Below are 96,087 nucleotides of genomic sequence, written 5' to 3'. Positions count from 1 at the left end.
TGCTTTGCCCATGATCCACCTCCAAAGAGAAGGAATCACAAATCTCACGCCAGGGGAATCCCCAGCGATTCACATTTCCAATCCGACGCTCTAGGTAATCAGGCGCGCCCTTCGTGACAACCTCGCTTCCACAAACTGTTCTCAGGGCGAACATATGTCATACATCTATCGATGCTCGTTCAGGCCGAACATCGTGGGTTATCCGCTCATCAGCAATATGCAGGGAAAACGCCGAGCACGCTTTGGAAGTACAGGGGCGGACGATGGCTATATCCGTTTCGCCCCCATATTTCGGTTCAAAATCAGAACTTGTACGCGACAGTGCCTCCAAATGTGGCGGGCTGGCCTGGGTAGCGCACGATCACATCCGCGACGCGGACGACGTTAGAGACATAGAATTTATTGAAAATATTCTTGCCCCAGATGTAGGCGCGCCACTTGCCGTCGTGCGCCTGAACGCCAAGCTGACTATCCACCAACGTGTAGGAGGGAATCTCGAACACCTTCAGCCCCGCCTGTTCGACCGCCGTCTGATTTGGTGGGACGAAGGCCGACGAGGTCTTGCCGCGATAGGCAACGTTGGCGCCGACGAATGCGTCAAGTGTTGAGGAGATGGGCGTCGTGTAGTTCACGTCGCCGTTCAGGCTCCACTTAGGCGCAAAATTGAAAGGGGAGCCTGAGAAGTCGCGCAGCAAGCTATTGGTCTGGAGAACGGTCTGCCCGATATATTCCAGGACCTTGCTCTTGATGTACGTGGCGCTGCCCGAAAGTGTCAGGCCAGAAACCGGCCGCAAAATGAGCGACCCCTCCGCGCCTTGCAATCTCGATTTCGGGATTGTGTCTTGGCCGCCGATGTTCCCGAATGGCGGTCCGACGAAAATTCGCGCGCGGACCTGCTTATCAACGTAATCGTACCGGAACACAGCGCCCTCGACACGCAGCCAGCGACCAATGCCCGCGCGACCACCAAGTTCATAAGAAGTCAGCTTTTCCTGAACCACCGGATCGTAGGCTACCAAGTCAACTGTATTCAAGGATGAGAAGTTGCCCGCCTTGAAGCCGCGGCTGACGCGCGTCAGGATCGCGCGATTTCTACAGTTTGATGCAAGCGCCGACGCGGCCATTGCATGACTTGCCCTACCCCCAATGGACATCCCTTGGCATCGGCCGTGTCGGAAACAGGAACAGATGAAGTCAAGCCGGCGCATACACCATACGCTGCTCCATTTCGGCGGCGCGGACGATTGTTTCCAGCAACTCGTGCCGACGGACGCCGTGGTCGAAGTCGGTTTCGCATCGGCTGCCGGTCGCAAGCGCCTCAGCAAAGTGCCGAAACATGTGCGCGGCATCAATGGATGGGCCAGGCGGCGTTTCGTCGGGCACTAGTCGGTAGCGATCTGGAACAGTCATGGGCTGCATTGGCTTGCCAAGCGCCGATGTACCGAGCATCTCGAAATCGAACGGCACTCCCGGGTGCCGTTCACGATAGTCGATGTCGTTGCCCGTCGTAATGACGATGGCCCCCGAAGAACCGCTGATCTCGAGGAAAAAAGCTTGGTAGGTCGGGCTGTTTTGCTTAAGCAGCACCGAAACGACGGCATTGTCGGCAAGTCGCCCCTGCACCAGGATATGATCCTTGTCCGTCAGCGGGACAACCTCGCCCGTGATCAGGCGGACGCGATCCATCTCAGTTTCCATATAGCATTGGATGTCGCTGAATTCGCCGACATAGGCGGCAAGCGTATCGAACCCGTGTCCGCCCATGATGCGCAAGCCCGCCTTCGCTGCCTCAATAAAGTCGCAATACTCGGGCGTGAGGTCCATCTGCGCCATCTGGTCGTTCGATCGGCTGAAAGTGACCGCGTGAAGCTTGCCGATAAAACCCTCGGCGATCAGGTCGCGCACGTAGCGGACGATCGGCGCGTAGCGCGTCTGCAGCCCCACGAGTGTGCGCGCGCCCTTGGCGCGAGCGAAATCGCGCATCTCGAGCGCTTGGCCGATGTTCGTCCCGAATGGCCACTCGCAGAAGACGTGCTTGCCCGCCTCGATTGCCGGCATGACCAGCGCGTGGTGGTCGGCCGAGCTGGTGCTGACACAGATCATGTCCAGATCGGGCTGGCGCACCATTTCCAGATAATCGCCGTACGCACGCGGAATCCCGTGGGCGACGGCCGCCGCATCTGCGTTGGCCTGATTACGCGAGGCGACCGCGACCAGCTCATACTCGGGCAGCGATTTAAGAGCGGGCACATGCGCGGTCGAAGCCCAGGCGAATTTGTTCGCGCTGGCTCCTATAATTCCAATCCTAATCCGACGAGCAGATACCATAACTCACTCCCCCGTAATCATTCTAATAAGACCGTCGAAGAATTCGAGCATCGATCTTGTCTGGATATGCGCAGACGCCGATGAGATTGCGCCAACAACCTCCAAACGAGTTTGCGTATTTAGATGCTGACTATCGGATTTAAACGAAAGTTGGCTTGTAGTAGCTTCATCTCGATCTAGAAACCGCCTCAGGGATTCACCCCGGCAAGCCATGACTGATGCAAAATATGCCTATCTGTGTCAAGTAGCCAAAAAATGGCAAGGTGTTGCTGATTGGTTTGTGGTTCCGATCGAACGCGTCAGCCAAACATGCGATCAAGACAAAGGCAAAGTCGTCGGTATAGACCGCCCACCAAGAAAGGGAATCCAGAGCCTCCAGACAATGCGCTTCTCGTCGGTATCAGGCCCGCGGGGTTTCCACTGGCCTATCCAATTCAAAATGCACCCGCAGCGGTAAGCTTGCTCATTGCGGCGTGACAACCCTATGCACCAGACCCATTCCACAATCTGGCGTTCCTTCAAGGGCAAAGATGCAATACTCGCCCACGGGATCGAGGCTACCGAAACACTTGCACGGCGTCGATGACCGGCCAAGCGGCGTCTCATCGGACATTAACCGGTAGCGCCCCGGGGAGAGTCATGGGTTGCCTCATTCCAATCGGCGGCTTGTTCAGAATTCGAAGCCCAAGGTGACGCCGTAGGTACGCGGCGGGCCTGCAACAAACGGATAACCCGATGGCCCCTCTTGAGTGGCAGCGAAGACGGCGATTTTCTCGTCGACAAGATTTTTCACCCATGCTGCGGTGCTGATCTTGTCGCTGGGACGCAAACGGATCTGTGCATTGACGAGATGGTAGGGCTTCTGGTTCAGAAAGTTGTCCGGTTCCCAAAAGAAGCCGTCGTTATAGGCATAATCGGTCGACAGATCCAACGCCCCAACCGCGGTTTCCATTATATATTGCAGACCTGCGACAGCGGTCAGCTTGGCCGCCATCGGCGTGCGATTGCCGGATGCATCGATCGCGATCTGCGGCGAGACAGAACCAAACGGAGCGACGGGATTAGGTGGCCCGCTCGGCGCGCCCAGATAGCGTCGGTATTTCGAATTTAGATAAGTCGCTCCGAACGTCATCGTCAAGCTTCGCGTCACTTTGAGGCCACCCTCCAGATCGACCCCCGTCACGCGCGAACTGTCTGCATTCGAAAGCACCACAGCGCCATTGTTAAGTAGTTGCACCTGTGGGTTACCAATATCGTAGCGAAATATAGCCGCATTAATCCGGAGCCTGCGATTGAAAAGCTCGCTCTTCAACCCGACCTCATAAGCGTCGAGTGTCTCGGGCTTGTTGGGGACACCGCTGAAAGGCAGCAGGTTGAAATTTGACGATTTGTAACCTCGGCTGAATGATGCATAGCCGAGGATGTTCTCACCAAACTCGTAATCTGCCGCAACCTTGAAGGTCAACTTGTTGGTCCTGTCGCGCCCTGTCACCACCGGTCCCGGAATGAACGCTATTCCGTTTGCAACACTGATATCATTATGACCGCTGCCACTAAGCCGGTCCATCGTGTAGCGAACCCCGCCGGTGATCTTGAGCCGTGGGAGAATTGGGTAAGTCGCCTGCGCATACCCAGCATAGGATTTCGCGCGTTGCCGACCGTAAATGCTGAAACTGTTTACGATGGAATCGCCTACTACGTCGTTTGGAAAGAATGCTGAACCTTGGAATGCGAGCGGATCATACTTTCCAGATGCGTTGTAGTAGAAAAGTCCAACGATCCACGACAGCCTTTCGCCGGGCGCATTCGAGAGCTGCAACTCTTGAGTAATCTGCTCGACCTTGCTGAACAAATCAGCGCGGTAGTTCGGGCGAGGGCCATAGTCGCCATCAATGAGTTGATGCTCTTTATCGTGAAGATAGGCAGTAATGCTCTTGAGACGCAGATTGCCCAATTCCTGCTCGACGCGGAGTGATCCGCCCCACGCCCGCGCGAGGTTGTGATTGTCCAGATCACTCCGTTGATCGTAGAAATCGAGCGGCGGCGCGGCGCTGAATGACGCCGGCGTACCGGCGATTGGAGGCGACTGCAGGCCTTGCGTCGTACCTGGATAGGTGTTTCCGAGCGCCCCATTCCGGGCATACGCATAAAAGCCGCTCAAGAGGATATGCGTACGGTCGCCCAGTTCAATCAAGAGTTTTGTGCGGGCAGTGAAGTCGTCAGAGAAAGTCGCACGATGACCCGAAGTGATGTTGCGACCGTAACCGTGGCCCTGCTTGGTTCCGGCTACCGCAATGTCCAGGGCAGCTTTTTCCCCTAGCCCGGTCGTAGCGTAAACGTCGCCATGAACCGTGCTGAACGAACCGTAGCCAATATGCCCGCGCAACGAGGTCGAATGCGATGGGTCAGGTGTTATAATCTGGATAACGCCGCCGCTGGAGTTGCGACCGAATAACGTGCCCTGTGGCCCCTTCAGAACCTCCATCCGCTCAATGTTTGCTAAAGAGAAAAATCCGGATGGAAGTCGGCTGAAATAAACGCCATCGACATAAACCGCGACACTGGCTTCGTTTCCAACTGGGTTGGCCGTGTTACCGACGCCCCGCAGGAACGGGATCACTTCTCCACTGGCGTTGCTCAACTGAAGTCCCGGCGTGAGCGTAGCGACTTCGAGAACATTGTTGATACCCCGCGCCTCAAGGGAGCGACCGCTGAAAGCTGTAACCGCAATGGGAATTTTCTGAAGGCTTTCTGACCTTTTCTGCGCGGTTACGACTATCTCGTCGAGCTGGAATTCAGGTGAAACAGCATCGGATGACGACTGGGAAGCCGGGGCACTGTCTTGGCTATCGGTCGTTTGCGACAAGGCAGGTGTCGCCCATAGCGAAATGAAAGCCAGCGCCGAAGCGCGTAGGATCACCGGGTGTGCTGCTCTCTTCATTCTAATCCCCCCTGTCTGAACCTTTTCGGCACCTTGTTTTAGTATGCTATTACAGAAACCTTGATCAAAGATGTGATAGATTGACTACCGATCTTCGAAGTCTATATTATCTGACAGTTCTTCATGACGTGCTTAACCAGCATGAGTCTCAATTCATCTATCAGGTACTTGGGCGATCCAGCATGTTCGGATCCTGGAACATTATGCCCCTGGCACCCACGTCGTCTTCATCTCGGACGCATCGAGAGGCTCATTGCCGAACAGGGTCCAGCTATAGTCGTCGGACGTGCCGCCGTAGTTGCGTTTGCCCATGCTACCCAATGGAAAGACCGCATCATCCCAGGGCATGCTCTTGCCCATATCGCGGCACCAGTCATAGGTCGCTACGCGATGGATGAACTTCCAGGCCGAGCCGCGCTTCTCAAGCCGGTCGTTGTAGCGACCGCCAAGGAAAGCGTCCTTGGTTTCGCTGCCCTCGGTGATGCGATGATAAGCGAAAAAATAGGTTTCGACATTGGCGTAGTTGTCGTGGATCTCAATGCACGACTGGCCGAGCATATGGCCCATTCGCATCGTTGGCCACATCAGCGCCATCGCGTCGGCGAACTTCGCGCCGGTGGACTGCATCATGCCGTGATCGTCCCAGCCGTCTGGCCAGTAGGTCGAGGCGAGCAGCTCGGAATCCTGCCGGTCCATACCGCGGCTGTAGCGCGCGAGATTGTGGCGGATCTTCTCTCGGTCGAGTAGCTCCTCCATGGTGATGTCGATCTCTTCCTGTCGCATCTCTCTCTCCGAGCGTTTCTTTTGGTGTCTAAAGGCGCAGCCCTTGCTGCTTGAGCAGCGGCAGGACGCGCTGCTCGAAATATTTGAGTTCCTCGACATAATCGATGAAACCCAGAAAGACGCCGTCGATCCCCGCATCCTTCACTACCTGCAACCCCTCGGCCACCTGTTCAGGTGTGCCGACGAGCGCATGACCACCTGATCCAGCGACAAACTTGGCGAGGAATTCGGGCTTGAGATGCTCGCCAAAGGTCTGGACGTTCATGCCGGCGGCGAAATTGTTGGCTGCCTCCCAGTCGCCATGCTCCAGTATCGACTGGTAGGCGGCCTTCGCCTCGGCCTCGGTATCGCGGCATACCACGATCACGAGCGTAAGCATGCCGATCCTGCGGTGGTACTTGGACCACGCGGTCTCGCGGATCGCCGCGCAATAGCTTTTCGCCTGCTCGGGTGTGGTGAAGCTGGTGTAGTTGAAGTCGGCGTAGCGCGCCGAATAGTCGATCCCAGCCGGTGATCCGCCAGCGTTGATGAGTACCGGACGCGGCTGGACCGGCTTGGGCGCCGCCTCGCAACCAACGAGTTGGAAGTAGTCGCCGTCAAAATCGAATGGCTCAGGGTTTGCCCACAATCCGTCGACTATCCTCAGCCACTCCGCGCCATAGGCATAGCGGTCGGCGTGTGGGCGCGACGTCACGCCCAGCATCGCCATTTCGGCCTCGTTCCAGCCCATCACGATGTTAAGCCCTGCGCGTCCACCCGAGATATGGTCGATCGTCGCGATCGCCTTGGCGGCGGCCACCGGATTCACGACGTTCACATGCACAGTGGCGAACGTCATCGCGTAATTAGTCTGCGCGGCGAGGCCGGCGGCATAGGTCAGCGTCTCGAAATTCTCGCCTGCATAGTTCGTTCGTCCCCCGAAACCGCGCCAGCGCGCGACGGGGACAATCATCTCGAAGCCCATTCGATCAACCTGTTGGGCGATCGCGCGGCTATGCTCCCAAGTTACGGCGAACGAACTTGGCGGATCAGCCATGAATACTGTACCGCTCGAATTTACCGAGAACACGCCGAATTTGAGCGGCTGCGTATTGTAGAGCGGCACATGCTCGGCTCGGTATTCGGCAAGTGCGGCTTCCGGAGCCACGTTGCCTGACGCTACAGCCATGTATCCTCACCTTTTTATTTTTCTAGCGCTGTGATAATCCTTGCACCACTGGAATAAAAGGCAGCCTTTCGCGAAAACACTTTTCCGCAGATGGGATAATTATGTCGGCGCAAAACTGGATCGGCTACATGCATATGTTCGTAGCCGTCGCGCGGACAAAGAACTTCACCCGCGCTGCTGCGGCGCTGGATATGCCCATTTCCACTTTATCCCGACGCATTGCCGAACTAGAGACGGCGATCGGGCTCCGGTTGCTTAACCGCACCACCCGCCGCGTCGAGTTGACCGAGGATGGTGCAAACTATTTCGCGCGGGCCGAGCGCATTGTCGAGGACGTGCGGCTTGCGCATGAGGCGATTCGCAACCGCGTCGAAACTCCGGGCGGTGTGCTGCGCGTTGCCATGCCCGAGGAGGTCGCCACCCACGTTGCCGCGCCTTGGCTCGCAGAGTTCACTGCCCGCTACCCTCACATGTCCATCGAAATCGACACTGCGCCAACCCACATCGATCCCGTGGCCGACAATTTTGACGTGTGTATCCTCCTGAACGCGGTGCGCGACAGCTCATTTACGATACGCCGGCTCGCCACCTTTAGCTTATCCTTATTCGCCTCGCCCGCTTACGTAGCCGCCAACGGGCTGCCCGAGCACCCGCACGATTTAGTGGACCACCAATGCATTTGCGTGGGGCCGCGCGAGCCGGGACGCGCGATCTGGACGCTGTCGCGGGGTCAAGAGCATTTCGCAGTGGAGGTGGCCGGCCGCGTCGCCTCAGTCAGCCACGATCTCGGGCTCGAGTTGGCGCGCCATGGACTTGGCATCGCCGCCGGCATAACTCGCAACTATGCCACCGACGTGGCGGAAAAGCGGCTGGTGCCGGTGCTTGATAAATGGCAGTGCGATCCGTTGATGGTCTCTGCAATTACCCCCACCAAACTGATCCCGGCGAAGACGCGTGTCTTTTTGGATTTCTTCGCCGTGCGGATGAACGACATGCGGAAGCAGATTGGCTGAGATTGCCACTGCACTGCGCTTACCCTGAATCGAAAGTCCGCCTATTGTGCAGCCGACAGGACATAAACTGATCGTTGCGGTGCACAGCGCGGGCCGGGCGTAACCAGCGACTGTGCAGTTTGGGGCAGGTCCTAGGGCGCCAAGCACCGCTCTCGTGTCACTATGGCGCTCGGCGCGTCGGCGTCGGTGATGACGACGTCGATGCCGCCTTTGGTGGCTTAAATCTGGCCACCACACTCGTTCCCCTAAGCGTATCTCGTGCTACAACGGCGGCAAAGGGGTGCATCGTGAAGCGAATCGAATACGGACATGTCGTGGGCGGCATTCGGGATCGTCGGCGGGCCGATCTGATCGCCGAAATACACCGCATCGCGCTACGAAAGTTCAGCGATCAGGGATATGACGAAATGTCCCTAAAGGACATCTGCGAAGAGGCCGGGATTTCGCTTCGCACCCTCTTCCGTCACTTCAAGGGGAAGGACGCAATCCTCGGCCACGGGATCGAAGCCATCGAACGCCGGATCGGCGAACGAATAGCCGAACGCCCTCGTGACGAGCCGCTACTGGATACTTATCGTTACGCAATAGACGAAATGTTAACGGACTTCTCGACGAGTCCGGAGCACGCCCGCCTCACCCAGAGACTGCTGGAGGAAGTTCCCGCGATACGGGGCCAATACCTCGTCCCTTCGGCCGAGCATCGGACCGATACTGTGGATGAGGAACTCGCCCACCGCCTCGGCCGCGCGACCGGCGACGGCCAGGTCCGACTGCTGCGCACGATCCTCGTGATCGCCGTCGTTCAGGCGATTACCGAATGGACCAGCGAGGGAGCGACCAAGGACTTGCGCCACCTGGTACGAGACAATCTCGATCTGCTCCAACCCGTCATCGATCGGATCCGCGCTCGGCCCGCTTCTTAAACTAAACCTCGTTCATCCGCCGTGCTCCTGCGCGTTGGATGTACAGCGTTCACGGCGACCCGGGTTACCGGTGCTTCCCGTTTGTCCCTCCACGCCCTTGCCATCCGACAGAAGACCACACGTCCCATAACTCTGCGCGACCGCATCGAATATCGAAATATCGCCTCTGCTCCGTGCGATCAGTTGCGCGCCGGAAAGTGCGGCATAAATGGCCAACGCGTGCGCTCGAGCATTTTCGTGGGACACCGCTCGTGACGCAGAGATCATGCCCGCAATCCAGGTGACATTGTCTTCCACGAACCCTTCTATCTCGTCTTTGACGGGGTCCGGCAATTCATCATACTCTGCACCCAGGAGACCGCAGAGGCACATGCGATTGCCGTTTTCAAGCGTCTGCCTGAACCCATTCACATACGCATTCAAACAAGCCCCGAGGTCGGGCAAATGATCGCTTATCGTTCTGAACCCGTCGCGCACATATTCGCGGTATCGGCGGACCAATGCCGCTCCGAGGTCCGCCTTGGAAGGAAAATGATAATGGATGCTGGCGCTCTTGATCCCGACGACCTTGGCCAGTTCCCGGAAACTCAAGCCATTATAGCCACGCGCCTGGACGATCGGCATCGCCGCCGCCAAAATCGTGTCTCTTGTATCAGCCATGCTTAAATCGGTCCCTTCAAGATTGCGTTATAGCCGTTGACATCGAATACGGGAAGTCATACCCCATCGCTACCTGCCGACAGGTAGGGAGTCGGGAAACGCTCAAGTGGACCGGAATGGTCCCGGTAAATGACGACGTGAGCGTGTTTCGCCTAGGGAATCGGCAAAAATGCTGATCTGCAAAGGGAGAGGAAATCATGAGCGGAGGGACTTGTCGTCTTTTGCTGGCGGGTGCTTCGGTGCTGGCCGTGATCGGTTCACAACCGGCGCTTGCACAGGTAGCTGCACAGACTGCGGTACTCGCACCCGACGCGCCGGCCCAGGGGGATGGCGCCCAATTGGAAGAAATCGTCGTGACGGCACAGAAGCGATCGGAGAATCTTCAGTCCGTGCCCGTTTCGGTGACCGCATTCACGGCCAACTCGCTAGAGGCGCGCGGCGTGACATCGCTTCTCGATGTCGCGGGTCTGGCTCCCAGCCTGTCGCTTCCCGTACAGAATGGTGTGGTTCTGCCCTTCCTGCGCGGTATCGGCAATTCGGCCAACAATCCCGGCAACGAAGGCAGCGTCGCGGTTTACGTCGACGGCGTCTATTTCACGCGGCTTTCGTCCGGCTTCTTCTCTCTCAGCAACATCGAGCGGGTCGAAGTCCTGAAAGGCCCGCAAGGCACGCTCTTCGGTCGCAATGCCAGCGGAGGTGTCGTCCAGATCATCACGCAGGATCCTTCACATGATTTCGGCGGGAAAGCACATATCGGGTACGGCAATTACAACACGTTGACGGGTGATCTTTACATGACCACCGGACTTGGCGACCAAGCGGCGATCGACCTTTCGGTCGCCGGGCGCCGGCAGGGCGATGGCTACGGCATCAATCGCGCCACGGGCAACCGTGCCAATTATCACGACGACTTTATCGTTCGCAGCAAGTTGCTGATCGAACCATCCGATCGAACGAAGATAGTTCTGAGCGGTTTCTATGCTTATTCGAACTCCTCCGCTCAAGACAGTTTCGTGCCAGGCACTTCGCAAGGTTATCAGTCGGCTCCCTTTGATCGTGCAACGCCAAACGCGTTTTATGATGTCAACTCGGACATCGATCCCCATTCTCGCCAGCAGACTTGGGGCGGCTCCATCAAGTTGAAGCAGGATCTCGGGTTCGCAGAATTCAGCAGCATCTCCGCCTACCTGCACGACAAAGAGGATCTTTTGTTTGACTTAGACAATGGACCGAGGGCTGATGGATACGGGCAATTCCCGGTCAGTATCAATCAGTATACGCAAGAGTTTCAGCTGGCGAATTCCGCTCGGAGCGGAATCCAGTGGATCTTGGGCTTATTCTATTACAATACCACGACCAAGATCGACGCGTTGAATTTCCAGGGGCGACAATTCTTTCCGGGCGACGTGCTTGGCGACAGCGATCTTAACGAACTGAGGCTGGGAGCTCGCCAAGTTGCCAAGTCCTATGCGGGCTTTGCCCAGGCTAGTGCGGAAGTCTTGCCCAAGGTCAAGCTTACCGCCGGTCTGCGCTACACCAAAGATGATCTCAGGGGGACTGGGTCCACAGCGATCACGTTAAGCAACGCTCAGGTAGCGTCGTTTCCAAGCGCGCCGGGCAAGTACAACGATAATAAGCTCACGTTCCGAACCGCAGTCGATTATCAGGTCGCGGATGACGCAATGATCTTCGGGTCGTTCAGCCGCGGGTACAAATCGGGCGTCTTCAATCTGCTCGGATTCGATCCCAACGCCACGAAACCCGAGGTCGTCGACGCCTATGAGATCGGCCTGAAGAGCGAACTTTTCGATCGCCGCCTACGCTTCAACATCTCCGCGTTCTGGTACGACATCAAGAACCCCCAGGTGCAGTTGCTGATCGGCAACGTGACCGTTTTGGCAAATGCGCAGAAGGCGCGCACGCGGGGGGTCGAATTCGATGGGCTGGTACGCGTTACGAATGGACTGACGATCGACTTCGGCGCGACAGTACTCGACTCGACCTATCGCCGCTATCTGGGCGCGCCCGATGGGCCGATCAATCTCCTCCCTCCCTACGGCTCGGTCAACCCGCTGCGCAGCATCGACGCATCCGGCAATCGAACACCATATGGTGCCAAATTCACAGCGCATCTCGGGGCACAGTATAACGTCCAAACGTCTATCGGACAGATAACGGCATCAGCCGATTACAACTATAACAGCGGCAATTATTTCGAACCGAACAATTTCCTGCGGCAGCCGCCCTATCATATGGTGAACTCCCAGCTGACACTGAAGCCGAATGACAGTTTCAGCGTATCTGTCTGGAGCCGCAACATCGCCAACGAAAAGATCCTCTCGTACGCCGGCACACAAGTCGGTGCGACGGGCTATCCCTATATTCCGGCCGCACCCAGGACCTGGGGCACCACCGCCGGTGTCAATTTTTAGGAGCGTATGATGAAGATACATGATCGTGAAGGCGCCCCCCACCCCGCCCGGGTTCGCATCGTGCTGGCCGAAAAGGGGCTTACGGACAAAGTCGAGTTCGTCAGCGTCGACCTCATATCCGCCGAGCAGAAGCAACCGAGCTTTCTGGCCAAGAACCCAATCGGGAAGATCCCGCTGCTGGAACTGGACGACGGCACCATCATCTCGGAATGTACCGCCATCACCGAGTATCTCGATACCCTGGATGGCAATCCGACCCTCACGGGTCGAACGCCGCGGGAAAAGGGTCTCATTCATATGATGCAGCGTCGTGCCGAGGCAATGGTGATCGATGCGGTGGATGACTATTTCCACTATGGCACCCCCGGCCTCGGCCCGGCGCTGCGACCATGGCGGTCGCCCGACTGGGCCGGCGCCAAGGAATGGGGGGAGCGGCGCGGCGCCTTCGCCGTCGCCAACCTGCCCTATTTCGATGCGCTGCTGGCGCGCCAGCCGTTTCTTGCCGGGACGACCTTCACCATGCCGGATATCACCTTGTTCGCAGGGCTGATGTTCGCGGAGCTGGTCGGTCTGCCCATCGACACAAAGCTTGAGGCACTGCACGCCTGGCGCGACAAGGTGGGCGATCTGCCCGCCGTGAAGGAGCGAAGCGGACAAACGCCCCGCGCCGAAGACATTGCGCGCCAAACTTGATTTGGTGCGGTTGGCTGACGTGATCGGCGACTTCACGGCGCCTGTGGAGTCGCTTATCGAGTTGTTCTTCGAACCGGCAATTGTGATCGGCCCAGTTTGGGTATCAGCGTTTTTCGATATCGGTCGTAAGAGTGCAGGGATGCACGGGCCTCTCCGCGCTCGAGAATTGAACCTCACGTCGGGAGCCCGTCGGCTCGTTCGGGGACATTGGATGCAGCGATATGAAAAAGTGAGTTGGCCATGGCGGAGCACATCGCCGTCGTGACATGAGCGGCTAAGGACCAACCAGATCGTCGCGGATCAGTTGGGGAGGGTTATTTCCAACCAGCGCCTCCTCAGAACCTCGCTAGGCGTATAGGGGGCATAATTGCTCGCGGCCATTGCGCCACCTGTCCAGGCAACCGATGACGATGACCGCGAGCGACCGGTCCAAGGTCCTCGACCACCGGATCGCGTTGAGCGAACGGATATATCCCCAGCGCGCAACCTATCTCGCGCATTTGCTGGGCTTGCGACTGGACGCGGCACGGCTCGACGAGCCTTTTTCGCCGAAAACGTTGGCCAGGGCGCGGCCGTCCCCTGCCGACCCGACCCACAAGGCAACGAGCAGCTTGCGCCCTCGCGCGACGATCGCGACCTTTCGACCTCGCCCGCCGCTGTGGCTTGGCCGTTCATGAAACCAGCGTGTGAGAGCCGCGTCCGGCTGATAGCGCAGCCATAACCATGCCAGCTGGATCATCGTCGAGCGCAGCCGTGGATTGCCCGTCCTCGGCTGCAGGCACACGGACTATCGAGCAGACGCGAGGCTCACCGCGCATCCATGCCATCAGCGTGCGGACCAGCGTCTCTCCGTCGATGCGGTCGGTCTTCGCCCGGCGCCAGCGTGACACCGCGATCGAGGCGGCATCCACGACATGGCTTGCGACCCACCCTTCCGCCTCAAGCGCGCGATGGATCCAGAAGCCATCAAGCCCCGCTTCCTGGATGACCACCACATGATAGAGCCTGCCCTCCCGGACCCGTGTCTCCCGCTCCGCCATTTCAGAGCAAGTATCCAATATTAAATGAAATATTTTTGCCGCTGAGGCGGGTTTCCGGCCTTTTCTGGTGTTATTCACACCCCGGAGAAAAAACCGAATAACGAGGAATCCTGACATTCCGGCCGGTTTCCGTCCAAGCCTTTTGCGTGCTACCGAATTTTCCAAACGGCGAAAGGCTCGGAAATCAGCGTGACTTGCCCCGAGTGCCGGCTTTCAGAATATCCTCCATCTCGATGATGCAATCCCGGCCCTTGATACCATCCTCGGTCTCGTCTTCGGGATCGGCTTCGAAATGCGCCCGCATCTTGTCGGACAGCGCGACGAGCATCTGATAATTCTCCTCACCTACTTTCTTGCGGATGGTTTTCAATCCTTCGTTGAGCGCCAAGAAGGCCGTGTCGATGCTGCGCTCAGGAAAATAGCCTGTATTGTCTTCAAATTTTGGTGAATTGAGCATCATCCATCCCAGTTGATCCATGACATCGCCGATATTCTGGGGGATGTAAGGCGTATAGGGCTTCCGCATAATCAACGTCCTGGTTTGGAGATGGCGTAGGTGCTGTCGGACCCAAGCTGGCTGGGTCTGAGAATATCCTCCATTTCGATGATGCATTCGCGCCCCTTGATGGTATCGTCGGTTTCATTGTTCGGGTCGGCTTCGAAATGCGCCCGCATCCTGTCGGACAGCGCAATGAGTGCCCGGTAGTTCTCTTCGCCCACATTTTTGCGAACGACTTTTAAGCCCTCGTTGAGAGCGTGGAATTCCGTATCGATACTCTGCCCTTCAAAATAGCCCGTATCATCTTCGAACTTGGGGGAGTTGAGCATCAGCCATCCCAACAGATCCATGATGTCACTGATGCTACGAGGAATATAGGGCGTGTAGGGCTTTTGCATGATCAACGTCCTGATCGAGGAATGGCATAGGTATTGCCAGGACCGAGTTGTCTGGGCCTGACGATTATGATGGTGTCCGGTTTCCAGTCACTACCGGCGAGCGCTGGCTTTCAGAATATCCTCCATTTCGATGATGCATTCGCGCCCCTTGATGCCGTCCTCGGTCCTGTCCTCGGGATCGGCTTCAAAATGCGCCCGCATCCTGTCGGACAGCGCGACGAGCGCCTGATAATTCTCCTCACCCACTTTCTTGCGAATGGTTTTCAGACCCTCGTTGAGCGCGAAGAATTCGGTATCGATATTGCAATCCGGGAAGTATCCGGTCTTGTCCTTGAACGTCGGAGCTGAGAGCATCATCGCGCCCAGAAAGTCCCATATCTCACTGATACCCTGGGGAATGTAGGGTTTATCGGAACGGTAGCTCGAACTAAACATATTACTTCCTCGGTCTGGAAATGGCGTACGTGCTGTTCTGACCAAGTTGGCTCGGCCGAACAATGATCACTGCGTTCGGCTTGAAATGTGTGGCGGATCTCCGCCCTTTCTGGTGCTATTCACACCTCGGCGAACCGCCGAACAATGTAAATCCTGGCGTCTTCGGTCTGTTTCCTCTCGACGCCTCGTGATTTTAAACGGTTAGCTCAGAGAGGCAATTGCGCGCCGTCTCAGAGGGGATTCCGCATGTTCCGGGTTACGTCACGCGTTCCAGCAAGTGCTTTTGCGAATGATCAACTCCACATTCTGTTCGACACGTCTCGGCGTGCCGGGCTGGCGACCCTGATCGATAAGAAGCCGGGTTGCGGCGGCTGCCTGCTCGAGAATGGATTGTTTGACGGTGGTCAGCGGTGGCCAGATTAGCCGGGCGATTTCACTGTCGTCGAATCCGGAAACCGCAATATCCGCCGGCACCTTGATGCCATTAGCGCCAAGGACGCTGATCACGCCGGCCGCCATTTCATCATTCGCCGCGCAAATGACCGTTGGCCGGGTAGCCGGCTCTCCGGAAAGAATTCGCCGCGCCGCCTCCGCACCCGAGTCATAGGTATAGTCGCCCTGCTCGACCAGTACCTCGGCCGGGTCGATGCCATGAGCTGACAGGCTGGTTCTAAATGTCTCCATGCGGACTCGCGAGGAAGAGTGATTGGAAGGGCCACTGACGACGGCGAATCTTCGGTGTCCCAGCCCGCAAAGATGGCTAACCAGCTGACGCACCCCGTCTGCGTCCCGCGCAACAACCGCATCGGTCCTATCTTCATCGTTGGCAGGCGATATGCGCACCATAGGTATCTCGCGCGCCTCAAGCAGGTCCAGAAGCGCATTGTCATCAGTCAGCGGGGGGATGAGAATCGCCCCTGCCAGTCGAATGTTGTCGACCAGATCGGCTACGCTCTCGGCGACATGGGGGTCGTCAGGCGCAAATTCTTCGAGAGTCAGAAAGGTGCCCTCTTCTCGGCAAACTCTTGACACGCCACGCACCACGTCAGCGACATAATGCGGCGAAGGGTTGTTGTTCAGGATGGCGATAAGAAACGACCGGTCGCTCCGCAGGGCTCGGGCCGCCATGTTCGGGCGAAACTTCAGCTGCTCGATAGCCTTGCGCACTTTCTCCTGTGTCTTGGCTGACACGCTTGGTTCGCCATTGATGACGCGCGAAACCGTTCGCGCCGCGACACCCGCAAGCGCTCCAACATCATGCAAGGTTGGCTTCGTGTCCTTGGTCATTGGCCTTGATGCTCCCAATCAGGACGTTTCGCCATCTCGACCCAAAATGTCAACGATGACATTGAGCCTTGTCAACGTTGACATTGAATGTTAGAGCCCCGTTTCTATCTGGGGCGAGCAACGCCCCCGGAGGCTGATGGGAGGGGGTATTGCCAATGACCAGCATTCATTTTCATGCATCCATGGCGGCGCTTGTCGCCGGTCTTTCGATTTCGTCGGCAGCCTTTGCCCAAGAGGCTCAGGCGGATGACCGTCTCAATGGAGAGATCATCGTCACCGCTACGCGCAATGAAACATTGGCGTCGAAGACACCGGTAGCGCTGACCGCAGTCAGCGGCGAAGCGCTGAGGTCGGCGGGTGTCACCAACCCCACCGCGCTGGCCGAGCAGGTTCCCAACCTGTCGATCGATCGCAACAACAACGGCTTGCAGATCACGATCCGCGGCGTAACCAGTGGCGACAATACCGAAAAAGGTGATCCGTCTGCCGCATTCATGATCGATGGCGTCTATATTGCCCGCCCCCAGGCGCAGGAGGTAAGTTTCTTCGATCTCCAGCGCGTCGAGGTGCTGCGCGGGCCGCAAGGCACGCTCTTTGGCCGCAACACGACCGCCGGTCTTGTCAACGTCATTACCAACAAGCCGAAGCTGGGCAGCTTCAGCGGCTCGCTCGACGCGACCTACGGCAATTTCGACACGCAGCAGATAACGGGCGTGCTCAACATCCCTGTAAGCGATGCCGTCGCGATCCGAGCCGCAGCCAATTACGACCGGCGCGACAGCTATCTGATCCGGGGGCCGGCCTTCACGACGGCGCTCGATCCGTTCAAGAAGAATCTGTCGGGCCGCCTCTCCGCCCTGTTCGACCTGGGCGACGGCGAGTTGCTGATCCGCGGCGATTATTCATCGATCAAGGGCGTGCCTACTAATGTGGTCCTAACGAGCAATTTCTTTGCGAATTTCAACACGCCTGGGGTGGAACCGATCTATGTCGGCAACAGCCGGAGCTCTGAAGAATTGCGCACCCTCAACGTGCCGTACAGCAATCCGGTTCAGCGCGACAATTCGACCTGGGGCATCCTCACCGACTTCAGCTATGATATCGGGCCGGTGACCGTGAATTATTTAGGTTCCTATCGCGAGCTCAAACGGCGCGAGGATGATACGTTCGTGATAGGGGGCTTTGGTGTCGTTTTCCCCGTCGCAGTCCATAATGACTATTGGCAGAACAGTCAGGAGATTCGCCTGTCAACCAACGGCGATGGGCCGCTGAAGGCGCAGGCGGGCCTCTACTATTTTAAGGAAAAATCGGCCATCGAGGTAAATGTCATCGGCTTCGCGCCGCTGGGAACCCCCGGTTATTTTTTAGGCTTTGAGCAAGATCCGACGATCGCAGAGTCCTGGGCAGGGTTCGGACAGGCCACCTATAGCGTTACGGAAAATTTCCGCCTGACCGGAGGTGTTCGCTATTCCCATGACAAGAAGTCGCGAGCAGGCTTTACCGTGAATTGCGGCGCGGTCGCGTGCGATCAGCCCGATGACACGCGGACTCCAAACTTTGCCGACCGGAGTTTCTCTAAGGTCACATGGCGCATCGGCGCGGATTTCGACCTCAACGATCGTACGCTTCTCTATGGCGTTGTCGCGACCGGCTACAAGGCGGGCGGGTTCAACGACGGCTGCCAAATCGGAACAGCTCCGGGCTGCGGATTGCCCGCAGAGGCGCTCTATTACGATCCGGAGACGCTCACTTCTTACGAGGTTGGTCTCAAGACTCGGTTTTTGGACAACGCCGTTCGGCTGAACGCTTCGGCATTCCACTATGACTATAAGAATATCCAGCTTAGCCAGGTATCGACGATCTGCGGCTCTGTGTGTAACGTAACAACCAACGCGGCGGTGGCGAAGGTTGATGGCGTCGAACTGGAAGGCGTGATTGCTCCGGCGGCGTCGAGTAGGTTTGACTTCTCGCTCGCTTGGCTCAATGCCCGCTATTCGGAATTCTTCCCTGCTCCGGGCGTGGACTGGTCGGACAAGAAGCTGGATCGCTCACCCAGCCTGACCCTCACTGCCGGCTATACGCATACCATCGAACTCGGCAACGGGGGCAATATTCAGGCAGGCGTGCGTACGCGCGTTTCGGACGACTACAGACTGGCGGCACTCGGCACGTTGAATCAGTTCCGCGTACCTGGCTATACCAAAACTGATATGCTCCTCGCCTATAATGCGCCCAATGATGGGTGGTATGTCCAAGCGTTCGTCAAGAATCTCGAAGACAGCATTGTGGTTTCGAGCGCCGCGTCGGCTCCCCTGACCAGCCCCGTGGGAACGACTCAGATTTCCGATCCGCGCACTTATGGCGCGCGCGTCGGCGTGAAGTTCTGAGACGTGCCTGCGTTGTGACGGAATGAATGTGGGCGGCCGCAATCCGTGAGCGCGCCGCCCTAATGCTTCATGGCGAAGGCGCATCGTCATGATCCGATAAGGAGAGAAGAGGACGATGGCAGCTCCAATTCCAGTGCATGCCAAGATGCATACAGAACAAGCGCTCGCGTCGCGCGCACTTGTAGTAGCTCTGGTTGCCCTCTTCTTCATCTGGGGCGGGCTTACCAGCCTCAATGATATCCTGATCCCAAAGCTCAAGGGTCTGTTCTCGCTCTCCTATACAGAGGCGATGCTGACCCAGTTCGCCTTCTTCATGGCCTATTTCATCGTCTCGCTGCCCGCAGGCGCGTTGATCGCCCGGATCGGTTATCTAAAGGGCATCGTCGTTGGCCTCGGGACCATGTCGGCCGGCTGCCTGATGTTCGTCCCCGCTTCGTTATCGGGGATTTATTCCACCTTTCTCGCGGCGTTGTTCGTCCTGGCCTCCGGGATCACGATCCTGCAGGTCGCGGCCAATCCGCTGATCGCGAATCTTGGGGATGCGGCCACCTCTCACAGCCGGCTGACGCTGGCGCAGGCATTCAATTCCCTGGGCACCACCCTGTTTCCCCCGGTCGGGGCGCTGATCATTCTTGGATCGATGAACAAAGTGGACCCGGCGACCCTCGCGCCCGCACAACGTACGCTTTTCCTGGCCAGGGAAGCGGCGGTTATCGGCCACGCCTACATCGCCATCGCCGCGATACTCTTGGCTGTCGCACTGTTCTTCCTCCTGCGCAGGGGCGCGATCACGGGCGGGCACGGCGAAGCGGGAACGCTTGCCGGATCCTTCGCCCTGCTGAAGCAGAAGCGCCTCGGCGGCGGCGTGATATCGATCTTTCTCTATGTCGGGGCGGAAGTGGCCATCGGGTCGATGCTCGTCAACTATCTCGCGCAGGAGCGCGTCCTGGGATTGACCGAACAGATGGCCGGGACACTGATCGCTTTCTATTGGGGCGGCGCGATGGTTGGGCGTTTCATCGGCGCCGCCATACTCCGGCGGTTCCGGCCCGGTCTGGTCCTCTCGACCGCATGTCTTGGCGCTATCGCATTGATTGTCCTTTCCGCGACGAGCGCGGGCGTGATCGCCGGCTATACCATTCTGGCGGTCGGGCTGATGAATGCGATCATGTTCCCGACGATCTTCAGCCTCGGCGTCGAAGGGCTGGGCGACCGGACGCCGCAAGGATCGGGTCTGCTCTGCATGGCCATTGTCGGCGGCGCGTTGATCCCCCTGCTGACCGGCGCGGTAGCCGATGCGACCTCGCTGGCGGCGGCGCTCGCCATCCCCGGCGGCTGCTATCTGCTGATCGCCATTTACGGCTGGTCGGCGCGCAATCCAGCCTAAAAAGGAAATTTCGATGCGCCTTACCTTGCTTACCCTCTTCAGCCTCCTCGCCTCACAGCCGCTGGCGGCGCAAAGCGGGCAGGAGGACGCCGACGCAAAGGCCGCTAGGCTGGAAGCACAGATGACCGATGCCGAACGGATCGGCCTGTTGTCTGGGATCATGCCAATTTCGTTTCCTGGGCTTGAAACGAAAGTTCCCGAAGGTGTGCCCGCCACCGCAGGCTATGTCCCCGGCATCCCGCGCCTGAACATACCGCCCCAACTCTCGACCGATGCGAGCCTGGGCGTCACCAATCCCGCCCAAATGCGCAAGGGCGATGTCGCCACGGCGATGCCGTCCGGCCTTTCGCTGGCGTCGTCGTTCGATCCCGCGATGGCCGAGCGTGTCGGCGCGACCGTGGGCGCGGAGGCTCGGGCCAAGGGGTTCAACATCCTGCTCGGCGGCGGTATGAATCTCGCCCGCGATCCGCGCAATGGCCGCAATTTCGAATATCTTGGCGAAGATCCCCTGCTCGCGGGCACGCTCGTCGGCCATGCCATCCGCGGCGCCCAGTCGCAGGGGGTGGTTTCGACCATCAAGCATTTCGCGCTCAATGCGCAGGAAACGCTGCGTCATACGGCGGATTCGCTCATCACCGAAAGCGCCTTGAGGGAAAGCGAGCTGCTGGCTTTCCAGATCGGCATTGAGATCGGCCGGCCGGGCGCCATCATGTGTGCCTATAATCTGGTCAATGGGCAGAAGGCGTGCGGCAACGACCATCTGCTGAACCGCGTGCTGAAGGGCGACTGGAACTACAAGGGCTGGGTCCTGTCGGACTGGGGCGCGGTCGACGACGTCTCGTACATCAAGGCCGGGCTCGACCAGCAGATGGGCCATCAACTGGACAAGCAGCACTGGTTCGGCCAGCCGCTTGCCGATCTCGTCGCCAGCGGCGAGGTGCCGAAGAGCCGCATTTCCGATGCCGTGCGCCGTATCCTGCGCAGCATGTTCGCGGTCGGCATCACCGGCCCCTATGAGCCACAGCCTATCGATTACAAGGCGCATGCCGAGGTTGCGCTTGAAGCAGCGCGCGGCGGCATCGTCCTGCTCAAGAATGACGGCATATTGCCGCTCGCCGCGACGGCGAAGAACATCCTGGTCGTCGGCGGGAACGCCGATTTCGGCGTCCTGTCGGGCGGCGGTTCCAGCCAGGTCACCCCATCCAATGGCGCGCCGCGCCTCATCGAAGGGGGCGGCGACGGGCTGATGGCCACGTTCAGCCGCCAGCTCTACATGCCCGGTTCTCCGCTTGAGGCGCTGCGCAAGACGCTGCCAAATGCCAAAATCAGTTTCCAGAACGGCTATTCGGCGGAGGCTGCGGCCGCTTATGCGGCAAAGGCAGATCTGGTGATCGCTTTCGCAACGAAATGGGAAGGCGAAGGCGTTGATTCGGGCGCGCTCACCCTGCCGCAGGGGCAGGATCATCTGATCTCGGTTCTGGCGCAGGCCAATCCCAATCTCGTGGTCGTGCTCGAAACCGGAAATTCGGTGACGATGCCCTGGCTCGACAAGGCAAAGGCCGTCGTCCAGGCTTGGTATCCGGGCCAGGAAGGCGGGCAGGCGATCGCGGAAGTGCTTGCCGGCAAGGTCAATCCCTCGGGCCGCCTGCCGATCACCTACCCCGCATCGATCAATCAGTATCCGCGCGTCGCTCTGCCGGGCCTTGGGCTGCCGGACCACACGCTGGTCAAGGTTCCTTATGAGGAAGGCGCCGATGCCGGTTATCGCGCCTTCGCCAAGTCGGGCGAAAAGCCGCTGTTCGCCTTCGGGCATGGCCTTACCTACACCAGCTTTTCCCATTCAGCGCTGTCGGCCAGGGGCGGCGCGTCGGTCCGGCTGAGCTTCACGGTCAGCAATGTCGGCGACCGCGCCGGCGCTGATGTTCCACAGCTCTATCTGGTAGCCCGAAACGGCGAGAAGCTGCAGCGGCTGGTCGGTTTCCAGAAGGTCGCGCTCAAGCCGAAGGAAAAACGCAAGCTGACCTTTACGATCGACAACCGCCTGCTCGCCGATTGGAAGGACGGCGGCTGGTCGATCGCGGGCGGCGACTACAGCTTCGCGCTCGGCGAAAATGCCGGAAAGCTGGGTGCGCCCGTCACCGTACGCATACCGGCCAAAAGCTGGAAGGACTGAGGAGAGCCGCCTTTCCTATTGCCGTGCTGCCACCGGCAGCAGCCACTGGGCGGGGGGGGGCACAGTAATTGTCTTTGGAAAGCAGGAAACGCAAATTGGAAAGACTAAGGGTTTTGCTGCCAATAACGGCTCTGTCGGCGGCGCTGCTATTTGCGACGCCTGCTTCCGCTCAGAGCGTGACCATGACGTCCGGATCGGTTCGCGGCGTCACGCATGGCAACATTTCCGCCTTCAAGGGCATTCCCTACGCCGCGCCTCCTGTCGGTCCCGACCGCTGGCGAGATCCGCAGCCGGTGGCGGCGTGGACGGGTGAGCGCGATGCGTCCCGCTTTGCGTCGGATTGCGCCCAAGCGTCCTTTCCCGCCGATGCGGCGCCGATCGAAACCACGCCCTCAGAGGATTGCCTCTACCTCAATGTCTGGAAACCCGTGAAGGCGAAGGCGGGTGATAAGCGCGCCGTGATGGTCTGGATTCACGGCGGCGGCTTCGTGAATGGCGGCAGTTCGCCCGCCATCTATTCCGGTGACAGCTTCGCGCGCGATGGCATTGTCTTCGTCAGCCTGAACTACAGACTCGGCCGCTTCGGCTTCTTCGCGCATCCGGCGCTGGAGGCGGAAGGCTTCGGCGGAAATTTCGGTTTTCTAGACCAGATCGCCGCGCTCAAATGGGTGAGGACCAATATCGCCTCCTTCGGCGGTGATCCGGAGAATGTGACGATATTCGGAGAGAGCGCGGGAGGGGTGTCGATCCACATGCTCCTTCAGTCGCCGCTGGCCCGGGGACTTTTCGACAAGGCGATCATCCAGTCCGGCGGCGGCCGCGACCGGGTGCCGCCGATGCCGACAATCGCTCGCGGCGCGGCAGCGGGTGCCACCTTTCTTTCGGGGCTGAGCGCGGACCAGATGAGGGCGCTGCCGGCCGACAAGGTGACGGGCGACCTCAATCTGATGACCGTGGCCCAGCCGGGCTTTTCGGGGCCGATGATCGACGGACGCACAATTCTGGGTCAGCCGATCGACGCGATCCGCGCCGGCCTCTATGCGCGGGTGCCGGTGATGGTCGGCGCGAATTCGGCCGATGGCTTTCCCTTCGTCACCGACAAGGACCGGATTTTCAAGGGCTATGGCGAGAAGGCTGCGCAGGTGCGAGCGCTCTATGACGCGGATGGGAAGGCAACCGGATCGGTGGTCGGGACCGCGACCAGCGCCGACCAGTTGATGATCGAGCCGGCGCGGGCGGTGGCGCGCGCCCTGGCCGCACGACAGCCGGTTTGGCTCTACCGCTTCGCCTATGCGGTGCCCGAGGTCCAAACGGCCTTCGGCGGCGCGTCGCACGCCAGCGAAATCCCCTATGTTTTCGATTCGGTAACGCGGCGTCGAAAACCGCCAATGGTAAAGGCCGAGCAGCTGGTTGCCGCCACGGCGCATAGATATTGGATCAATTTCGCTCAACGAGGCCGTCCCGATGCAATGGGCGTGCCTGCATGGCCGGGGGCGGCAGGAGACGACACAAAGGTCATGCTGATCGACGGCAAGGGGGCAGCCCATGTCGAAGACCCCTTCCGCGCGCGCCTCGATTTCGCCGAGGCGCTCGCGGAGAACGCGAGATGAAAAAGTAACGTGAGGCGAAGAGCGGCATGACGACCATCACCGCCGCCGTCCATGCGTATCCGGAAGCGCCTTAACGATCATACCAGTCTAATGAGAGGCCTTGCATCACCAGGCATCTGCAGCCCGCGACGTTCCCTCTCAACCGATCATCATGAGACTTGCATTCCCGCCCGCCGCCGTCGTGTTGATCGAGGTCGCGCGCTCCTCCAGCAGGCCGTCAAGCTGGTAGTAGCCATCGGGCGCGGGATTATGGATGGACATGATGAGATCACCGCGTCGGCCGATGTCGGCAAATGCATCAATCAGCGTCGCCCCGGTTGCTTCGACCAGCGCCGCTCCGATTCCGGCTGGGGCGTCGCTCGACACATATTGTGTGACCGACAGTGGCAGGCCCGCTGGCAACGGCATGCCCTCGATGATACCGCGATTGCCCGTCGCCAGCATCGCAGCAAGCTGGTGGATCAGGCCACGCGGCGTTGCGGGGCGCAATAACAGCGTTCCGCGCGGGTGCAGCGCATACATGTTGTCTTCGCCCACGGGTCCTGGCAGCATCTCAGTAAAGCCCAACCCGGACCGTTTCGCATAGTTGCGAACTATTTCCGCGCCATCGCCATCGCCCTGATCGTCCAACCAGCCCGCCAGATCGTCCAGAGCGGCAGGAATTGCCGTTCCACGCGGCAGCGCCGGCGCAGCTTGAACCAGCCTGCCCAGATACAACGGGCCACCCGCCTTGGGCCCGGTCCCGGACAGCCCGGTGCCGCCAAATGGCTGGACTCCGACAACGGCGCCGATGATGTTGCGGTTGACATAGACATTGCCGCACCGGATCCGGTCGGACACATCCGCGATCGTCTGGTCCAGCCGGGTGTGAAGCCCGAAAGTCAAGCCATAGCCGGTGTCGTTGATCGAATCGATCAGCGCATCGAGTCGATCGCGACGAAAGCGCAGTACATGCAGCACTGGCCCGAAAACTTCCCGCTCGACGTCGCCGATTCTGTCGATTTCGATGATCGTGGGAGCCACAAAGGTGCCGTGCGCGGCGTCCGCAGGCAGCACAAGCCGTTCGACCCTGCACCCGCGCGCGCGCATGGCCGCGACATGCGCCTCTATGTTTGCCCGCGCCTCTTCGCTGATGACCGGTCCGACGTCGACGGCAAGCCGATCTGTCCGGCCGATGCGAAGCTCGGCCAGAGCGCCCTTCAACATGGCGAGCGTCTGGTCCGCGATATCGTCCTGCAGGCAGAGAATGCGCAGCGCCGAGCAACGCTGACCGGCGCTGTCGAACGCCGATGCGATCACATCGGCGACGACCTGTTCGGCAAGCGCCGAACTGTCTACGACCATCGCATTTTGGCCACCTGTTTCCGCGATCAGGGGGATAGCCCGACCAGATGATGACACACGCTCGCGCAACTGGCGATGGATCAGCCGCGCGACCTCTATCGATCCGGTGAACATCACGCCTGCAACATGCCTCGCAGCGACCAGTGCGGCCCCAATTTCTCCATCACCGGGCAGCAGTTGCAATGCGTCGGCTGGAACGCCCGCCTTGTGCAGCAACCGAACGGCCTCAGCCGCGATAAGCGGTGTCTCTTCAGCCGGCTTGGCCAGAACCGGGTTGCCGGCAACCAGCGCCGCGGCAACCTGCCCGGTGAAGATGGCGAGCGGGAAGTTCCAGGGGCTGATGCATGTTATCGGACCAAGCGGAAGCTGCTCCGGCCCAAATGTCGCCCTGGCCCGAGCCGCGTAATAACGCAGGAAGTCGATCGCTTCGCGAACCTCGGCGATGGCGTTGGCCGCTGACTTACCGGCCTCACGCATGGCAAGCCCCATCAGCGCGGGCATGCTGTCCTGAAATTCGTCGGCGGCACGCTCCAATATCGTCGCCCGCTCGCCCACCGGCATCTGCGGCCACGACGAAGCGGCCGCACGCGCCGTTGCCGAAGCCACCGTACCTGCGCTGGCCCAGGTAACAGTGCCGACAACATCCCTGTGGTCTCCCGGATTGAGCACTGGCTGCCCGCCCGCTCCAAGCTCCATCGGCGCTGCGGACCATGGCTTCTGCGTACTTTCAACCAGCGCGTCGCGCAGCATCGCAAGCGCCGCCTCGTCGCTCAGGTCGATGCCCTGCGAATTGCGACGGTCCGGGTACAGCTCCGCGGGGGCCGCTATCGCATCATGCTTCGCGCCGACGTGCCTCATCGCCCGCACCGCATTCGCGGGGTCTGCAATCAGGTCCTCGATGGACATGTCGGGATCGGTGATCTGGTTGACGAACGAAGTGTTCGCCCCGTTTTCCAAAAGCCGCCGGACGAGATAGGCGAGCAGAGTTTCATGGCCGCCGACCGGGGCATAGACGCGACAGGGGCGCGCCAGTCCCGTCGCTGCAACGACTTGCTCGTATAGCGGCTCGCCCATGCCGTGCAGGCACTGGTATTCATAATCGCCTAAGGTGAAATCCGGCCCGGCAAGTGTGTGGATGGTGGCCACCGTCTGGGCATTGTGGGTGGCGAATTGGGGGAAAAGCACCTCGCGGGCGGCCAACAGTTTCCGGGCGCAGGCAATATAGGCGACGTCGGTATGTATCTTGCGGGTGTAGACCGGGAAATCGGCCAGCCCGTCAACTTGCGCACGCTTGATCTCCGCGTCCCAATAGGCGCCCTTGACCAGCCGCACCATGATTCGCCGACCGCTCCGCGTGGCGAGGTCGATGATCCAGTCGATTACCGGGGCGCAACGCTTGCCATAGGCCTGAACGACGAAGCCGAGCCCATTCCATCCGGCAAGCTTGGGGTCCATTGCCAGACTTTCGAGCAGGTCGAGCGATAGTTCGAGGCGGTCAGCCTCCTCCGCATCTATGTTCAGGCCGATGCCATAGTTTTTAGCGAGCAGAGCCAGCCCCTCCAGGCGAGGCAGCAACTCGCCGGTAACGCGAGCCGCCTGTGAACGGACATAACGGGGATGAAGCGCCGACAATTTTATTGAAATACCAGGCGCTTCATAAACGCCGCGCCCGGCGGCAGCCTCGCCGATCGCGTGGATAGCGTTCTGATAGTCGGCCAGATAACGGGCAGCATCCTGCTCGGTCGTGGCGGCCTCGCCCAACATGTCGTAGCTGTAGCGAAAGCCCTTCGCCTCCATCAGCCTGGCGCGAGACAGCGCCTTGTCGATGGTTTCGCCGGTCACGAACTGTTCGCCCATCATGCGCATGGCCAAATCGATGGCCCGCCGGATCACCGGCTCACCCACACGCGCAATCAACCGGTTGAGCGATGCGCCCAGACCGCGATCGTCGACCCGGCCGACCAGCTTGCCGGTGACCACCAGCCCCCAAGTCGCGCCGTTGACGAACAACGACTTGTCCCTGCCCAGATGCGCGTTCCAATCGCCGTCCGCCAGCTTGTCCCGGATCAGCGCGTCGCGGGTCGCATTGTCGGGAATGCGCAACAATGCCTCGGCCAGGCACATCAATGCGACGCCCTCCTGACTGGACAAGGAATATTCGCGGATCAGGCTGTCGACGCCCGAGCCGCGCGGACTGACACGTAACGCGGTTACCAGCGCGCGGGCCGTTGCGGCGATTTCCGCCTGGGTCACATCATCGAAAGTGGCAGCGGCCAGCAATGGGGCCAGCGCTTCGGCTTCGTTGCGCCGATAGGCGGCGGTGATCGACCGGCGCAGCGGCGATGCTTCACGGATCGGCGGCGCGAAACTGACGAAGGAAAGTTCCGATTTCATGGATTGATTTGTAACCGCTCGTACGTTGGCGATCTTCCCTATCTTTACCTTTAATGATAGTAGATTGACCTATTTCTCCGACCTAAAAGGACGATTTTTGTGGAAAATGGTGACCAAGAGGTCGAATTGGATATCTGGGACCGGAAAATCCTCGCTTTACTGGTCGAAAATGGAAGGATTACGGTCACGGATCTTGCGCGATGCGTGGGCATGTCCAAAACCCCGTGTCAGGTCAGGATGCGCAGGCTGATCGACACGGGTGTCATCCGCGGCTTCCGGGCGGTTGTGGATCCGGCAAAGGTCGGCCTGGACAATGTCGCCTTTGCCGAAGTGAAGCTGTCTGACACCCGTGAACAGGCGCTGGAGGCGTTCAACAATGCCGTGCAGCATATTGCGGAAGTGGAGGAATGCCACATGATCGCGGGCAGCTTCGATTATTTGTTGAAAGTGCGCACTGCGGATGTTCGGCGCTATCGGATCGTATTGGGGGAAAAAATATCCGGCCTGCCGCATGTCGCCAGCACCTCCACTTTCATGACTATGCAGACGATCAAGGAAGCGCCTGGCTGATGCCCGGTTGATCCTCAGCATCGTTCAATTGACGATCCCGCGCGGGGTCCGCCGCAAAGACCTTCCGGGAGGCTGCGAAACCCCCCGGATATTTGCCTGAACGGTCATGCCTTGGTTGCAATGGCGACCATGAAATCGTCATCTGGACGCATGCCATAGCCTGAGGTCATGCGATTGGTCAGGTTGAACACGCCAGCCGTCTCGATCACATAATATATCTTCTCGTCGCTCAACCCAGCGTCTCGCAACGCTTGTACGTCGGCCGCTTCCATCCGGCCAGGTTGTTCAGTCAGCTTGACGCAATAATCCGCTATTGCCCGCTCCTCCACTGTCAGTTCGACCGTCCGATAATTGATCGCGATACGCTGCGCGCGGCCATGATCGCCGATCAGCTCGCCCAGTTTATGCCCGTGAATGATGAGGCAAGTGGGGCAGGAGTTGATTGAGGAAACGATAACCCCGATGAACTCCCGCTCGGCCATGGTCAGTGCACCATATTCGGGATCGAAGAATATCGGCCCCATATAGGCGCCGCTGCGTTCAAACCCCGCCTCGTTATAGGAGGCGAGGATGCGCGTGGAGTGTAGTTCGGGCACTTGCATATTATCGACCCATTCCTGCGGCAACTGATAGCCCTCGACGCCGTTCAGATAGCCATAAGGATCGTTCGATTTGAAATCGGGGTTCAGTGTGGATTTTTGTTCAGGCACGAGTCTCTCCTTCGATCATAGTAGAGGTAGTGAAAATAGATGGGGAGTGGGGCTATCCGGACTGCCCATCGCGGCCTTGCGCACAAGTGGTGTTGCACGATCTGGCGCTGCTGCCAAACTCCATCATTGCGGTGGCGGGCGATGTGACTGGCCGCGACCCGGGGGACGCAGCCACGAATTTGCTGCTGGAGGCAGTCGCGTTGCAGGATTTTACGCACAAGTCGGGCTATGAAACGCGCATGTCGGACGGACGCAGGCTGCGTGTCTTCCACTACTTTCCTGCCCGATATGGACGGCACGCCGATAGCCGCGCTGTGCATCAATATCGACATATCACCGTGGGAGCTGATGCGGGATGCGGCTGCGGCCGCTCTCGGCGAAAAAGGGCACGCGCCCGCCAAGGCGTCGCTCGGGCCTGAAATGTTCATGCGGGATATCAACGAGTTGGCCACGTTCCTGATTCAACAGGCGATCGCCAATGTTGGCGTGCCCGTGCACCTGATGCACAAGCGGCACAAGATTGCGGTGGTCAGCGAATTGTCTGCACGCGGCCTGTTCACGCTGCGATCGGCTGTCGATACGGTGGCCGAGGCGCTGAATACGACACGTTTCACCATCTATAATTATCTTAATGAATTGGCATCCGCCGACGGATTGCAAGAGGAGAGCGATACGCCTGACGGATACGTCATATGAAAGGGAATGACCGCATGTCTGGGCAAAGCCATCCGCTTATAGGACCCAGCGCCCTGATCAGAATTTGATGGCGCCGCTCAGCGTCACCCCGATGGGATGGCTGGAGTAAACTGTCATCATGGTTTCATTGGCGACGGGATCACCCGCCAGATGCTGTCGCCAACATCGTCGGCCACGAGCAGCGCGCCTTTCCGGTCGAACGCGACGCCGACAGGCCGCCCGCGGGCGCGACCCTTGTCATCGACGAAGCCGGTCAGCACCTGTTCGGGTGGGCCCGCCGGGCGCCCGTTGGCGAAGGGCACGAAGATGACCGCATAGCCGCTTCTTGGATTACGGTTCCAGGAGCCGTGCTGCCCGATAAAGGCGCCCCCGCGATAATGCGGGGGAAAAAGGTCGCCCCGGTTGAAAGTCAGCCCGATAGAGGCTGTGTGGGGTCCGAGCGCATAATCGGGAACCGTAGTGTTCGTGCACATCGCGGCTATCTGTACGGACACGTAACAGTCTGGCGGAGATCCCAAAATGCTGTATCACGGCTGATGATAATAGATTCGCGATAATATAAGATAAGGGTTGCCGCACGAGGGGAGAAATATTGCGGTATGTCTAAGGGTATTAGGCTCGAAAATTACGATTCCTCTATAAAAAAGCTTTATGCCGCTGCCATTGATCCTACGCTCTGGGGCGATGCTTTTCGGACGATTGAAGACCTGACAGGCAGCGCGGGAGCGACCCTCAACTTTGTATCGACGACGCCTTCCAGGCAAGGCCTGGTGCTGTCGGGGCGATTGTCTGAGGAGAGCTGTGCCGAATACTCCCGGGACTATATGACAATCTGCCCGCGTATAGCCTGTGCCATCCGCCAGGATGGCCGTAACATAATTTACGATTCAATGGTCCTGAGCGAAAGAGAGATGGACCGCGACCCAGTCTATGATTGGTACGGCAAGCAGGGGCTTCGATATTTCATCGGCTCGAACATGCCCCCGGTAGATGGCTATCTGATCAATTTCAGCCTGCAACGGACGCGGCAGCAGGGGCATGTGCAGGCAGAAGATATTACCCTATACCGGCAACTGAAAGACCATGTTGCACAAGCAATCACCATTGCGGCGAATCTTGGCTCATTGAATGGCCGCCAAAGCTTGATTGGCACGGTGCTAGACAGGCTGCTCCAGGGAGTGGTCATGGTGGGGAGAGGTGGCGACATCCTGTTTGCGAACAGCGCGGCGGATCGCATCCTCGCACGCGGCCAAGGCATGAGAGCCCACCGGAACGTCCTGGAGATCACTCCACCGAACGACCCTAAGCGATTTGCCAGGCTGATCCGAGGCGCGACAAGTATCACCCATGATGAATTTGATGGACGCGGTGGTTGGCTCAGCCTTGAACGGGGAGAGAGTCTATCGCCACTTTCTCTTTTCATTTCACCGGTAGTGGTCGATTTCGGATTTCCCTTTTCCGCACGTCCGGTCGCGCTCATCTTCATCCACGATCGCGACAAACAGGCGGCAAAGGCCGTCACTATGTTAAGGGACCTTTTTGACCTCACTTCAGCAGAGGCGCGGCTGGCTGCACTGCTTGGTCACGGAGTTGTGCTGGAGGAGGCAGCCGCCCAGCTACGCACTGCAACTGGGACAGCGCGAAATCACCTGAAATCCGTCTTCGCGAAAATGGGAGTCCATCGCCAGCAGGATCTGGTTCATTTAGTGACCGGGCTGACAGCGCAAGGCTTGGCCGGACCTGAGGACCACGCCGCCGAACGGAATTAAGCCGCAGGAAACCGTCAAATTATCCGACCGCCAAAGCTTTGCGTTTTTCCGACATGATCTGTCCCAAATGGGACATGCGCGCTTTCGGCGCGAATATTACCGCCTGAGCCACGCCTGATTGGCGGCACAGTCATCTCCTGGGGCAAAAAGATGGTGGCTGTGACGTTCCGGTCAGGTTCAGTCAGGGGGAAATTATGAATAGGTCCGTTCGTTTCGGCCACCACAGCCGAGTCATGTTTGGAGCCAGCCTGTTGGCAATGGCGGTCTCTGCTCAATCGGCGCAGGCGCAAAGCTGCCCGGGGGTGGACGGTGATTTCTGCGTGATCAACGTGACCGCAGCGGATCAGGATGTGTCCACCAGTGGCGGGACCCACATTGTCAACAATGCCACGGGCACATCAATCACGCAGACCAGCAACGACTATCTGTTGATCGAAAACCAGGTGAGTGCGGGCATTGATGGGTTGAGCCTCTTGCCGCAAACAACAGGGAACGGTAGCCCACTAGACACTATCATCATCAACCGGGGGACGATCGAGGGCGATCTCGTCTTCGCCAATGGCGGCATTTACGTGAATGATGGTGGCGCCATCACCGGAAATCTCACATCGCTTAATGCTAATCTAGCCTTCGGGCATGCGGACTTTTTCTCAGGCTTCAAGACTGAATATTTTATCAATCGCACAACCGGTGGCACTGGAGTCCAGGGAACCATCGATCCCGGCAATGGACTGGACGTCTATGCCCAGTCTTTTTCCACGAATGGCGTCTATGCCTTGCCCACAACGCTTCCTCTCCATTTCGAGATTGCAGGCGTCGAAGTGCTCGGCGCCGACACGGTAGTAACCATCACCAATCTTGATCCGGATGAGGCGGCCACAGGGCTGTCTCTCCTTGGCAATGGCAGCATCATCAATCGGGCTACCATTAATCCCATCTCCCTGCTGGGTACGGGACTCCCCGACATGGTAGCCAGTACTATTCATGTCGCTGCCGTTGGTTATGGGGGCGGACTAGGCCAGGCCCGTCACCTCATCGTTCCGGCGTGGAGCCAGGCGATGGGGCAAATGGTTGAGGTGGAGCTGATCTACGGCACTGCCCTGAATTCGTTTGCCAATGAAGGTGTCGTCAACGGCGATTTGCGGCTGAATACGGCGAGCTTTACAAATAGTGGCGAGATCAATCTTTCGTCCGATGGTCAGGGCACGCTCCTTTTCGGAGCTGCCGACCGGGATTTCATCTTCGCCAACAGCGGCACCATCTCGATGATCGACAATGGCGCGCGGGATATTGAACTGACTGACGCGGCCATTGCTCTGGCTACGGCGATCGATGCAACCGAGAAAAAGGCTGTCTCGATCACCAATATTGGCGAGATTGGCGGTGGTCTTTCGTTCCAGGGCGTCGCTTCGGATTTCGTGTTCGACAATAGCGGCACGATCAGCATTGCCGGCAATGGCAACGACATCGACCGCGCAGTGGATCTTGAAATCGGCTTGCTCGAAGTGGCTCTCAATCCTGCGTTTCAGGAAGATGCGGCGGCCGACAGCATCAGCGTCACCAACAACGCCACCGGGACGCTTGACGGCGGCATCAGCATGTTTGCGCACTCGAAAACCTTCACCTTTGCCAATCATGGTTCAATCAATTCGGATGTCGACGATCCTTTTGCCGAGGCCGTGGAGATCGAACTGGACGATTACTCGCTTGCCCAGGATGGGGAAGATGAAATTGACGCCGAAAGCGCTAGCTTCACCAATACAGGTACCATTTCCGGCGCGGTGGCGCTGGAATTGAACGCCAGCGTTACCACTTTCAATAATAGCGGAGAGATCATCACGGGCCTGACGCCGAGTACGACGCTTTTCGCGGAAGGCGCGTCGGCGGTGGATATCGAGCAAGAAACTGCCCTTGGCGCAACGCTCAACTTTACGAATGGCGGAACGATTTCGACGTCGGATTATGCCGGCGTGGCGGTCGGGATTGAAGTCGAGGCCGGTGATCTTGGCAGCGGTGTTCCCGGAGCAGAGAATGCGAATGCCGCCGTTACCTTTGTGAACAGCGGGACGATTGCGGCTTCCGGCGGGACCTACCTCACCCCCGGCAACTTTCTGGGCCTACCGTCAAACCAGCTCCTGATGGATCTGTCGACTGCCTTGGGCGTGGACGTTGACGCAGAGGCGGCATCAAGCGTTTCCATCATTAATGAAGCGGGCGGTATCATCAATGGTCGGGGCTTCGCTCACCTCGGCCTTCCCGGTGGACCCCAGCTTATTGAGGGGCAACCCGTTAATGCTAGCGGACTTACCGTCGCCGCCAGAGCCGATGCGGTTTCTATCGTCAACCGCGGCCAAATCCTGGGAGGTCCGGGGGGATCATTGGTTCTCCCCTCTGGCGTCACCCTTATCCCGGATTTCGATGACATCGATTTTGAAGGGGTCCTTGGCACTGCGATCGACACCTTCAGTTCAAACGACGATATTACGAACAGGGCCACTGGCCGCATTGAGGGCGGGATCGCCCTGCGATCGGGCGACGACACCTTGCGGAACTATGGCACGATCATCTCTGACATCAATTTCGGCGCCGGAGATGACACCTTCATCCAGGGCATCGATGCGATATTTACCGGAACCGCCGACGGCGGCGACGGCGCGGATCGCTTCCTTCTCGACATCACTGGCGGAGGCGCGATCAATAACGCTATTTATGACCAGCTCGTCAATTTCGAGACCTTGGGCCTCACCGGAACAGGCACCATCTCGTCGGACGCGCCGCTTCCAGTTGAAACCTTCGAACTAACCGGCGACGATCCAATCACTTTTGACGGAATTATCGAGACGCTGGGTCCTGTCGCCATCACTGGTACGACCACGAATGACACCCTCACGGTCCACGGCACCGTCAACGGCGATGTCGATCTTGGTGACGGCGACAACAGCTTTGATCTGGATGGAGCCGTAAATGGTGACGTCTCGTTCGGCAGTGGCGGCGACACGCTCATACTTCAGCCGGGTTGGTCGATCAGCGGCACGGCAACAGGCGGGGAAGGCCATGACAGCCTGAGCGCACCGGTAACCGGTAGCTACGAGGAGCCGACCGAGATCGACCTGGCGGCGTTCCAGTCCTTCGAAGAACTGAATATCACGAGCGGCGGTGTCGGCACCGTGAGCGGCGATCTGGAATTTGAGGAAATCAACGTTGATGATGGGCGGGTGATTGGCCTTGCGGGTTCCACGATCAGCGGCGATGTGAATGTGTCGTCTGGCGGAACATTCGGTAGCGCCGGCACCGTAAACGGCGATATCGGCGTCAACGGCACCCTGTCGCCGGGCTCTTCGCCCGGTACGATGACGATCAACGGCAATGTGACGCTATCGAGCGGATCGACCACGCTGTTCGAAATGACCTCCACGGTCAGCGATGCCATCATCATTAATGGCGGTCTGACGATCCAGACCGGGGCGACCATCGAAATCACCGGCGAACGGCCGTTGACGCCGGGCTCCATCTACAATCTTATCACCACCACCGATGGCATTACCGGTAGCTCCAACGCAACGCTCACCAAGCTGCCCACCGTGCTTGGCTTTCTCAATTGGACGTCCCATGCCCTGCAACTGCTGGGAACATTCCAGACCCGCAGCGGCGCCAGCGCCCAGGTAGTGGCAACCGCCGACTATCTCAACCAACTGTTGATTGGCGGAGAAGCGACGGCCGGGATTCTGGCAGCCGCGCCCGATCTTGTCGGCTCCGATGGTTATGCCAGCGATGCCGCCATGGCCACACTCAACGCGGAAGCCTACGCTTCCATTTCTCAGATCGGCGTGGAAAATGGTCTGGCCGTTTCTTCCGCTCTGCGGTCGGCAAATTTTGGTGCGCACGATAGCGAAGCAGGGCCCTTCGCATTCGGTGAGGGCTTTGGCGCCTGGCGGAACTTCAAAGCTGAGAGCCGCAGCGGAGTATCAAGGGCGGATGTGCACAGTGCTGGCTTCTTCGGTGGTATCGGCTATGGGAACGAGAATGTTTCCGTCGCCGCTTTCATCGGCCATGTGGATGGAAGCCAGTCGATCAATTCCATTGGCGCCAGCAATGATGCCGATGGCACATTTTTCGGCGCTGGCGCCCATCTGGCGTTCGCAGGCTTCCGGTTTGGAGCGTCGGTCGTTCGGGACCACAGTTCGGCCGACACCAGCCGCACCTTGTTCAACGGCGCCGAAGCAACAAGTCACTATCGCTTGCGGGGGACAACGGCCGACATTCACGCCGGCTACGGCTTCGCCTTTGGCCGAGGCTGGGACATCGGCCCGGAATTCGGCGTGACCCATGTTTCAGTCAAGCGTGGGGCAGCCACCGAGACTGGCGGCGGCGCCTTCAGCCTGAACGTTGCCAAGGACCGAATCAGCTATACCTTTCTGACGGCCGATCTTGCCCTACAAATGAGGGAAGGCGCGCTGCGGCCCTGGTTGACCGCTGGCCTTCGCCAAAGGTTGGACAATGATAGCGCCCGGGCCACAGCGAGCCTGGCGGGGGTATCCACCAGCTTCACGGTCCCTGGTGTTCAGCGCGATCGCAGCTTCGCCAATATTGGAGCTGGTGTTGCCTGGAAGGTCTTGCCGGCACTTACTCTCTTTACCCGCGGCAACAGCGAATTCGGCAGCGACAATAATGCGCATAGCGTCGATGCCGGGCTGAAACTTCGATTCTGAGGCGACCCGAGGGCAGAGGAGGGGCGGACTTGATCCGCCCCCTCGCAAGCAGTCTCACCTTGCCGCGTGCGGGAACTTACGATCATGAAGCGGACCGGCTCAGCGGCCGCCGATAGAGAAGACACCGCATGACGGTGCCGCCTCCCGCCCAGAGCGCGGTGCAGGCAGTCCCAAGCCGCCAGAATGAAGGCGACCATCGCAACATCTGCCAAGAAATGGTCGGGCCTTGAAAAGCTAATCGCCGCGCTCGACGACGTCCGCCAGCGACTGCCACAAAACTGCAATGAATTTGTAACGGAGGAGTCTCGACCTCGCTTTATCGGCTACCTCGACCTCCGCTGGGGGAGGCGGATCACAATTAGGTGGCAAAATGAATTTAAGGACAAAGTTGGTGCTGGCCGTCACAGTTGCTGCGGTCTCTTTTGTACCAGCAAATGCGCAGATGCGCCGCAATATCCGCATTGTCGGCTCCTCGACGGTTTATCCATTCAGCAAGGCGGTTGCGGAGAAATTTGCGGCGGCAAACCGCAATGTGCCTGCCCCTGTCGTTGAATCGACCGGCACGGGCGCTGGTGCTAAGCTCTTCTGCGCCGGCGTGGGTGCGCAGCATCCTGATATTCTCGATGCTTCGCGTCGTTTGAAGCTATCCGAGTTCAAGACCTGCAATGCCAATGGCGTATCGCAGATCACGGAAGTTCAGGTCGGCCTTGACGGTCTTTCACTTGCCCAGGCGACTGGCGGCCAGCTCCGCAACCTGTCCGTCAAGGACGTCTACATGGCGATCGCGGCGCAGCCGTTCGGCAAGCCCAACAAGGCCAAGACATGGAAGGACGTCAACGCCAGCCTCCCCGCCATTCCGATCCGCGTCTACGGTCCGCCGACGACCTCCGGCACGCGCTCTTCGATCGAAGATCTGCTGATGAATCCTGTCTGTGACACCAATCCGGCGGTCGCCGCGATGAAGAAGACCAATGAAGCGCGGTACAATAAAATTTGTAAGGATATCCGCGAGGACGGCGCCTATATCAACACAGGCGAAAACGATAATCTGATCGTTCAGAAGCTCAGCAGCGATCCGGTTGCGGTCGGGTTCTTCGGCTATAGCTATCTGGAGGAAAATCTGAATAGACTGCGCGGCATTTCGCTGAATGGCGTCGCGCCTTCCTACCAGACGATCTCTTCCTTCAAATATCCCGGCGCACGCGCACTCTACATCTATATCAAGAACGCGCATCTGCAAGCCATCCCGGGCATTCGCCAATATGCAGCGCAATATGTCCGCGACACGGCCTTCGGTCCCAAGGGCTATCTGCCGCCACTCGGGCTGGTTGCCTCGCCTGAAGCTGAACGCGTCCGGGCGCAACGCATGGCGACTTCGATGACGCCGATAAACGCTGCCGGTCTGAAATAAGCAGCCCAAATTCACCCGTTAGATATCAAAAAGGGGGTTCCCATGAAAATTTCGATTATGAAAAGCCTTTTGCTCGCGTCCGTCATGCTGGTCGTTCCTGTGGGCGCGCACGCCCAGCAGATGGCCGAACCGCCAGCCGACGCCGTGTCGCCCGACGATCCGTCGTTGCAGGCGGTTTCCGATGCGGACGCCAAAGCCACCGACGCCGATGCCAAAATGGCGCTCCTACAGGCCCAACTCGAAGCGCTGCAGACACAGCTCGACGAAGTGAAGAAGGCGCAGGCGACGGCCGCACCCGTTTGGAAAGGTGCGCCGCAATATGCCGATCCCGATTCCGGTTTTAGCTGGAAAGTGCGTGGCCGCTTCATGATGGACACGGCATGGATGAGCACGCCGGATAATCTCAACCCGCGCAATTTTGGCTTCAACACCCGCGTGCGTCGCGTCCGCCTGGGCGTCGAAGGCACGCTGCCGGGCGATTTCGGCTATAAGGCGGAAATGGATTTCGCCAACTCGAATGTCGGCTTTGGCGACGTTGTGCTGAGCTGGAATCCGCACAAAGGTCCTGTAACCCTGACGCTTGGCAACCAGGAGTCGCTGGACGGCATGGAGCAGATCACCAGCTCACGCTGGTCGTCCTTCATCGAACGGGCCCAGGTCAACGACGCATTTGGCAACACCCGCCGCCTTGGTCTGGTTGTTGGTTTCAAGAGCAAGGACAATCTGTTCCGCCTCGATGGCGGCCTGTTCGCTGCCCACTCGATCGATGCGTCGCTTGACAACAAGGGATGGATCGCGGCTGCTCGCGCCACCTACACCCCCTATGTGGGGCCCGGCTTTGTGCACTTGGGCCTGAACTACCAGCATCGCGAGTTCCAGGAAAATAACGGCGAGAAGGAACTAACCGTCGGTACTGGCTCGCCATCGGCCGGCCAGCTCGTCAGTTATCGCGCCCGCCCCTTCCTGCAGACGACCAGTCAGCGCTTTGTCGACACCGGCAGCTTCGCGGCCAAGGGTGACGATATATTCGGCGCCGAACTCTATGGCGTCTTCAAGTCGCTGCATATTGGCGGTGAAGCCCAGTACGCCAAGGTTCGCGCCTATAGCCCCGGCGACACTTTGAGCGGCGCTGACCAGTTCAGTGCCGTTTCTCAAGTCGTGCCGACCGGCAACCCCTCTTTCTGGGGCGGCCATTTCGAAGTCGGCTACTTCCTGACGGGCGAAACCCGCGGCTACAAAAATGGTCTTTGGGATCGGACCAAGGTGCTCAACCCTGTCGACAAGGGCGGCATGGGTGCGTTCCAGATCATTGGACGTGTCGATTATCTCGACCTGCAGGACAGCAAGCTGCAGAACGGCTGCACCAATGACTTCACCACCGGGGCATGCGCCCCGCTGTCCGCTGGCCTGAGCAAGGGTGGCAGCCAGACCGGCTATCTGGCTGGCCTGACCTGGATGCCAACGGATTATGTTCGCTTCCTTGTGAACTATATCCATACCGAGGTTGAAGGTGGTCCCTTCGCCGCAACGGTGAAGCCGACTTCGACGGCACCGGTCGACGGGCGCAAATATTCCAGCGACGCTGTCGCGGTGCGCGCTCAATTCGACTTCTGATACGGAACGTGGGTGCCTGTCCTGACGACAGGCGCCCACGCCCTCCTCTACTGTTACTTTCGGTGAAAGGCTTTGGCCGTGACTCCCCTGCACATGTTTATGGTCACGGCGCTCATGGGCGTCGCCGCCTGGGATTTTGGTCGACGCCGCGCACGCGCGCTGGCCCTGAGGTCGGGCGAGCGCCTGCATTCGCTACCGAGCCAGCATGGCAGCTATCTCGCGCTGTGGACCATGGGTCCGGCGCTTTTTTTCCTAGCTATTTGGCCGTTTCTCGCCGATCGACTGGTTCTCGGTGCGCTCCTTGTCAATCCTGCCGCACGCAACCTGCCGGCGGCAGGGATCGACCGTGACGCGGTGATTTCTGAAGCACGAGGGCTTGCTGACGGCACTATTGAGGCCGCATTCAACCCACTGGCCTACGAACTCGCAAAACCTATTGCGCAAGCCACGCACAGTTACGCGCTGATCGGCGCAGGCCTGACGCTCGCGCTGCTGGCGGCGGGCTTTGCTGCGGGATTTCTGCGGATCAAACCGCAGTTCCGGGCGCGACAGAAAGTGGAGCGAACCGTGTTGGTGGCGCTTATGCTGGCGTCCCTGGTGGCGCTCGTCACCACCTTCGGCATCGTCTTGTCACTTCTGTTCGAGACCAGCCGCTTCTTCTCTCTTGTCCCTGTGACCGAGTTTCTTTTCGGAACGCATTGGGCGCCGTCGACCGATGTCGTGCAGGGTGCCGACAATGGCTTTGGGGCGGTGCCGCTGTTCTGGGGAACGATCTTCATTGGTGCGATCATAGCGATGGTCGTCGCAATCCCGATCGGCGTCATGTGCGCCATATATCTCACCCAATATGCGCCAGCCAGACTGCGCGCATGGCTCAAGCCGGCTCTTGAGATTCTCGCCGGTGTTCCCACCGTGGTATATGGATATTTCGCGGCGCTGACCCTCGGGCCGATGGTACGTCACCTGGCGCTCGCGACAGGTATGGAAAATCCCACCTCGGAAAGCGCCTTGTCGGCCGGCCTCGTGATGGGCGTAATGATCATTCCGCTGATCTCGTCGATGTCCGACGACAGCATCGCCGCCGTCCCGTCCTCCATACGCGATGGCGCGCTTTCCCTCGGCTCCACCAAATCGGAGACGATCCGCAAGGTGCTGGTCCCCGCCGCGTTGCCCGGAATCGTCGGCGGCATATTGCTCGCGGTCAGCCGCGCCATTGGCGAAACCATGATCGTGGTGATGGCGGCCGGCATGGCGGCGAACCTCACACTCAATCCCTTCTCTAGCGTGACGACAGTGACGACGCAGATTGTACAATTGCTGACGGGCGATCAGGAATTCGACAGCGCCAAGACACTCTCTGCCTTCGCCTTGGGTCTTGTGTTGTTCGTCATCACTCTGCTGCTCAACGTCGCCGCGCTCACAATCGTAAAACGCTATCGGGAAGCTTATGAGTAATATATTGGATCGAGGGCTTCCCACCGTCCTTCGGGGACCCACCGACTGGACCACCAAGGCAATGAAACGTCGTGTGGCCAGGCGGAATCTTATTGAACGGACCTTCGCCGGGGCGGGTTTTGCTGCGATGATGCTGGCGATCGGTTTTCTCGTCTTCCTGCTGTGGTCGATGCTGGCGGGCGGCATCGGGGGCATTGACTGGACCTTCCTGACCGCTTCGGACGCGACAGCTGCGGCAGCGGTAGGCATTTGGGGTGCGTTCAAGGGATCGCTTCTCACCATGGCCGTGACAGCGGCGCTCAGCTTTCCCATCGGTGTGCTCACCGCCCTCTATTTGGAGGAATATGCGCCTCGTAATCGCTGGACCGATGTGATCGAGGTGTCGATCAACAATCTGGCAGCGGTTCCATCGATCATTTTCGGTCTGCTTGGCCTATCGATATTTCTCAATTTCATGCACCTTCCCCGCTCCGCTCCGCTCGTCGGCGGGCTGACGCTCGCGCTTATGACCATGCCTGTGATCGTCATCACGGGGCGCAACGCGATCAAGGCGGTTCCACCCTCTATACGCGATGCGGCGCTCGGTATCGGCGCTTCGAAGGTCCAGGTCATATTCCATCATGTCCTGCCCCTTGCACTGCCAGGCATTCTCACCGGCACCATCATTGGAATGGCGCGCGCGCTGGGCGAAACCGCGCCACTGCTGATGATCGGCATGCGCGCTTTCGTGCCGTCTCCGCCAAATGGCTTTACGGAGCCCGCTACCGTGCTGCCGGTGCAGATCTTCCTGTGGTCCGATGAGATTGACAGCGCTTTCGTGGCAAAGACCTCGGCCGCGATTATCGTGCTGCTCCTCTTTCTGCTCGCGATGAACGGCCTTGCCATTTATCTGCGCAACCGGTTCGAAACCCGGTGGTGAACCAAACCATGGGTCGCTCCCGGATGTTTTATTGAAGATGACTGCCCGCAACGTCGGCACTTATGGGACAACCATCCGAAACCTTAATATTGCGCGACAGTTTTGTGACAGATTTATGTCAGTTTTCTCCCAGTTTTTTCCTGCATCGCCCGCGCGGCGTTAACCATTCTTTATCAGCCGGCATGGAAATTGCGCCCCGAAAAGGGGGTAGTAAGAAAATGTATCACGATGCCAAAGGCGCGGTCGTAAAACGCATTCGCGCATTGCTTGCGGAAGACCGGTCCCTGAAGTCCCGAGTCCGGTTTGCCGTCGGGCTGGTATGCGGACTACTGCTCGTTCTTTCGATATCGGTAATGGCCGGGCTGCTGGTCAACCAGGCGGGGCTTGCGCGCCTTGTCGACAACCGCCTGGGACCGGCCGGCGATCTTCAGACCGTCATCAGCGGCTATGAGGAAGCGCTTGGCATTGCCAACAAGGTGCGCAGCGGCAATCTCACGATGCCGGGCGGTCAAAGCGCGCTGAAAAATGCCCAACACACTATCAACAGCGGTTGGGCGGCGCTTCGCGACAACGCTCCGGCAAAGGCCGGTGGGATCGAACTCAGCTATCTGCTTGACCAGCGGAAGGAAGCGGATGCGGCCCTCGCCGACCTCAACCAGGAATTGAGCGCCCACAGCGAGGAAGGATTGGAATTTCTGATGTCCGGTCGCCTTTACAGCAGCGTTGATCCGCTCCTTGTGGCAAGTCACAGCTATAGCGAAGGTTTGCGACAGCTCGCCCATAAGGAAAGGATCAGCCTGTACATCCTTACTTCTGCCAGCCTGCTAGTCATTGCCGTCGTTTTTGTCGCGGGCATTACCATAGCCTGGGCGGTGCTGCGGATTGCATCCAGAGAATTAGTGGAACCGCTGATCCGGATTGCCAGCTTCACGGCTGAATCCGCCAATAGCGCCGTGCCTGTTCCCTATCAGCAACGGCGGGACGAAATTGGGGAGATTGCGCGCGCGATCCAGCTTTCGCTCTCCCGTTCGGCCGAAGCCACAGCGCTGCTGGAGGAAAGGCATCGTGCTCAGCAGGAGGTGCAACTGCTTGAAGCCGCCGCCGCCGATGCGGCGAAGGAACGAGCCGCGACACTGGATCGGCTTTTCACTAATTTTGAACATGGACTTTCCGATCTGGTCGCCGGTCTTGCGGCTGCTTCGGCAACGATGCGCGATATGGCAGGCGGGATGTCCGATGCCGCCTCCCGCTCCGAACTGCAGGTGGAAACGGCTACCGGAAACGTCGAGGATATCGCGATATCCATGACACAGATCGAGGAAGCGAGCACCATACTCCTCAAAATGGTCAGCAATGTGGAAGAAAGCACCCGCTCCGCACGTGAGCAGAGCAATAATGTCCACGCTCAGAGTCGAGAGAATCGAGAGCGCGCCCGCGCTTTGGAGGATCTTGCAAAGGACATTCACGCCTCGCTGGGCCTCATCACCGGTATTGCGGGGCAGACGAACATGCTTGCGCTTAACGCAGCCATAGAGGCCGCTCGCGCGGGAGAAACGGGCAAGGGCTTTGCTGTAGTTGCCCTGGAAGTGAAAGAATTGGCACGGCAGACACAGATTGTTGCAGGCACGATCGAAGCCCGCCTTGGCCGTATTGCGGAGACCTCTGGCCAGGTTCTGACCAGCGTCACATTGGTGGAGGACATGGCGCGCGGGCTTGACCGCAATGCAGATCTTATCGGCGAAGCCGTCGAAACGCAGAGCCGCTCAAGTCATGAAATTGTGAGCGCTTTAGGCTTCGTTCGGCAAGGCAGCCGCGACGCTGCTTCGGGCATGGTGGACCTGACCGACCAGGCCCGACAAGTCCGCAACGCGGCCGAAGGACTGCTGATCACGGCAGCCGATATTGCGCGTCGAGCCGAAACCCTGCGTTCGGAATTTACCCGTTTTGCCCGGGAAGTGCGGAACGCGGCATAACTATTCGCCGGAGAAAACTTGAAAAGGCGGCTGAGGTTCCAGCCATGCGCAACTCCCAACGGCAGTCCTGTACCGACTTCTCCTGAATGCCATCTCAGCTCGGCGATCCGCTCTCGATGGGGTGGCCATAGTCTCGCCACGTCGCCATGCCCCCGTCCAGCGCGGTGGCGCGGGGAAAGCCCAGTTCATGCAAGGTCGCCGCCGCCAGTGTCGAGATCTTGCCGAATTCGCAGACGGTCAGCACCTCCACGCTGGGGTCGGGCAGCACTTCATTGACCCTTAGCTCCAACTGACCGCGCGGCAGGTGAATTGCGCCGGGCACATGACCGACATTGAAGGCATCCTTTTCGCGCACGTCGAGGATCACGAAATCATTGGCGCAAGTGTCGAGGCGGCGGAGCAGTTCGTTTATCGCCATGAAGGGAACTTTCGCTCCTGCTTCCTGCAATAGTTGCCGCACTGTCTTGCCGCCTGACATGTTGGTGCGCAGTGCTTCTGTGAGATGCGTTGGAGCGGAGAGATTCAGGCTATTCATCAGCTTTACGAAATCATCCTGCCGCGCATTGGCAAGACGGGGGTTGGCCAGGCGTTCTTGTCCGATGGTGGACTTTTCACGCCCCTTATAGTCATGCGCCGGGAACACCAAGGTTTCGTCTGGCAGCATCAGCAGCTTATGGAAAAGGCTGGCGTAAAGCTGATCCGGCCTGCCGCTCGGCAGGTCGGTGCGTCCGGTGCCGCCAATGAGGAGCGTGTCGCCGGTGAACACTCGGTCATCGATATGGATCGCCATGGAATCGCGAGTGTGTCCCGGCGTATGAAGAATATGCATCCGCATGCTGCCGAGGGGCAAAGAGTGGCCGTCCTCGACATGCAGGTCGACATAGGGCGCAGGCGAAAAACGGTGCATGACAATTGGAGCGCCCAGCGCCTCCCGCAGCGCCCGCGCGCCGGAGAAATGATCGGCATGGGTGTGGGTATCGATGATGTAGCGGACGCGCAGGCCCTGTTTGTTGACCTCTCCCAGATAACGGTCGACGAGATCCAAAGCCGGATCGATAATGGCCGCAGCGCAACATTCTGCGTTGGCGATGATGTAGGATTTGCACCCTTCGCCATCCTTGAAGGCCGCGAAGTACATCGGCCTAGTCCCGCGGTTGGGGAACGATACGGAGATAGGGCGTGACGCTGTTCCAGCCTTCCGGGAAGCGAGTCTTTGCTTCCTCGTCCGAAACGGAAGGAACGATGATGACATCCTCTCCCGATTTCCAGTTCGCCGGAGTGGCGACCTTGTGTTTGGCGGTGAGTTGGCAGCTGTCGAGAAGGCGCAGCACTTCGTCGAAATTGCGGCCACTGCTCATGGGATAGCTGAGCATCGCCTTGATGAGCTTGTCGGGCCCGATGAGGTAAACCGTCCGTACTGTCTGGTTGTCAGCGGCGGTGCGGCCCTCGGAGCTGTCGCCGGCGTCAGCGGGAAGCATCTCATAGGCTTGGGCGACTTTCAGGTCGCTGTCCCCGATAATGGGATAGGTGACTTCGCCGCCGGTTGCCGCCTTTATGTCTGAAAGCCATCGATCGTGATCACCGACGGGGTCCACTGACAGGCCGATCACCTTGCAGTTGCGGCTGGTAAATTCAGGGGTAATACGCGCAAGATAACCCAGTTCGGTAGTGCAGACAGGAGTGAAATCCTTGGGGTGCGAAAAAAGCATGCCCCAGCTGTCGCCTAGCCATTCATGAAAACGGATTTCACCTTGTGTAGTCTGCGCGGTGAAGTCAGGGGCCTTACTGCCGATAGCGAGCGTCATGTTCCCACTCCCAAGGACTCGATTCCCGCAAATTATCACGGAGTGCGGGGAAGGGATAGCGTGTCCTTCTCATGCGAGGAGCGCACCAGCCGCGTCGACAGCAGGGGCGGAGTCGCCGCAACGATGATCGCGATCGGATAGAGCAGGCGGTGGGACCAGGGCATGCCCGGACCCTATAGGCATGCCGCTATCGTCGGGCTGACCGGGACATGACATTAAGTTCATGTAAGCGCTGGTCGACCTGCAGGCTTTGATAAGCAGAACGCGCCTTAGGCGGGGTATGGTACGTCCGTTAACGGCGATCCCCTCGGGCCGGCAAGGCCAGCGGGCTTGAACCCTAAAAGATGCGAATAGGTAGCTTAGCAGCTTTGGCGAAGGCCACTGCTGGTGACTTGGCGATCCATTTTGGTGTCAACGCTCTATCAGAGCCTTCAGAAACTTGAGATCGCGATTGACCCATTTGATATCGGCCGCGAAGCGCGTGTCATCCATGTCGGGTTGACGAAACAGGGTCAAAATTACCTCCGCGCCATCATTGTTCTGGACGACGCGAAGGGGGACGTGGATTTCATTTCCGTCGCCCGTATCGACAAAATGATCCATCACGCCGAACCTGTTATGAGGCGTGAATCGAATACTGATCGGTCCCGCAGGGCCATTGGCAAGCCATTGCCCGCCTTCGAGACGAAGGTCGGATTCCGATAGACCTGCTGCCCATTTCGGAAAAAATTCGGGTCGCCAGATGCGTTCGTAAAGTGCCTGCCATTCATGGCGAATGGAAACGCTGAAAGATCGAGCGGGCAACATGGGTAGCTCCGACGCAAAAGAGGTCCCCGACAACTAAAGACCCTGATCGCCGTTGTCATCACATTCTCCGCCCCCCCCGAGGGGCCATCGCAATATTCCGGCGCTGGATTTTCCCAACTGCGAAACCATCTTGAGTCCTGATGGTCAGAACTAGTCTTTGGGTACGCGCAGAAGCGCATGGCCTTTTTATCGCGCCGGCGGACTGCTGGATAGATCCTTCGGGGCCGGTCGACACCGCTCTTGTGACCCATGGCCATGCGGATCATGCGCGCGGCGGGCATGGCCGTACCGTGGCCACCCCCGAAACACTCGCCATCATGGGGTTGCGCTACGGGGTGCAAGAGGACACGGCGCCCATCGCCTATGGCGAGACGCTTCGCCTGCCGGGCGGAGTGGATGCGACGTTCCTGCCGGCCGGACATGTACTGGGTTCGGCGCAGATATTGCTGGAGCATGCCGGCGAACGTGTCATCGTGACCGGCGACTACAAACGCCGGCCTGACCCCACTTGCCTGCCATTCGTCGCCACCTCCTGCGACGTCCTGGTGACGGAAGCGACCTTTGCCCTCCCCGTCTTCCGCCATCCGCCGGTCGAGCAGGAGGTCGGCAAGTTGCTGGCGGCGCTTCGGGCCAGTCCGGATCGCTGTGTGCTGGTCGGAGCCTATGCCTTGGGTAAGGCGCAGCGGCTAATCGCGGAATTGCGCCGCGCCGGATATCGGGACCCGATCTGGCTGCATGGCGCGCTGGAGCGGATGTGCCGGCTCTATGAGGAGCTTGGCGTCGATCTGGGTCCGCTGCGGCTCGTTTCCGATGCCGCAAAAGCGGATTTGGCGGGACAGCTCGTGCTTTGCCCGCCCAGCGCGCTCAACGACCGCTGGAGCCGGCGGCTACCCGACCCGATCACCGCTATGGCAAGCGGCTGGATGCGGGTGCGTCAGCGGGCTCGGCAGCGCAATGTCGAGCTTCCGCTGGTTATTTCCGACCATGCCGACTGGGACGAACTCACCGCCACCATTGAGGAAGTGAACCCAGGCGAGACGTGGATCACCCACGGCCGCGAGGATGCGCTGTTGCGCTGGTGCGAACTCCATCAGCGGCAGGCGCGTGCGCTTGCCCTGGTGCATTATGAGGACGAGGACGATTAGCTATGCCGCGTTTTCCGTGGAAAGATTGCCGCCCACTTCTGGACAGGCTGTGATGATGGAGCGCTTTGCCGCCCTCGTCGATGCATTGGTCTATACGCGCAGCCGCAACGGCAAGTTGAAATTGATCGCTGATTATCTGCGCACAACGCCCGACCCTGACCGAGGGTGGGCACTCGCAGCGCTCACCGACAGTCTCGACTTCCCGGCGGTCAAGAGCTCCACCATCCGAAATCTGCTTATGCAACGGGTCGATCCCATATTGTTCACCCTTTCGCGCGACTATGTTGGCGATACTGCCGAGACAGCGAGTCTTCTCTGGCCCGGTCCGGAGGTAGCGGTGAACCCGCCTACAGTGTCCGAAGCGGTCGACGCGCTGGCCCATATGACGCGCCTCAGCGCGATGGGTGATCTCGCTGCGCTGCTTGACCGGCTCGACGCCACCGGGCGGTTTGCGCTGCTCAAGCTGGCGACAGGTGCAATGCGCATTGGTATTTCGTCGCGTCTCGCCAAGGCGGCTTTCGCACAGGCTTTCAACGTGAGCATCGATGACGTCGAGGAATATTGGCACGGGCAGACGCCGCCCTATCGCCCCCTGTTTGGATGGGCAGAAGGCGGGCCGCCCCCTCATGCTGGCGACAAGCCGCTCTTCCGGCCTTTCATGCTTGCCTATCCGCTCGACGAGACAATCATCGACATGGCGGCCTATGCCGCTGAGTGGAAATGGGACGGCATCCGCGTTCAGATCGTCCATGCCGGCGGTGAGACGCGGCTCTATTCGCGCTCGGGCGACGATATTTCGTCAAGCTTTCCGGAGATCGTCGCAGCGCTCGACACGCCCGCCGTCCTGGACGGTGAGTTGCTGGTGCGCGGTAGCCATCAGGGCGGGGAGAAGGGCGGCGCGGCGAGCTTCAACGCGCTGCAACAGCGATTGGGACGCAAGACGGTTTCAAAGGTAATGCTGGCTGATTATCCCGCGTTCGTGCGCCTCTATGATCTGCTGATTGTAGAGGATCAGGATTTGCGCCCATTAAGCTGGGAACAGCGGCGAGAGATGCTGGAGGCGTTCGTGCCTCGGCTCGATGCAGGGCGCTTTGATATCTCACCGGTGATCGCGGCTGCCAGCCTTGACGACCTTGCGTCGATCCGAGAGCGGGCGCGCGACGATGCGATCGAGGGCGTAATGCTCAAGCGACGCGACAGCCCCTATGTGCCGGGGCGACGGACAGGCCTCTGGTACAAATGGAAGCGCGACCCGCTGCTGGTCGACTGCGTCCTCATGTACGCGCAGCGCGGGAGCGGCAAGCGCTCCTCCTTTTATTCCGACTTTACCTTCGGCTGCTGGGATGGCGATCCCGACCAGGGCGCCGATTTGCTGCCCGTGGGCAAAGCCTATTTCGGTTTCACAGATGAGGAACTGAAATGGCTCGACGGTTATGTCCGCCGTCATACCATCAATCGTTTCGGGCCTGTGCGAGAGACAGACAAAAGCCTGGTGTTCGAAGTTGCCTTTGATTCCGTACATGAAAGCAAACGACACAAGTCCGGGCTTGCCATGCGCTTCCCGCGCATCAATCGCATCCGAGCCGACAAGCCCGCGCATGAAGCCGACCGTATCGAAACATTGCGGGCAATGATGAAGGATTGATACATTTGCCGCGCACAAGCGCCGCGCCAATTTTATCCAAGAGCTTCAGACTGGGCCTCTATCTCTCGCTGGTCGATGCGGGAGAAGGTGCGAGGGCCTAAGTCGACCCGGATAGGCTTGAGCCGCCTCCCCGCCTGTCCCGGCCTTTCGCCGACAACGAAAATCCTGGTGCCGACCAGTGGCGGCCCGTCCGAGTCGGGCGCGGTGATGCGAAAACGCACAAGCGGTACGAAGAGGCTGGCGTTGCCACTGCGAACGGGAAGGATTGCAGCGATGGGGAGTTGCAATTCGCTCATGAGCGAGACGGTTTCTCCAGGGACAAGCGAGGGGATTTCATGCTTTGGCTCAAGCATCTCGCCTCGCCCGGGCGAAAGCTGTTCTTCAACGGAAAGCGAGGAATGGGCCGAGATAATGTCACAAGCGATGCTGACCGGTCCGACCGCGGCATCGGTCAAATTCTTCAAAGACAATCGATAGGCAAGCCTCGCGTTGACCAAGGCCAGGGTCAGGCTTTGGGGCTCGAACGCCAATTCTAGCTGGGTCCACACCAGCCGTGGCTCCGAAACCGCGGTTTGCACCGGGGGGCTGGAGATTTCCTCAAGGTCCGGCGGCAGCTCTTCGCGTCGGAAGGCATCGTCAGCCTCCTCAAGGTGCCGCCTTCGGCGCAGGCCGAAACCAATAGCCGCCAGCAGCAAGGCCAGCAGCCCTCCGCCTCCAAGCCACCAAGTCCAGGAGGAAGAAGAGCTGGCGAGCAGAGGCGGGGTAGTCGTTGGCGCGGTCTGCTTGGTAGCGGCTGACGGCGCTGGCCGCCCCTGCGGTTTGGTTCCGGCGACCCGACTGCGCATTGCGGGCGCAGGCAAAGCGTTTTTGGCGGATTTGGGCGCCGAAGCGGGAGCGCTTTCAACGTTCCGAGTGGGCGAAGTGCTGGCTGCGGGCTTGTCGGACGATTTCGGCAACACCGTCGGGGGCGGCAGAATAGGTGGGGCTTGTTTTCCGATCAGAGGCGGCACCGGGACTGGACGCGGTGTCGGTTGAGGAAGCCCCTGAACAGGCGCCGGCTTTTCTGGATCGACGGGCCCCGCTGCAGGGGGCGGCGGCGCGGCTTCGCCGGCTGGCAATTGGAAGTCGTCCACCGATCCAGCCTGTTGGGCCTGCGCCGGCACGGTAAGCGCCACCGCCAGCACAAATGCCGCCTTCGCAACCCGATCCAAAGGAATTCCCCACCGTTCCATCACTTGCCTTCAACCGCTCACGCCTGTCGCCTGAACAGGAAGTGAACTCCGCTGGAAGAACGACAGGATGGTATTCCGATGCGATTTTACGACTTCCTTACGCTGTCATCAACAATTCCCATGGCATCTTAACGGCTCTTTGCGGTCCCATGCCGGCATGTGCAGCAATCAGAATGCCGGGATATGACCACAGCATCTGCCACCAATCCAAAGCGGACCTTCGCCCTGACCATCGGCGCCATCGGCGTTGTCTATGGGGATATCGGCACCAGCCCCTTATATGCCTTTCGCGAAGCCTTGGCCCAGGCCGCGGGCAACGGCATCGCCCGCAGCGAGATTTTAGGGGTGTTATCCCTCGCCGTCTGGGCGCTGATCCTGATCGTCACGGTTAAATATGTGCTTTTCCTTACTCGCGCTGACAATAATGGGGAGGGCGGCGTGCTGTCCCTGATGGCGCTGGCGATGCGAGGCACCCGGCGGCCTTCGCTTGCCGTCATCATATTAGGCGCGGCGGGCGCCGCCCTCTTCTATGGCGACGCGATCATTACACCGGCCCTTTCGGTATTGTCGGCAGTCGAAGGATTAACGACGGTGCCGGGGGTCGATCATATGATGACCCCGCACATCATCCTGGGCCTCACCATGGGCATTCTCACCGGCCTGTTCTTCATCCAATCGCACGGCACTGCCAGGGTAGCGAGCCTGTTCGGGCCCATTTGTGTCATCTGGTTCCTGGCGCTTGGCGGCCTTGGCATCTGGCATATCGCTCAGGTGCCCCAGATCTTATTGTCGCTAAATCCCATCTACGCGGTTTCCTTTGTTTCGCAGCATGGCGTCACAGGCCTGTTCGTCCTGGGCGCGGTGTTCCTGACGGTCACGGGGGCGGAAGCGTTGATCGCGGACATGGGACATTTTGGACGCAAGCCCATTCAGATGGGCTGGCTCTATTTCGTCTTTCCCGCCCTCACCCTGAATTATTTGGGCCAGGGTGCGCTGGCCCTTTCGGCGCTTGCGGCAGCAAAGCAGTCAGGAACGGTCTTTCACAATGCCGACTGGTTCTTCCTGATGGCGCCCGATGCGTTGCGGGCCCCGCTTGTCATTCTGGCGACCCTGGCGACCATCATCGCCAGTCAGGCAGTGATCACCGGGGCCTTTTCCCTGACGCAGCAGGCCATAGCGCTCGGCCTGTTGCCACGCATGTCAATCCTGCAAACCTCCGAACATCATGCTGGACAGATCTACATGCCCGTGATCAACTGGCTGCTGTTCGTCGGGGTGGTGGTGCTGGTCAACGGATTTGGCAGTTCCTCGGCCATGGCTGCGGCCTATGGCATTGCTGTGACCGGCACCATGGTAGTGACCACTTGCCTTGCCTTCATCGTGATCCATCAGCTTTGGAGGTGGAGGCTGTCGATGGCCATTGCCTTCATTGCGCCGTTGCTCACTATCGATCTGATCTTCTTTGGCGCCAATATCCTTCGCGTCATCGAGGGTGGATGGGTCCCCCTTTTGGTGGCGGCGCTCGTGGGGACGGTTATCGCAACTTGGGTCCGAGGACGCCAACTCGTGGCGCAGCGTACGAGAGGGGACACGGTACCGCTTGACGAACTGGCTTCAGCGCTGATCGCGAGACCGCCGCTGCTGGTGGATGGCACCGCTGTATTCCTGACATCGGATCAGGATATCGCGCCGACCGCACTGCTCCACAACCTGAAGCATAATCGCGTGTTGCATTCTCACAATCTCATCCTGTCGGTCCGCACAATCAACGAACCGCGCGCCAATCGTACCAAAAGGCTGACCATCACCCGGATAAACAGCCATTTTTCACGCGGAACCCTGACCTATGGCTATATGGAGGCACCCGACATCCCGGCGGATCTCGCTCGTGAGGCGGGGTTGGTGGAAGGGCGTGGCGGCACTTCTTTCTTCATAGGCCGCAATGCCCTGCGCCGCGCCTCACGGTCGGGCATGCCGTTCCTGCAGGACCTGCTTTTCATCTTTCTGCAGCGTAATGCGGCCGATCCCACGGCTTTTTTCCGAATTCCGCCCAATCGCGTCGTGGAGTTGGGCGCACAGATCGAGGTGTAAAACGGGCCAATCGCGCGTAGGATGCCGGGCGGAAGGATCGCGATGCTCCCCTTAAGAAAAGTGCAGCCCTATCTCCTCGCGGTTGTCATTGTAGCCGCCGTGACGGTCGCCGCCGTTCTGTTGCGGGGCAGGCTTGAGCTGGCCAGCGTTGGCTTCCTGTATCTGCTGCCGGTAATAATCGTTTCCTCCCGATCTGGCCTGTGGCCGGGTCTGTTTGCCAGCGCGCTCGCGGCGCTGAACTACAATTTCTTTCTCCTGCCTCCCCATTTTACGCTGTGGGTCAATAGCCCTGACAATGTCGTCACACTCCTTGCGTTATTCACCGTCGCTGCCGTCACCAGTCACCTTGCTGCACAATTACGGAACGAAAAGGTGCAGGCGGAAGGGAGGGCGCGGGCAAGTGCCGCCGTTGCCGGCTTTGCACAAACCATGGCGGGGTTGAACGATGAAGCCGCCATCCTCCGTCGCGCCAGTACGGACATTGCCGCCTTGTTCGGCGCTCGCATTGTCATTTTCCTGGAACTGAGGGGCGGCGATCTTTTCCCTGCCGCAGCCGTGCCTGACACGCCGGTCATCGGCGCCATCGACACCGCAGCGGCCCACTGGACGCATGACAATGCCGATCGCACCGGCAGAGGCACTCGCACAATGGCTTCGGCTGATTGGATGTTTGCCCCGTTGATTGCAGGCGGCGAGAAGCTCGGCGTTCTGGGGATCGCGCGCGACGATGCACAACAACCGATAGCTGCGGAAAACGCGCTTCTGTTCGACGGCGTTCTGGAACAATTGGCTCAGTCAATCGGGCGCATTCGTCTGGCGGCGGAGCAGGCCGAAATAGAGCGGCTGCATCAGCGTGACGAACTGCGAGCCGCGCTTCTATCCTCCCTCGGCCATGATCTGCGCACGCCGCTCACCGTCATACTTGGCAGGCTGAAGGCGCTGCACCAGGAGGCTCCTCCTCAGGCAGCCATAGATGAGATCTATTTCGAGGCTCGTCGGCTGGAGCGGCTCGTCGGCAATCTGCTGGGCATGGCGCGCGTAGAGGCCGGGGCCATCATGCTCGCAACTGAACCAGTAGACCTGACCGACGCCATCGAGGCGGCCCTGAGCGACTTTGGCCCTGAAACCCGTCGCCTCGTAGAAACCGACGTTCCCGTCAACCTGCCCCTGGTCGCGGCCGATCCGCGTCTGTTGCACCATATTCTCATCAACCTTATCGGCAACGCACAGAAATATGGGCCGCCCCACTGTTCCATAGCGATTCAAGCAGCGATGGATGGAGATGCGCTTTCATTGTCCATCTTGGACGAAGGACCCGGCATTCCTTCCGGTCAGGAAAAGGCAATATTTGACCGCTTCACGCGATTGGCGGGCAATGACCGCATTGGAGGGACTGGCCTTGGGCTTGCCATTGTGCGGGGGTTTACACAGGCGATGGGAATAGATGTGACGGCCGCGAACCGGATCGATAAGCCGGGTGCGGTTTTCACATTGCGCTTCCCTTCCAACCTCGTCATCGCCCCGACATTGAGCTTCCTCGAATGACAGCCCACAAAAAAATTCTAATCGTCGATGACGAACGTCACATCCGGAGGCTACTTGCCGCCATGCTCATGCGCGCCGGTTACGAACCGATCGAAGCGTCGAGCGCCAAGGAGGCGCTCAGCCTTGCAAACATTGTTTCGCCAGCAGCAATATTGCTGGACCTGGGCCTGCCTGACCGCGACGGATTGGAACTGCTGCCCCTTCTGGGCGCTGCGGCAAAGGCGGCCATCATCGTTATTTCCGCGCGTGAGGAAACCGCCGAAAAAATTGCAGCCCTTGATCTTGGCGCGGACGATTATGTCACGAAACCCTTCGACAGCGAGGAAGTGCTGGCCCGTCTGCGGTCAGCTTTGCGCCGCCATGTGCAGGGAGACATGCAACAAGAAATAGTGCGTGCCGGCGCTGTCGAGATCGACCTTGGCGCACGCATGGTTCGCCGTCATGGCGAAGAAGTGCGGCTAACGCCCAAGGAATATCATTTTTTGGCCGTACTCGCCCGCCATTTCGGGCGGGTCTGCACCCATATGCAAATCCTGAAGGAAGTCTGGGGGCCGGCGCATGAACAGGACGTCGAATATCTCCGCGTTGTGGCGAGAAGCCTGCGCCTCAAGCTGGAGGAAAACCCGTCCAGCCCAAGGCTCATCAGGAACGAGCCAGGGGTGGGATATCGATTGCTGACGGGGTCTTAGGTCTGAAGCGCCTCCGCCCGCCCACCATGCGCTACGCCGACTGCGCGAAGGGCGCGGTTTGTCCTGAGGCCGGTGTCGCGGTCCGAAGGCGAGGCCGGGGCGGTTGCGTCTCCAGGTTCAGCCGCCGGTAGGTAGCCAGTGCCTGGCCAACCACCTGATCCATATTATAATAGCGATATGTGGCCAGCCGCCCGACGAACACGACATCCTCGCGCTTGGCCGCCAGTGCTTCGTAGCGTTTGAAGAGTGCCTGATTTTCAGGACGGGGGATTGGATAATAGGGATCACCTTGCGCGCTTGGATATTCGTAAGTGATGCTGGTTCGGGGTGACGACTGCCCGGTCAGATGCTTATATTCAGTCACCCGGGTATAAGGGACCTGCTCGTCGGGATAGTTGACCACCGCAACAGGCTGCAACCACTCTTGGTCCAGCGTCTCATGCCGGAATTCCAGGGAACGATAAGGCAGCTTGCCAAAGCGAAAGTCAAAATATTCGTCGATGGGGCCGGTGAAGACCAGTTTGGAATGGGCACGTTCCGCCTGGATGTCGCTATAATCGACGCCCAGTTCGATATCGATATTGGTATGATCCAGCATTCGATCGAACATGCGGGTGAAGCCATGTTTCGGCATCACCTGGAAGCGGTCCGTAAAATAGCGGTCGTCAGTATTGAAGCGGGTCGGAACGCGGGCGGTCACGGTCTTATCGAGTTCAGAAGGGTCCATGCCCCATTGCTTGCGGGTGTAGCCCCTGAAGAATTTCTGGTAGAGATCGCGACCAACGGCGGAGAGTACGACATCGGCAGATGTGCGGATGATCTCCACCGGTTCGGCCCTGCTGGTCAGAAAAGCTTCCGCTTGGGCTTCGGTAGAAAGCGAAAGGCCGTATAGCGCATTCAACGTGGACCGGTTGATGGGAATAGGAACCAATTGTCCACCCACCTGCGCCAGCACCCGATGTTCATAGGGGCGCCATTCGGTAAAGCGGGAGAGATAGGCGAATATCTCTGCGGAATTGGTGTGAAAGATATGAGGGCCATATTGGTGAATGAGGATGCCCGCCGCGTCCGCCCGATCATAAGCGTTCCCGCCGATATGAGGCCTCCGATCGATGATCAGCACCTTCTTGCCGGCGCCTACCGCCAAACGTTCCGCCATGGTTGATCCTGCGAAACCCGCTCCAACGATAAGATAATCATATTTTTTCGGGCGCTCGCTTCCCCAAATGGCGGGTCCGCCGCGTCGATCCTTGATTTGACCGACGATCAGCCGGGTCATGCTACGGAAAGTGTGGTCCCAGGACATGCGCTCCAGCATTTGATCTACGGACTTGAGCCAGTCAGCCTTGCCTTTCGGAAGCGCGAGCGCTGCTTCACAGGCAGCAATGAAATTTTCCGGGTCATCCGCAATCTGGACCGCGTCCAAATCACCATAATGGCGAATGACATCGGCGATGGGAGTGGACACTACCGGTCGTCCGCCTGCCAGATATTCGGGCGTCTTCGTCGGACTGATGAACCGCGTGGATTCGTTGATTGCGAAGGGCATCAGCGCGACGTCCCAACCGCCAAGATAGCGTGGCAGCTCGGCATAGCTCTTGCCGCCAAGATAAGCGATGTTCGAGCGCTGCGGCAGCAATGCTGGATCAATCTTCACCACCGGTCCCACCATCACAATGGTCCAGCCGGGCCGAGCGTCCGCCAGGGCCGAAAGCAGGTCCAGGTCCATCCGCTCATCTATCACGCCATAAAAACCGAGCCGGGGATGAGGGAGGTCAGCCTGATCCAAAGGGTCGGCAATGACCGTCCGCCCATGTGCAAAATGCTGCACATCCACACTAGAGGGGAAGGGATGAATATTCGGGTGCCGACCGCGTTTCGCCTCATACAGACTATAGCCCCCCGTAAAGACAAGGTCCGCGACCTTCAGCAACTGGGCCTCAAGATCGAGCAACGCTGGCGGGGCACCCTTGAAATTGGCAAGCTCGTCCATGCAATCATAGACAGTGCACGCAGCCGATAAATGCCTGGAAAAAGGCAGCATCATAGGTGTGTAATACCAGCGGATGAGCGGCCTCTCCTCACCGGCCACGAAGCTGTCCAGCAAAAGCTTCAGCGCCGGTGTCTGATCGTCCATCGCGGGTAATTCCGGAGTCACTATCAGAACGCCCGTTTCCGAATCGACCCGAATATCGAGTCGCGGCGCGGCGAGACCTTCCGGCCATCGGGGTTCTTCCCAGAAAACCACCTTGGCGGTTCGAGCAAATCGGCTTATCAAATGTTGGGGACGCTGAAATACAAAATCCCAACGTAGATGACTAAAGCAAATAATCGTTTCGCTGATGGGGACTATATCTTCGGTAATTAAATGCAAAGGCAGAGAGCAGTCCGAAGCGTAGCCCATTGGAGAATCCTAGAATAAGGAACGAACAATCCTATAACGGATTATCGTCTCTTCCGGTTCCAACATTCATACCTAAGAACTATCATTAAAAGCCCTATAATAAATTTCTTAATGCATGTTACTTTTGAAGTGAAAAAGTTTCGAATACGGAATGATTATATCACCTTTTTGGACAGGTTTTCTCATTTCGTCGCTTTTTTAGGTGAAATGAGGGCGGTTCATTAAATGTTCTGGATTGCAGCCTTATCCTAAATCGCGTTTAGGCGTGACATAGGTCGCAAACTAGGTAACCCGGGGGGGTTATATGACGAGAATGATAAGAGACTTTGTTGAAGTTAATGATCATGTTTCGCTGGATCATCTTATCCAGCAACTTACGGAACTTCGGTCCACGCTACCGATCAGTGAATCGGCGGACGTACGGATGAGAGGCGACGATGTATTCGGTCGCAAGCTCTGCATCTCCTATCTTCGTCCGCAAACCGCGGAAGAAGCAGCGTTGGATGCACGTTATGCCAATGCGTTGAGCCAAGCCCCGGCAACGGCTCCATGGCGTGAGCAGGAATTGGGTCGGGCTGCCTGAAGGCCAGAGGCGGCATGTCGACGCCGCCTACTGCCCTTCCTGAACCCTTGTGACTGGCGGTTCTCTGCGTCGACGTGCTTCGGCTTCCGCCTGCTGTTCACGGGCGTATATCCGATCCCAATGGGATGGGGGCACAATGGGCACGGCCAGGCAGAGGCTCTGGGCCGGAAGCACATCGCGCCACGCCGCGATCAGTTCCTTGTACGCCTGTCCCACTCTCCTGATATTGCGGTCCAGGTCATAGAGGCCCAGCGGGTTCACATTGCCATTTTGTTCGCGTAGCGCCGTGTCCCAGTCGACCTGGTCGGTAAGCGAATACCAGGTGAAGCCCACTGTAGGAATGCCGACATTGCGCAGGCGCAGCACGTTCGCCCACTCCTTCCACAGCCAATTGACCGCTTCGTCGCCATTGGGCCCTTCGCGGAAATTGGTTTCGGTGTGCATGACCGGCAGGCCATATCGGCCATAATATTGACGCGTGATCTCGCTATATCCGAATACCTCGCCTGCCGCCCAGGTACGGCCATCGGCATGGACGCGATGCTCATTGGTCCAGTAATAATCATTCCCCAAGATGCAGTGCTGCTTCACCCGGTTGCCAAGGAAGAAGTGATATTCCTCCTTGGTCATGCCGTTATCGAGCAGATATTCATACATCTCGCTGTCGACGCGCCTGCCATAATTGAGGTCGAGCGAAAGGAACCTCATGGAATTCAATCTTTCAGCGGGATGAATGGCATCAGGGCTGTCCGCGTGGAAATATTCAGAGGATTCGCTTTGCACGAAGATGGCGTCGGGGCGGCGCTTGAGGATCTCAAGCATCGCCAGAACATTCGCCTTGACGATATTTTTGAGTGCGGTGACGAAGGACTGATCGGTCGTCATCTGCTCGTTCCACCAGCCATATTTGGCGGAGAACATCGCGCAAATAAACATCTCGTTGACCGGCGTGTATAGTTGGATCCAGGGATATCGGCACGCGAAATCGCCTGCATAGGCTGCAAAGAGAGCGGGAAAATCCTCGTTCTGGAAATTGCCGATCCAGTCTGGTACGCCGAAATGGCAAAGGTCCACGATAGGAATGATGTCGCGGCGGCGCAGCTCCGCACAGGTCAGGTCCGCGAACTCCCAATCATAATGCCCCGGGCCCAGGAAGGTGCGGTGGATGGGGGGCCCATAGCGCAGATATTTGATGCCCATGTCGTCGAGAAGGGCGAAATCCTCGCGCCAGTAACGATAATGTCCGCAAACCTCCATCTGGTCGACTCGGGTGCGGCCGTTGTTGACAGTTGGGATGCTGTTTTCGATCCCGGTGCAGAACATGAAGTTTGCGATGACCAGCCTCCTGCCATCAATCCGTGCAGTGCGCCAAAGTCTTCGACCGCCCAGCACTCAGGACATTACGCTTTGGGAGGGCAAGAGGTTGCAGATGAAAGGGCCATTTGTCCCGATCCCGGCATATGGCTCGCTCTAGCCCGACCGACAGCGGACGTCTTGTGCTCCAAATAATAGCCGCTGCCGTTCCAATTCCTCGTAGAGCGGCGCGTACAGCCTCCGGTTGCCCTCCGAATGAATTGTCGAGAACAATCCCACTTCGGCGTGCCGCGAATTGTCCCATCCTGGATAGGCTGTCACCGGGTAAAGGCAGATGCCGTGAAACGATATGCCCCGCGCCATTGCTGCCCGAGCTTCATCGCAAACATAGTGGAGCCAGGCGGGGCGGCCGGATCCTTCCGCGCCCGTTTCGGCAATGAAGATCGGCTTTTCATACCGCTGATACACTTCCACCAGCATGTCCTCGAGAGGCCGATATTCATGATGGCCCATTGGCACCGTGGGTCCATCGAAATACCATTGGTTGTGCGGATAGAAGTTAAGCCCGATCATATCGACATAGTCAGGCCGGCCGCCAAGGTCCGGTTCGACCCGGCCCATCAGCATATCATATGCCTCAAATTGGCCCTGCCGGAACTGTTCCGCCCTTCGCAGCTCTGGCCGGCTTTTGTCCCGTGGCGCGACATGGATCAACGGTTCGGCCCAGACAAAGCGACAATCCGGTTCTTCGGCTCGCATCGCTTCGATGCCCGCTACTGCCGCTCGTATGAGGTGCCGTTTGAACCACCCCTTCTTCTTTGGCCCGGCCGGCGGGAAATAACCCACTTCCACCGCCCAACTGAAAAAGGAAATCTCGTTGATGGGACAGATGAGCGGCGCTGATCCGATAATGGATCTGTGGATTCGAACGGCTTCCGCAGAGAATGCAGCATAGCCATCGATGAATGCGGATGATCCCTGATCGATGAAATCTGGCGAGCCGTAGTGGAACATGTCCCATATGATCTGAACGCCAGCAGACTTGGCGGCTTCGAGTGCTATGAGCCAACTGGACCAATCATATTGGCCCGGCTGTTTTTCGATAAGGTGCCATCGCAAGCCGTCGCGGATCGTACCGATCCCCAGCTCCGCACAGCGTTGATAGTCCGCAAATGCGTGCGTGTCATGGGCGGTGGCGCGAATCAGATCGAGCCGAACTCCATCCGTCCGCCGGTGGGACGAACACTCAAATCCCGCCATGAAGAAACTGTTGAAAAGCATGCGTTTGCCAACCTAGCGCCAACTGCCCTTGCCGCTGGCAAGGTTATCACAATTTTCGGATCAGGTCTCAGCGCAGCGGTACGGCGACATGCGGGCAAGGCCGGTCTCGTCCTACAAAGCCAATCGCGGAAAATTCAGCACCCGTTCAGCAGCATAATGAAACGGAGACCCACCGCTTTCCTGCGCCTCATGGAGAATGGCCAATGAATTTCAAATATGTCGCGCTCGCTTTTGTCCTTACTACAAGCCTTGCTCCTCCAGCATTCGCTCAGTCTTATGCCGATCAACGACGCTGGGAGTCCGCTCAGGAGCGCTATGAGGCCGAAACCATGCTCTACCAGCGCGAGCGTGAACGCTATTACGACGCAAAGGAGCGCGAACGCAGGGATCAAAGCTACGCCCCACCATCGGCGGATTATGACGAGGATCGCTACGCGACCGATTACGATGCGGCGCGCGATTATCGTGAGGACCCGAGTTATAAGGAGCGCCGCCTGAACGACGATGACGAAGTTTATCGTGGCTCTGATGGCCGCTACTATTGCAAGCGCAGCGACGGCACCACGGGATTGATCGTGGGCGCGGCCGCGGGCGGCATCCTGGGCAACGTTGTGGATGGTGGCAGGCATCGCACCGGCGGAACTCTGATCGGCGGCGCGCTTGGTGCTCTGCTCGGGCGCTCGGTTGAGCAGAATAGCGACGTCCGCTGCCGATGACCGTGCCGCAACGGCGGTTGCCAAGACAACTGCCCGCAGATCGCGGAGACTGGGGTTGCTTCCGCCGCATGTTCCACTATTCCGAACCCGCGCCGCTTTTGACGGCGTCGTGACGCGGGACCATTGGGGTCAAATGGCGGAGCGGGACCCACATAAGCGGCACCGGATTGAACAAAGCGCACGGATATTATGATGTGATCATCCTGGGGGCCGGGGGCGCCGGGATGATGTGCGCTGCCGTGGCGGGGCAGCGCGGTCGACGCATCCTGGTGATCGACCATGCCGAAGAGCCCGGCAAGAAGATCCTGATCTCAGGCGGCGGACGTTGCAATTTTACCAATATCCACACTGCGCCGGATCGTTATATTTCGGCCAATCCGCATTTCGCCAAGTCGGCGCTGGGAAGATACACGCCTACCGACTTCCTGGCCATGGTCGAACGCCACGGGATCGCCTGGCACGAAAAGACGCTGGGCCAGCTTTTCTGCGACGGCTCTGCCCGGCAGATCGTCGCTATGCTGCTTGCCGAATGCGCGCAGGGGCAAGTGGACATGAGCCTGGGACGTGCGATTGGCAGCGTCGATCATGCGGATGGCCGCTATCGGGTAAGCTATGGTGGCGAATCGGTTAGTGCGCCGGCACTGGTGATCGCGACCGGAGGACCTTCCATCCCCAAGATGGGCGCGACGGGCTTTGCTTATGAGTTAGGCCGCCGGTTTGGCATCAAGGTCATCGAGCCGCGGCCAGCACTCGTTCCGCTGACTCTTGGTGAAGACGATCTTCTGTTTCGTTCGCTGGCGGGTGTGTCCGTGGAGGTCGTGGCGCGCTGCGAGAAAACCAGCTTTTGCGAGGCTGCGCTTCTCACCCATCGTGGGCTTTCCGGTCCTGCGATCCTTCAGGTCTCATCCTATTGGCGACACGGGCGCCAAGTCGCACTCAATTTCCTGCCTCACCTTCCAACGGGGTGGTTGGTTGAGGCCAAGCGTGCCAAGCCGCGTTCGACGCTTTCCGCCGCTCTTCGCACGTTCATGGCGGATCGTCTTGCTGACACCCTAGCCGAGCGAATTGGGCTCACCGGAGAACTGGCCAATCTTCCTGACCGGAAGTTGCAGGAGGGGGAACGGAGGCTGTCCGAGTGGACCTTTAGTCCGACGGGCACCGAAGGCTTCGCCAAGGCGGAAGTAACTACCGGCGGAATCGCGACAGACGCGCTCTCATCGCAAACCATGGAGGCAAGGCGCGTTCCTGGCCTATATGTCATTGGCGAAGCCGTCGATGTCACCGGCTGGCTTGGGGGATATAATTTCCAGTGGGCCTGGGCCAGCGGCTGGGCCGCCGGGCAGGTTGTGTGAAATCCATATGTTTCCACCTGTCACATTCATGTAGCTAATGGTTGAACGTCGTCGCGCCGCTCCAACAATGGGCTTTTCGAAGCGCCGTCAACAGATGCGTTCATCTGGATCGAAGTCATTAGGCTATTTCAAACCACGTGAGGAAAGGGGCCAACCGCCATTCCAGGGGCTCCACCGTTTCATCTTCGAAGGGCAGCGCCAATAGAAAGTGAAGAGGCGCATCACAAAGCACAGTCGCAAAAAATAGGTCAGCCGCAGCTTTGGGATGATCGATCTTGGCTAGCCCGGCGTCATTCCAGTTCGAAAAGGCCTGAACGAGCCATTCACGGTGCCTGGAGACGACATTTGCACTGAAACGCCTGCCAAATCCTGGATCATCTATCGTTTGCGCAATCACCATCCGCAAGAGGCCCAGCGTCCTCGGCGACGTCGCAAAATGGAAATATGTTTTTGCAAATTGGATTAGTCCCACGCGCGGTGATGGGGAGTTGAAGGCCTGCTCGCGGGCCTCGGCCATATGCTCCTCCCCTGCACGCTCTACAACGGCCTCCAGCAGACCGTGTTTGTTCCCAAACAGATTGTACAAAGTCGCTAAGGAGCCCCCGGAGCGCGCAACGACAGCGCAGAGCCCCGTCTTTTCAAAGCCTATTTCCAAAAAGAAGTGTTCGGCGGCATCAAGAATGGCATTGCGTCGCCTTTCAAGGCGACTTTCACCACAAGAATCCGGGATTTTACGTTCGTAAGTCAATCAGTTCATCCAATCCTTGCTTGCTATGTAATTAAAATTACACTAATCCGCTGCTTATGCAAGATCACCTTCGCCATACACGCCTCCCCGCCCTTAACATCGGTCTATCATAATGGGAGCAACCGGACCAACGCCCTGGGCAATCGCTGTATTGACCTCAGTGATCCTGATTGGCTGCTCGGCAAATCCCGTTCAACCGCCACCGCCTCCCGAAGTTGAAATTACGACGGTAGCCTATCGGCCAATAGCAAATGTTGTAGAACTACCTGGTCGCGTTCAGGCCGTTCGTACCGCCGAGGTGCGAGCCCGCGTCGATGGCATCGTGCAGCAAAGGCTGTTTGAGGAAGGCAGCGACGTTGCCGCTGGGCAACCCTTGTTCGCAATCGACCCTCGTGAACTCCGCGCAAGCTTGAGCGCGGTTCAAGCATCGCTTGCCCGTGCCCGCGCGAACGCCGCCAATGCGGAACAGGACGTCAATCGTTATCAGCCCCTGCTGGAGGATCAGGCCATCAGCAAACAGGAATATGATGCGGCTGTCGCTCGGCTGCGCACGGCTCGCGCCGACGTAGCGCAGGCCGCCGCTCAGGTGGAAAGCGCTCGGCTCAGCTTGGGCTATACGACGGTCACGGCCCCTATTTCTGGCCGGGCCGGTCGCGCGCAGGTAACCGAAGGAGCTTTGGTCAGTGCAAGCGCAGGCACCTTATTGACGGCGATTGAGCAAATTAATCCCATCTATGTCAATTTCGCGCAATCGAGTTCCGCCGTGCTTGCCATTCGACGGGAGATAGCTTCTGGCAGGCTGCAAGTCCCTCGATTTGAACGGGTTCGGGTCCAACTTGAACTGGAAGATGGGACGACTTACGGCATTACAGGACATCTCAATTTTCTGGACCTGGCGCTTGACGAAGCGACCGGGACGGCAGCGCTCCGAGCTGAATTCCCCAACCCGGCTCGATTGTTGCTCCCCGGCCAGTTCGTTCGCGCCCGCATCCTTGCAGGCACTCAGCCAGAGGGGATCGCTATCCCACAACGCGCGGTTGCCGTCAGTCAACAGGGCGGGACCGTCTTCGTCGTAAACAGCAAAAATATTGCCGAAGTGCGGCCAGTGGTGCTGGGCGATTTGCAGGAAGCCAACTGGATCATCCGGAGTGGACTGAAACCGGGCGATCGTGTCATCGTCTCGGGGCTGCAAAAGGTTCAGCCGGGCAAACCGGTCCGGATCGGGGCGCCTACTCCAAAAAGAACGGTCACAAATGGATCGCGCACCGCGCGATCGCACTAGGGCAATTTCGTCATGAGTCCCCGCTTCTTCATCGACCGTCCGATTTTCGCCTGGGTCGTAGCGCTAGGCATTGTTCTTGCTGGAGCGCTTGCGCTCCGCACACTCGCTGTTGAGCAGTACCCGAGCGTCGCCCCTCCTTCATTGACGATCAGCACCACCTATCCCGGCGCTGACGCCGCAACACTCGAGCAGAATGTTACGCAGGTCATAGAGCAGGAACTGAACGGCGTCGAAGGTCTGCTGTACATGAGTTCGACGAGCAACTCTAATGGCTCGGCCACGATTACCGTGACATTCAATACCGGCACGGACATCGACAAGGCCCAAATGGATGTGCAAAATCGGCTGGCGCTGGTCGAACAGCGCTTGCCGGAAGAGGTCCGCCGTCAGGGGATTCCTGTTCAAAAGGCCAATTCAGGTTTCCTGATGCTGGTAGCGGTCGGCTCCAAAACGGGCTCCACGCCCGCTCTCGATCTTGGAAATTTCGCCAATTCGCGCATTGTGGATGAGCTGCGCCGCGTCCATGGGGTCGGTAACGTCCGAGTTTTCTCATCCCCTTACGCGATGCGTATTTGGCTTGATCCACAAAAGCTGGCGAGCTTCCGGCTTTCGGCCGCCGAAGCACTTGCCGCTGTACAGGAACAGAATAGCCAGAGCCCAGGTGGTCAACTTGGAGATTTGCCGACATCTGGCGGAACTGAACTCAACACCGCAATATTGACGCAGAGCCGGTTCACGTCACCCGAACAATTTGGGAAAATCATCCTGCGCGCGAATATGGACGGGTCGGCCGTCACATTGGCGGACGTAGCCCGGATCGAACTGGGCGCGCAAACCTACCTGTTTGATTCCGATCTCAACGGAAAACCGGTAGCCGGAATAGCAATTCAGTTGACGCCCGGCGCCAACGCGCTGGCGACAGCCGATGCCGTCAAGGCTCGCTTGGCCGAATTGGCTACATCCTTCCCCCCCGACATCACCTGGTCGGTGCCATATGATACGACGCCGTTCATTAATGCTTCGATTTCCGAGGTCGTGCAGACGCTCGTGGAAGCAATGGTGCTTGTGTTCATTGTCATGTTCCTCTTCCTCCAAAATTGGCGCGCAACGCTGATTCCCACGATCGTCGTTCCGATCGCCCTCGCCGGCGCATGCCTTGGCCTGTGGCTTTTCGGTTTTTCCATCAACGTCCTTTCCTTGTTCGCAATGGTGCTGGCCATTGGCATCCTCGTGGACGATGCCATCGTCGTAATCGAAAATGTCGAAAGGATCATGGCCGAAGAGCACCTCTCGCCATATCACGCCACCATCAAGGCAATGGGCCAGATCACGTCAGCCATCATCGGAATAACATTGGTGCTGATGGCCGTGTTTGTTCCAATGGCGTTTTTTCCCGGTTCGACTGGGGCCATTTATCGGCAGTTTTCGGTGACCTTGATCGTATCCATCGGGTTTTCTGCATTGCTCGCACTCTCGCTGACGCCGGCGCTGTGCGCTACATTCCTCCAACCGCATCGCCCCCATGACGAGTCCGAGGAAAATTGGTTCAACCGCTACACCAGCCGGTTCTTCAGAGGCTTTAATGCCTGGTTCGAACGCACCACGGGACGGTATCAGGGACTGGTTGGCAAAATATTGGGTAGGCCGCTGCGCTGGCTCGCCATATTTGCTTTGCTGCTCGGGCTTACCCTGATCCTCTTCGCACGTCTGCCTGCCGGCTTCCTCCCAGTGGAGGACCAGGGCAGCATTCTCACGGCCATACAGGCGCCCCCAGGGGCGACACGCGCCAGGACCGAGGAGGCCGTCTCCCAAGTAAAGGCCTTTTATGAGGAACAGGGCATCGTCGAGAATGTAATCGTGATCCGGGGCTTCAGCTTTTTCGGCCAGGGTCAGGCCAATGCGATGATGTTCACTACATTGAAACCCTGGGACGACAGGCCGGGGGACGAAAACAGCTCGATAGCGCTTGTCGGTCGGGCGATGGGCGCATTCTCCCAAATAAAGGAAGCAATGGTATTCGCGCTCAATCCGCCGGCGATCCAGGAACTCGGCACCGCAAGCGGCTTTACTTTCAAGTTGAAGGACGTCGGCGGAAACGGTCCAGCCGCCCTGCTCGCCGCCCGAAACCAGCTGCTCGGAGCCGCAAGCCAAAGTCCCTTATTGACCGGCGTGCGGCCGGAAGGCCAGGAAGACGCACCCCAATTGCGCGTGACGATCGATCGCATCAGGGCTCGCGCCCTTGGCCTGTCGATCGGCGACATCAATGCCACGCTCGCAATCGCCTTTGGCAGCGCTTACGCCAACGACTTCTCTCGTGACGGGCGCATATTGCGCGTCCTCCTTCAGGCAGAGGCGTCCAGTCGGATGACCCCCGCCCACATACTTGAACTAAGGGTGCGCAACAGCGCCGGTGAAATGGTGCCGTTCGGATCATTCACGCGCTCGGAATGGACGTCCGGCCCGCAGCAGCTACAGCGCTATAATGGCTATCCTTCGATGACAATATCGGGGGTTGCCGCTCCAGGCCGATCTACCGGAGAGGCAATGGAGGAAATGGAACGACTGGCGAAGGAACTACCCGCCGGCTTCGCCTATGAATGGACGGGCATCTCCTATGAGGAGAAGCAATCCGGCGGTCAGATCGGGCTTCTGCTCGGCCTGTCCTTCCTTGTGGTCTTCTTGTTACTGGCGGCGCTGTATGAAAGCTGGTCGATACCGATTTCCGTGCTGCTGGTCGTGCCGTTAGGAGTCCTTGGTTCCATTCTCTTCACATCGATGCGCGGGCTTTCCGCCGACGTCTATTTCAATGTCGGGCTGATCACAATCATTGGTTTGGCAGCCAAGAACGCAATCCTGATCGTCGAGTTCGCAATTGAGCAGGAAGCCCGTGGCATGACCCCATTTGATGCCACCATGGATGCCGTGAAGCTTCGGCTTCGTCCGATCATCATGACCTCGCTGGCATTTATCGGTGGGATGCTTCCCCTGTTCATTGCCAGCGGGGCTGCCGCTGCCAGCCGCATCGCGGTTGGGACGGGCGTCATCGGGGGGATGCTGGCGGCAACCGGCTTGGGAATTTTCTTCATCCCGCTATTCTATATTCTGGTCCGCCGCTGGCTGAGCAAGAGGCGCGAGCCGGCCAGCGAGAATGCAACGCCGGGATCATCGGAAGCGCCACAGCATGCGTAAGCTCCTCCCAATTGGCATGGCCCTGGTTCTGCTGAGCGGTTGTCAGCTTGCCCCACCGCATGTTCGACCCGAGCTGCCCACGGCGTCCAACTTTCCGGAAAGCTCTTCTAGCGATAATGCGCTTGGCGAGCGCGCGGTGGATATTAGCTGGAGGACCTTCTTTGCGGACCCCCGGCTGAGGGAATTGGTGGACGCAGCGCTCCGGCGCAATCGCAATCTGGCTATTGCGGTCGCGCGGATCGAAGAAGCCCGCGGACTTTACAGGGTTCAGGCGGCCGATCGCCTGCCAACGCTTGGCGCGACCGGAGACGCCACGAGAAGCCGGACACCAGGAACCGTAACTGGCATTTCCGGCGCACAGGCCAACACAGACACGCTCTATTCAGTCGGTGTCGGCGTAACCGGTTTCGAATTGGATTTCTGGGGCCGCGTCAGGAATTTATCCGATGCTGCGCGTTCCGAATATCTGGCGACGATAGAGGCACAACGCGCTTTCCGCCTGACGCTGATTCGCGATGTGGCCTCCACCTATTTTGCATCCCGCGAAGCTGACGAGCGTATCGCGCTGGCCGAAGCGACGGTGCGCAGCCGCCGGGAGGGATTGCGCATAGCAAAGCGCCGCCTGGATGCTGGCGTGACCTCCGCGCTTGACTTTCGCCAAGCCGAATCGCTGCTTACTCAGGCCGAAACCGAATTGGCGGGCTTGCGGCTCGCAAAGGCCCAAAGCGACAATTTCCTGGCGGTGCTCACTGGCGGACCGTTGCCGTTGGAACTGCCCGGTCCACTCGCCCTGGCCAGTCAGAAGGGTGGCCCCGTGATCGCGGCCGGACTGCCATCCGACCTCATGCTCACGCGTCCAGACATCCTTGCCGCAGAGGCGCAGCTCCGCGCCGCGCGCGCCAATATCGGCGCTGCTCGCGCGGCTTTCTTTCCAAATATTTCGCTCACGGGCAGTGCGGGTTTCGGGTCCACCGATCTCGACAACCTGGTGGGACGTGATGGTTTAAGTTGGAGCTTTGGACCATCCATAAGTCTGCCGATCTTCGATTGGGGCCGGCGCAAGGGTAACCTGAACGTCGCATTGGCGCGCGAAGACATAGCCGTGGCCACCTATGAAGCAACGGTTCAGCAGGCGTTCCGCGAAGTGGCCGACGCACTGGCGGGTCGTCAATGGCTTGCCGATCAGGTTGCGGCGCAGCTCCGCGCAACCGAAGCGCAGCGGCAGATCGCTCGCCTTGCCCGCACCCGCTATCGCGAAGGGGTTGTCGGCTATCTCGAAGTACTCGATGCCGAGCGCAGCCTCTTCACGGCTGAACAAACGCTGATTCAGGTTCGACGGACCGAATTGGACAACCTTGTCTCGCTTTATGTGGCGCTGGGCGGCGGCGTAAGTCAGGGCGACTAAAGGATGCCGAAACAGGAAGCGCATATAAGAACGCCTCGTTCAGCTTAAGTTCCAGATGATGGTGGCTAAATTCTTCCATGATGAAGAACTGGATAATGATCGTCCTGCCAGCGCTCTGCGCTTGCCAATCCGTACCAGTTAGAAGCCCGGCTACGCTTCCTCCCGGGGAAGCGACATCATATAAGGCTTTAGGCACCGAGCCATTCTGGGCGCTGGAGATCACGAATAGGGTGATGATCCTGCAAACTCCCGATAGTCCGAATGTGATCGTCACAAAATTTGACGCACGTCCCAGCTTCAATGGCTGGCGCTACACCTCGAAAAAACTGACCGCCGATATCAGCTTCGTGCCCTGCAATGACGGCATGAGTGACCGCCAATACCGCCACACGGTAATGCTGTTGATCGAAGGCATGGAATATCGCGGTTGCGGCGGCCCGTTTTCCGATACGCAGCCTTGAAATTTTGCGGCGCCGACAGTGTGGATCATTCATTACAGCAGTTGGAGCCTTGCCCTTGCTAGCCGCTCTCAACCACTCTCCTGCCATAGGAAAATGCGATCAGTTCCATAGCGTCCAAACGAAGAAACTGCCGCATCCGTTCTCTAAATGTTGGCGCCAGGGTTACCCAGTTGCGTCGCCGATCGCTGGGGTCGGGTTGCTGGATGAGAATGCCTCTTTTCGTCATATCCGCGATCCAGCGAAAAGCGGTTGATCCCGGCACTCCTGCCGCGATGCACAGGCTGGAAACGGAAACGGAAACATTTTCCTCGCTGGCCGCAAAGAGGTCGAGCAGCATGTCCCAAGCTGGTTCACCGAAGAGGGAAACATCCAGCGACCTTTCCCGCTGACGGCGCCGACGCAGAAAATAACGGGCCAATTGACTTTCGGGGGACCCAACGGCTTTATTTTTCTGTACGTGCTGAAGAACGTCAGGACATTGATCTTTCCCTGAAGCCAATAAGGATGCGATTTGTTCAAGCATCCGTGCCGTCTCTCTTAGAGACGCAGAAATGTCATCCGGACCCTCTAGAGGTGATGAGACGCGGTCGAGCATGGAAACTCCCTTTGCACCTAAACCCCCAGCGCATTTAGTGCTATTGCATCGCATTTACGATGTCTAGTTGGAAATCCAACTTTTTGTTATTTTTCAGAACATTCTATGTCGCCAGTCAAGGCTTAAAGCTTTCCAGCGAGCAGCAGCTTTCCGGGGCCCAACCTCGCCAGCACCTGATCCAGATCGGCTTCAGCAAAGGCAAAGCAACCCTCGCTTCGGCCAAGCTTGCCGTGTTGGCGGATGATATCCGGACTCACATACCAGGCGCCATGCACAACGATCGCCCGCACCTGGGCATTGCTGTTGCCTTCGTCCAGGCCGCGCAACCGCATCGAACGACCATGCTTTCCGGTATAATAGTTGCCGGTGAGATACGCGCCTGCGGAAGTCGCATTGGAGTCGGGCTCGTTCGAAAAGCGCTGCACCCATCCCAGATGGCTGGGGTCGGACCCCCGGCCATGGGCGACGAGCAGGCTGGATGCGCGACCGCTCACCATGTCGAGAAGATAGAAGCGGCGTAGGCGTGAGGGATTACTGAAATCCGCAATACCCACGATGTCGCGATGGACTACCGTATCGCCAAGACGCTCCAACTCCGCACGCGCCTTTTTGAACAGCATCGAACTCCCGCCCGCAGCCAATGCGGGGCGTGCAAAGACGGTCGCTCCGGCTGTGGCAAGAGCGGAGCCCAATAATTGCCTGCGGCTGAAATCCATTTGTGAATTTTAGTGTCCCCATCCCCCAATTTCAACATGCGGAGTAAGCAAAGATCCGCGCTTTTCTAAGTCTGAATCAGGAGGGAGGTTGGGTGATTACCCTATTCACCGCATTCGAAAGGCTGATGTGGCTCAAAATCGCGCATCTTTTCCCGGCCATAGGCGTTCTTTGGCCTCCGTGCCGAAAGGACATCCATGACACGACTGATTTTGGCGAGCCTCGCCCTGCTCACTGCCTGCGATATCAAAGTCGATGGGAAAGATAGCACGGGCGCAACCAACGGCGGCGCGGCGGCGACCGGAGAAAAGCTATCCGCCCCCTCCCCTTCCTTGCAATTCCCTGACGCGGGCAAAGCCGACTCTTATGTTGCGCCGCTTCCTCAACTTGCCGCGCAAGTAGCGCTCGACCGCGCGGGCTTTTCATCCGGCGCCATCGATGGAAAGGACGGACGCTTCTTTGAGCTGGCCGTGCGCGGCTTTCAGGAGGCGAATGGTCTGCAGGTTTCCGGAAAGCTGGATCCTGACACCAGCCAGGCCCTGCAATTGGGGCAGGTTCCAGCGACTCGCCTTGTCAAAATCCCCGCGAGCTTTGCACAAGGACCCTTCGTGCCCGACCTGCCGGACGATGCGACAAAACAAGCCAAATTTCCTGCGCTTGGCTATCGGGACCTGATGGAAGCGCTGGCTGAACGGTTCCACACCACCCCCCAGACATTGGTTGCCCTGAACTCCCCCCAAACCAAAGTCGGTGCGGGCCGCGTGATCCGAGTGCCGAACATTGCCGACATAGACCCTTCGTCCCTTCTCCAGGACCAGCGGGGCTGGAACCGCACGCTTCAAACGCTTGCCATCACCCCAGACCAACCGGCGGCGAGCAAAATCGTGGTCGACAAGTCGGACAAGCTTCTGAAGGTGCTGGACGCGCAGGAAAAGCTGATCGCGCAGTTCCCCGCCACAATGGGCAGCAGCCACGATCCCCTGCCCATCGGGACCTGGAAAATTCAGGGCGTCAGCCGCAATCCCGATTTCCACTATAATCCCGACCTGTTCTGGGATGTCAGCGACAACAAAAAGGCACAGCTTTTAAAGCCTGGGCCCAACAACCCGGTCGGCGTGGTCTGGATCGACCTGTCCAAACCGCATTACGGCATTCACGGCACCGGCGAGCCAAGTACGATCGGTCGGTCCCAAAGCCATGGCTGTGTACGCCTGACCAATTGGGACGCCGCTCGGCTTGCCCAAATGGTAAAACCGGGTCTTCCAGCTATATTCCAGGAGTGACCTGTTGAGAGGCCTAAGACGGCTGCTTTGGCTCGTTATAGGCCTGCTCACGGTCGCCCTGCTGCTTCGCTACTGCGTGAGGTTCGAGCCTGCGGAACAGACTATGTCTCCGCCGCAAAAGGCGCGGCAGGCACCGGGCAGGGCTGATCAATCTCTGATAATACCAGTGGCAGGGATCGCCCCTGAACAGTTGACGGACACCTTCACCCAAGCTCGGGACGAGGGCGCCCGACGGCATGACGCAATCGACATTATCGCTCCGCTCGGCACGCCCGTCCTGGCAGCCGCTCCTGGGCACATTGAAAAACTGTTCAAAAGCGACCGCGGCGGAAACACCATCTATGTCCGCTCACCGGATTCCCGCTGGGTATATTATTATGCTCATCTGGACCGCTATGAAGCCGGATTAAGCGAGGGCCAGCAGGTCGCGGCTGGCGACGTCCTGGGCGCGGTGGGTCTATCCGGCAATGCCGGATCGGCGGGACCGCATCTGCACTTTGCAATAAACCGCATGGCCGCGGGGGAAAAATGGTATCAGGGAACCCCAATCAATCCTTACCCACTGCTCATGGCTGGAAAGGATCTTCCCCTTGCTAACCAAGGTCAACAAGAATGGTGACCCAGGCAGAACTCCTTGAGCGCACGTGCGTCGTGCAACGCATTGTGAGGCACTTGACTGTTAGCGGCCGAGCTGAAGCCTGCGCCGTTGATCAGTTCCAGGCGCAGTCCGTTGATACCGATCATCTCGCCTGGCCCGGTAACGAGTAAGTGACAGAAATGCGCCATATCATCGGGCCAGTCGGCAATGACGACCGGATCGGGATCATTGACCAGATAGGCTTCGATATGCTGAGCGGCATGTTCCCGGCTCAAGTGATAATCGATGCCCGGCGGGACAAATCTCAGATAAGGAATGACGTTTTGCTGCACCCAGGGATGAATTTCATCGGGAAGCGGCAATGACACGTAAAATTCCTGATCGCCATATTCGGGAACAAGGGCCAGACTGATCAGACCGCCGCCAAAGCCGTTGAATTCGGTGTCCAGAAAATATCGCATATCAGGGACGAAGTTCTATTGGGTTCACAAGACTAAACATTGGACTGCTATGGCGACGCGCTCCCCGTCCGTAAAGCCCCTAGCGACGAAAGCATTGGCGGAAAGCAGAGACACAGGTTAGGCCCGGCCCAAGCCCGCAACAGCACAGCATCTGAAGGACCTTTATGCAGCCTCGTGAACTGATCGGATCCGCCAATGTGCCTGGGGGAGCGGAGCTGAAACTATACCGTCGCGGGCAGGATTTCATGATTGTCCTCGATCGCAACGAACTGATGAGCAGCCGCATGAGCGGGTCGGAGGAGGCGCTAGCCCTAATGACGTGCGACAGGTTGACCGACCGTAAAACTCCCCATCTGTTGGTAGGCGGTTATGGTATGGGCTTCACCCTGCGGGCCGCACTCGCGGTGCTTGACAAGGATGCGAAAATTACGGTCGCCGAATTGGTGCCGGAGATCATCCAATGGGCGCGCGGGCCTATGGCCGACTTGGCCGCCAACTGTCTGGATGATCCCAGGGTGCGCCTCGTTCAGGATGATGTGGCCGCCTTGATCGGCGCGGCGCGTGAAGATTATGACGCGATTCTGCTGGATGTGGACAATGGCCCCGACGGGCTGACGCATCCGGCCAATGACCGACTCTATTCGTCGCAAGGCCTTTCATCGGCCATAGCCGCCCTTAAGCCAGGGGGAGTGCTGGCCATATGGTCAGCGGGCTCCGACGATGCATTTGCCCGCCGCCTTTCAAGGACGGGGCTGGCAGTTGAGGAAGTCGTGGTAAGAGCACGAAGCAATGGTAAGGGTCCGCGCCACATTATCTGGTTCGCAACAAAGCGCCGATAGTGGCGATATTGGGTGAAATGACCGACAGGACCGACTGTTCTTCAGAGCCAATGGCGAATCAATTGTTGCCGCTTCCCAACTTGGGGCTGGCGTGACCGGCGATCATTCTTTGCCCGTCGATGACAATCGGGCAGGCAAGGCCGGGAAGCGCGCCCTCAGGCGTTTGGATGTCCAATCGCATGCCGCGCGCGATCACCTGCGGATCATCAAACAGCTGAGCCACTGTATTGATCGGGCCGGCAGGAACTCCCAGTTGGGCCAGCCGCTCCAATAGTTCTGCGCGTTGGCGCTTACAGGTTTTTCGCGACAGAAATCCGGCCAATGTGCTGCGGTGACGGACCCGGTCGGGATTGGAAAGGAAACGGGCATCGGTCACCAGTTCCGCCAGGCCCAGCTCCACGCATAATCTGGCGAACTGACCGTCATTCCCTACTGCTATGATAATATGGCCGTCAGTGACGGGGAAAGTCTGATATGGCGCAATGTTAGGATGAGCATTGCCAAGGCGGGACGGCGAGTTTCCGGTCACCAGGTAATTCATCGCCTGATTGGCCAGCACGCCGACCTGGCAATCGAGCAGCGCCATATCGATATGCGCGCCTTGCCCGCTTACATCCCGTTGGCGCAAGGCCGCAAGGATCGCGACAACCGCATAGACGCCCGTGAAAATATCGGCAAAGGCGACACCGACCTTCTGTGGCTCTCCATCAGGATCGCCGGTCAAATCCATGATGCCGCCCATCCCCTGGATCATCAGATCGTAACCGGCGCGTGCGGCATAGGGGCCGGTCTGGCCAAAACCCGTGATCGAACAATAGACGAGATGAGGGAAGTCGGCTCGCACCTTGACGGCACCCAGCCCATATTTTGCCAAACCACCAACCTTGAAATTTTCAATGAGCACATCCGAACTGGCGGCAAGCGCGCGCACTTGCTCCTGACCTTCTGCGCTTTCAAGATCGATGGCGAAGGAGGTCTTGCCCCGATTGCAGGCATGGAAATAAGCCGCTCCCAAATTGCTGCCATCGGCCGCTGTCACGAACGGCGGTCCCCAATGGCGCGTGTCGTCGCCCTGCCCCGGCCGCTCGATCTTGATCACTTCGGCGCCAAGGTCGGCCAGCAATTGCCCCGCCCAGGGCCCGGCAAGTATGCGCGCCAGTTCGAGCACGCGTATGCCCGCCAGCGGTTTATCTTTCATGGTGGCGCTCGCGGGCTCATGAACACTCATTCGATCCTCCTTGGAGGCTGCAAAAAATCAAAACCGGGCAAATGCACCTGCAAACGGAACTGCTCATCGGACGCGCTTTATCAATGGCTTGAACTCCTGCGACGCAGAACTAGGTCTGATGATGAAGGAAACTCTTGCCGAGGGAAATATCATGACGAATGCCGCCGTTGGAATGCCTTGCCCAGTCTGCAGCGTTGCCTTGGTCATGAGCGAACGCCAGGGGGTGGAGATCGACTATTGCCCGCAATGTCGAGGTGTGTGGCTCGACCGGGGCGAGCTTGACAAGATATTGGAACGCAACGCGGGCGCGGCGTCGTCAGCAGCGGCCCAGGCTCCGCAGCCAAATCCGATCGGTCGAAGCCATCATTCCGACCAAGGTCAGCCATGGGGCCAAAAACCCTATAAACGCAAAAAATCCTTTCTTGAGGAACTGTTCGACTGAGCCCATGCCTCCGCAACGAGCTTAGCCGGTGACGTGCGTGCCAAGCGGCTCGGTGGCGGGGCCGTGTATAACCTCGCCGTCTAGTCCAAAGCGCGAACCGTGGCATGGGCAATCCCATGTCCGGTCCGCCTCGTTCCAGCCGACGATACATCCCATATGGCTGCAGACTGCCGACACCGCGTGCATCGCCCCTTGATCATCCCTGAAAGCGGCCACTCTCTTGCCGTCAATCTTCATAATGGCGGCCTCTCCAGGCGCGAGTTCATCGAAGGATTTCAATTTCCGAGAGAGATAACCACTCACCAGATGCGCAGCGATTTCAGCATTCTCCTTCACAAAGCGAGCGGCCCCAGCAACTGGTTTCACTCGCCTCGCGTCAAAGATCGGAAGCCATTGGTTGTCGCGACCGGCCACTAGATCAGCGATAATCATGGCCGCAGCGGTGCCGTTGCTAATCCCCCAGGCGCTAAATCCTGTCGCTACCAGATAGCCATCTTTCGAGGCAGACCAGCCGACAAAAGGCGCGTGATCGATGGATCTGTAATCTTCGTTGACCCATCGATATTCGATGGGGCCAGCATCGAAATTTTCGGTCAGCCATCTCTCTATATCCACGAAATATTTTCGTTCCTCGTCCGGATGACCGGGCTTGAAGCTGGTGCCCGCGACAATGCCATATATAGCGCCATTGTCCCGCCGATGCGTGCGGATGGAGTGGCTGGGCTGTTCGGCACTGATGAACATGCCGTCCGGGACGCGCCCGATGCGAGCGGCAATGACGGGCTCCGCATAGGGATGGGCCATCGCATAATAGCCGCCAACCTGCCCTAAGGGGAGATGCGTGGCCATGACCACGTGCCGGGCGGTCACAAAACCCTCTGCGGTTTTGACATAAGTCGGGCCATAATCGATGACCCGGCTGTTTTCGTACAGGTGGCAGCCGTCATCGGGAATGGTTGCGGCAAGGCCCGCAACATATTTGGTAGGATGGAACTGCGCCTGATTCTCAAAGCGAACTGCCGCAAGCACGTCGAACGGCAGATCTGTTGCGGTGACAAGGCTCGCGGGCAGACCTAGCCGTTGCGCAACCTCTACCTCCTCTTCGATTTGCGACACATATTCTGCTTCACGCGTGAAGGTGAAAGCGGCCTTGGGCTCGATGTCGCAGTCAATTTGGTAATCGGCGGCAAGGCTCTGGATTTTCCGAAGTCCCGCCTCTTGAGCTTCCCCATAAAGCCGCGCACGAGATTCACCGAATTCCCGTTCAAGCAACTGATAGATCATTCTGTGCTGAGAACTTATCTTGGCCGTGGACTTGCCGGTGACCTGTCTCCCGACCTGCCGAGCCTCAATCACCGCGACGCTTTGGCCGATGTCCTTCAGCAACCGCGCCACAGTAATCCCGACTATGCCGCCCCCCACGATAGCAACGTCCACGTTGACGTCGCCTGAAAGCTTGGGAAAGTTTGGAGCCAGCGCGGTTGCGTTCCAATAGCTGCTGTCTTGAGCAAGATCTGCCATCTTCACCTCCACATATTGAATAGCCAACCGCTGGCTATCAGCCCTGTTCCATGGGGCGTGGAGTGAAGAAGCAGCATAGGGGCCGGAACCGGCAATTCAGCCGGATCTACCGGTGAATGCTACAAGTGCCGGGTGAAAGTCGCCAACATCCGGTCCCAGGCCTTTTCGGCCTGGGCCTCATCATAGACCGGCGCATCGATCGTGCACCAGCCGTGTTGCGCCGGGTAAACCTCAATTTCGGCCGGCCGTTTCGCCGCCTTGGCCGCGGCAAGCAGCTTCTTTTTGGTGTCCGGCTCCCGCTCATCATCATTACGGGCGATGGCGACCAGCATGGCGGCCCGCATTCTGGGGATCAGCAGGTGGGGACTATCGGCGGCGTCGGTTACAAGGTTACCGCCATGGAAAGAGGCAAGCGCGCCGACACGCGCCGGACGCGCGGCCGCCGTGCGGAAAGAAAAGGGCCCGCCCATGCAGTATCCGCAGGTGCCAATTTTATGACGAGTGTCGACTGCCGCCTGCCGGTCTAGCCAGTCGACAAAAGCCTTTGCATCGCTGATGGTGCCCCCAGGCGTGATGGCGGCGACCATCGGCTTTAGCCGCGCCTGACCAGCATCCGTCCGCCATTCGGTCAGTGAATTCATTATCGGAGCAGGGGAGGAACGGTAATATTGATTGACCGCCAGCACCGCATAACCCGCCTGCGCGAGCCGCGTGGCCATGCTCTTATAGGCGTCGCGCAGCCCGGCAATATCAGGCCACATGATTACCGCAGGATGACGCCCGCTGGAGGGGTGGACGAAGAACGCATCGGCAGTTCCGTCGGGGGTAGTCACGCTCACCATGTTGGAAGTGACCTTCGCCTTGGAGGGTGAAGCGGCAGTGGCCGTGCCTCCTGGAAGCAGCACCGAGATGGCAGCGCCTGCGCTAAGGACATTGAACTCTCGTCGCCCCAAGGGAAGACCGGCTAACCAGCGTTCATTTTCCGCTTCAGTCCGTTCATCGCACATGATGGCCTGCCTTCTCCTGCGCCCCAATAGCCAGGATATCAGTTCTACCCGCAGCGGCAAGTCGCCGAGGCTTGTTAGAGGATGATCCCGAAACCCGCTCATGCTATTGATATTGACGATATTGAGAAAAGCCGGGAGCTGGAATCTGACCGTGCCAAGGCAATAGAGGAGGTTTCGGGAAAATGACCGATTCAGCTTCCAAAAATTACATGACCGGCTTTGGCAACGAATTCGCCACGGAAGCCGTGAAAGGCGCGCTCCCGGTGGGACGCAATTCTCCGCAAAAGCCTGCCTTCGGCCTTTATGCCGAACAGCTGTCGGGCACAGCGTTTACGGCCCCCCGTGCGCAGAACCGGCGCAGTTGGATTTATCGCATGCGGCCATCGGCGCAACATGATCCGTTCCGGCCGATGCCCAATGGAGGGCAGCTGAAATCAGGGCCATTTGATGAGATGCCACCTTCCCCCAATCGCCTGCGCTGGGACGCCATGCCGATACCGACCGAACCAACGGATTTCGTCGACGGGCTGACCACATTCGCTGGAAATGGTGATCCTGCCATTGGCATGGGCAGTGCGGTTCATATCTATGTTGCCAATCGGTCGATGGAAGGCCGGGTCTTCTTCAACGCAGATGCCGAAATGCTGATAGTGCCGCAGCAGGGCGACCTGTCCCTCATCACCGAATTCGGCCGGATTGATGTGGGACCGGCCATGATCGCCGTCATACCCCGCGGCGTGAAGATGCGGGTGGAATTGCAGGGCGCGCCCGTGCGCGGCTATATCTGCGAAAATTATGGCCCGATGTTGAAATTGCCGGATTTGGGCCCAATTGGTTCCAACGCCCTAGCCAATCCACGCGACTTCGAAACGCCTAAAGCCTGGTTTGAGGATATCGACCGTCCCATCGAATGCGTTCAGAAATATGAGGGCCGTTTGTGGTCCACGATGCTGGACCATTCACCTTTCGACATTGTGGCCTGGCACGGCAATCTTGCCCCCTATCGCTATGACCTGAATCGGTTCTGCGCGATCGGCAGCATCAGCTTCGACCATCCGGACCCATCGATCTTCACCGTGTTGACCAGCCCGAGCGACAGCCCCGGCACCGCCAATGTCGATTTTGTCATCTTCCCGCCCCGCTGGCTGGTGGCGGAGGGCACCTTTCGCCCGCCATGGTTCCACCGCAACATGATGAGCGAGTTCATGGGCCTTATCCACGGCACATATGATGCGAAGAAGGCGGGCTTCGTGCCGGGCGGCGTATCGCTCCACAATCGCATGCAGGCTCATGGCCCCGACTTTTCGACCTATGCCATGGCGACCGAGGTGGAACTCACTCCGTCGAAGCTTGATGACACACTCGCCTTCATGTTCGAAAGCCGCTGGGCATTTCGTCCGACAGCTTTTGCGATGGAGCTGCCGCAACTCCAGTCCGATTATGATGACTGCTGGTCGGGCTTTACCAAAGCGGCACTGCCCAAATGATCGATTATACTCATGATCCGGCCGCCCGAAGCTGGGTTGAAACCGCCAATGGACATTCCGATTTCCCCATCCAGAACCTGCCGCTCGGGATATTTGCGCCTGACGGACAGGATTTCCGCTGCGGCGTGGCGATTGGGAACCACATACTGGACCTTCGTGCAGCAGGCGCTGCGAAACTCCTGCCAAAAACAGTCGCGGAGGCGTTGGGAGGGACCCGTCTCAACACATTTGTAAGTCTCGGTCGGTCTGCGGCCACCGAACTGCGGCACGCGCTCTTTCGGCTTTTGAGCGATAGCGCCCCTCAGCAGACGAAAGTCGAACCGCTGCTGCACATCGCAGGCGCGTGCATCATGGCGCTTCCCGCAAGACCAGGGGGATATACGGACTTTTATGCAGGGATTGCCCATGCGACCAACATAGGCAAGCTGGTGCGGCCCGAAAGTCCATTGATGCCAAATTATAAATATGTTCCCATAGGTTATCATGGGCGCACATCGTCCATAGTGCCCTCGGGTACCTCCATCCGGCGACCGCGCGGCCAGATCAAGGATCGTGAAGCGCCCGAGCCGGTTTTCCTGCCCTCTCGGCGACTTGATTATGAGGTGGAACTTGGCTTTTGGGTTGGTCCCGGCAACGCGCTTGGGGACACCATCCCTATTGAAGTGGCGGACCAGCATCTCGCCGGAATGACCCTGCTCAATGATTGGTCCGCCCGGGACATCCAGACCTGGGAATATCAACCGTTGGGACCATTCCTTGCAAAGAGTTTCGCATCAACCGTTTCGCCCTGGCTGGTAATGATGGACGCCCTGGAACCCTATCGGCAGGCGCAACCTCCACGACCTACGGGAGACCCCTCCCTCCTCCCCTATCTGGTGGACGCGGAAGATCAGGCGCACGGAGCCTTCCAGATCGATATCCAGGCGGCGGCGCGGACCGCGGCGATGCGGCAGCAGAACGCCGAGCCGGTGACGCTCTGCCGCACGAGCGCACTGCACCTTTACTGGACGCCGGCGCAATTGCTGGCCCATCACAGTTCGAACGGATGTCCGCTTGAGCCCGGCGACCTGCTCGGCAGCGGGACGATTTCCGCACCGGGGCAGGATGGCTATGGCAGCCTGATGGAGCTCACCAAAGCCGGGAAGGAACCATTTTTGCTCGGAAGCGAAGAACGACGCTTCCTGGAAGATGGCGATGAGGTCCTGATGACAGCCCGCTGTGCCAAAGAGGGCTTCGCCACCATTGGCTTTGGCGAATGCAGGGGGATCATCCTTCCCGCGCTGAACCCGGCATGAGTTTATAGCTGAGGCGTTCCAGCCGTTGCCTCACGCCCCTGTTCGCGATGGATAAACCCCAGATAGCCGGAAACCGCTGCGATCAATCCATGCAGCCAGACATCATTGCCATAGAGCGGGATCAGACCAAAGGTCGTATACAAATTGCCGGCATCGATAAGACCCATGATCGCCAGCAAAGCGTAGATGACTGCCACTGACCGGAAATAAAAACGGGAAGCACCAAAGCTTGCCGAAGCAACAAGTGCCCACAGGCCGAAAATAAGGTGAACAATGTTGTGGAGAATATTGACCGGGAATAACCCTAACAGCATTCCCATAGATGCGTTCATGATGACGTCGGGATGCGAATGCGTCGGCGCAAGTGCAGGGATGAAGCCAGCGACGCCTACGATCAAGAATATGGCGCCAAATATACGCGCGAAAACACGAAGAGTCATAGTTGCCTCCATCACCCCTCGCCACCGTCGCAACCAACCGTGCGGCGATCAGTTCCGTGTCTTCACAGCGGCCAAAATGGGGGTCCGAAACGGAGGCCCTCGAACAAATCAGAGTTCGCAAGGCCGGACAGCCGCCCTAGCTTATGCAAGGAAAGCCAAGCGGGCGGTTAAGGCGTTCAAATGGTGGTGCCCCTGGCCGGACTCGAACCAGCACTCCTTGCGGAACTCGATTTTGAGTCGAGCGCGTCTACCAATTTCACCACAGGGGCAGCAAGTTGCAAGCCGCGGCTCTAGCGAAGCTTGAGGCCACTGGCAACCTGTGCTGAGGTTCGCGCGTAAAATTTGCAAATGAAACGCGGCCGGGTTGCGGTGGCACATTAAGCGGCTATATTTGCGATCGCGTGCAGCCAATATAATACTCTAGCCGATAAAGGTTGCTTTTTGACCGTTCCATCGACCACGTTCATTCTCTTCGGCGCGACCGGAGATTTAGCTCATCGCATGATCTTTCCGTCCCTTTATAATCTTATGGGCGACGGTTTGCTTCCTCAGGATTTCCTGATCGTCGCATCCGGCCGTTCTGAAATGGACGACGACGCGTTCCGACAGGACATCGACAAAACGCTGAAGAAGTTTCTTGCCGACGACCTCTACAATCGCGAGCGAGCCGCGAAGTTCGTCGACAGAATAATCTACTGTCCCGTCAGCATCGGCAATGACGCCCAGTTCGCTGCGCTCGCCGAGCGCGTGGAGGGGCGGGAGGAAAAGGGCTTTGCCATTTACCTTTCCACGCCGCCGTCGCTCTTCGCTCCGACCGCTCAGGCATTGCAAAAGGCCGGACTGACCGGTCCGAAGAGCCGCATCGCGATGGAAAAACCCATCGGTCAGGACCTCCCCTCCTCGCATGAAGTCAATGAAGCCATGGCGGCGATCTTCGATGAGGACCGCATCTTTCGCGTGGACCATTATCTTGGCAAGGAAACGGTCCAAAATCTGTTGGCCCTCCGATTTGGCAACATGCTGTTCGAGCCGCTCTGGAACAGCACGGCGATCGACCATGTGCAGATTACAGTGGCGGAAACCGTTGGCCTGGAGGGCCGCGTCTCTTATTATGACGGGGTCGGCGCACTAAAGGACATGGTGCAGAACCATTTGCTTCAACTGCTGGCACTGGTCGCAATGGAACCTCCCGCGCGGATCGATGCAACGGCCGTACGCGACGAAAAGGTGAAAGTGCTGCGATGCCTTCGCCCCTTGGATGCGAAAAGCGTGCTCAGCCATAGCGTAAAGGGGCAATACGGTCCCGGCGCGGTCAATGGCGAAATCGTGGTCGGCTATGCCGATGAGCTGAAGAAGGAATCCGACACCGAAACCTTTGTGGCGCTAAAGGCTTTTGTGGACAATTGGCGGTGGAAAGGCGTGCCTTTCTACATTCGCACCGGCAAGAGATTGCCCAGCCGCCAATCCGAAATCATGATCCAGTTCAAGGAAGTGCCGCATTCGATCTTCAGCGGCAGGGGCAAGGGGTTAGAGCCCAACACGCTCGTCATTCGCCTGCAACCGGAAGAGAATATCCGACTGCTCATCATGGCCAAACAGCCTGGGCTCGACCGCGAAGGGGTGGAATTAAGGGAAGTGGGTCTTGACGTCAGCCTGGATGCAGCCTTCGCAAAGACGCGGCGGCGTATCGCATATGAACGGCTGATCCTCGATCTGTTGGAGGGCGATCCCACCTTGTTCGTTCGCGCCGATGAGGTCGAAGCGGCTTGGAGCTGGATCGACAGCATTCATAATGGCTGGTCCGAGGCCGAGATGAAGTCCGCCAAATATGCAGCCGGGAACTGGGGACCATCCTCGGCCATTGCTCTCATAGAACGGGATGGAGCAAGCTGGCATGACTGACCTTCATTCGACCGTCGCGGCGGTCACCGAACGGATCGTAAAGCGCAGCGCCCCGAGCCGCGCAAAATATCTCGACCTCATCAAACGCGGGCGGGACGCAGGAACCAATCGTGGCAAGCTGTCCTGTGGCAATTTGGCCCATGGCTTTGCCGCGACCGGCGAGGACAAGGCCACGATCAAGTCGGGCACAGCCATGAATATCGGCATTGTCACGGCCTTTAACGACATGCTTTCGGCACATCAGCCCTATGGCCGCTATCCCGAGGCCATCAAGATTGCGGCGCGGGAGGTGGGCGCTACTGCCCAGGTGGCGGGCGGCGTCCCTGCCATGTGCGACGGGGTGACGCAGGGTCAGGCGGGAATGGACCTCTCGCTGTTCAGCCGTGACAATATCGCGATGGGGACGGCCATCGCCTTGTCCCACGCCATGTTCGAAGGCACGCTGCTGCTCGGCATTTGCGACAAGATCGTGCCTGGTCTCCTGATCGGCGCGCTGCGATTTGGCCATCTCCCGGCCATCCTGGTGCCGGGCGGGCCTATGCCGACGGGTCTTCCGAATAAGGAAAAGGTCCGTGTGCGGCAGCTCTATGCCGAAGGCAAGGCGAGCGAAACCGAGCTGCTGGAGGCGGAAAGCCAATCCTATCATGGCGCGGGCACCTGCACCTTCTACGGCACGGCCAATTCCAACCAGATGATGATGGAAGTGATGGGCCTGCACATGCCGGCCGCCGCCTTCGTCAATCCGAACACGAAGCTGCGCACCGAATTGACACGCGCGGCGGTGCACCGCCTGGCGTCCATAGGTTGGGACGGCGATGACTATCGTCCCCTGGGCCTGTGCGTGGATGAAAAGGCGATCGTCAACGCAATTATCGGCCTGCTTGCGACGGGAGGCTCCACAAACCACGCGATCCATGTGCCAGCGATCGCCCGCGCCGCTGGCATCAGTGTCGATTGGACGGACTTTTCCGAACTTTCAGCCGCGGTGCCTTTGCTCGCTCGTGTCTATCCGAACGGATCAGGAGACGTGAACCATTTCCATGCAGCAGGCGGCATCGGATGGATCATCAGCGAACTGCTGGACGCCGGTCTGCTCCATAAGGACATCATGACGGTCGCTCGGGCCGATCTCGGCGGCTATGCCGTGGAACCGGTCCTGGAAAATGACGCGCTGGCCTGGAAAGCAATGCCTGATGAACCGCGCGATTATTCCATGCTGCGTCCCGCGTCCGATCCGTTCCAGCCCGACGGCGGCATGAAGCTGCTGGAAGGCAATCTCGGTCGCTGCGTTATCAAAACCAGCGCCGTCGATCAGTCCCGATGGACCATCGAAGCTTCCGCGCGCGTGTTTTCAACACAGGAAGAGGTGTTGAAAGCTTTCAAGGCCGGGGAACTTGACCGCGATGTGATTGTCGTCGTCCGCTTTCAGGGTCCTCGCGCCAATGGCATGCCTGAACTTCATAAACTGACGCCCGCCTTGGGCGTGCTGCAGGACAGGGGCTATCGAGTCGCGCTGCTGACCGACGGGCGCATGTCCGGAGCAAGCGGCAAGGTGCCTGCCGCCATTCATTTGTCGCCCGAGGCGCTCGGGGGGGGGCCCATCGCCAAGTTGCGGGACGGGGATATGGTCCGCGTCTGTGCCAACAGCGGAATTGTCAGCGCCCTGGTGGATGAACAGGAATGGGAGGCACGAGCGAACACGCCAGCTCCGCCTCCGCCCTATGACACCGGTCGCGAACTCTTTGCACTGTTCCGGCAGCACAGCGACACGGCCGAGAAAGGCGCATCAGCTATGCTGGCGGCGATGGACGCCGAGCTGTGAAAGAAATTATTGCTGTAGACGTCGGCGGCACCAACGCCCGTTTTGCGCGCGCCACCCTCGACGGCAAGGGCGTGCCCCAGTTGGGAACCGTGCGCAAGTACAAGGTCAGCGACCATGTCAGCCTGGCGGAGACCTGGGCCGCCTTTGCCAAGGATGAGCAAAAGGATGGCGCAAAGGACCTTCCCAAGTCCGCCTGCATCGCTTTTGCCACGGCGATTGGCAGGGATGTCATCAAGCTGACGAACAGTAGCTGGGTCATTATGCCCGACACGCTCAGGAATGATTTGGGGCTCGATCATCTGCGCCTCATCAATGATTTCGAGGCGGTCGCCCATGCCGTATCAAAGCTGCCTAGCCAAAATCTTCCATTGCTGTTCGGTGAAGACCGCCCCTTCCCCACACATGGCGCAGTGACCATCCTTGGGCCTGGAACCGGCTTGGGCGTCGGCATGATCGCCTATGATGAAGCTGTGCCTCATGTGGTCGCCACCGAAGGCGGCCATCTGGATTTCGCTCCCCTGGACGCATTGGAAATACGGCTGCTCGACTATCTTCGTCAAAAGTTCATTCGTGTCTCTACCGAGCGGATCGTTTCCGGGCCGGGATTAAACAATATTTATCAGGCGCTGGCGGTACAGAATCACAAAAAAATCCAGTTATTATCCGATGCCGACCTTTGGGCGGCAGCGCTGGACGGCAGCATTCCACTGGCACGCGCGGCGCTGGACCGGCTGTGCCTGTCTTACGGTTCGGTTGCCGGCGACCTGGCGCTGGCGCAAGGGCCAAAAGCGGTAGTGCTGGCCGGCGGTCTTACCCAGCGGATGCGGGACCATTTGCTCGCCAGCGGTTTTCACGCTCGCTTCAAAGCCAAAGGCCGGTTTGAAAGCCTGATGGCGACCATTCCCATTCGCCTTGCCGTTCATGAAGAAATCGGCCTTTTCGGGGCCGCCGCCGCATTCCGGGAGACAAGGAAATGAGCCTTACCGTCCAAGAAGTCATGGAATTGGCGCCGGTAATCCCGGTACTGGTGATTGATCGGGTTGAGGATGCCCAACCCATTGCACAAGCGCTGGTCGCTGGTGGCCTGCCCGCGCTGGAAGTCACCCTTCGTACGCCGGTGGCCATGGAAGTTATGCGGGAGATGGCCAAGGTCCCGGGCGCCATTGTGGGGGCGGGAACGGTACTCAATCCGGCTCAACTCGATAGGGCGCTGGATGCAGGAGCCCAGTTCATCGTCAGCCCCGGTCTCACCGAACCACTGGGCAAGGCTGCTATCGCAAGCGGGGTCGCTTTTCTGCCGGGAACCGCGACCGCCGGAGACATTATGCGAGGGATGGACATGGGCCTATCCCATTTCAAATTTTTTCCGGCTGAAACTTCAGGCGGGCTCCCTGCGCTGAAGGCCCTGGCGGCACCCTTCAATATGGTGCACTTTTGCCCGACAGGCGGAATCAAGGCGGAAACGGCTCCCGCGTGGCTGGCCGAACCGGCGGTAAAATGCGTCGGGGGAAGCTGGCTTGTCCCCAAAGGGCCGGTCGATGCCATCAAGATCGAAATGCTGGCGCGAGAGGCGGCCTCTTTTTCCTGTTAGGGCACGATCATAGGATGCCTCACCCCCGTTCGTGTCGAGCGAAGTCGAGACGCATTCAACCAAGGATAATGCAACATCATCCAATAGCCGACCAGGCCTCGGCAATCTCGTTGATGATGTGGCGGGCCTCATGCATTTCCGCAGCTGAGCGCGACTGAAGGCCGGCCACGATCAACCGGCGCGCTTCGCGGTAGATCTGCGCGAGGCCAAGGGCAACCTGCCCGCCCTTTTCAAAGTCCAGGCTGCTTTCCAGAGCGTGCAGGAGCGAAAGGGCGCGCGCCTGCTTGTCCGAGCATTTGGCGCGATCGCCATTGCGTTCGAAAAGGATCGAGGCGTCAATCGCGAGCAACAGCTCGTCGAACAAGATTTTCACCAGCTGGTGCGGGTTTGCGCCCTCGACGCGGCTGCCGGTATCCACCGCTGCGTAACGCCGACTGGCAGCGCCGCTATATCCGCTTCCAAAGTACATCGTCTTCTTGCCCTCTTTTCTTAATCGTCGGAGCTGTTCCACATCTTGATTTGCTGCTCCAGATAGTTCTGGCTTGCTTTCAAGGTGGCCAGTTTGGTGTCCATGGCGGAGAAGGTAGCGGAGAGCCGCTCCTCATAATTGGCCATGGATTCCTCAAATCTTTCCTGCTCGGCTTCTATCTTTTCCCTCACGGCTTCATACCGTTTCTTGGCGGCTACGAGCATACCGCTATTTCTCTCGTCGTTGGGATCAACGTTCTGCAACCGCGTCTTTATCGCTTCCAGGGCGCCGGCGAGGCCAGGGTTACTGGCATCCTGCGTGAAAGGATTGATCATCGCAGTCACGGCAGCGGCATTGTCATCCAATGCTTTATCGAGCGCAGCCGCGTCGATTTTCAGCGTGCCCTCTTTGGTGGTTTGCACGCCAATTTGTGCGAGCGTCGTAAAAGTGCCGCTCGCTGCCAGTGGCGTTGACGTCAACTTGCTGAGCATGCCTTTCATTTGGCGGATGCTATAGTCGCTCGCCAGAATACCGCCTTTGGTTTCGCTGGTGCCGGCGACCGTCAGCGCGCTGAGGGACTTCCAAAGACCGTTATAGGCATCGACAAATTCTCCGACCAGTCCGCGCATCGATTTGGTGGGCTGTTCTTCGGAAATGGTAATGGTGGAGCCGGGTATTGCCTTCATGAGATCAATGGTGACATTCGGTATCGCATCCACGATCGTGTTGCTGGCAAAGCTGGTTTCCACGCCATCCAGAACGATGGTGGCGTTCTGCGCCGGGCGTACCTGGGTAAGACCTCCCGTGGACGTGAACCGCTGCAGGTCCGCATCGGCATCACCGCTATCGGAAAGCGTGAAGGCTTCACTGCCCCCAACCCCGCCCTTAAGCACCAGCCTAGCGCCGCTGCTGTCCGTAACCACCGTGGCGGTGACACCGGCGTCGGCATCGTTGATGGCCGTTGCGAGGCCAGCGAGCGTGTTGTTGTTGCTGTCTATGGTGATGGCATAGCTGCCGGATGAGGTGGCAAGGGTCAATGTGCCGATACCCACCGCGGTCCCGCTGTTGGCCAGCGTCGTGGACTTCAGCACCTGCGAAGTGGCGAGCGCCTTTACTTCCAGTGCGATGGGCAGGTTCGACAGATCGCCTTCCTGGGTCAGTTTGACCGCCGCAATGCTGCTGTCGCTGGAGGCGGGGTTGCCCGAATAGCTGCTGTCGGCCAGCAGTTCGGAAAGCGCCTTTGAGAAAGTGTCCAACGCTCCTGATGCATTGGCCAAGGCGGAAATTTGCGCACTGACCAACGATTCCCGCGCTGAAAGCACCTGTTCCTTGGGACCACGCACGGCAGACACCAGGCCGCTCACGATGCTCGCGCTATCGATGCCATAGCCGAGCCCCAGTGCGGAGGTAATACCTGATGAAACCGATGTAACCATGCCTTGTCCCTTCAAAAGCATAGAACGGCAGCAGCCGGGATAATTTTAGGTGGAATAGTTTTAGGACTGTGTCTGCGCGAGCGAACCTTTGACCAAGCCACTTTCCACATTGGCTTGGGCGGCCATGGCGAGAATGGCGGAGGCGCGGATGGATTCAGCGATCTGGATCGCGCGTTCCACCACATCCCGGCTGGCGGGCGGCAGAGGAATGATGATCGTGGGGCGAGGCAGCAAGGTAGCAATCTGCGCTTCCAGGGCATCGGAATCGGTGGCGGCCGCATCGGTGAGGCCATCCACTTCCGAAAGCAGTGCCGCAATCTTGGCTTGGGCGTCAGCCACTTCGGCGGCGCTGGAGAGCTGCGCGTCGCCGGTCGAATTGCTGACCGGACCAGCGCGGGCCCTGTCTCTTTGTGAAGACATCTGGCCGGAACCCTGAGCTTCAGACACGGGCTTTCCTGTCCGTTCCAGCATAGGGGAAGGATGAAGATTGTTACTGCCGGGGAGAAAATCGTTCATGTGCCAATCCTAAACTCTGCCCCGTTACGCAAGGACGGACGGATCCAGCAAAAGTTTAGAGAAAAATTTCGGGCTTAGTTGGTCTTCCGCCCGTCGGCATCGAAATGGAGATCGTCTGGGACCGTGATATGCGGCCGATCCATCTCGCTTGCCATACGGTTTTCCACTCTGAAGACAAAAGCCAGAACCGTCGCCACAGCCATATAGAGCTGCTCATTAATCGCCTGCCCCGCCCGCGACGTATAGTATATCGCGCGGGCGAGTTCGGGATATTGCATCAGCGGCACGCCCTTTTCATTGGCAAGCTCGCGGATGGCCAGCGCCGTATCGCCCCGTCCGCGGGCAACCACCACCGGCACGCTGTCTTCGCCCAGGCGGTAGCGCAGCGCCACCGAGAAATGCGTCGGGTTGGTGATTACCACCGAAGCTTCGCTGATAGCTGTGCGCGCGGAACGATTGAGCAACTCATATTGGCGGCGGCGGACAGCGCCCTTGAGTTCAGGGGAGCCCTCGGTTTCCTTATGTTCTTCTTTCAATTCCTGCTTCGACATGTTGAGCCGCTTCGAACGCTGGAGCATTTGAGCGGGGATGTCGATCCCGGCTATCAGGAACAGGGCGCCTGCCATGATAAGACAGGAGATCACGAACAGGCTGCCGACTTCCACCAGTGCCGGGCGGATACCGGACTGGCCCATCTGAACGATGGCCTCCAACCGGTCCCAGATCACCCAGAAACCCACGGCGCCCAGCAGCACTACCTTGGCCACCGATTTCATCAACTCGACCAGCCCCTGAAGCCCGAACATGCGTTTGAGGCCATTTAAGGGATTGAGTTTTTCGGGCTTGGGAGCGAAGGCGCTGGCGCGGAAGCCGAGCGAACCCAGCATTGCAGGCGCGGCAATGGCGGCGATCAGCGTCGCTACCATGATCCCGCCGATCGGCAGGACAACCAGGCCCAGCAATTCATAGGCGCGCGTCGCAGGCGTGAAGTTGAGCACGTCCTTCTGATCGAAGCGTAATCCCTGGGTAAGCATTTGCGCCATTGCTTCGACAATCGCCGGCCCGGCAATCGCAATCCAGACCATCCCCGCCATGACTACCAGCGCTGTAGCAAGCTCTTTTGACTGGAGGACGTCACCCTTTTGCGCCGCATCGCGCAAACGCTTCTGGGTTGGCTTTTCGGTCTTTTCACCGCCACCTGACGACCCTTCAGCCACCGCGTCCCTCCGCAATGGATTGGGCGTGGTCGAGACCAAGTCGCAGCGCTTCGGTGATGGCGTCGCTCATCACAGGAGCAGCCATGGCAAGCAGTACCAGCCCGCAAATGATCGCGGCAGGCATGCCAACGGAGAACAGATTAAGCGAAGGAGCAGAGCGCGCGAGCATCGCCATGACAAGCTGGATGAGGATAAGCGCGAACCCGACCGGAAGAGCGATAGTCAGTCCCGCGCCGAACAGCGTACCGCCGAACATAACCAGGCTGTAAATCGCGTCGTTTGACATCATGACTCCGGGCGGAATCGCTTGATAGCTTTTAACGATAAAGCCGATCAACATCAGGTGCCCGTCCATCGCGAGCAGCAAGAATGTGGCGAGAACGGACAGGAAGGTCCCAATCACTGGGCTCGATTGGCCGCTTTGCGGGTCGGACATGCTGGCAAAGCCAAGGCCCATGGCGTTGCTGATAACTTCGCCGGCGACAAAGGCAGCCGAATAGCCGATTTGCAGCGCAAAACCCATGGCCAGACCGGCAAGCACCTCTCCTGCTACCAGCATTATGCCCTGAAATGTGGCGATACCGCCTTGGGGTATAGTGATAGTGACGCTGTTGAGGGCGGCCATGCCGAGCGCCAAGGAAAGGATGAGGCGAAGCTGCACCGGCACGGAGCGCGTGCCGTAAATGGGAGCCGCAAGAAAGGCCGCGCCCGGACGGATCATGGCGACGAGCCACAGCCAGAGCTGAGCCTCTACCCCCGCCAGGCCCGGCGCGATCATAACCCCCGCAGCCTCACTGCAGAAGTTCCGGAATGCGGCTGAAAATCTCGCGAGTGAAATCCGCCACCAGCAGCATGATCGATCCGCCGAACAGCGCCAGCATCAGGGCGACGATGATAAGTTTGGGAACGAAGCTGAGCGTCGCTTCATTGATCGAGGTCGCAGCCTGGATCATGCCCAGGACCACGCCGGCAATCAGCGCCGGTATGAGGATCGGGGCGGTCGCAAGCGCGGTAATATAAAGCGCCTGCTGGGCAATGCCGATGAAGAAATCGGAGTTTTCCATGGCTCACTCAGCATCCTGCTCCTGCGAAAGCAGGAACGCATAAATGGGGAAAGGATAGCTCATGTCACGAACGACCCGGCAAGAGAGCCCATAGTCAGCGCCCACCCATCCACCAGTACGAACAGCAGCAGCTTGAAGGGCATGGAGATGATCGTCGGCGACAGCATCATCATGCCCAAGGCCATCAGCGTCGATGCTACGACAAGATCAATGATTAGGAAGGGTAGGAAAATGAGAAAGCCGATCTGAAACGCGGTCTTCAACTCGCTGGTCACAAAGGCCGGAAGCAGGATCGAGAAAGGAATATCCTTTGGGGTGGCAAAGGGTTTTGCCTCGGCGAGGTCGGAAAAGAGCTTCAGGTCGGTTTCGCGCGTCTGCTTCGTCATGAAACCATGCAGAACATTGCCCGAGCGCGCTATCGCTTCCTCGATCGGGATCTGGCCCGCGCCATAAGGGTCCATCGCCTGATTGTTGATCGCATCGACCGCCGGACGCATGACAAAGAGCGACAGGAATAGCGCAAGCCCCACCAGCACCTGGTTCGGTGGCGTCTGCTGCAACCCCAGGGCCTGCCGAAGCAGCGACAGCACAATGATGATGCGCGTGAAGCTGGTCATCATCAGGACGAGCGACGGCAGCACCGTCAGCAAGCTCATGAGGATGAGTATCTGCAGGCTCAGCGACAGCGGGCGGCCATCGCCTGACACGTCGGAAAGCGCCTTGGTCAGCGCGCCTGAACTGTCGGGAGTGGATTGCGCGAAAGCCGGGGTCGCAAAGAGAAGGAAGATAACAAGGACAGCAATGGTTGCGGCAGCCAAGCCAAAGTTAATTCGTCTTTCCCGCGAAGGCGGGAACCCGTCTCCTGACCATTCACAAGGCGGAGGAGACAAGAGGTGCCCCCCCGCCTTCGCAAGAATGACGAATGAAGCGGGGACAAACATTCCCCTACTCCGCATCGCTGCTTTCCGCGATCTTATCGATGCGGCCGCGCGTTACCGACAGCAGGAAGCGCTTGCCCTCAAATTCCACGACGGCCAGCTTGCCGACAGTACCCATGGGGATCGCATCGATTAGCTTTACCGCCCGGTCCTGCTGGCCCAGCATCAAGCCGGGCTGATATTTGCGCCAGAGCCAGAGCGCCCCGAATGCCATGCCACCCACAAGCGGCAGCAGGATCAAAAGCTTCACAAAGTACCAAAACATCAGGCGCGCCGCTCAATCCCGGCCATGCGCGCCTCGGCAGTCGCGACTTCGACGACGCGAATGCCATAGCGGCCATTGACGGTCACCACCTCACCCTTGGCGATGAGGGTGCCGTTCACCATGATGTCGAGCAGTTCGTCGGCCTGCCGGTCAAGCTCCACCACGCTGCCCTCGGCGAGATCCAGCACTTCGGCCAGCTTCAACGATGTGGACCCGACCTCCACCGACATGCGGACCGGAATATCGGCAAGCAGGCGAAAGTTGCGGCTTCCCGGAAGGGTGCCGATCGCGTCCTCGATACGTGGTGCGTCGCTCATGTCACTCATCATTCGGTCCCCTCAGACAATTTCTCGATCATGAAAGCGGCGCGCCCCTCTTTTTCCCCAATTGTTCCATGGGCGAAAACCTTGTTCCCGACAAGTAGGGGTACGCTGCGATTTATCTGCACCGGGATGACATCGCCCGGTTCAAGCTGCATCAATTGCGATAATGACAGGCTAGGCCGCGCGAGCACGCTGCGCGCCGGAAAGCTGACATGGTTGACCTGCCGCCCCAGCCGTTCGCGCCAGGCGGGGTCGCTGATCTTCAGTTCGTCATGCACCTTGGTCCCCATCAGCGATTCAACGCCGCGAAGAGCGGCCAAGGGATAGACGAATTCAATGGGCCATACATCTTCGCGGCCCAGCGTCACATCAAAGCGCTGCACGACCACTTGCTCGTCTTCACTGGCGACCGTCACATAATTGATATTGGTTTCCCGGCCGATCAGCGTGGCGTCAACCGCGTGAGTTTCCGCCCAGGATTCGACGAGCCTGTCGATCAGACTGGTGGTGAATTTGCCGAGCATCCGTTCCTCGGTCGGCGTGAATTCCTTGCGGTTGAAGGGCAGACGCGCCCCGGTTCCACCGTAAAAGCTGTCGACCAGAGCGGCGACCATGTCCGCATCGACACGCAAAAGGGCCGCACCTTTTAGCGGGTGCAGCCGATACATGCTGAGGCTGACGAAGTCGGGCACGAAGAGCGACCAGTCGGAAAAACGGAAAACCGAAACCGCCTCTCCTGTCACATGCGGCTTTACGCCCAGCATGGGTTCCAGCAAGGATCGTATCCGGCGAACCATCCGTTCGCCGATCCGGTCCATGCCGGACAGCACCACCGGCGGCTGCGGCTCGGACTGCCCGAATTTGTAGGGAATTACGTCATCCATAAACTGCTTGGTCCCCCGCGGGCGGATGCCCGCGCGAGCTCATTGAATAACGAAATTGGTAAAATAAACGTTATCAACTCCCCCAAACCCCGTTTTTTCCACAAGAATTTTGTTAATAGCGGCCTTTAGTTCCTTCTGCAGCGCTTCCTTGCCCTGCGGCGTGGACAATATCATTTCGTCCTGATCGGCAATATGCATCAGCACCGTCGAGCGCACGGCAATTTCATGCTGCTTGATGCTTTCCAGCAGACGGCTGTCATAATAGGTCGCGATTGCCAGCGAAATCTGCGCGAAGGAACCGCTATCCTTCAGGTTCGATGTGAACGGCGCTTCGATTTGATAGTAGGTGGCCTGGTAATTGGCGGCGTCTTTAGGGCTTGAGCCATCGCCGTCCACCGTACCGATGACGGGTTCGGCCTTTTCGCCTTCTTTAGCGGGCTCAGCCCCTTCCCCCTTCAATACGAGCTTTGGCCTGTCAGGGTCTTCGGTCTCCGCATGCGCCGTGCCGCCCAGCATTCCAGCAGCGAAAAAGCCGCCTGCCGCGCCGGCGCTGCCCAAAATCAGGACCAGCACAGCAATGATAACCCATTTCCTGGCTTTGCCCTTTTTACGGGGCGATTTGTCGTCGCTCACTTTGTATCTCCCGCTCAGGCATAGCGGGCTTGCCGACTCCCCGTCCGCTCACTCGCCGCCTGGTCCTGTTCCTGTTCGGTTACCCTTGAAGATACGGACTCTATCTGCGGTTTTTTATGGAAAGCTTGCGATTGTCCCTGCTGTCCCGTCATTTCCTGGCCGGAAGATTGGGCCCGGGGGGTAAAGACGTTGTCAGCGGCGCGATCGGCCGGCGCGCGCTCAACCTGCACGTCATTGATGCGGACGGCCTGCAGGCGCGCATCCTGCTGAAGCTGATGACGCCCCTGATTGAGCGCTGCAGCTGCGGCATCGGTTTCCGTTATCATACGGACGTCGGCGCCCTCCTCGCGCTGAAGAATTTCGACCTGCAGCTTACCCAGATTTTGCGGGTGCAGCGTGAAAGTCGCGCGACCGGTTCCGGCTGCGACATCCGCGATCTCGCGCGCCATCCTGTCGATCCACTGGCCGTCCACGCCCATGTCGATAACCTGCTCGCCCAAGACTGCGGCGGTGTCAGCGGCGGGAATGCCTGGCGAAAAGACCGCCGCCATGTCGTTTAGGGGCGCAGTGATATTCACAGGATGTGCAGTGGCCACGGGTGGTGTTTCGGCTGCCTTGGCGAGACCCATGGGGACCGATAGAATAGAACCGGTATCGGGCTGTTCCGTCGCTGCAGGCACCTCGCGCGGCGCTGCATTGCCAAGCGACAGCGCGGCCAGCTCCAGCGCCAAGGCCTGCCTGTTGGCTGCTTCATGGATGGCCATCATATTACCGGCGGAAGACCGCATAGCCTTGCCGGGATTTCCGGGCTGAAGCTTTCCGACCTGCGCGTGAATCTGCGCGGGTTCAGCGGCCCAGCCAGGTAACATGCCTGGCATGTTAACGGACTTGCCGCTGTCCAGTGCCCTCTCGGTCTTTGGCTGAGACCGCGCAGCAGGCGGGGCGCTGATGACCGGCCCCGCCGCTGGTAGCACCAAAGCTTTGGTGCCGTCAGCGAGTTGCACATCGGGTTGCTCATCCGACGGAACAATATCGTCCTCGCCAATAACAGGAGGCTCGGCCTCGGCAGTTTCGGTTTCATCAGTCACGACGGGCAGGGCAGCCGTGGGAAACAGCGCCGTCGTTGGTGCGGCCGCTGGCGCCTTTGCCGGTTGATCACCGGCCGAAACCGCTTGCTTGAACTTTCCTTTTAAAACATCAAGTTCCGCCAGAATATTTGACGCCGGACTTTGCCCGGTTAGCGCCAGTCTTTTCAGTCTGGGAGCCGGTTGGGGATCGACTGGATCGACTGTTGAAGCTTCCGCAGGTTTCTCTTGCACGCCATGCCGCTCCGCAAGCATCGCTGTGACGCACTCCGGCCGATGAGCGATGGCGACTGCTTGACCCGGCGCTTCCCCGTTGCCGGCGTTGAGCCCCGCCAACATCGTCGAGAAATCCATGACTGCAGCCTCGGACGTGACCGTCGCCTTGGCCTTCCCGACTGGCAAGGCCGCAGCCATTTCCTGCAGAATTGGCATATTCGCCATCATCAAACGTCTCCCAGTAAAGCGGACCGCTTGTGGCGCGGCAGTGATTGCAGCCGCGCCTCCATCTGCTCGGCTAGAGCCCGGGCCGCTTTTTCCTTCAGCCTTTCGGCGATTTCCTTGTCGCGATTGGCGAGCCGCAGCTCCGTCTCGCGCTGTTCCACGCGCTTGTGCGCGTC

81 protein-coding genes, 1 tRNA gene and 3 pseudogenes (1 of these 85 cut by a window edge) are annotated in these 96,087 nt (G+C 58.9%); 40 read left to right on the top strand and 45 right to left on the bottom strand.

Annotated elements, in window-relative coordinates; genetic code table 11:
• Positions 1-302: 302 nt before the first annotated feature.
• The 5 genes from HNQ99_RS14110 to HNQ99_RS14090 form a co-directional block, all read right to left on the bottom strand.
• Complete coding sequence (locus HNQ99_RS14110; protein WP_184476747.1) at positions 303-1,124, bottom strand: TonB-dependent receptor domain-containing protein; 822 nt, start codon at positions 1,122-1,124, stop codon at positions 303-305.
• A 70-nt stretch (positions 1,125-1,194) separates the two neighbouring features.
• Positions 1,195-2,328 carry a Gfo/Idh/MocA family protein gene (locus HNQ99_RS14105; RefSeq protein ID WP_184476745.1) on the bottom strand — a complete coding sequence of 378 codons (1,134 nt, stop codon included), beginning with the start codon at positions 2,326-2,328 and terminating at the stop codon, positions 1,195-1,197.
• 670 nt (positions 2,329-2,998) lie between these two features.
• The gene (locus HNQ99_RS14100; RefSeq protein ID WP_184476744.1) at positions 2,999-5,194 is read right to left on the bottom strand and encodes a TonB-dependent receptor; all 2,196 of its coding nucleotides are present in this window, start codon (positions 5,192-5,194) and stop codon (positions 2,999-3,001) included.
• A gap of 276 nt (positions 5,195-5,470) precedes the next feature.
• Positions 5,471-6,052, bottom strand: coding sequence for a nuclear transport factor 2 family protein (locus HNQ99_RS14095; RefSeq protein WP_184476742.1), 582 nt, complete (start codon positions 6,050-6,052; stop codon positions 5,471-5,473).
• 28 nt (positions 6,053-6,080) lie between these two features.
• Positions 6,081-7,220, bottom strand: a complete 1,140-nt coding sequence (locus HNQ99_RS14090; protein ID WP_184476740.1) for an LLM class flavin-dependent oxidoreductase — start codon at positions 7,218-7,220, stop codon at positions 6,081-6,083.
• Between the two features lie 101 nt (positions 7,221-7,321).
• On the opposite strand from HNQ99_RS14090, the gene HNQ99_RS14085 reads away from it, so the two are divergent.
• Positions 7,322-8,233 (top strand): LysR family transcriptional regulator, encoded by a 912-nt coding sequence (locus HNQ99_RS14085; protein WP_184476738.1) that lies wholly within the window; start codon positions 7,322-7,324, stop codon positions 8,231-8,233.
• A 287-nt stretch (positions 8,234-8,520) separates the two neighbouring features.
• Positions 8,521-9,156: a TetR/AcrR family transcriptional regulator gene (locus HNQ99_RS16810; protein WP_184476736.1), complete on the top strand. Its 636-nt coding sequence runs from the start codon at positions 8,521-8,523 to the stop codon at positions 9,154-9,156.
• Positions 9,157-9,168: 12 nt separating this feature from the next.
• Here the strand turns inward: HNQ99_RS16810 and HNQ99_RS14075 are convergent, their stop codons facing one another.
• Positions 9,169-9,816, bottom strand: coding sequence for a TetR/AcrR family transcriptional regulator (locus tag HNQ99_RS14075; RefSeq protein WP_184476734.1), 648 nt, complete (start codon positions 9,814-9,816; stop codon positions 9,169-9,171).
• Between the two features lie 197 nt (positions 9,817-10,013).
• On the opposite strand from HNQ99_RS14075, the gene HNQ99_RS14070 reads away from it, so the two are divergent.
• Both HNQ99_RS14070 and HNQ99_RS14065 read left to right on the top strand, forming a co-directional pair.
• Positions 10,014-12,248 carry a TonB-dependent receptor gene (locus HNQ99_RS14070; protein ID WP_184476732.1) on the top strand — a complete coding sequence of 745 codons (2,235 nt, stop codon included), beginning with the start codon at positions 10,014-10,016 and terminating at the stop codon, positions 12,246-12,248.
• 9 nt (positions 12,249-12,257) lie between these two features.
• Positions 12,258-12,941: a glutathione S-transferase family protein gene (locus tag HNQ99_RS14065; protein ID WP_184476730.1), complete on the top strand. Its 684-nt coding sequence runs from the start codon at positions 12,258-12,260 to the stop codon at positions 12,939-12,941.
• A gap of 487 nt (positions 12,942-13,428) precedes the next feature.
• On the opposite strand, the pseudogene HNQ99_RS14055 reads toward HNQ99_RS14065, so the two are convergent.
• The 5 genes and pseudogenes from HNQ99_RS14055 to HNQ99_RS14035 form a co-directional block, all read right to left on the bottom strand.
• Positions 13,429-13,975 (bottom strand): annotated as a pseudogene (locus HNQ99_RS14055) (hypothetical protein); the annotation flags it as partial.
• A gap of 190 nt (positions 13,976-14,165) precedes the next feature.
• Positions 14,166-14,507, bottom strand: a complete 342-nt coding sequence (locus HNQ99_RS14050; RefSeq protein WP_184476728.1) for a hypothetical protein — start codon at positions 14,505-14,507, stop codon at positions 14,166-14,168.
• A gap of 2 nt (positions 14,508-14,509) precedes the next feature.
• Positions 14,510-14,878: a hypothetical protein gene (locus HNQ99_RS14045; protein WP_184476726.1), complete on the bottom strand. Its 369-nt coding sequence runs from the start codon at positions 14,876-14,878 to the stop codon at positions 14,510-14,512.
• Between the two features lie 90 nt (positions 14,879-14,968).
• Positions 14,969-15,313, bottom strand: a complete 345-nt coding sequence (locus tag HNQ99_RS14040; RefSeq protein ID WP_184476724.1) for a hypothetical protein — start codon at positions 15,311-15,313, stop codon at positions 14,969-14,971.
• A 261-nt stretch (positions 15,314-15,574) separates the two neighbouring features.
• Positions 15,575-16,600: a LacI family DNA-binding transcriptional regulator gene (locus HNQ99_RS14035; protein WP_184476722.1), complete on the bottom strand. Its 1,026-nt coding sequence runs from the start codon at positions 16,598-16,600 to the stop codon at positions 15,575-15,577.
• Positions 16,601-16,755: 155 nt separating this feature from the next.
• On the opposite strand from HNQ99_RS14035, the gene HNQ99_RS14030 reads away from it, so the two are divergent.
• The 4 genes from HNQ99_RS14030 (at position 16,756) to HNQ99_RS14015 (ending at position 24,157) form a co-directional block, all read left to right on the top strand.
• Complete coding sequence (locus HNQ99_RS14030) at positions 16,756-18,987, top strand: TonB-dependent receptor (protein WP_184476720.1); 2,232 nt, start codon at positions 16,756-16,758, stop codon at positions 18,985-18,987.
• Positions 18,988-19,102: 115 nt separating this feature from the next.
• Positions 19,103-20,374: a sugar MFS transporter gene (locus HNQ99_RS14025; protein ID WP_184476718.1), complete on the top strand. Its 1,272-nt coding sequence runs from the start codon at positions 19,103-19,105 to the stop codon at positions 20,372-20,374.
• 13 nt (positions 20,375-20,387) lie between these two features.
• Positions 20,388-22,547: a beta-glucosidase gene (locus tag HNQ99_RS14020; protein ID WP_184476716.1), complete on the top strand. Its 2,160-nt coding sequence runs from the start codon at positions 20,388-20,390 to the stop codon at positions 22,545-22,547.
• 95 nt (positions 22,548-22,642) lie between these two features.
• Positions 22,643-24,157: a carboxylesterase/lipase family protein gene (locus HNQ99_RS14015; RefSeq protein WP_246414976.1), complete on the top strand. Its 1,515-nt coding sequence runs from the start codon at positions 22,643-22,645 to the stop codon at positions 24,155-24,157.
• Positions 24,158-24,295: 138 nt separating this feature from the next.
• Here HNQ99_RS14015 and putA read toward each other — a convergent pair whose 3' ends face one another.
• Positions 24,296-27,895 carry a bifunctional proline dehydrogenase/L-glutamate gamma-semialdehyde dehydrogenase PutA gene (putA, locus tag HNQ99_RS14010; protein WP_184476714.1) on the bottom strand — a complete coding sequence of 1,200 codons (3,600 nt, stop codon included), beginning with the start codon at positions 27,893-27,895 and terminating at the stop codon, positions 24,296-24,298.
• Between the two features lie 99 nt (positions 27,896-27,994).
• On the opposite strand from putA, the gene HNQ99_RS14005 reads away from it, so the two are divergent.
• On the top strand, positions 27,995-28,465 hold the full coding sequence (locus tag HNQ99_RS14005) for an Lrp/AsnC family transcriptional regulator (RefSeq protein WP_184476712.1): 471 nt from the start codon (positions 27,995-27,997) through the stop codon (positions 28,463-28,465).
• A gap of 104 nt (positions 28,466-28,569) precedes the next feature.
• Here HNQ99_RS14005 and HNQ99_RS14000 read toward each other — a convergent pair whose 3' ends face one another.
• The gene (locus HNQ99_RS14000; RefSeq protein WP_184476711.1) at positions 28,570-29,175 is read right to left on the bottom strand and encodes a peroxidase-related enzyme; all 606 of its coding nucleotides are present in this window, start codon (positions 29,173-29,175) and stop codon (positions 28,570-28,572) included.
• Between HNQ99_RS14000 and HNQ99_RS16990 the strand changes: the two are divergent.
• Together HNQ99_RS16990 and HNQ99_RS16805 are read left to right on the top strand one after the other, a co-directional pair.
• A pseudogene (locus HNQ99_RS16990) lies at positions 29,154-29,393 on the top strand (PAS domain-containing protein); the annotation flags it as partial. The gene HNQ99_RS14000 and the pseudogene HNQ99_RS16990 overlap by 22 nt on opposite strands.
• A gap of 43 nt (positions 29,394-29,436) precedes the next feature.
• Positions 29,437-29,871 (top strand): helix-turn-helix domain-containing protein, encoded by a 435-nt coding sequence (locus HNQ99_RS16805; protein ID WP_322790374.1) that lies wholly within the window; start codon positions 29,437-29,439, stop codon positions 29,869-29,871.
• A gap of 116 nt (positions 29,872-29,987) precedes the next feature.
• Here HNQ99_RS16805 and HNQ99_RS13990 read toward each other — a convergent pair whose 3' ends face one another.
• The gene (locus HNQ99_RS13990; protein WP_221232702.1) at positions 29,988-30,344 is read right to left on the bottom strand and encodes a PQQ-dependent sugar dehydrogenase; all 357 of its coding nucleotides are present in this window, start codon (positions 30,342-30,344) and stop codon (positions 29,988-29,990) included.
• A 126-nt stretch (positions 30,345-30,470) separates the two neighbouring features.
• Between HNQ99_RS13990 and HNQ99_RS13985 the strand changes: the two genes are divergently transcribed.
• The 7 genes from HNQ99_RS13985 to HNQ99_RS13955 all read left to right on the top strand — a co-directional run bounded on the left by HNQ99_RS13985 (position 30,471) and on the right by HNQ99_RS13955 (position 43,721).
• Positions 30,471-31,640, top strand: coding sequence for a helix-turn-helix transcriptional regulator (locus HNQ99_RS13985; RefSeq protein WP_184476707.1), 1,170 nt, complete (start codon positions 30,471-30,473; stop codon positions 31,638-31,640).
• A 194-nt stretch (positions 31,641-31,834) separates the two neighbouring features.
• Positions 31,835-36,349 carry an autotransporter family protein gene (locus tag HNQ99_RS13980; protein WP_184476705.1) on the top strand — a complete coding sequence of 1,505 codons (4,515 nt, stop codon included), beginning with the start codon at positions 31,835-31,837 and terminating at the stop codon, positions 36,347-36,349.
• 370 nt (positions 36,350-36,719) lie between these two features.
• Positions 36,720-37,760, top strand: a complete 1,041-nt coding sequence (locus tag HNQ99_RS13975; RefSeq protein ID WP_184476703.1) for a substrate-binding domain-containing protein — start codon at positions 36,720-36,722, stop codon at positions 37,758-37,760.
• A gap of 42 nt (positions 37,761-37,802) precedes the next feature.
• Positions 37,803-39,374 (top strand): OprO/OprP family phosphate-selective porin, encoded by a 1,572-nt coding sequence (locus tag HNQ99_RS13970; protein WP_184476701.1) that lies wholly within the window; start codon positions 37,803-37,805, stop codon positions 39,372-39,374.
• 78 nt (positions 39,375-39,452) lie between these two features.
• Positions 39,453-40,829, top strand: a complete 1,377-nt coding sequence (pstC, locus tag HNQ99_RS13965) for a phosphate ABC transporter permease subunit PstC (RefSeq protein ID WP_184476699.1) — start codon at positions 39,453-39,455, stop codon at positions 40,827-40,829.
• Entirely contained in the window at positions 40,822-41,748 is a 927-nt protein-coding gene (pstA, locus tag HNQ99_RS13960) for a phosphate ABC transporter permease PstA (protein ID WP_184476697.1), read from the top strand. Before pstC ends, pstA begins: the two co-directional genes overlap by 8 nt.
• Positions 41,749-41,966: 218 nt before the next feature.
• Complete coding sequence (locus tag HNQ99_RS13955; RefSeq protein ID WP_184476695.1) at positions 41,967-43,721, top strand: methyl-accepting chemotaxis protein; 1,755 nt, start codon at positions 41,967-41,969, stop codon at positions 43,719-43,721.
• Positions 43,722-43,815: 94 nt separating this feature from the next.
• On the opposite strand, the gene HNQ99_RS13950 is transcribed toward HNQ99_RS13955, so the two are convergent.
• From HNQ99_RS13950 to HNQ99_RS13935, 4 genes are all read right to left on the bottom strand, one after another.
• On the bottom strand, positions 43,816-44,859 hold the full coding sequence (locus HNQ99_RS13950) for an MBL fold metallo-hydrolase (protein ID WP_184476692.1): 1,044 nt from the start codon (positions 44,857-44,859) through the stop codon (positions 43,816-43,818).
• 4 nt (positions 44,860-44,863) lie between these two features.
• Positions 44,864-45,526 (bottom strand): peroxiredoxin, encoded by a 663-nt coding sequence (locus HNQ99_RS13945; RefSeq protein WP_184476690.1) that lies wholly within the window; start codon positions 45,524-45,526, stop codon positions 44,864-44,866.
• Positions 45,527-45,561: 35 nt separating this feature from the next.
• Positions 45,562-45,690, bottom strand: a complete 129-nt coding sequence (locus HNQ99_RS16800) for a hypothetical protein (RefSeq protein ID WP_281376845.1) — start codon at positions 45,688-45,690, stop codon at positions 45,562-45,564.
• Positions 45,691-45,937: 247 nt separating this feature from the next.
• Positions 45,938-46,333: a polyketide cyclase gene (locus HNQ99_RS13935; RefSeq protein WP_184476688.1), complete on the bottom strand. Its 396-nt coding sequence runs from the start codon at positions 46,331-46,333 to the stop codon at positions 45,938-45,940.
• Between the two features lie 140 nt (positions 46,334-46,473).
• Here HNQ99_RS13935 and HNQ99_RS13930 point away from each other — a divergent pair, with 140 nt between their 5' ends.
• On the top strand, positions 46,474-47,478 hold the full coding sequence (locus tag HNQ99_RS13930) for a ligase-associated DNA damage response exonuclease (protein ID WP_184476686.1): 1,005 nt from the start codon (positions 46,474-46,476) through the stop codon (positions 47,476-47,478).
• Positions 47,479-47,533: 55 nt separating this feature from the next.
• Entirely contained in the window at positions 47,534-49,123 is a 1,590-nt protein-coding gene (locus HNQ99_RS13925) for a cisplatin damage response ATP-dependent DNA ligase (RefSeq protein WP_184476772.1), read from the top strand.
• Between the two features lie 32 nt (positions 49,124-49,155).
• On the opposite strand, the gene HNQ99_RS13920 is transcribed toward HNQ99_RS13925, so the two are convergent.
• Positions 49,156-50,355 carry a hypothetical protein gene (locus HNQ99_RS13920; protein WP_184476684.1) on the bottom strand — a complete coding sequence of 400 codons (1,200 nt, stop codon included), beginning with the start codon at positions 50,353-50,355 and terminating at the stop codon, positions 49,156-49,158.
• A gap of 183 nt (positions 50,356-50,538) precedes the next feature.
• On the opposite strand from HNQ99_RS13920, the gene HNQ99_RS13915 reads away from it, so the two are divergent.
• Genes HNQ99_RS13915 through HNQ99_RS13905 form a run of 3 tightly spaced genes read left to right on the top strand, consistent with a single transcriptional unit; the run spans position 50,539 to position 54,680 of the window.
• Complete coding sequence (locus HNQ99_RS13915) at positions 50,539-52,446, top strand: potassium transporter Kup (RefSeq protein ID WP_184476682.1); 1,908 nt, start codon at positions 50,539-50,541, stop codon at positions 52,444-52,446.
• Between the two features lie 42 nt (positions 52,447-52,488).
• Positions 52,489-53,991 (top strand): DUF4118 domain-containing protein, encoded by a 1,503-nt coding sequence (locus tag HNQ99_RS13910; protein WP_184476680.1) that lies wholly within the window; start codon positions 52,489-52,491, stop codon positions 53,989-53,991.
• Positions 53,988-54,680, top strand: coding sequence for a response regulator (locus HNQ99_RS13905; protein WP_184476678.1), 693 nt, complete (start codon positions 53,988-53,990; stop codon positions 54,678-54,680). The genes HNQ99_RS13910 and HNQ99_RS13905 overlap by 4 nt, the downstream gene beginning before the upstream one ends.
• Before the next feature lie 31 nt (positions 54,681-54,711).
• Here HNQ99_RS13905 and glf read toward each other — a convergent pair whose 3' ends face one another.
• Positions 54,712-56,928 carry a UDP-galactopyranose mutase gene (gene glf, locus HNQ99_RS13900; protein ID WP_322790373.1) on the bottom strand — a complete coding sequence of 739 codons (2,217 nt, stop codon included), beginning with the start codon at positions 56,926-56,928 and terminating at the stop codon, positions 54,712-54,714.
• A gap of 460 nt (positions 56,929-57,388) precedes the next feature.
• Between glf and HNQ99_RS13895 the strand changes: the two genes are divergently transcribed.
• The gene (locus HNQ99_RS13895; protein ID WP_184476674.1) at positions 57,389-57,667 is read left to right on the top strand and encodes a hypothetical protein; all 279 of its coding nucleotides are present in this window, start codon (positions 57,389-57,391) and stop codon (positions 57,665-57,667) included.
• Between the two features lie 27 nt (positions 57,668-57,694).
• Here HNQ99_RS13895 and HNQ99_RS13890 read toward each other — a convergent pair whose 3' ends face one another.
• The gene (locus HNQ99_RS13890; RefSeq protein WP_322790372.1) at positions 57,695-59,059 is read right to left on the bottom strand and encodes a family 1 glycosylhydrolase; all 1,365 of its coding nucleotides are present in this window, start codon (positions 59,057-59,059) and stop codon (positions 57,695-57,697) included.
• A 78-nt stretch (positions 59,060-59,137) separates the two neighbouring features.
• Positions 59,138-60,262, bottom strand: coding sequence for a beta-glucosidase (locus HNQ99_RS13885; protein WP_184476672.1), 1,125 nt, complete (start codon positions 60,260-60,262; stop codon positions 59,138-59,140).
• 203 nt (positions 60,263-60,465) lie between these two features.
• Between HNQ99_RS13885 and HNQ99_RS13880 the strand changes: the two genes are divergently transcribed.
• Positions 60,466-60,978, top strand: coding sequence for a glycine zipper 2TM domain-containing protein (locus HNQ99_RS13880; RefSeq protein WP_184476670.1), 513 nt, complete (start codon positions 60,466-60,468; stop codon positions 60,976-60,978).
• A gap of 167 nt (positions 60,979-61,145) precedes the next feature.
• Positions 61,146-62,330: a BaiN/RdsA family NAD(P)/FAD-dependent oxidoreductase gene (locus HNQ99_RS13875; RefSeq protein WP_184476668.1), complete on the top strand. Its 1,185-nt coding sequence runs from the start codon at positions 61,146-61,148 to the stop codon at positions 62,328-62,330.
• Positions 62,331-62,448: 118 nt separating this feature from the next.
• Here the strand turns inward: HNQ99_RS13875 and HNQ99_RS16675 are convergent, their stop codons facing one another.
• Both HNQ99_RS16675 and HNQ99_RS16985 read right to left on the bottom strand, forming a co-directional pair.
• Entirely contained in the window at positions 62,449-62,847 is a 399-nt protein-coding gene (locus HNQ99_RS16675; RefSeq protein ID WP_246414974.1) for a TetR/AcrR family transcriptional regulator C-terminal domain-containing protein, read from the bottom strand.
• Between the two features lie 36 nt (positions 62,848-62,883).
• Positions 62,884-63,078: pseudogene (locus HNQ99_RS16985) on the bottom strand (TetR/AcrR family transcriptional regulator); the annotation flags it as partial.
• 160 nt (positions 63,079-63,238) lie between these two features.
• Here HNQ99_RS16985 and HNQ99_RS13865 point away from each other — a divergent pair.
• The 4 genes from HNQ99_RS13865 to HNQ99_RS13850 all read left to right on the top strand — a co-directional run bounded on the left by HNQ99_RS13865 (position 63,239) and on the right by HNQ99_RS13850 (position 69,415).
• A complete protein-coding gene (locus tag HNQ99_RS13865; RefSeq protein WP_322790377.1) occupies positions 63,239-64,360 on the top strand; it encodes an efflux RND transporter periplasmic adaptor subunit in 1,122 nt (373 codons plus the stop codon).
• Positions 64,361-64,372: 12 nt separating this feature from the next.
• Complete coding sequence (locus HNQ99_RS13860) at positions 64,373-67,549, top strand: efflux RND transporter permease subunit (protein WP_184476662.1); 3,177 nt, start codon at positions 64,373-64,375, stop codon at positions 67,547-67,549.
• Entirely contained in the window at positions 67,542-68,954 is a 1,413-nt protein-coding gene (locus HNQ99_RS13855) for an efflux transporter outer membrane subunit (RefSeq protein ID WP_184476660.1), read from the top strand. The genes HNQ99_RS13860 and HNQ99_RS13855 overlap by 8 nt, the downstream gene beginning before the upstream one ends.
• 233 nt (positions 68,955-69,187) lie before the next feature.
• Positions 69,188-69,415 (top strand): hypothetical protein, encoded by a 228-nt coding sequence (locus HNQ99_RS13850; RefSeq protein WP_184476659.1) that lies wholly within the window; start codon positions 69,188-69,190, stop codon positions 69,413-69,415.
• A 58-nt stretch (positions 69,416-69,473) separates the two neighbouring features.
• On the opposite strand, the gene HNQ99_RS13845 is transcribed toward HNQ99_RS13850, so the two are convergent.
• Complete coding sequence (locus HNQ99_RS13845; protein ID WP_184476657.1) at positions 69,474-70,010, bottom strand: helix-turn-helix domain-containing protein; 537 nt, start codon at positions 70,008-70,010, stop codon at positions 69,474-69,476.
• A gap of 122 nt (positions 70,011-70,132) precedes the next feature.
• Positions 70,133-70,726 (bottom strand): murein L,D-transpeptidase catalytic domain family protein, encoded by a 594-nt coding sequence (locus tag HNQ99_RS13840; RefSeq protein ID WP_184476655.1) that lies wholly within the window; start codon positions 70,724-70,726, stop codon positions 70,133-70,135.
• A gap of 195 nt (positions 70,727-70,921) precedes the next feature.
• On the opposite strand from HNQ99_RS13840, the gene HNQ99_RS13835 reads away from it, so the two are divergent.
• Positions 70,922-72,007, top strand: coding sequence for a L,D-transpeptidase family protein (locus HNQ99_RS13835; RefSeq protein WP_184476653.1), 1,086 nt, complete (start codon positions 70,922-70,924; stop codon positions 72,005-72,007).
• Between the two features lie 4 nt (positions 72,008-72,011).
• The gene (locus HNQ99_RS13830) at positions 72,012-72,626 is read left to right on the top strand and encodes a M23 family metallopeptidase (protein ID WP_246414964.1); all 615 of its coding nucleotides are present in this window, start codon (positions 72,012-72,014) and stop codon (positions 72,624-72,626) included.
• Here the strand turns inward: HNQ99_RS13830 and HNQ99_RS13825 are convergent.
• On the bottom strand, positions 72,611-73,066 hold the full coding sequence (locus HNQ99_RS13825) for a 3'-5' exoribonuclease (protein WP_184476651.1): 456 nt from the start codon (positions 73,064-73,066) through the stop codon (positions 72,611-72,613). The two genes, HNQ99_RS13830 and HNQ99_RS13825, sit on opposite strands and share 16 nt — an antisense overlap.
• Positions 73,067-73,230: 164 nt before the next feature.
• On the opposite strand from HNQ99_RS13825, the gene HNQ99_RS13820 reads away from it, so the two are divergent.
• Positions 73,231-73,905: a spermidine synthase gene (locus HNQ99_RS13820; RefSeq protein WP_184476649.1), complete on the top strand. Its 675-nt coding sequence runs from the start codon at positions 73,231-73,233 to the stop codon at positions 73,903-73,905.
• A 58-nt stretch (positions 73,906-73,963) separates the two neighbouring features.
• Here HNQ99_RS13820 and HNQ99_RS13815 read toward each other — a convergent pair whose 3' ends face one another.
• The gene (locus HNQ99_RS13815; RefSeq protein WP_246414963.1) at positions 73,964-75,133 is read right to left on the bottom strand and encodes a CaiB/BaiF CoA transferase family protein; all 1,170 of its coding nucleotides are present in this window, start codon (positions 75,131-75,133) and stop codon (positions 73,964-73,966) included.
• Between the two features lie 151 nt (positions 75,134-75,284).
• On the opposite strand from HNQ99_RS13815, the gene HNQ99_RS13810 reads away from it, so the two are divergent.
• Complete coding sequence (locus HNQ99_RS13810; protein ID WP_184476647.1) at positions 75,285-75,575, top strand: TFIIB-type zinc ribbon-containing protein; 291 nt, start codon at positions 75,285-75,287, stop codon at positions 75,573-75,575.
• Between the two features lie 21 nt (positions 75,576-75,596).
• Here the strand turns inward: HNQ99_RS13810 and HNQ99_RS13805 are convergent, their stop codons facing one another.
• Complete coding sequence (locus HNQ99_RS13805) at positions 75,597-77,096, bottom strand: FAD-dependent oxidoreductase (protein ID WP_184476645.1); 1,500 nt, start codon at positions 77,094-77,096, stop codon at positions 75,597-75,599.
• Positions 77,097-77,215: 119 nt separating this feature from the next.
• A complete protein-coding gene (locus tag HNQ99_RS13800; RefSeq protein ID WP_184476643.1) occupies positions 77,216-78,103 on the bottom strand; it encodes a dienelactone hydrolase family protein in 888 nt (295 codons plus the stop codon).
• A gap of 182 nt (positions 78,104-78,285) precedes the next feature.
• On the opposite strand from HNQ99_RS13800, the gene hmgA reads away from it, so the two are divergent.
• Entirely contained in the window at positions 78,286-79,590 is a 1,305-nt protein-coding gene (gene hmgA, locus HNQ99_RS13795) for a homogentisate 1,2-dioxygenase (RefSeq protein ID WP_246414962.1), read from the top strand.
• Positions 79,587-80,885, top strand: coding sequence for a fumarylacetoacetase (fahA, locus tag HNQ99_RS13790; RefSeq protein WP_184476641.1), 1,299 nt, complete (start codon positions 79,587-79,589; stop codon positions 80,883-80,885). Before hmgA ends, fahA begins: the two co-directional genes overlap by 4 nt.
• A 2-nt stretch (positions 80,886-80,887) precedes the next feature.
• On the opposite strand, the gene HNQ99_RS13785 is transcribed toward fahA, so the two are convergent.
• Both HNQ99_RS13785 and HNQ99_RS13780 read right to left on the bottom strand, forming a co-directional pair.
• Positions 80,888-81,325 (bottom strand): DUF4383 domain-containing protein, encoded by a 438-nt coding sequence (locus tag HNQ99_RS13785; protein WP_221232701.1) that lies wholly within the window; start codon positions 81,323-81,325, stop codon positions 80,888-80,890.
• Positions 81,326-81,509: 184 nt separating this feature from the next.
• A tRNA-Leu gene (locus HNQ99_RS13780) sits at positions 81,510-81,594 on the bottom strand.
• A 172-nt stretch (positions 81,595-81,766) separates the two neighbouring features.
• Between HNQ99_RS13780 and zwf the strand changes: the two genes are divergently transcribed.
• The 4 genes from zwf to eda are packed head-to-tail and all read left to right on the top strand — an operon-like array spanning position 81,767 to position 86,640.
• A complete protein-coding gene (zwf, locus tag HNQ99_RS13775) occupies positions 81,767-83,227 on the top strand; it encodes a glucose-6-phosphate dehydrogenase (protein WP_184476637.1) in 1,461 nt (486 codons plus the stop codon).
• Positions 83,220-85,049: a phosphogluconate dehydratase gene (edd, locus tag HNQ99_RS13770; protein ID WP_184476635.1), complete on the top strand. Its 1,830-nt coding sequence runs from the start codon at positions 83,220-83,222 to the stop codon at positions 85,047-85,049. Before zwf ends, edd begins: the two co-directional genes overlap by 8 nt.
• Positions 85,046-86,026 carry a glucokinase gene (glk, locus tag HNQ99_RS13765; protein ID WP_184476633.1) on the top strand — a complete coding sequence of 327 codons (981 nt, stop codon included), beginning with the start codon at positions 85,046-85,048 and terminating at the stop codon, positions 86,024-86,026. Before edd ends, glk begins: the two co-directional genes overlap by 4 nt.
• On the top strand, positions 86,023-86,640 hold the full coding sequence (eda, locus tag HNQ99_RS13760) for a bifunctional 4-hydroxy-2-oxoglutarate aldolase/2-dehydro-3-deoxy-phosphogluconate aldolase (protein WP_184476631.1): 618 nt from the start codon (positions 86,023-86,025) through the stop codon (positions 86,638-86,640). The genes glk and eda overlap by 4 nt, the downstream gene beginning before the upstream one ends.
• Positions 86,641-86,716: 76 nt before the next feature.
• Here the strand turns inward: eda and HNQ99_RS13755 are convergent, their stop codons facing one another.
• From HNQ99_RS13755 to HNQ99_RS13695, 13 genes are all read right to left on the bottom strand, one after another.
• Positions 86,717-87,109 (bottom strand): flagellar export chaperone FliS, encoded by a 393-nt coding sequence (locus tag HNQ99_RS13755; protein ID WP_184476629.1) that lies wholly within the window; start codon positions 87,107-87,109, stop codon positions 86,717-86,719.
• A gap of 20 nt (positions 87,110-87,129) precedes the next feature.
• Positions 87,130-88,545, bottom strand: a complete 1,416-nt coding sequence (fliD, locus tag HNQ99_RS13750) for a flagellar filament capping protein FliD (RefSeq protein ID WP_184476627.1) — start codon at positions 88,543-88,545, stop codon at positions 87,130-87,132.
• A gap of 60 nt (positions 88,546-88,605) precedes the next feature.
• The gene (locus HNQ99_RS13745; RefSeq protein ID WP_184476624.1) at positions 88,606-89,061 is read right to left on the bottom strand and encodes a hypothetical protein; all 456 of its coding nucleotides are present in this window, start codon (positions 89,059-89,061) and stop codon (positions 88,606-88,608) included.
• Between the two features lie 74 nt (positions 89,062-89,135).
• Positions 89,136-90,278, bottom strand: coding sequence for an EscU/YscU/HrcU family type III secretion system export apparatus switch protein (locus tag HNQ99_RS13740; RefSeq protein ID WP_184476622.1), 1,143 nt, complete (start codon positions 90,276-90,278; stop codon positions 89,136-89,138).
• Positions 90,271-91,056 (bottom strand): flagellar biosynthetic protein FliR, encoded by a 786-nt coding sequence (fliR, locus tag HNQ99_RS13735; RefSeq protein ID WP_184476620.1) that lies wholly within the window; start codon positions 91,054-91,056, stop codon positions 90,271-90,273. Before fliR ends, HNQ99_RS13740 begins: the two co-directional genes overlap by 8 nt.
• Positions 91,057-91,069: 13 nt before the next feature.
• A complete protein-coding gene (locus HNQ99_RS13730) occupies positions 91,070-91,342 on the bottom strand; it encodes a flagellar biosynthetic protein FliQ (RefSeq protein WP_184476618.1) in 273 nt (90 codons plus the stop codon).
• A 59-nt stretch (positions 91,343-91,401) separates the two neighbouring features.
• Positions 91,402-92,160 (bottom strand): flagellar type III secretion system pore protein FliP, encoded by a 759-nt coding sequence (fliP, locus tag HNQ99_RS13725; RefSeq protein WP_246414961.1) that lies wholly within the window; start codon positions 92,158-92,160, stop codon positions 91,402-91,404.
• A gap of 127 nt (positions 92,161-92,287) precedes the next feature.
• Positions 92,288-92,545 (bottom strand): FliO/MopB family protein, encoded by a 258-nt coding sequence (locus HNQ99_RS13720; RefSeq protein WP_184476614.1) that lies wholly within the window; start codon positions 92,543-92,545, stop codon positions 92,288-92,290.
• Entirely contained in the window at positions 92,545-92,871 is a 327-nt protein-coding gene (gene fliN, locus HNQ99_RS13715) for a flagellar motor switch protein FliN (protein WP_184476613.1), read from the bottom strand. The genes HNQ99_RS13720 and fliN overlap by 1 nt, the downstream gene beginning before the upstream one ends.
• Positions 92,871-93,752 (bottom strand): flagellar motor switch protein FliM, encoded by an 882-nt coding sequence (locus HNQ99_RS13710; protein ID WP_184476611.1) that lies wholly within the window; start codon positions 93,750-93,752, stop codon positions 92,871-92,873. Before HNQ99_RS13710 ends, fliN begins: the two co-directional genes overlap by 1 nt.
• Before the next feature lie 39 nt (positions 93,753-93,791).
• Positions 93,792-94,385, bottom strand: a complete 594-nt coding sequence (locus HNQ99_RS13705; protein WP_184476609.1) for a flagellar basal body-associated FliL family protein — start codon at positions 94,383-94,385, stop codon at positions 93,792-93,794.
• 14 nt (positions 94,386-94,399) lie between these two features.
• Positions 94,400-95,914 carry a flagellar hook-length control protein FliK gene (locus HNQ99_RS13700; protein ID WP_184476607.1) on the bottom strand — a complete coding sequence of 505 codons (1,515 nt, stop codon included), beginning with the start codon at positions 95,912-95,914 and terminating at the stop codon, positions 94,400-94,402.
• On the bottom strand, positions 95,914-96,087 hold the final stretch of the coding sequence (locus HNQ99_RS13695) for a hypothetical protein (RefSeq protein WP_184476605.1). Its footprint extends 252 nt past the window's final position; 174 of the gene's 426 nt are visible here — the last part of the coding sequence; its start codon lies beyond the right edge, outside the window — the gene reads right to left on this strand; it ends in the stop codon at positions 95,914-95,916. Before HNQ99_RS13695 ends, HNQ99_RS13700 begins: the two co-directional genes overlap by 1 nt.

It is taken from the genome of Rhizorhapis suberifaciens, assembly GCF_014200045.1.
Taxonomy (GTDB): Bacteria; Pseudomonadota; Alphaproteobacteria; order Sphingomonadales; family Sphingomonadaceae; genus Rhizorhapis; species Rhizorhapis suberifaciens.
Note: the sequence above shows the minus strand (reverse complement) of the source record. Positions and strands in the feature narration are given on the sequence as shown.

Bases quoted from the DNA above. Each gene is read 5' to 3' on its own strand.
- HNQ99_RS13905 (WP_184476678.1), top strand. From the start codon at position 53,988: ATGACAGCCCACAAAAAAATTCTAATCGTCGATGACGAACGTCACATC.
- fliD (WP_184476627.1), bottom strand. From the start codon at position 88,545: ATGGTTACATCGGTTTCATCAGGTATTACCTCCGCACTGGGGCTCGGC.
- HNQ99_RS16800 (WP_281376845.1), bottom strand. From the start codon at position 45,690: ATGCCCTGGTCCCACCGCCTGCTCTATCCGATCGCGATCATCGTTGCG.
- HNQ99_RS14085 (WP_184476738.1), top strand. From the start codon at position 7,322: ATGTCGGCGCAAAACTGGATCGGCTACATGCATATGTTCGTAGCCGTC.
- HNQ99_RS14090 (WP_184476740.1), bottom strand. From the start codon at position 7,220: ATGGCTGTAGCGTCAGGCAACGTGGCTCCGGAAGCCGCACTTGCCGAA.
- HNQ99_RS14020 (WP_184476716.1), top strand. From the start codon at position 20,388: ATGCGCCTTACCTTGCTTACCCTCTTCAGCCTCCTCGCCTCACAGCCG.
- pstA (WP_184476697.1), top strand. From the start codon at position 40,822: ATGAGTAATATATTGGATCGAGGGCTTCCCACCGTCCTTCGGGGACCC.
- HNQ99_RS14030 (WP_184476720.1), top strand. From the start codon at position 16,756: ATGACCAGCATTCATTTTCATGCATCCATGGCGGCGCTTGTCGCCGGT.
- HNQ99_RS14065 (WP_184476730.1), top strand. From the start codon at position 12,258: ATGAAGATACATGATCGTGAAGGCGCCCCCCACCCCGCCCGGGTTCGC.
- HNQ99_RS14040 (WP_184476724.1), bottom strand. From the start codon at position 15,313: ATGTTTAGTTCGAGCTACCGTTCCGATAAACCCTACATTCCCCAGGGT.
- HNQ99_RS14050 (WP_184476728.1), bottom strand. From the start codon at position 14,507: ATGCGGAAGCCCTATACGCCTTACATCCCCCAGAATATCGGCGATGTC.
- fliN (WP_184476613.1), bottom strand. From the start codon at position 92,871: ATGAGTGACATGAGCGACGCACCACGTATCGAGGACGCGATCGGCACC.
- HNQ99_RS13990 (WP_221232702.1), bottom strand. From the start codon at position 30,344: ATGTGCACGAACACTACGGTTCCCGATTATGCGCTCGGACCCCACACA.
- HNQ99_RS13935 (WP_184476688.1), bottom strand. From the start codon at position 46,333: ATGTTGCCCGCTCGATCTTTCAGCGTTTCCATTCGCCATGAATGGCAG.
- HNQ99_RS14035 (WP_184476722.1), bottom strand. From the start codon at position 16,600: ATGACCAAGGACACGAAGCCAACCTTGCATGATGTTGGAGCGCTTGCG.
- HNQ99_RS13930 (WP_184476686.1), top strand. From the start codon at position 46,474: ATGGTCAGAACTAGTCTTTGGGTACGCGCAGAAGCGCATGGCCTTTTT.
- HNQ99_RS13820 (WP_184476649.1), top strand. From the start codon at position 73,231: ATGCAGCCTCGTGAACTGATCGGATCCGCCAATGTGCCTGGGGGAGCG.
- HNQ99_RS13945 (WP_184476690.1), bottom strand. From the start codon at position 45,526: ATGACGCTCGCTATCGGCAGTAAGGCCCCTGACTTCACCGCGCAGACT.
- HNQ99_RS16675 (WP_246414974.1), bottom strand. From the start codon at position 62,847: ATGGCCGAGGCCCGCGAGCAGGCCTTCAACTCCCCATCACCGCGCGTG.
- HNQ99_RS13950 (WP_184476692.1), bottom strand. From the start codon at position 44,859: ATGTACTTCGCGGCCTTCAAGGATGGCGAAGGGTGCAAATCCTACATC.
- HNQ99_RS13920 (WP_184476684.1), bottom strand. From the start codon at position 50,355: ATGGAACGGTGGGGAATTCCTTTGGATCGGGTTGCGAAGGCGGCATTT.
- HNQ99_RS14075 (WP_184476734.1), bottom strand. From the start codon at position 9,816: ATGGCTGATACAAGAGACACGATTTTGGCGGCGGCGATGCCGATCGTC.
- putA (WP_184476714.1), bottom strand. From the start codon at position 27,895: ATGAAATCGGAACTTTCCTTCGTCAGTTTCGCGCCGCCGATCCGTGAA.
- HNQ99_RS13810 (WP_184476647.1), top strand. From the start codon at position 75,285: ATGACGAATGCCGCCGTTGGAATGCCTTGCCCAGTCTGCAGCGTTGCC.
- HNQ99_RS14025 (WP_184476718.1), top strand. From the start codon at position 19,103: ATGGCAGCTCCAATTCCAGTGCATGCCAAGATGCATACAGAACAAGCG.
- HNQ99_RS13700 (WP_184476607.1), bottom strand. From the start codon at position 95,914: ATGATGGCGAATATGCCAATTCTGCAGGAAATGGCTGCGGCCTTGCCA.
- HNQ99_RS13970 (WP_184476701.1), top strand. From the start codon at position 37,803: ATGAAAATTTCGATTATGAAAAGCCTTTTGCTCGCGTCCGTCATGCTG.
- fahA (WP_184476641.1), top strand. From the start codon at position 79,587: ATGATCGATTATACTCATGATCCGGCCGCCCGAAGCTGGGTTGAAACC.
- HNQ99_RS14105 (WP_184476745.1), bottom strand. From the start codon at position 2,328: ATGGTATCTGCTCGTCGGATTAGGATTGGAATTATAGGAGCCAGCGCG.
- HNQ99_RS13975 (WP_184476703.1), top strand. From the start codon at position 36,720: ATGAATTTAAGGACAAAGTTGGTGCTGGCCGTCACAGTTGCTGCGGTC.
- HNQ99_RS13955 (WP_184476695.1), top strand. From the start codon at position 41,967: ATGTATCACGATGCCAAAGGCGCGGTCGTAAAACGCATTCGCGCATTG.
- HNQ99_RS13840 (WP_184476655.1), bottom strand. From the start codon at position 70,726: ATGGATTTCAGCCGCAGGCAATTATTGGGCTCCGCTCTTGCCACAGCC.
- HNQ99_RS13755 (WP_184476629.1), bottom strand. From the start codon at position 87,109: ATGTACTTTGGAAGCGGATATAGCGGCGCTGCCAGTCGGCGTTACGCA.
- HNQ99_RS14110 (WP_184476747.1), bottom strand. From the start codon at position 1,124: ATGGCCGCGTCGGCGCTTGCATCAAACTGTAGAAATCGCGCGATCCTG.
- HNQ99_RS14070 (WP_184476732.1), top strand. From the start codon at position 10,014: ATGAGCGGAGGGACTTGTCGTCTTTTGCTGGCGGGTGCTTCGGTGCTG.
- hmgA (WP_246414962.1), top strand. From the start codon at position 78,286: ATGACCGATTCAGCTTCCAAAAATTACATGACCGGCTTTGGCAACGAA.
- HNQ99_RS13785 (WP_221232701.1), bottom strand. From the start codon at position 81,325: ATGACTCTTCGTGTTTTCGCGCGTATATTTGGCGCCATATTCTTGATC.
- HNQ99_RS13880 (WP_184476670.1), top strand. From the start codon at position 60,466: ATGAATTTCAAATATGTCGCGCTCGCTTTTGTCCTTACTACAAGCCTT.
- HNQ99_RS13915 (WP_184476682.1), top strand. From the start codon at position 50,539: ATGACCACAGCATCTGCCACCAATCCAAAGCGGACCTTCGCCCTGACC.
- HNQ99_RS14045 (WP_184476726.1), bottom strand. From the start codon at position 14,878: ATGCAAAAGCCCTACACGCCCTATATTCCTCGTAGCATCAGTGACATC.
- HNQ99_RS13710 (WP_184476611.1), bottom strand. From the start codon at position 93,752: ATGGATGACGTAATTCCCTACAAATTCGGGCAGTCCGAGCCGCAGCCG.
- HNQ99_RS13805 (WP_184476645.1), bottom strand. From the start codon at position 77,096: ATGGCAGATCTTGCTCAAGACAGCAGCTATTGGAACGCAACCGCGCTG.
- HNQ99_RS14095 (WP_184476742.1), bottom strand. From the start codon at position 6,052: ATGCGACAGGAAGAGATCGACATCACCATGGAGGAGCTACTCGACCGA.
- HNQ99_RS13985 (WP_184476707.1), top strand. From the start codon at position 30,471: ATGTCTAAGGGTATTAGGCTCGAAAATTACGATTCCTCTATAAAAAAG.
- HNQ99_RS13895 (WP_184476674.1), top strand. From the start codon at position 57,389: ATGACGAGAATGATAAGAGACTTTGTTGAAGTTAATGATCATGTTTCG.
- HNQ99_RS13850 (WP_184476659.1), top strand. From the start codon at position 69,188: ATGATCCTGCAAACTCCCGATAGTCCGAATGTGATCGTCACAAAATTT.
- HNQ99_RS13815 (WP_246414963.1), bottom strand. From the start codon at position 75,133: ATGAGTGTTCATGAGCCCGCGAGCGCCACCATGAAAGATAAACCGCTG.
- HNQ99_RS13835 (WP_184476653.1), top strand. From the start codon at position 70,922: ATGACACGACTGATTTTGGCGAGCCTCGCCCTGCTCACTGCCTGCGAT.
- HNQ99_RS13860 (WP_184476662.1), top strand. From the start codon at position 64,373: ATGAGTCCCCGCTTCTTCATCGACCGTCCGATTTTCGCCTGGGTCGTA.
- eda (WP_184476631.1), top strand. From the start codon at position 86,023: ATGAGCCTTACCGTCCAAGAAGTCATGGAATTGGCGCCGGTAATCCCG.
- HNQ99_RS13800 (WP_184476643.1), bottom strand. From the start codon at position 78,103: ATGTGCGATGAACGGACTGAAGCGGAAAATGAACGCTGGTTAGCCGGT.
- HNQ99_RS13925 (WP_184476772.1), top strand. From the start codon at position 47,534: ATGGAGCGCTTTGCCGCCCTCGTCGATGCATTGGTCTATACGCGCAGC.
- edd (WP_184476635.1), top strand. From the start codon at position 83,220: ATGACTGACCTTCATTCGACCGTCGCGGCGGTCACCGAACGGATCGTA.
- HNQ99_RS13980 (WP_184476705.1), top strand. From the start codon at position 31,835: ATGAATAGGTCCGTTCGTTTCGGCCACCACAGCCGAGTCATGTTTGGA.
- HNQ99_RS13855 (WP_184476660.1), top strand. From the start codon at position 67,542: ATGCGTAAGCTCCTCCCAATTGGCATGGCCCTGGTTCTGCTGAGCGGT.
- HNQ99_RS13845 (WP_184476657.1), bottom strand. From the start codon at position 70,010: ATGCTCGACCGCGTCTCATCACCTCTAGAGGGTCCGGATGACATTTCT.
- HNQ99_RS13745 (WP_184476624.1), bottom strand. From the start codon at position 89,061: ATGAACGATTTTCTCCCCGGCAGTAACAATCTTCATCCTTCCCCTATG.
- HNQ99_RS13720 (WP_184476614.1), bottom strand. From the start codon at position 92,545: ATGTTTTGGTACTTTGTGAAGCTTTTGATCCTGCTGCCGCTTGTGGGT.
- HNQ99_RS13910 (WP_184476680.1), top strand. From the start codon at position 52,489: ATGCTCCCCTTAAGAAAAGTGCAGCCCTATCTCCTCGCGGTTGTCATT.
- HNQ99_RS13825 (WP_184476651.1), bottom strand. From the start codon at position 73,066: ATGCGATATTTTCTGGACACCGAATTCAACGGCTTTGGCGGCGGTCTG.
- fliR (WP_184476620.1), bottom strand. From the start codon at position 91,056: ATGATCGCGCCGGGCCTGGCGGGGGTAGAGGCTCAGCTCTGGCTGTGG.
- HNQ99_RS13885 (WP_184476672.1), bottom strand. From the start codon at position 60,262: ATGCTTTTCAACAGTTTCTTCATGGCGGGATTTGAGTGTTCGTCCCAC.
- HNQ99_RS13730 (WP_184476618.1), bottom strand. From the start codon at position 91,342: ATGGAAAACTCCGATTTCTTCATCGGCATTGCCCAGCAGGCGCTTTAT.